Source organism: Cryobacterium suzukii, assembly GCF_004403185.1.
Classification (GTDB): Bacteria; Actinomycetota; Actinomycetes; order Actinomycetales; family Microbacteriaceae; genus Cryobacterium; species Cryobacterium suzukii.
Map to the genome: position 1 here is coordinate 397,913 of NZ_SOHJ01000004.1, position 113,338 is coordinate 511,250.

General features: G+C 64.0%; 110 protein-coding genes, 4 tRNA genes, 1 pseudogene and 1 riboswitch (1 of these 116 only partly in view). Of the genes and pseudogenes, 44 read left to right on the forward strand and 71 right to left on the reverse strand.

Annotated elements, in window-relative coordinates; all coding sequences use genetic code 11:
* Positions 1-55: 55 nt before the first annotated feature.
* Entirely contained in the window at positions 56-1,108 is a 1,053-nt protein-coding gene (locus E3T39_RS06275) for a LacI family DNA-binding transcriptional regulator (RefSeq protein WP_420898149.1), read from the reverse strand.
* Positions 1,109-1,226: 118 nt separating this feature from the next.
* Here E3T39_RS06275 and E3T39_RS06280 point away from each other — a divergent pair, with 118 nt between their 5' ends.
* Positions 1,227-2,045 (forward strand): shikimate 5-dehydrogenase, encoded by an 819-nt coding sequence (locus E3T39_RS06280; RefSeq protein ID WP_134513848.1) that lies wholly within the window; start codon positions 1,227-1,229, stop codon positions 2,043-2,045.
* Positions 2,046-2,194: 149 nt separating this feature from the next.
* Here the strand turns inward: E3T39_RS06280 and E3T39_RS06285 are convergent, their stop codons facing one another.
* The gene (locus tag E3T39_RS06285; protein WP_134513849.1) at positions 2,195-3,346 is read right to left on the reverse strand and encodes a cystathionine gamma-synthase; all 1,152 of its coding nucleotides are present in this window, start codon (positions 3,344-3,346) and stop codon (positions 2,195-2,197) included.
* Between the two features lie 24 nt (positions 3,347-3,370).
* Positions 3,371-4,735 carry a cystathionine beta-synthase gene (locus tag E3T39_RS06290; protein ID WP_134513850.1) on the reverse strand — a complete coding sequence of 455 codons (1,365 nt, stop codon included), beginning with the start codon at positions 4,733-4,735 and terminating at the stop codon, positions 3,371-3,373.
* A 258-nt stretch (positions 4,736-4,993) separates the two neighbouring features.
* Here E3T39_RS06290 and E3T39_RS06295 point away from each other — a divergent pair, with 258 nt between their 5' ends.
* Both E3T39_RS06295 and E3T39_RS06300 read left to right on the forward strand, forming a co-directional pair.
* A complete protein-coding gene (locus E3T39_RS06295; RefSeq protein ID WP_134513851.1) occupies positions 4,994-5,674 on the forward strand; it encodes a DUF3105 domain-containing protein in 681 nt (226 codons plus the stop codon).
* 14 nt (positions 5,675-5,688) lie between these two features.
* Positions 5,689-6,393 (forward strand): DUF305 domain-containing protein, encoded by a 705-nt coding sequence (locus E3T39_RS06300; RefSeq protein ID WP_198416091.1) that lies wholly within the window; start codon positions 5,689-5,691, stop codon positions 6,391-6,393.
* A gap of 136 nt (positions 6,394-6,529) precedes the next feature.
* On the opposite strand, the gene E3T39_RS06305 is transcribed toward E3T39_RS06300, so the two are convergent.
* The 6 genes from E3T39_RS06305 to E3T39_RS06330 all read right to left on the reverse strand — a co-directional run bounded on the left by E3T39_RS06305 (position 6,530) and on the right by E3T39_RS06330 (position 14,512).
* Positions 6,530-8,452 (reverse strand): ABC transporter ATP-binding protein, encoded by a 1,923-nt coding sequence (locus E3T39_RS06305; protein WP_134513852.1) that lies wholly within the window; start codon positions 8,450-8,452, stop codon positions 6,530-6,532.
* Between the two features lie 72 nt (positions 8,453-8,524).
* The gene (locus E3T39_RS06310) at positions 8,525-10,504 is read right to left on the reverse strand and encodes an HAD family hydrolase (RefSeq protein WP_134513853.1); all 1,980 of its coding nucleotides are present in this window, start codon (positions 10,502-10,504) and stop codon (positions 8,525-8,527) included.
* Entirely contained in the window at positions 10,505-11,572 is a 1,068-nt protein-coding gene (locus tag E3T39_RS06315) for an ABC transporter ATP-binding protein (RefSeq protein ID WP_134513854.1), read from the reverse strand.
* Positions 11,569-12,444 carry an ABC transporter permease gene (locus E3T39_RS06320; RefSeq protein WP_134513855.1) on the reverse strand — a complete coding sequence of 292 codons (876 nt, stop codon included), beginning with the start codon at positions 12,442-12,444 and terminating at the stop codon, positions 11,569-11,571. Before E3T39_RS06320 ends, E3T39_RS06315 begins: the two co-directional genes overlap by 4 nt.
* A complete protein-coding gene (locus E3T39_RS06325) occupies positions 12,432-13,376 on the reverse strand; it encodes an ABC transporter permease (RefSeq protein ID WP_198416092.1) in 945 nt (314 codons plus the stop codon). Before E3T39_RS06325 ends, E3T39_RS06320 begins: the two co-directional genes overlap by 13 nt.
* Positions 13,373-14,512, reverse strand: coding sequence for an extracellular solute-binding protein (locus E3T39_RS06330; protein ID WP_134513856.1), 1,140 nt, complete (start codon positions 14,510-14,512; stop codon positions 13,373-13,375). Before E3T39_RS06330 ends, E3T39_RS06325 begins: the two co-directional genes overlap by 4 nt.
* A 290-nt stretch (positions 14,513-14,802) precedes the next feature.
* Between E3T39_RS06330 and E3T39_RS06335 the strand changes: the two genes are divergently transcribed.
* Complete coding sequence (locus E3T39_RS06335; RefSeq protein WP_166784062.1) at positions 14,803-15,534, forward strand: GntR family transcriptional regulator; 732 nt, start codon at positions 14,803-14,805, stop codon at positions 15,532-15,534.
* Between the two features lie 65 nt (positions 15,535-15,599).
* On the opposite strand, the gene E3T39_RS06340 is transcribed toward E3T39_RS06335, so the two are convergent.
* From E3T39_RS06340 to E3T39_RS06350, 3 genes are all read right to left on the reverse strand, one after another.
* The gene (locus E3T39_RS06340) at positions 15,600-16,574 is read right to left on the reverse strand and encodes a carbohydrate ABC transporter permease (RefSeq protein ID WP_134513858.1); all 975 of its coding nucleotides are present in this window, start codon (positions 16,572-16,574) and stop codon (positions 15,600-15,602) included.
* Positions 16,571-17,704: a carbohydrate ABC transporter permease gene (locus tag E3T39_RS06345; RefSeq protein WP_134513859.1), complete on the reverse strand. Its 1,134-nt coding sequence runs from the start codon at positions 17,702-17,704 to the stop codon at positions 16,571-16,573. The genes E3T39_RS06340 and E3T39_RS06345 overlap by 4 nt, the downstream gene beginning before the upstream one ends.
* Positions 17,705-17,851: 147 nt before the next feature.
* A complete protein-coding gene (locus E3T39_RS06350; RefSeq protein WP_134513860.1) occupies positions 17,852-19,171 on the reverse strand; it encodes an ABC transporter substrate-binding protein in 1,320 nt (439 codons plus the stop codon).
* A 330-nt stretch (positions 19,172-19,501) separates the two neighbouring features.
* Between E3T39_RS06350 and E3T39_RS06355 the strand changes: the two genes are divergently transcribed.
* A complete protein-coding gene (locus E3T39_RS06355) occupies positions 19,502-20,530 on the forward strand; it encodes a LacI family DNA-binding transcriptional regulator (protein ID WP_134513861.1) in 1,029 nt (342 codons plus the stop codon).
* Positions 20,531-20,705: 175 nt separating this feature from the next.
* Here E3T39_RS06355 and rplL read toward each other — a convergent pair whose 3' ends face one another.
* Complete coding sequence (gene rplL / locus E3T39_RS06360; protein ID WP_104192488.1) at positions 20,706-21,089, reverse strand: 50S ribosomal protein L7/L12; 384 nt, start codon at positions 21,087-21,089, stop codon at positions 20,706-20,708.
* Between the two features lie 52 nt (positions 21,090-21,141).
* A complete protein-coding gene (gene rplJ, locus E3T39_RS06365) occupies positions 21,142-21,657 on the reverse strand; it encodes a 50S ribosomal protein L10 (RefSeq protein WP_104083138.1) in 516 nt (171 codons plus the stop codon).
* A gap of 381 nt (positions 21,658-22,038) precedes the next feature.
* Between rplJ and E3T39_RS06370 the strand changes: the two genes are divergently transcribed.
* Both E3T39_RS06370 and E3T39_RS06375 read left to right on the forward strand, forming a co-directional pair.
* Positions 22,039-23,676, forward strand: a complete 1,638-nt coding sequence (locus E3T39_RS06370; protein ID WP_134513993.1) for an MFS transporter — start codon at positions 22,039-22,041, stop codon at positions 23,674-23,676.
* Complete coding sequence (locus tag E3T39_RS06375) at positions 23,673-24,113, forward strand: MarR family winged helix-turn-helix transcriptional regulator (protein ID WP_134513862.1); 441 nt, start codon at positions 23,673-23,675, stop codon at positions 24,111-24,113. Before E3T39_RS06370 ends, E3T39_RS06375 begins: the two co-directional genes overlap by 4 nt.
* A gap of 32 nt (positions 24,114-24,145) precedes the next feature.
* Here the strand turns inward: E3T39_RS06375 and E3T39_RS06380 are convergent, their stop codons facing one another.
* From E3T39_RS06380 to E3T39_RS06390, 3 genes are all read right to left on the reverse strand, one after another.
* Positions 24,146-25,681: a sensor histidine kinase gene (locus E3T39_RS06380; protein ID WP_134513863.1), complete on the reverse strand. Its 1,536-nt coding sequence runs from the start codon at positions 25,679-25,681 to the stop codon at positions 24,146-24,148.
* Complete coding sequence (locus E3T39_RS06385) at positions 25,681-26,427, reverse strand: response regulator transcription factor (protein ID WP_134513864.1); 747 nt, start codon at positions 26,425-26,427, stop codon at positions 25,681-25,683. The genes E3T39_RS06380 and E3T39_RS06385 overlap by 1 nt, the downstream gene beginning before the upstream one ends.
* Positions 26,428-26,495: 68 nt before the next feature.
* Complete coding sequence (locus E3T39_RS06390; RefSeq protein WP_134513865.1) at positions 26,496-27,620, reverse strand: hypothetical protein; 1,125 nt, start codon at positions 27,618-27,620, stop codon at positions 26,496-26,498.
* 216 nt (positions 27,621-27,836) lie between these two features.
* Between E3T39_RS06390 and E3T39_RS06395 the strand changes: the two genes are divergently transcribed.
* On the forward strand, positions 27,837-28,430 hold the full coding sequence (locus tag E3T39_RS06395; protein WP_241979565.1) for a YqaJ viral recombinase family protein: 594 nt from the start codon (positions 27,837-27,839) through the stop codon (positions 28,428-28,430).
* 126 nt (positions 28,431-28,556) lie between these two features.
* Positions 28,557-29,534 (forward strand): NADP-dependent oxidoreductase, encoded by a 978-nt coding sequence (locus tag E3T39_RS06400; RefSeq protein ID WP_241979544.1) that lies wholly within the window; start codon positions 28,557-28,559, stop codon positions 29,532-29,534.
* A gap of 76 nt (positions 29,535-29,610) precedes the next feature.
* Here E3T39_RS06400 and E3T39_RS06405 read toward each other — a convergent pair whose 3' ends face one another.
* Positions 29,611-29,811 carry a hypothetical protein gene (locus E3T39_RS06405; protein ID WP_134513866.1) on the reverse strand — a complete coding sequence of 67 codons (201 nt, stop codon included), beginning with the start codon at positions 29,809-29,811 and terminating at the stop codon, positions 29,611-29,613.
* A gap of 623 nt (positions 29,812-30,434) precedes the next feature.
* Between E3T39_RS06405 and E3T39_RS06410 the strand changes: the two genes are divergently transcribed.
* A complete protein-coding gene (locus tag E3T39_RS06410) occupies positions 30,435-31,871 on the forward strand; it encodes a cryptochrome/photolyase family protein (RefSeq protein WP_134513867.1) in 1,437 nt (478 codons plus the stop codon).
* On the opposite strand, the gene E3T39_RS06415 is transcribed toward E3T39_RS06410, so the two are convergent.
* The 3 genes from E3T39_RS06415 to aceB all read right to left on the reverse strand — a co-directional run bounded on the left by E3T39_RS06415 (position 31,868) and on the right by aceB (position 35,184).
* Positions 31,868-32,380: a signal peptidase I gene (locus E3T39_RS06415; protein ID WP_166784063.1), complete on the reverse strand. Its 513-nt coding sequence runs from the start codon at positions 32,378-32,380 to the stop codon at positions 31,868-31,870. The genes E3T39_RS06410 and E3T39_RS06415 overlap by 4 nt on opposite strands.
* A gap of 211 nt (positions 32,381-32,591) precedes the next feature.
* Positions 32,592-33,254, reverse strand: a complete 663-nt coding sequence (locus E3T39_RS06420) for a M73 family metallopeptidase (protein ID WP_134513869.1) — start codon at positions 33,252-33,254, stop codon at positions 32,592-32,594.
* Positions 33,255-33,510: 256 nt separating this feature from the next.
* Entirely contained in the window at positions 33,511-35,184 is a 1,674-nt protein-coding gene (aceB, locus tag E3T39_RS06425) for a malate synthase A (RefSeq protein WP_134513870.1), read from the reverse strand.
* A gap of 147 nt (positions 35,185-35,331) precedes the next feature.
* On the opposite strand from aceB, the gene E3T39_RS06430 reads away from it, so the two are divergent.
* The 3 genes from E3T39_RS06430 to E3T39_RS06440 all read left to right on the forward strand — a co-directional run bounded on the left by E3T39_RS06430 (position 35,332) and on the right by E3T39_RS06440 (position 39,431).
* Entirely contained in the window at positions 35,332-36,813 is a 1,482-nt protein-coding gene (locus tag E3T39_RS06430) for a helix-turn-helix transcriptional regulator (RefSeq protein WP_134513871.1), read from the forward strand.
* Between the two features lie 194 nt (positions 36,814-37,007).
* The gene (locus E3T39_RS06435) at positions 37,008-37,967 is read left to right on the forward strand and encodes an ATP-binding cassette domain-containing protein (RefSeq protein ID WP_134513872.1); all 960 of its coding nucleotides are present in this window, start codon (positions 37,008-37,010) and stop codon (positions 37,965-37,967) included.
* 99 nt (positions 37,968-38,066) lie between these two features.
* Complete coding sequence (locus tag E3T39_RS06440) at positions 38,067-39,431, forward strand: NAD-dependent succinate-semialdehyde dehydrogenase (protein ID WP_134513873.1); 1,365 nt, start codon at positions 38,067-38,069, stop codon at positions 39,429-39,431.
* Between the two features lie 175 nt (positions 39,432-39,606).
* Here E3T39_RS06440 and rplA read toward each other — a convergent pair whose 3' ends face one another.
* The 5 genes from rplA to E3T39_RS06465 form a co-directional block, all read right to left on the reverse strand.
* Positions 39,607-40,296 carry a 50S ribosomal protein L1 gene (rplA, locus tag E3T39_RS06445; protein ID WP_104192468.1) on the reverse strand — a complete coding sequence of 230 codons (690 nt, stop codon included), beginning with the start codon at positions 40,294-40,296 and terminating at the stop codon, positions 39,607-39,609.
* 122 nt (positions 40,297-40,418) lie between these two features.
* Entirely contained in the window at positions 40,419-40,850 is a 432-nt protein-coding gene (rplK, locus tag E3T39_RS06450) for a 50S ribosomal protein L11 (RefSeq protein ID WP_092106326.1), read from the reverse strand.
* 119 nt (positions 40,851-40,969) lie between these two features.
* On the reverse strand, positions 40,970-41,938 hold the full coding sequence (gene nusG, locus E3T39_RS06455; protein ID WP_134513874.1) for a transcription termination/antitermination protein NusG: 969 nt from the start codon (positions 41,936-41,938) through the stop codon (positions 40,970-40,972).
* 118 nt (positions 41,939-42,056) lie between these two features.
* Entirely contained in the window at positions 42,057-42,329 is a 273-nt protein-coding gene (secE, locus tag E3T39_RS06460; RefSeq protein ID WP_104192465.1) for a preprotein translocase subunit SecE, read from the reverse strand.
* Positions 42,330-42,369: 40 nt separating this feature from the next.
* Positions 42,370-42,442: transfer RNA gene (locus E3T39_RS06465), tRNA-Trp, on the reverse strand.
* Positions 42,443-42,708: 266 nt separating this feature from the next.
* Between E3T39_RS06465 and E3T39_RS06470 the strand changes: the two genes are divergently transcribed.
* The 5 genes from E3T39_RS06470 (at position 42,709) to E3T39_RS06490 (ending at position 47,844) form a co-directional block, all read left to right on the forward strand.
* Entirely contained in the window at positions 42,709-43,911 is a 1,203-nt protein-coding gene (locus tag E3T39_RS06470; RefSeq protein WP_134513875.1) for a pyridoxal phosphate-dependent aminotransferase, read from the forward strand.
* A gap of 280 nt (positions 43,912-44,191) precedes the next feature.
* Positions 44,192-45,118, forward strand: coding sequence for an ABC transporter ATP-binding protein (locus tag E3T39_RS06475; protein ID WP_134513876.1), 927 nt, complete (start codon positions 44,192-44,194; stop codon positions 45,116-45,118).
* On the forward strand, positions 45,115-45,969 hold the full coding sequence (locus E3T39_RS06480; protein ID WP_134513877.1) for an ABC transporter permease: 855 nt from the start codon (positions 45,115-45,117) through the stop codon (positions 45,967-45,969). Before E3T39_RS06475 ends, E3T39_RS06480 begins: the two co-directional genes overlap by 4 nt.
* Before the next feature lie 37 nt (positions 45,970-46,006).
* Positions 46,007-47,227: a sensor histidine kinase gene (locus tag E3T39_RS06485; protein WP_134513878.1), complete on the forward strand. Its 1,221-nt coding sequence runs from the start codon at positions 46,007-46,009 to the stop codon at positions 47,225-47,227.
* Positions 47,224-47,844 (forward strand): response regulator, encoded by a 621-nt coding sequence (locus E3T39_RS06490; protein WP_134513879.1) that lies wholly within the window; start codon positions 47,224-47,226, stop codon positions 47,842-47,844. The genes E3T39_RS06485 and E3T39_RS06490 overlap by 4 nt, the downstream gene beginning before the upstream one ends.
* Positions 47,845-47,882: 38 nt before the next feature.
* Here the strand turns inward: E3T39_RS06490 and E3T39_RS06495 are convergent, their stop codons facing one another.
* Together E3T39_RS06495 and E3T39_RS06500 are read right to left on the reverse strand one after the other, a co-directional pair.
* Positions 47,883-48,587, reverse strand: a complete 705-nt coding sequence (locus tag E3T39_RS06495; RefSeq protein WP_134513880.1) for a LuxR C-terminal-related transcriptional regulator — start codon at positions 48,585-48,587, stop codon at positions 47,883-47,885.
* Positions 48,584-49,960: an ATP-binding protein gene (locus E3T39_RS06500; RefSeq protein WP_134513881.1), complete on the reverse strand. Its 1,377-nt coding sequence runs from the start codon at positions 49,958-49,960 to the stop codon at positions 48,584-48,586. Before E3T39_RS06500 ends, E3T39_RS06495 begins: the two co-directional genes overlap by 4 nt.
* A gap of 112 nt (positions 49,961-50,072) precedes the next feature.
* On the opposite strand from E3T39_RS06500, the gene E3T39_RS06505 reads away from it, so the two are divergent.
* Positions 50,073-51,623: a PspC domain-containing protein gene (locus tag E3T39_RS06505; RefSeq protein WP_166784064.1), complete on the forward strand. Its 1,551-nt coding sequence runs from the start codon at positions 50,073-50,075 to the stop codon at positions 51,621-51,623.
* Positions 51,624-51,632: 9 nt separating this feature from the next.
* The gene (locus E3T39_RS06510; protein WP_134513883.1) at positions 51,633-52,055 is read left to right on the forward strand and encodes a hypothetical protein; all 423 of its coding nucleotides are present in this window, start codon (positions 51,633-51,635) and stop codon (positions 52,053-52,055) included.
* 28 nt (positions 52,056-52,083) lie between these two features.
* On the opposite strand, the gene E3T39_RS06515 is transcribed toward E3T39_RS06510, so the two are convergent.
* The 3 genes from E3T39_RS06515 to E3T39_RS06525 are packed head-to-tail and all read right to left on the reverse strand — an operon-like array spanning position 52,084 to position 54,119.
* The gene (locus tag E3T39_RS06515; RefSeq protein ID WP_134513884.1) at positions 52,084-53,250 is read right to left on the reverse strand and encodes a UDP-N-acetylmuramate dehydrogenase; all 1,167 of its coding nucleotides are present in this window, start codon (positions 53,248-53,250) and stop codon (positions 52,084-52,086) included.
* A gap of 3 nt (positions 53,251-53,253) precedes the next feature.
* The gene (locus E3T39_RS06520; RefSeq protein ID WP_134513885.1) at positions 53,254-53,676 is read right to left on the reverse strand and encodes a MaoC family dehydratase; all 423 of its coding nucleotides are present in this window, start codon (positions 53,674-53,676) and stop codon (positions 53,254-53,256) included.
* Complete coding sequence (locus E3T39_RS06525) at positions 53,673-54,119, reverse strand: FAS1-like dehydratase domain-containing protein (RefSeq protein WP_134513886.1); 447 nt, start codon at positions 54,117-54,119, stop codon at positions 53,673-53,675. The genes E3T39_RS06520 and E3T39_RS06525 overlap by 4 nt, the downstream gene beginning before the upstream one ends.
* A 71-nt stretch (positions 54,120-54,190) precedes the next feature.
* Here E3T39_RS06525 and E3T39_RS06530 point away from each other — a divergent pair, with 71 nt between their 5' ends.
* Both E3T39_RS06530 and E3T39_RS06535 read left to right on the forward strand, forming a co-directional pair.
* Positions 54,191-54,658: a GNAT family N-acetyltransferase gene (locus E3T39_RS06530; RefSeq protein WP_166784065.1), complete on the forward strand. Its 468-nt coding sequence runs from the start codon at positions 54,191-54,193 to the stop codon at positions 54,656-54,658.
* A gap of 71 nt (positions 54,659-54,729) precedes the next feature.
* Positions 54,730-55,302, forward strand: coding sequence for a HEAT repeat domain-containing protein (locus E3T39_RS06535; protein WP_134513888.1), 573 nt, complete (start codon positions 54,730-54,732; stop codon positions 55,300-55,302).
* Between the two features lie 21 nt (positions 55,303-55,323).
* Here E3T39_RS06535 and E3T39_RS06540 read toward each other — a convergent pair whose 3' ends face one another.
* Positions 55,324-56,220, reverse strand: coding sequence for a PfkB family carbohydrate kinase (locus E3T39_RS06540; protein WP_134513889.1), 897 nt, complete (start codon positions 56,218-56,220; stop codon positions 55,324-55,326).
* Positions 56,213-57,250 (reverse strand): LacI family DNA-binding transcriptional regulator, encoded by a 1,038-nt coding sequence (locus tag E3T39_RS06545; RefSeq protein WP_241979545.1) that lies wholly within the window; start codon positions 57,248-57,250, stop codon positions 56,213-56,215. The genes E3T39_RS06540 and E3T39_RS06545 overlap by 8 nt, the downstream gene beginning before the upstream one ends.
* A 122-nt stretch (positions 57,251-57,372) precedes the next feature.
* Between E3T39_RS06545 and E3T39_RS06550 the strand changes: the two genes are divergently transcribed.
* The 4 genes from E3T39_RS06550 to E3T39_RS06565 all read left to right on the forward strand — a co-directional run bounded on the left by E3T39_RS06550 (position 57,373) and on the right by E3T39_RS06565 (position 60,693).
* Positions 57,373-58,473 (forward strand): substrate-binding domain-containing protein, encoded by a 1,101-nt coding sequence (locus E3T39_RS06550; protein WP_134513890.1) that lies wholly within the window; start codon positions 57,373-57,375, stop codon positions 58,471-58,473.
* Positions 58,474-58,550: 77 nt separating this feature from the next.
* Entirely contained in the window at positions 58,551-59,597 is a 1,047-nt protein-coding gene (locus tag E3T39_RS06555; RefSeq protein WP_241979546.1) for an ABC transporter permease, read from the forward strand.
* A complete protein-coding gene (locus E3T39_RS06560) occupies positions 59,594-60,394 on the forward strand; it encodes an ATP-binding cassette domain-containing protein (RefSeq protein WP_134513891.1) in 801 nt (266 codons plus the stop codon). Before E3T39_RS06555 ends, E3T39_RS06560 begins: the two co-directional genes overlap by 4 nt.
* Positions 60,391-60,693, forward strand: coding sequence for a putative quinol monooxygenase (locus E3T39_RS06565; RefSeq protein ID WP_134513892.1), 303 nt, complete (start codon positions 60,391-60,393; stop codon positions 60,691-60,693). Before E3T39_RS06560 ends, E3T39_RS06565 begins: the two co-directional genes overlap by 4 nt.
* A 117-nt stretch (positions 60,694-60,810) precedes the next feature.
* Here the strand turns inward: E3T39_RS06565 and E3T39_RS16135 are convergent, their stop codons facing one another.
* The 5 genes from E3T39_RS16135 to thiO all read right to left on the reverse strand — a co-directional run bounded on the left by E3T39_RS16135 (position 60,811) and on the right by thiO (position 64,475).
* The gene (locus E3T39_RS16135) at positions 60,811-60,975 is read right to left on the reverse strand and encodes a hypothetical protein (protein ID WP_166784066.1); all 165 of its coding nucleotides are present in this window, start codon (positions 60,973-60,975) and stop codon (positions 60,811-60,813) included.
* 116 nt (positions 60,976-61,091) lie between these two features.
* On the reverse strand, positions 61,092-62,231 hold the full coding sequence (gene moeB / locus E3T39_RS06570) for a molybdopterin-synthase adenylyltransferase MoeB (protein WP_134513893.1): 1,140 nt from the start codon (positions 62,229-62,231) through the stop codon (positions 61,092-61,094).
* Positions 62,232-62,236: 5 nt separating this feature from the next.
* Entirely contained in the window at positions 62,237-63,016 is a 780-nt protein-coding gene (locus E3T39_RS06575) for a thiazole synthase (protein ID WP_420898145.1), read from the reverse strand.
* Positions 63,017-63,018: 2 nt separating this feature from the next.
* Positions 63,019-63,261, reverse strand: coding sequence for a sulfur carrier protein ThiS (gene thiS, locus E3T39_RS06580; RefSeq protein ID WP_134513895.1), 243 nt, complete (start codon positions 63,259-63,261; stop codon positions 63,019-63,021).
* On the reverse strand, positions 63,258-64,475 hold the full coding sequence (thiO, locus tag E3T39_RS06585) for a glycine oxidase ThiO (RefSeq protein WP_134513896.1): 1,218 nt from the start codon (positions 64,473-64,475) through the stop codon (positions 63,258-63,260). The genes thiS and thiO overlap by 4 nt, the downstream gene beginning before the upstream one ends.
* A gap of 43 nt (positions 64,476-64,518) precedes the next feature.
* Between thiO and thiE the strand changes: the two genes are divergently transcribed.
* Positions 64,519-65,163 carry a thiamine phosphate synthase gene (thiE, locus tag E3T39_RS06590; RefSeq protein ID WP_241979547.1) on the forward strand — a complete coding sequence of 215 codons (645 nt, stop codon included), beginning with the start codon at positions 64,519-64,521 and terminating at the stop codon, positions 65,161-65,163.
* A gap of 68 nt (positions 65,164-65,231) precedes the next feature.
* Here thiE and thiD read toward each other — a convergent pair.
* A pseudogene (thiD, locus tag E3T39_RS06595) lies at positions 65,232-66,077 on the reverse strand (bifunctional hydroxymethylpyrimidine kinase/phosphomethylpyrimidine kinase); the annotation flags it as partial.
* A riboswitch (TPP riboswitch) is annotated at positions 66,060-66,159 on the reverse strand. Its footprint overlaps the pseudogene before it by 18 nt.
* A 275-nt stretch (positions 66,160-66,434) precedes the next feature.
* Here thiD and E3T39_RS06600 point away from each other — a divergent pair.
* Both E3T39_RS06600 and E3T39_RS06605 read left to right on the forward strand, forming a co-directional pair.
* Positions 66,435-68,057 (forward strand): HNH endonuclease signature motif containing protein, encoded by a 1,623-nt coding sequence (locus E3T39_RS06600; RefSeq protein WP_478213413.1) that lies wholly within the window; start codon positions 66,435-66,437, stop codon positions 68,055-68,057.
* A 163-nt stretch (positions 68,058-68,220) separates the two neighbouring features.
* On the forward strand, positions 68,221-68,961 hold the full coding sequence (locus tag E3T39_RS06605; protein ID WP_134513900.1) for a DUF429 domain-containing protein: 741 nt from the start codon (positions 68,221-68,223) through the stop codon (positions 68,959-68,961).
* 218 nt (positions 68,962-69,179) lie between these two features.
* On the opposite strand, the gene E3T39_RS06610 is transcribed toward E3T39_RS06605, so the two are convergent.
* Positions 69,180-70,664 carry a CoA-acylating methylmalonate-semialdehyde dehydrogenase gene (locus E3T39_RS06610; RefSeq protein ID WP_134513901.1) on the reverse strand — a complete coding sequence of 495 codons (1,485 nt, stop codon included), beginning with the start codon at positions 70,662-70,664 and terminating at the stop codon, positions 69,180-69,182.
* Positions 70,665-70,723: 59 nt separating this feature from the next.
* The gene (gene mmsB / locus E3T39_RS06615) at positions 70,724-71,668 is read right to left on the reverse strand and encodes a 3-hydroxyisobutyrate dehydrogenase (protein WP_134513902.1); all 945 of its coding nucleotides are present in this window, start codon (positions 71,666-71,668) and stop codon (positions 70,724-70,726) included.
* A 156-nt stretch (positions 71,669-71,824) separates the two neighbouring features.
* On the opposite strand from mmsB, the gene E3T39_RS06620 reads away from it, so the two are divergent.
* Complete coding sequence (locus tag E3T39_RS06620) at positions 71,825-72,733, forward strand: LysR family transcriptional regulator (protein WP_134513903.1); 909 nt, start codon at positions 71,825-71,827, stop codon at positions 72,731-72,733.
* 91 nt (positions 72,734-72,824) lie between these two features.
* Here the strand turns inward: E3T39_RS06620 and E3T39_RS06625 are convergent, their stop codons facing one another.
* The 6 genes from E3T39_RS06625 to E3T39_RS06650 form a co-directional block, all read right to left on the reverse strand.
* Positions 72,825-74,207, reverse strand: a complete 1,383-nt coding sequence (locus E3T39_RS06625; RefSeq protein WP_277612809.1) for an MFS transporter — start codon at positions 74,205-74,207, stop codon at positions 72,825-72,827.
* A gap of 149 nt (positions 74,208-74,356) precedes the next feature.
* A complete protein-coding gene (locus E3T39_RS06630) occupies positions 74,357-75,202 on the reverse strand; it encodes a GNAT family N-acetyltransferase (protein WP_134513904.1) in 846 nt (281 codons plus the stop codon).
* A gap of 65 nt (positions 75,203-75,267) precedes the next feature.
* Positions 75,268-76,101 (reverse strand): hypothetical protein, encoded by an 834-nt coding sequence (locus tag E3T39_RS06635; protein WP_134513905.1) that lies wholly within the window; start codon positions 76,099-76,101, stop codon positions 75,268-75,270.
* 387 nt (positions 76,102-76,488) lie between these two features.
* A complete protein-coding gene (locus E3T39_RS06640; RefSeq protein WP_134513906.1) occupies positions 76,489-77,214 on the reverse strand; it encodes a hypothetical protein in 726 nt (241 codons plus the stop codon).
* A 212-nt stretch (positions 77,215-77,426) separates the two neighbouring features.
* A tRNA-Met gene (locus E3T39_RS06645) sits at positions 77,427-77,500 on the reverse strand.
* A 31-nt stretch (positions 77,501-77,531) separates the two neighbouring features.
* Positions 77,532-77,603: transfer RNA gene (locus tag E3T39_RS06650), tRNA-Thr, on the reverse strand.
* A 126-nt stretch (positions 77,604-77,729) separates the two neighbouring features.
* Here E3T39_RS06650 and E3T39_RS06655 point away from each other — a divergent pair.
* A complete protein-coding gene (locus E3T39_RS06655) occupies positions 77,730-79,430 on the forward strand; it encodes a glycoside hydrolase family 13 protein (protein WP_134513907.1) in 1,701 nt (566 codons plus the stop codon).
* Positions 79,427-80,260, forward strand: coding sequence for a GTP pyrophosphokinase family protein (locus E3T39_RS06660; protein ID WP_198416093.1), 834 nt, complete (start codon positions 79,427-79,429; stop codon positions 80,258-80,260). Before E3T39_RS06655 ends, E3T39_RS06660 begins: the two co-directional genes overlap by 4 nt.
* On the opposite strand, the gene E3T39_RS06665 is transcribed toward E3T39_RS06660, so the two are convergent.
* On the reverse strand, positions 80,257-80,712 hold the full coding sequence (locus E3T39_RS06665) for a hypothetical protein (RefSeq protein ID WP_134513908.1): 456 nt from the start codon (positions 80,710-80,712) through the stop codon (positions 80,257-80,259). The genes E3T39_RS06660 and E3T39_RS06665 overlap by 4 nt on opposite strands.
* A gap of 164 nt (positions 80,713-80,876) precedes the next feature.
* Between E3T39_RS06665 and E3T39_RS06670 the strand changes: the two genes are divergently transcribed.
* A complete protein-coding gene (locus E3T39_RS06670) occupies positions 80,877-81,479 on the forward strand; it encodes a TetR/AcrR family transcriptional regulator (protein WP_134513909.1) in 603 nt (200 codons plus the stop codon).
* Positions 81,480-81,499: 20 nt separating this feature from the next.
* Here E3T39_RS06670 and E3T39_RS16585 read toward each other — a convergent pair whose 3' ends face one another.
* From E3T39_RS16585 to E3T39_RS06685, 3 genes are all read right to left on the reverse strand, one after another.
* Positions 81,500-82,690, reverse strand: a complete 1,191-nt coding sequence (locus tag E3T39_RS16585) for a M23 family metallopeptidase (protein WP_134513910.1) — start codon at positions 82,688-82,690, stop codon at positions 81,500-81,502.
* 180 nt (positions 82,691-82,870) lie between these two features.
* Positions 82,871-83,707, reverse strand: a complete 837-nt coding sequence (locus E3T39_RS06680; RefSeq protein ID WP_134513911.1) for an inositol monophosphatase family protein — start codon at positions 83,705-83,707, stop codon at positions 82,871-82,873.
* 66 nt (positions 83,708-83,773) lie between these two features.
* A tRNA-Tyr gene (locus E3T39_RS06685) sits at positions 83,774-83,858 on the reverse strand.
* Positions 83,859-84,115: 257 nt separating this feature from the next.
* Between E3T39_RS06685 and E3T39_RS06690 the strand changes: the two genes are divergently transcribed.
* On the forward strand, positions 84,116-84,604 hold the full coding sequence (locus E3T39_RS06690; protein WP_092106423.1) for a YajQ family cyclic di-GMP-binding protein: 489 nt from the start codon (positions 84,116-84,118) through the stop codon (positions 84,602-84,604).
* A gap of 149 nt (positions 84,605-84,753) precedes the next feature.
* On the opposite strand, the gene E3T39_RS06695 is transcribed toward E3T39_RS06690, so the two are convergent.
* From E3T39_RS06695 to ubiE, 3 genes are all read right to left on the reverse strand, one after another.
* Entirely contained in the window at positions 84,754-86,136 is a 1,383-nt protein-coding gene (locus E3T39_RS06695; protein ID WP_134513912.1) for an FAD-dependent oxidoreductase, read from the reverse strand.
* Positions 86,137-86,202: 66 nt separating this feature from the next.
* Positions 86,203-87,273, reverse strand: a complete 1,071-nt coding sequence (locus E3T39_RS06700) for a polyprenyl synthetase family protein (protein ID WP_134513913.1) — start codon at positions 87,271-87,273, stop codon at positions 86,203-86,205.
* 22 nt (positions 87,274-87,295) lie between these two features.
* The gene (gene ubiE, locus E3T39_RS06705; RefSeq protein ID WP_134513914.1) at positions 87,296-87,997 is read right to left on the reverse strand and encodes a bifunctional demethylmenaquinone methyltransferase/2-methoxy-6-polyprenyl-1,4-benzoquinol methylase UbiE; all 702 of its coding nucleotides are present in this window, start codon (positions 87,995-87,997) and stop codon (positions 87,296-87,298) included.
* 130 nt (positions 87,998-88,127) lie between these two features.
* Here ubiE and E3T39_RS06710 point away from each other — a divergent pair, with 130 nt between their 5' ends.
* Positions 88,128-89,324: an isochorismate synthase gene (locus tag E3T39_RS06710; RefSeq protein ID WP_134514000.1), complete on the forward strand. Its 1,197-nt coding sequence runs from the start codon at positions 88,128-88,130 to the stop codon at positions 89,322-89,324.
* 10 nt (positions 89,325-89,334) lie between these two features.
* On the opposite strand, the gene E3T39_RS06715 is transcribed toward E3T39_RS06710, so the two are convergent.
* The 3 genes from E3T39_RS06715 to E3T39_RS06725 all read right to left on the reverse strand — a co-directional run bounded on the left by E3T39_RS06715 (position 89,335) and on the right by E3T39_RS06725 (position 92,506).
* On the reverse strand, positions 89,335-90,201 hold the full coding sequence (locus E3T39_RS06715; protein WP_134513915.1) for a DUF4190 domain-containing protein: 867 nt from the start codon (positions 90,199-90,201) through the stop codon (positions 89,335-89,337).
* Positions 90,202-90,318: 117 nt separating this feature from the next.
* On the reverse strand, positions 90,319-92,022 hold the full coding sequence (menD, locus tag E3T39_RS06720) for a 2-succinyl-5-enolpyruvyl-6-hydroxy-3-cyclohexene-1-carboxylic-acid synthase (RefSeq protein WP_134513916.1): 1,704 nt from the start codon (positions 92,020-92,022) through the stop codon (positions 90,319-90,321).
* The gene (locus tag E3T39_RS06725) at positions 92,015-92,506 is read right to left on the reverse strand and encodes a PLD nuclease N-terminal domain-containing protein (RefSeq protein WP_134513917.1); all 492 of its coding nucleotides are present in this window, start codon (positions 92,504-92,506) and stop codon (positions 92,015-92,017) included. The genes menD and E3T39_RS06725 overlap by 8 nt, the downstream gene beginning before the upstream one ends.
* 72 nt (positions 92,507-92,578) lie before the next feature.
* Between E3T39_RS06725 and E3T39_RS06730 the strand changes: the two genes are divergently transcribed.
* A complete protein-coding gene (locus tag E3T39_RS06730; protein ID WP_134513918.1) occupies positions 92,579-92,878 on the forward strand; it encodes a DUF4229 domain-containing protein in 300 nt (99 codons plus the stop codon).
* Here E3T39_RS06730 and E3T39_RS06735 read toward each other — a convergent pair.
* The 5 genes from E3T39_RS06735 to E3T39_RS06755 all read right to left on the reverse strand — a co-directional run bounded on the left by E3T39_RS06735 (position 92,852) and on the right by E3T39_RS06755 (position 99,463).
* Complete coding sequence (locus E3T39_RS06735) at positions 92,852-93,835, reverse strand: 1,4-dihydroxy-2-naphthoate polyprenyltransferase (protein ID WP_134514001.1); 984 nt, start codon at positions 93,833-93,835, stop codon at positions 92,852-92,854. The genes E3T39_RS06730 and E3T39_RS06735 overlap by 27 nt on opposite strands.
* A 69-nt stretch (positions 93,836-93,904) precedes the next feature.
* Positions 93,905-94,954 carry a peptidase gene (locus E3T39_RS06740; RefSeq protein WP_174845096.1) on the reverse strand — a complete coding sequence of 350 codons (1,050 nt, stop codon included), beginning with the start codon at positions 94,952-94,954 and terminating at the stop codon, positions 93,905-93,907.
* Positions 94,955-94,962: 8 nt separating this feature from the next.
* Positions 94,963-97,431 (reverse strand): ice-binding family protein, encoded by a 2,469-nt coding sequence (locus E3T39_RS06745; RefSeq protein WP_166784069.1) that lies wholly within the window; start codon positions 97,429-97,431, stop codon positions 94,963-94,965.
* 45 nt (positions 97,432-97,476) lie between these two features.
* Positions 97,477-98,016, reverse strand: a complete 540-nt coding sequence (locus E3T39_RS06750) for a hypothetical protein (protein ID WP_134513920.1) — start codon at positions 98,014-98,016, stop codon at positions 97,477-97,479.
* Between the two features lie 301 nt (positions 98,017-98,317).
* A complete protein-coding gene (locus E3T39_RS06755; protein WP_241979550.1) occupies positions 98,318-99,463 on the reverse strand; it encodes an AMP-binding protein in 1,146 nt (381 codons plus the stop codon).
* A gap of 276 nt (positions 99,464-99,739) precedes the next feature.
* Here E3T39_RS06755 and E3T39_RS06760 point away from each other — a divergent pair, with 276 nt between their 5' ends.
* The 4 genes from E3T39_RS06760 to E3T39_RS06775 are packed head-to-tail and all read left to right on the forward strand — an operon-like array spanning position 99,740 to position 102,347.
* The gene (locus tag E3T39_RS06760; RefSeq protein WP_134513921.1) at positions 99,740-100,693 is read left to right on the forward strand and encodes a sigma-70 family RNA polymerase sigma factor; all 954 of its coding nucleotides are present in this window, start codon (positions 99,740-99,742) and stop codon (positions 100,691-100,693) included.
* Between the two features lie 39 nt (positions 100,694-100,732).
* A complete protein-coding gene (locus E3T39_RS06765) occupies positions 100,733-101,068 on the forward strand; it encodes a DUF7882 family protein (protein ID WP_134513922.1) in 336 nt (111 codons plus the stop codon).
* Positions 101,065-101,316, forward strand: a complete 252-nt coding sequence (locus E3T39_RS06770; RefSeq protein WP_134513923.1) for a hypothetical protein — start codon at positions 101,065-101,067, stop codon at positions 101,314-101,316. The genes E3T39_RS06765 and E3T39_RS06770 overlap by 4 nt, the downstream gene beginning before the upstream one ends.
* A gap of 47 nt (positions 101,317-101,363) precedes the next feature.
* On the forward strand, positions 101,364-102,347 hold the full coding sequence (locus tag E3T39_RS06775; protein ID WP_134513924.1) for an o-succinylbenzoate synthase: 984 nt from the start codon (positions 101,364-101,366) through the stop codon (positions 102,345-102,347).
* An 84-nt stretch (positions 102,348-102,431) separates the two neighbouring features.
* Here E3T39_RS06775 and ccsB read toward each other — a convergent pair whose 3' ends face one another.
* The 5 genes from ccsB to E3T39_RS06800 are packed head-to-tail and all read right to left on the reverse strand — an operon-like array spanning position 102,432 to position 107,185.
* A complete protein-coding gene (ccsB, locus tag E3T39_RS06780) occupies positions 102,432-103,496 on the reverse strand; it encodes a c-type cytochrome biogenesis protein CcsB (protein WP_420898150.1) in 1,065 nt (354 codons plus the stop codon).
* 15 nt (positions 103,497-103,511) lie between these two features.
* Positions 103,512-105,176, reverse strand: a complete 1,665-nt coding sequence (gene resB, locus E3T39_RS06785) for a cytochrome c biogenesis protein ResB (RefSeq protein WP_134514004.1) — start codon at positions 105,174-105,176, stop codon at positions 103,512-103,514.
* Complete coding sequence (locus tag E3T39_RS06790; protein WP_134513925.1) at positions 105,160-105,921, reverse strand: cytochrome c biogenesis CcdA family protein; 762 nt, start codon at positions 105,919-105,921, stop codon at positions 105,160-105,162. Before E3T39_RS06790 ends, resB begins: the two co-directional genes overlap by 17 nt.
* On the reverse strand, positions 105,918-106,529 hold the full coding sequence (locus E3T39_RS06795) for a TlpA family protein disulfide reductase (protein ID WP_241979551.1): 612 nt from the start codon (positions 106,527-106,529) through the stop codon (positions 105,918-105,920). The genes E3T39_RS06790 and E3T39_RS06795 overlap by 4 nt, the downstream gene beginning before the upstream one ends.
* Positions 106,530-106,540: 11 nt before the next feature.
* Positions 106,541-107,185: a histidine phosphatase family protein gene (locus E3T39_RS06800; RefSeq protein ID WP_134513927.1), complete on the reverse strand. Its 645-nt coding sequence runs from the start codon at positions 107,183-107,185 to the stop codon at positions 106,541-106,543.
* A gap of 77 nt (positions 107,186-107,262) precedes the next feature.
* Here E3T39_RS06800 and aspS point away from each other — a divergent pair, with 77 nt between their 5' ends.
* Positions 107,263-108,591, forward strand: a complete 1,329-nt coding sequence (gene aspS, locus E3T39_RS06805; RefSeq protein WP_134513928.1) for an aspartate--tRNA(Asn) ligase — start codon at positions 107,263-107,265, stop codon at positions 108,589-108,591.
* Positions 108,592-108,749: 158 nt separating this feature from the next.
* On the opposite strand, the gene E3T39_RS06810 is transcribed toward aspS, so the two are convergent.
* From E3T39_RS06810 to E3T39_RS06825, 4 genes are all read right to left on the reverse strand, one after another.
* The gene (locus E3T39_RS06810) at positions 108,750-109,049 is read right to left on the reverse strand and encodes a Dabb family protein (protein ID WP_134513929.1); all 300 of its coding nucleotides are present in this window, start codon (positions 109,047-109,049) and stop codon (positions 108,750-108,752) included.
* Positions 109,046-109,315: a glutaredoxin family protein gene (locus tag E3T39_RS06815; RefSeq protein ID WP_134513930.1), complete on the reverse strand. Its 270-nt coding sequence runs from the start codon at positions 109,313-109,315 to the stop codon at positions 109,046-109,048. The genes E3T39_RS06810 and E3T39_RS06815 overlap by 4 nt, the downstream gene beginning before the upstream one ends.
* A gap of 131 nt (positions 109,316-109,446) precedes the next feature.
* The gene (locus E3T39_RS06820) at positions 109,447-109,545 is read right to left on the reverse strand and encodes a 30S ribosomal protein bS22 (RefSeq protein WP_003792170.1); all 99 of its coding nucleotides are present in this window, start codon (positions 109,543-109,545) and stop codon (positions 109,447-109,449) included.
* A gap of 109 nt (positions 109,546-109,654) precedes the next feature.
* Complete coding sequence (locus tag E3T39_RS06825) at positions 109,655-110,122, reverse strand: ArsR/SmtB family transcription factor (protein WP_134513931.1); 468 nt, start codon at positions 110,120-110,122, stop codon at positions 109,655-109,657.
* Positions 110,123-110,275: 153 nt separating this feature from the next.
* Here E3T39_RS06825 and E3T39_RS06830 point away from each other — a divergent pair, with 153 nt between their 5' ends.
* The 3 genes from E3T39_RS06830 to E3T39_RS06840 all read left to right on the forward strand — a co-directional run.
* The gene (locus E3T39_RS06830) at positions 110,276-111,658 is read left to right on the forward strand and encodes a TrkH family potassium uptake protein (RefSeq protein ID WP_134514005.1); all 1,383 of its coding nucleotides are present in this window, start codon (positions 110,276-110,278) and stop codon (positions 111,656-111,658) included.
* On the forward strand, positions 111,651-112,322 hold the full coding sequence (locus tag E3T39_RS06835; protein WP_134513932.1) for a potassium channel family protein: 672 nt from the start codon (positions 111,651-111,653) through the stop codon (positions 112,320-112,322). The genes E3T39_RS06830 and E3T39_RS06835 overlap by 8 nt, the downstream gene beginning before the upstream one ends.
* A gap of 115 nt (positions 112,323-112,437) precedes the next feature.
* Positions 112,438-113,338, forward strand: partial view of a MinD/ParA family ATP-binding protein gene (locus E3T39_RS06840; RefSeq protein ID WP_134513933.1) — the 5' portion only. The gene runs 485 nt beyond the window's last position; 901 of the gene's 1,386 nt are visible here — the first part of the coding sequence; its start codon is at positions 112,438-112,440; its stop codon lies beyond the right edge, outside the window.

A 113,338-nucleotide genomic window follows, 5' to 3' on the forward strand; every position in this document is an offset into this window, starting at 1 on the left:
TGGATAACGGCGCTACAGGTGCGTCCTCGCCGACTCGAGCAGGTTGGATCGGCTCCTACCAGGCAGGTGCTGCCGTCGACGAGCGCACTACGAGCTCAGGGATCAGAGGGCTGGACGAAGCTTCGTTCAGGCTCCCGGTAATGTTGGCCAGAAGCAAGGCGACGCAGCGGCGGCCAAGCTCCGCGAAGTCCTGGCGCACGGTGGTAAGCGGCGGCCAAAAGTGTGCTGCCTCAGGGATATCGTCGAATCCGACGATGCTGACGTCGCGCGGAATATCGAGCCCGGCGTCGCGGATGGCATGCATGAGCCCGAGCGCCATCTGGTCGTTGGATGAGAAGATGGCCGTGAAGTCGCGCACCCGGAGCAGTTCCCGCCCGGCGTAATAACCGAAGTCGGCGGTCCAGTCACCCAGGATCGGCGCGGTGGTCGGAACGTCATTCGCCCCCATCTCCTCGAGGAATCCGCGCATGCGCGCCTCGGCCTCGATCCAGTCCTGCGGTCCGGCCAGGTGGTAGATGTTGCGGTGTCCGAGGTCGATGAGATGTCGCGTGGCGACACGGGCCCCAGCTATCTGGTCGACTGAGAGGACGTGTTTACCTTCGCCACTGGTGGATTGCAACGTCACGTACGGCACAGCGATCGCCAGCTTTTCGATGGCTTCGATGACACGCACCTGGGGTGCAATAACCACGATCCCCTCTACGGACTGGTACATCAGGTGATCAACTGCTGCCTGGATCGACGAGGGTTCCCCTCGGGAGAGGTTGGCTGTGTTCACAAAATAGCCGGCCTCCCGGGCGGCATCCTGTATCGCAGCGATACTGCTCGCCGGACCGTATTCCGCGCTCAATGCCGACAGCACGCCGATCGTGCGGGACTGTCCCTTGACCAGTGCCCGGGCTGCGCTGCTCGGCCGGTATTGCAGCTCGTCGATCACCTGCTGAACACGCAGTCGCGTCGACTCCCGAATGCTGGGGTGCGAGTTGAGCACGCGCGACACCGTCTGGTGCGACACTCCGGCAAGGCGTGCCACGTCTCGAATGCTCGGGGTACGCCCCGTTGGCAGGCTATCGGACACGATCACCCCCAATGGAATGTGCACGGTCACATTCTGCAGCCGCACTCCAGTATCACCCTTATGGGCCAATGTGACTGTCACATTGTGATTGTGACAGTCTCGCCGGGCCAACTTCGCTCGCTTTGGATGCAGGCCACACACTGTACACATGCCCATTCTCAACAAAGACATGACCCTGTGCATTTCGCTGTCGGCCCAGCCCAGCAATCTCGGAACCCGGTTTCACAACTACCTGTACGAGGAGTTGGGTCTGAACTACATCTACAAGGCTTTCGCCCCCGCAAATCTGGCCGATGCCATCGCCGGTGTGCGCGGGCTGGGCATTCGCGGTTGCGCGGTGTCGATGCCTTACAAAGAAGATGTCATCGCGCTCATCGATGATATGGATGCCTCGGCGTCGGCCATCGACTCGGTTAACACGATCGTGAACGACGACGGCCACTTGACGGCATACAACACCGACTACTCAGCCGTGCAGCGCCTGCTGGCCGAGCACGAGGTTCCAAGCGCCTACTCGGTGATCGTGCGCGGAAGCGGCGGCATGGCCAAGGCCGTCGCGGCGGCCCTGCACGATGCCGGGTTCGCTCGGGGCACGATCGTCGCGCGCAACGAGTCCACTGGCCGCGCCCTGGCCGCACTCTACGGCTATGCCTGGGCGGCTGATATCGGCGCGCTCACCGCCGACCTGATCGTCAATGTCACTCCCGTGGGCATGGCCGGGGGTGCTGAATCCGATACCGTGTCGTTTCCGGCCGCGGCGATCGAGGCGGCCAGGATGGTGGTCGACGTCGTCGCCTCGCCCGCCGAAACACCGCTCATTTTGGGCGCACGAGCGCTCGACAAGCCGGTCATCACCGGCGCTGAAGTCGTAGCCCTGCAGGCCGAGGAGCAGTTCTTTCTGTACACCGGCATCCGTCCTACCCCCGACCAGGTACGCCGCGCCGCAGCCTTCTCCCGCCTCCCCTGACCCCATTCTCTTGGACGGGGCCCGGGCCCCGTCCAAGGGCCCAGTTTATAAACTGGGCCCATGTTTCGGGCCTGGGCCCCGTCCCCAATCCCAATCCCGGCCCCGGCCCCGGGCCCGGCCCCGGCCCCGGCCCAAAAGCATGCCCGCGCTCAGGCCCGGGGCAGTGCGCTCTCGAGGTCGGCGATAAGGTCGGCGACGTCTTCGATGCCGACCGAGAGGCGCACAATATTGTCGGGCACCTCAAGTTCGGTGCCGCGCACCGAGGCATGCGTCATCTCCGAGGGATAATTTACGAGCGACTCCACGCCGCCGAGTGATTCGGCCAGCTGGAACAGGTGCATCGACTCGGCGAACAGGCGCGCGGCGGCTGCACCACCCTTAAACGCGACGGAGATCATGCCGCCGAAGCTGGACATCTGCCTTTTCGCCAGTTCGTGGCCGGGGTGGCCAGGCAGTCCCGGGTAGTAAACCCGTTCGATGGCCGGGTGGCCGTCGAGAAATTCCGCGATGGCCTGCGCGTTGCTGCAGTGTCGTTCCATGCGCACCGAGAGCGTCTTGATGCCGCGCACGGTCAGCCAGGAGTCGAGCGGAGCAGACACGGGGCCGGCCGCGAATTGCAGAAACTGGGCCTTCTCGTAAAGCTCGTCGTCGTTGATGATGAGGGCGCCACCGAGCACGTCGGAGTGGCCGCCGAGATACTTTGTGGTTGAGTGCACGACCACGTCAGCGCCGAAGGCAAGCGGATGCTGCAGCGCCGGTGACGCAAAAGTGTTGTCGACGATCGCGACCACACCGTGCCGATGCGCAATCTCGGCGAGCGCCGCAATGTCGCTGATCTTCATGAGCGGGTTACTCGGCGTCTCAACCCAGAGGATCTTCGTTTCCGGACGGATGGCCGCTTCGACCGCCGCGAGGTCGCTCATCTCGACGGTCGTGTTGAGCACACCCCAGGCGGCGTGCACCCTGTTGATGAGGCGGTGGGTTCCGCCGTAGACGTCGTTGCCGAGCACGACGTGGTCGCCGGGCTTGAGAATGGCGCGCAGGATGGTGTCTTCCGCGGCAAGTCCGCTCGCGAACGCCAGCCCGTGCTTGCCGCCTTCAAGGGCTGCTAGCAGCGTTTCGAGCACGGTGCGGGTGGGGTTGCCGCCGCGGCTGTACTCGTAGCCGCCACGCAGGTTGCCGATGCCGTCCTGAACATAGGTAGAGGTCTGGTAGATCGGCGGAATGACTGCGCCGGTGGTCGGGTCGAACGACTGACCGGCGTGGATGGCGATCGTGTCGAAGTTCTGATTATTGGCCATTGTGGGCTCCCTCTGTGAAAAAGATTAGACGCTCAGGTAGCTGAGCAGGTCGTGCCGGGTGATGACGCCGAGCGGCTTGCCGCCGTCGGTCACGAGCAGCGCGTCGTGCTCCGCGAACGCGGCGCGCGCGGCGGCCACCGGCTCGTTGACGCCGATCAAGGGCAACGCGTCCCCGACGATTGAGCCGACCCGATCGGTGAGCTTCGCGTCGCCGGAGAAGACGAGGCCCATAAGGGCACGCTCATCAACCGCGCCAAGTACCTCGCCCATGACGACGGGAGGTTTGGCGCTCAGCACGAGGAGCTGTGACACCCCCTGGCTCGTCATGGTCTCGATCGCATCGTGCACGGTGTCGCTCGGATGCACGTACACCAGAGCTGGCAGGCGCCCGGTCTTCGATTCCAGCAAATTGGCGACCGTGTGACCGACCGGAGCGTTGCTGAAACCGTAGCTGCGCATCCACCCATCGTTGAAGATTTTGCCGAGATAGCCGCGACCACCGTCGGGCAGCAGCACGACGATCGTGTCCTCTGGCCCGAGCTTCTCGGCCGCGCGCAGGGCCGCGACAACGGCCATGCCGCTCGAGCCGCCGACCAGGATGCCCTCCTCGAGGGCGAGCCTGCGGGTCATAGCGAAGGAATCGGCGTCGGAAACGGCGATGACTTCGTGCACGACCGTTGGATCGTAGGCGCCGGGCCAGAAATCCTCGCCGACACCCTCGACCAGGTAGGGCCGACCGGTGCCGCCGGAATAGACCGAGCCTTCCGGATCCGCTCCGATGATGCGTACGGCGTCGTTCGAGACTTCGCGCAGGTAGCGACCGGTGCCGGTGATGGTGCCACCGGTGCCGACGCCAGCAACGAAATGGGTGACGGTTCCGTCGGTGTCACGCCAGATCTCGGGACCAGTGGTCTCATAGTGACTGAGCGGGCCGTTCGGGTTGAAGTACTGGTTGGGCTTGAACGCTCCCGGAATGTCGCGGGCCAGCCGGTCGGAGACGCTGTAGTACGACTCAGGATCCTCAGGCGCAACGGATGTCGGCGTCACGACGATCTCGGCGCCGTAGGCCGTTAGCACATTGCGCTTGTCCTCGCCCACCTTGTCGGGCAGCACGAACACACACTTGTAGCCACGCTGCTGGGCCACCAAAGCGAGACCGACGCCGGTATTGCCGGACGTCGGCTCGACGATCGTACCGCCGGGCTTCAACAGGCCATCGCGCTCAGCGGCATCGATGATGCGCACCGCGATGCGGTCCTTGGCCGAGCCGCCCGGATTGAGGTATTCGAGTTTCACGAGCACCGTCGCGGTCAATCCGTCGGTCACCTTGTGAAGTTTGACCAGCGGGGTATCACCGATGAGGTCAAGGATGGTGTTTGCGATCTTCATGGAAATTCCTTTTGTCGGGCCGCACGCCCTTGGGCAGGCGCGGCCTCGGATTTGCTCACCGGTTCGGCGGTGGCCGACGCGTTCATACAAAATCGACTAACGACAGCAGCAAGACGACGATGAGCGGTCGCCCATCAACTCTAACGGGCGCCGAGATCCGGCCACTAGGCTGAGAAATTACCGTGAGAGCGGCATCGGGGGAAGCTACAGGGACGGCTGATACGTTCGAATAGAAGCAGATCCAACAGAGAGGCCCTCGTGACCCCCCAGCCAGGCTCCCCCGTGAATAAAGCGTCGATCAAGGAAGAACGCGCCGCTAAGCGCGCGAAAAAGCTGGAGGAATACCACCGCCAGCAAAAGCGCGGCAAGCGTAACCGGCTGATCGCCATCATCGGCGGGGCAGCGGCCGTGGTCGTCATCATCGCCCTCATCGCGACGGCCTTTGTACTCGCCCCGAAGGCCGCCAACTATGCCGGCGGCGGCGCGGGCGATGCGTCAACGATCGACGGCGTCGAGACCTTCACGAACACGGCCGGCCACGTCGAGACCGACGTCACCTACGAGCAGACGCCGCCCGCCGGCGGCGAACATAACCCGGCCTGGCTCAACTGCGGTGTCTACGAACAGCCGGTTCCGGACGAGAACGCGGTGCACTCCCTCGAGCATGGCGCCCTCTGGGTCACCTACAACCCGTCTATCGCCGACGCAGAGCTCGACGCGCTCAAGGCCTTACTTCCGTCAAGCTACGTCGTCCTCTCGCCGCATGACGACCTTCCTGCGCCGATCGTACTGAGCGGCTGGAATGCGCAACTTCAGGTCGACAGTGCTGACGACCCGCGCATCGCCGAGTTCTTCACCGAATTCTGGAAGAGCACGAGCGTTCCCGAAGACGGCGCACCTTGCTCGGGCGCGATCGACGCCCCCGGCAAAGTTTCTTAAGCCGCGCTCAACCCGTGAGTTCTGACAACCCGCAACCCACAGCGGATGCCCACCCGCAGCGCGCGCGCCGGCCGGTTCTGCGCGCGGTCGCCTTTGCCGTGGTTATCACGGCGCTCGTCGTCGGCGCCGCGGCCTTCGCGGCGGGGCGTCTGAGCACGATCGTCGACGCCACCCCTGACACCACGAGTGCCGAGGCTGGCTTCGCCAGGGACATGCAGGAGCACCACAATCAGGGCGTCGAACTCGCCCTGATTGTGCGCGACCGCACCGACGACGCGCCCGTGCGGCTGCTCGCCTACGACATTGCCACGACGCAGGCAAAGCAAAGCGGGCAGATGTCGGGCTGGCTCGCCGTGTGGGGGCTACCGCAATTTGCTCCCGAACCGTCGATGACCTGGATGACCCGGTCGGGCCTGTCCGGTGCCACGCACGATTCGTCTCACTCGGCCGGCACCGAAGCCGGCCACCTCGCCGGGGATCCGATGCCCGGACTCGCGACCCCGGCGCAGATCGCCGCGCTCACCGCGGCATCCGCTGTGGAAGCGGAGAAGCAATTTCTCGTCATTATGATCGCCCACCACCAGGGAGCGATCGAGATGGCCCAGGCCGTTCTGGACCGCAGCACGAACGCGACCGTGCAGGCCTTCGCTACCTCGGTGGTGCTGAGCCAGAAGTCCGAGATCGACCTCATGACCGGCATGCTCACCGAGCGTTCGTAGCCCCACCGTCACGGGCCCACCTTATGAACGCGGGCCCAGTTTACAAACTGGGCCCGTGGACGGGGCCCGGGCCCCGTCCACAAGAGTCCCGTCTGGGGAGTCAGGGGAGTCAGGGGAGTCAGGGAAGACAGGGGAGTCAGGGAGTCGGCGCGTCGGCGGCGGAGAGGGGGCTCGCGGTGATCTGGCGGGCGTAGAGGCTCGCGTAAACGGCGCCGCGAGCGAGCAGTTCGGCGTGGGTGCCGCGCTCAACGATGCGGCCGGCGTCGACGACAAAGATCACGTCGGCGTCGACGATCGTCGACAGACGGTGCGCGATGGCGATCGTGGTGCGACCATGGCTCGCGGTGTCGAGCGCGGCCTGCACCACGCTCTCCGAGATGGAGTCGAGCGCGCTCGTGGCCTCGTCGAGGATGAGCACCGGCGGGTCTTTCAGTAAGACGCGCGCGATAGCGATGCGCTGCTTCTCACCGCCGGACAGCCGGTAGCCGCGCTCCCCCACCATGGTGTCGTACTTCTCCGGAAACGAGTCGATCGTGTCGTGAATGTTGGCGGCGCGGGCGGCAGCGATCAGTTCGGCATCCGTTGCCTCTGGCTTGGCGTAGCGCAGGTTCTCGGCGATGGTCGCATGGAACAGGTAGGTCTCTTGGCTCACGATGCCGATGTGGGAGACGAGCGACTCCTGTTGCAGGTCGCGCACATCGAGGCCGGAGAACAGCACGCGGCCGGCCGAGGCTTCGTAGAAGCGGGGAATCAGGTAGGAGACGGTGGTTTTGCCCGCCCCGGACGGCCCCACAAACGCGGCGAACTGGCCTGGCTCGATCGTCAGTGACACGTCGTCGAGGGTCGGGCGCGCGTCACCGCGAGCGTCCGGGTAGGCAAACCGCACCCGGTCAAACTCCACCCGGCCTCGACCTGCCCCGGCCGACGGCACTCGGGCAGCGTCGGGCTTGTCGCTGATCGCCGGCTCCAGGTCCAGGTATTCAAAGATGCGCGCGAACAACGCAGACGAGGTCTGCAGGTCGAGGGCGACCCGCATGAGGCCGAGCAGCGGAAAGATGAGCCGCGCCTGCACGGTCGTGAAAGCCACGATCGTACCGGGTGTGATGTCGGTCGTGCCGTTGAACACGAGCGCCCCGGCCACGAGATACACGATCGCCGGGATCGCCGACAGGAACACGCTCACCGTGGCAAAGAACCACTGGCCGCTCATCTGCTGGCTCACCTGCAGGCGCACCTGGTTGCGGTTCTCCTCGGCGTAGCGTTCGATCTCGTTCTGCTGGCGGGTGAAGCTCTTCGACAGGAGGATGCCAGACACGCTCAAGGTTTCCTGGGTGATGGCGGTCATATCCGACAGCGATTCCTGGGTCTTGCCGGCGATGCGCGCCCGCACCTGACCGACGCGGCGCTGCGCGAACACGAGAATCGGCATCAGCACCACGGCCACGATGGTCAGCTGCCAGTTCAACAACAACATGGCCACGAAGGCGGCGATCACGGTGACGGTGTTGCCGAGGATGCTCGAAATGGTGTTGGTCAGAACCGTCGCGACGCCACCGACGTCGTTTTGCAGCCTCGACTGAATGACACCGGTCTTGGTCTTGGTGAAGAAGCTCAGCTCCATCGCCTGCAGGTGGCTGAACAGCCGCACGCGCAGGGCGCCCATGACCTTGTTGCCCACCGTCGCGGTAAGCCAGGTCTGCCAGACACCGAGCAGCGCATTGACCAGGAACACACCGAGCATGAGCGCAACGAGAACGCCGAGAACCGACAGGTTGGGAGCCCCGCCCGGCGGAAAGAGACCGTCATCGAATGCGCGTTGGGTGAGGAGCGGCGGCACCACCGAGAGGGCTGCGCTGACCAGAACGAGCACGACGGTAACGATGAGGGTGTTGCGGTGCGGCGAAAACAGCGCGAAAATACGCGGCAACAGGTGCGGGATGCGCGGTGCCTCGGCGTTCTCGGCCCGCTGCGCCGCAGCATCCGCCCCGCTCACCCGGCCGCGTTTCAGACCGACGGCTGACCGCGGCCCGAAGGTTCCCGACCCGTGCGCTGAACTCATATTCTCATTTTAGGTGCAGCGGCAGAGGCTGCACGGTGAGGCGGATGTCCCCATTCGGCCCGGGACCCTCCGTCAATTCCACGCTAACCGAGCCACAACAGCTGCGTGGTCGGTCGGCCATGCATTCTCCAGGTGGTGGCCCAGAATATCTCCGCCCAGGCCAACACGGCGCCTTCCGGTGGCGCTAAGCATCGGGGGTGCCGCGCTCTCTATCTCAGCAGCGACGGTGAACGCCTCTAAAGCACGCGCCCCACGGCTAAAGATAAAGTCAATCCGGTCTCGGGGCTCCTCACCAGCCGGGATAATAGGGGACCAAGTGTGTCCGGGCACGGCACCGACATCGGGATGAACGACTCGAAATGCATCGGCATACCCCGCGACCTCGAGCATGCGTGAGGTGGGCCACTCGACGGTATTGGCGCGGTGTCCCGGCTTCCAATCCAGATGCGAGGGCACATTGAAATCGCCCATGACGAGAATGGGATCCTGGGCAGACACAACGCCCTCGCGCTGGAGCCGACCCTGTTCAGACAAAATTTCCGCGAGTTCGGCTGTGCGCCGGCGTTCGCCCCGGCTGGCGAGGGTATGGCGCGCAGGAATACGAGCATCATCAGCGGTATAGGGGCCGTAGTCAGCGTGCCACAGGTGTACGGACCACACCGTGACGGCGCCCGCCGGCGTGAAAACGGTGGCACAGGTAGCAAACGAATCGGTCTCGGTACGATGAAGCATCAGGGGATACGGACTAATCACCGCGGTGTCCGGTCCCTGTTGCGCGATATTCCACCCCATCGCTGCCGCCAAACGACGGCCATGATCGCCGAAACACTCCTGCAGGGCCACGATCGAATGGGGAGATTCCCGCAGGTACGCGACCTGCTTGGCGTGGCCGTCGTTGGAGTGGCATCCGCCGAACCAGAGATTCCAGGACATGGCGGTCACCCCCTGCTCCGGCGATTCCGGAGTGATCGCGGCGGGCGCTGCTGCCTGAGGAGCTGCGGCCGGCCCCTCTGGCCGGGTGGAGTGCACCGTGAACTCCCCGGTCCGCCCGTTCCATTCCGGTACTACACCATCCATCACCAGCAGAAAACGATAGGTCCCTTCAGAAAGATGGGCCAGATCCATGGATACAGATTTGCTTTCGGTCAGCACGGATGCCGATGCCACGGGGCGACCTGCCGGCAACTCGTTCCACAGGCAGTCACCCTGCGCATAAACCTGCACGCGCGCCGACTGTTCGGCCGGATACTGGCACTGCACGGTCAGAGTCGACGTCACCGCGTCGAAAGCGCCGTGTGCGAGGGTATGCGGGCCGAACTGCACGGGCTTCTCCCGGTCAACGATGCGGGCCCAATCGATGAGTTCTTCGTCGAGGAGAGTGGTGTGCCGCACGTGGCAGTCGAGGACCGCTGCCGGGTCAGCGTTGACGCCGACGACGAGCAGTCCGGCGCTCATCGCTGCCACCGCCCCCACCGCCGAGTCTTCGAAGGCGACGGCGGTCTCTGCGGTTACCGACGAATCGAGTTCGTGCAGTTTGCGGAGGGCCGCTACGTACAGCTCCGGCGCGGGTTTGCCCGCCGACACCTCATCCCGGGCGACGGAACACGTGATCAAGTCCCCCACACCGATACGATCCAGGATCTGATCGAGCAGCGCACGCGGACTGTTTGACGCAACCGCGACGGGGAATCGTGACGCGAGTTCGCTCACCAGGGCCACAGCTCCCGGCATCGGGGTTGCCTCCTGGGCGATGAGGGATTGAAACTCTTCGGACAGCGCTACCTCTAATTCACCCGCCAGAGGGGTCGAAAGCCCGGCACCCGTCAGGATCATCACGAGCTGTGCCGCTACGTCATCGATGGAGCCACCACGAAACGTGGCCAAGTCGGTCAGGGCTGCGCCGCGCGCGTCCGCGCACGCCGCCACGGCCCGCAACCAGAGGTCCTCGGTGTCCGCGAGTAGTCCGTCGCAGTCAAAGATGATTGCGGATGCCGCGCCCGGCAGCAAGCTCGCGCTCACGTCAATGCTGGTGTTGAGAAATTGGACTTGCATTTATGCCTCCATCCGAAGCGCCGGGCGCCCCGTAAGTCGAACCCGAACTCTCAGGCCGATAGGTAACTCGGCGACGCTAGCGGAAGGAACGTCGACCTTGATCTCGGAACTTCCGTGGCTAATGTCACCCTCGATCTTGGCCGTGATACGAGTGGTCGCACCGCGGTAAACGTGGGAAACGATGTGGGCAGATCCGCGCTCGGACGCCTCCAGCATGAGCAATTCGGGCCGCACGTAGAGCAAATCACGATCGCCATCACGGTGGGGTGCCCAGAGTTCGGGGACGGCCGCGCCGCGGGCGATAGCGAGTTGGTTCGTCGTACCAACGAAACGAGCAACAAAATCAGTGCTCGGTTGGTCGTAGAGAACCCCCGGCTGATCAATCTGTTCGATTCCACCGCCCCGCATGACCGCTACCCGATCGGCCATCGCTAGCGCTTCGTCCTGGTCATGGGTGACGAAGAGCATCGTGATCCCGAGCCGGAGCTGCAGGTTGCGAATCTCCTCCCGAAGCGAGGCGCGCACCCTGGCATCCAAAGCCGACAGCGGTTCGTCCAAGAGCAGCACCCGAGGCTCAACTGCGAGGGCCCGTGCGAGCGCGACGCGCTGTTGCTGCCCGCCGGAAAGCTGGGCCGGAAACCGATCTGCGAAACCCGGCAGCCCGACCAGATCAAGCAGAGAGGTCAGTTTCGCTACCCGCTTGGCCTTGCCTTCGCGTCGCACGACGAGTCCGAACGATACGTTGTCGGCCACACTGAGGTTGGGAAACAGACTGTACGACTGAAACACCATGCCAATGCCGCGACGGTGGGCCGGGACCTGCAATACATCGCGCCCGTCAACCGTGAGAGTACCGCTCGACGCGGTCTCGAATCCGGCGAGGATGCGCAGCGCTGTTGTTTTTCCGCAACCAGATGGCCCGAGCAGCGCGACGAATTCCCCGGGTTCGACTGTGAGGTCAAGGCCGGTGAGCACGGTGGTATCACCAAACTTTTTGCTCACCGAGGTGTACTCGATGCGCGCCCCCGTTGCACTTCGGGGGTGAGCTGTTGCTGCTGTAAGCGTCACGATTCGTGTCCTTTCAAGGCCAGGGCGCGCGCAGGAGCTGCCCGTCCGGCGAGTACGGTCATGGCGATCAACAGTGCCCAGGTGAGGGCGTTGATGAGGAGGGACATGGAGATTGACGCGCGAAAATTGGATCCGGCAATTTGAGTGAGCCAAACCGGCAGGGTTCGATAGCCCAGCGTCACCGCCATTGTGAATTCCCCCAGACACAGAGCAATACAGAAGAAGGTACAGAAGATGACCGGGCCTTTAATGTTGGGCAAAATAACCCGCCGGAGCACTGTGGCGCCGCTGGCCCCGAGTGAATGTGCGCTCTCGACAAGGGTGCGCAGGTCAATGGTGCGCAGACCAGCGTCGAGCGATCGAAATACAAATGGAAGGGTCAAGACGATGTAGCTGCCGACCAGGACGATGGGCAGGTCGGGGTTTTGTAGCAGCTGGCTGATCTGAGCTGGCACAGAACCGCGACCGAAACTGGCCATGCTGCGCAGCACGGTGACTAATCCGGCCGCTAGAGCGATTGACGGTACGACGAGGGGGATCGTGCAGACGATCTCCATAACTGGGCGCCACCGTGGCGCCTTCAGGTGGAGATAAACCATGGTCGGAACCATAATGGCCAACAGCCCGACAACGGTCAGAACCGTTATGAGCAGCGTCAGCGAAAGCGCACCGAAAAATCCCGGGTCGCGCACCGATTCCAGATACGGCTCAAAGGTAAATCCGGTGGTGGGCACGTAGATGCTGAAGGCTAAAGCGCAGATCATCGGCACCGCAATGTAGAGCGCCACCAAGATGATCAAGGCCCAGCTGAGCCCCGGCGTCACGACACGGATGCCGCGAGCCGCGCTCGTCGACTGCCTCATTTGAACCATTTCAGGCTCCGTTTCTGCAGCGGCATGTAGACGAGTAAGACCAGCAGGGCCACGATGATCATGTTGACGCCCAGCGCCATGGCCACATTCTCCTGTCCGGCCAGGTTGCCACCGGCCAGTCCGCTGTCGATGCGCAGGGTAATGAGGGGTACTCCCCCGCCTCCGATCAGGGCAGCAGCCGAGGCGTGGGTCGCAAATGACGCGCCAAAGAGCAGGACGAATCCGCCCAGAATCGCCGGAGTGGCGATAGGCAAGCCGACCTTCTTCCAGAAATGCCAGCTGGTTGCCCCCACGGATGCCGCCGCCTCCTTCCATTCCACGCGCAGGCCGGCCAGGGTGGGCAGAACGACCATGACCATGGTCGGTATCAGAAAATACTGGTACATCAGGATGAGTCCGCCGCTGCTGTAAAGGGTAAAACCCAGGTCGGTCAGTGACAGGAGCCCCGTCATGATGCCCGCGTTGCCGACCGCCGCGATGAAGGAGAATGCGAGGGGAACGCCCCCGGAATTGGCAAGCACGCTGGTGAGCACTGTGACCACAGCGGTAAGTTTCGTGGAGCGCGTGGTGAGAATGGCTTGCGCGAGGGCGAGACCGATGATGCCACCGGTCAGGGCTGCGATCACGCTAATTTGCAGGCTGTTCTGCATTGCGTCCCAGGACGCCCCTCGAAAACTGGCCACAAAGTTGGCCAGGCTGGGCACATAGTTTCCCGGGTCGTTGACGTCGGCCACTCGGAACGCCGACAGCACGATACCGAAGACCGGTACGCCCAGAAAAAGCGCGATGAAGACGAGGAAAGGGATGAGCCCTATGAGCGAGGCGTTGACTCGGCGCTCGGGCCGGGCGTGCAACGAATGAACGAGATCCACTGCCCGGTCGACCGGATCACGGCCGGATGGTGCATCGCTCCTCGTCACTGTGAGCGTCACGAGGCGACCGCTGCGTCCCACTTCTCAGCCAGGAGCAGGTTGGCGGCGCTGCGCTGGGCTTCGGACGGAAACTCGAAGCCGTTCGTGACAGTCGGGAGCCTATCGGCCGCAGCCATGTCGACAGCACCGGATTCGACCAGTGCATCAAAACGCACGGGTCGGGTGTAGCCATTGAGCAGGATGTTCTGGCCCTCGTCGGAGTACATGAACTCGATCCAGAGGCGTGCCGCAGCGGGGTGCGGGGCGTCTGCGTTGATCGACGCGGCATAGTAGGACGCCATAGTGCCGTCCGTCGGGATGGCAACCCGAAAGTCGACGCCAGCCGCGGCAGTGTCATCGGCGACTGCCAAATTCAGATAGTCCCAGTTGATAATGATGGGGGTTTCACCGGTTTCCAGCGTGCCAGCGTTGGCCTCGACCGGAATGAGGATACCGCTCGCCGACAACTCCGCCATGAAGTCGATACCCGGCTGAATGTCGTCGAGGCTGCCGCCCATCGCCATCGCTGCGGCCCAAACGGCGTTGAAGCCGGATTCGCCCTGGGCAGGGTTTCCGGTCAGGGCGACCTTGCCGACGTACTGCGGGTCGTCGAGTTCGGCAAAAGATGTGGGGCACACCGCCACCGCCGCCGCGTCACACCCGATGGTGACATAACCGCCGTACTGGTTCGTCCACCGACCGTCGGTGTCCGTCAGCGCCGAGTCAATGTCAGCGACCGTGGCAGGACGATACTCAGCCAGGAGCCCCTCAGCGCTGGCGCTGTTGGCGAAGGAAACTCCGGTGTCGAGATAGTCGAGGGACCGGCTCTGGCCGATGCGATTCTTGATGGCATTGATCTGGTCCTGGCTCGACCCGGCCGAGGTGTCGTTGTCTACTTCGATGCCGTAGGTCGCCGTGAATTCCTCGACCAATACCCCATAGTTGGCCCAGTCCGGATACAGTCCCATGACGTTCAGGGTGCCTTCATCCTGCGCAGCACTGACAAGGCTGTCCAGCCCCCCGCCGGCTTCGACCGAGGTCGCGGCGGCCCAGCCGACGTCCCCGGCAGCGTCAGTGGAGGTGCTGGCACAACCAGACAGGCCAATCGCGCCGACAAGCAGGATTGCGGGCAGGTAACGGCGGTGCGACGTGTTCATTGAAATCCTCTTCAGCCAGAATGGTCGTGTACCGGTGGGTCACCGACGGAGACTCCGGAGACAAAAGAACATCGCTCACCAAACTTCTCTAGTGAACTTTAACCTTTGACGTTCGAAGTTCACTAGATAAGTTGGGCCGGGATGGGTAAATTGAGTGACGAGCAGGTAAACGCTCGGTGAACCCCCCGTGTGTGAGTCCGGTGCGGTCTACGCACGTGGCGGTGACGCAATACTTTGGACAGTGATCCAGGCCGGGCGCTCAAGCGCGGCCGTACAGAGTGAGGTTGGGCGTGGCGAGGTATCACGACATCGCAGAAGCCCTTCGGGGCGCAATCACCCGGGGTTTCTATGAGCGCGGAAGTCAGTTGCCCAGCGAACGTGAGCTCTCCGAGGAGTTCGACGTTGCTCCCGGTACCATCCGGCAGGCACTGGGCGAACTCGAAACCGAGGGGGTCCTGGCCTCCCGTCGTGGCAGTCGGCGAACCGTCGTCGGCGAACCGCGGGCAGCCGCCACGTTCGAAGAATTTCGAAGTTTTGCCCAATGGGCGTCGTCGCGCGGGCGCGTTCCAGCCGGCCACGTCATCTCGGCGGTGTGGCAAGACGCTTCGCCGCTCGACCTCGAGGAACTTCGGCTACCGACAGCCGCTCGCGTGTTCTGCGTTGTGCGGGTACGCCTGCTTGATGGCAGCGCCATCATGGTGGAGCGCACCCGCTACCGAGACTCGGTCGGCACCGAGGTGGAGCGGATTCCATCCGACTGCCCGTCGGTGACTGCTTGGCTCGCAGCGACGGCCAACATCACTTTCTCCCGCGCGGAGCATCAGTTTTCCGCCTGCCCAGCACGGGCGGAAGACGCGCGGCTGCTCGAGGTGCGCCGCGGGTCCCCGCTGCTCATGCACAAGCGCGTTAGCTTCAGCCGCGACGGCCTACCGCTGGAGTGGTCAGTCGACCGTTACGTAGCCGGCACCATCCGTCTCGTCGTCGATAACTCCCTCACCGCCAATGCGTTGCGCTGGGAATGACGGCCGAGGGCCACCTCGCCGGGGTCGGCCCCCGGCAACCGCTCACCTGAGAACTGCAGTCCTACCTACCCCTTGGTGGAACCGGCGAGAAGTCCGCGCACAAAGAAGCGCTGCAGCGAGAAGAACACGATCAGCGGCACCAGAATGGACAGGAAGGCGCCGGCTGTGAGCAGATGCCAGTCCTGCCCGCGGGCACCGGAGAGTTCGGCGAGCAGTTTGGTCATCGGGGCTACCGCGCCGTCCGCAAAGATCAGCGCCACCAGCAGGTCGTTCCAGACCCAGAGAAACTGGAAGATGGCGATCGACGCGATGGCCGGCATGGTCAGCGGCAACACGATGCGAAAGAAGATCTGCCCGTGGCCAGCGCCGTCGACCCTCGCCGCTTCAATGACTTCACTCGGTATCTCCGCGACGAAGTTGTGTAGCAGGTAGATGGCCAGGGGGAGAGCGAACATGGTGTGCGCGATCCACACTTGCGAATAGCCGCTGCCGGGATTGAGTGCCGCGACGACCGGAAAACCGAAAACCGTGCCGCCGGAAAAGAACTGTAGAAGCGGCACGAGGGCCATCTGGATCGGCACGATCTGTAAGGCAAAGACGCCGATGAACATGGCGTTCTTGCCCCGAAAGTCAATCCAGGCGAAGGCATAAGCCGCGAGGCTGGCAATCATCAACGGAATGAGCGTGGCCGGCAGGGTGATTGCGACCGAGTTGATGAACGACCCGGCCAGATTGAGCTGGCTGTTGCCGGCAGCAAGCGCCGCGGTGTAGTTGTCGAAGGTGACCCCGGTGTTGGTGAAAATAGTCCACCAACCGGTGGTGCGCACCTGCTGCGCCGGCCGGAATGACGAAACAAGCAGGCCCAGCGTGGGGATAGACCACAGCACCGCGATAATGAGCGCCCCAATGGTCGCCCCGCGGCTGGTGAGCCGCTTCTTAGTATTGCGGGCGATGGGCGACTCCATCCGGCGAACGCCGCGACGCAGGCGCCGTGTGGTCTGGGCGTCTACGGGAAGTCTTACGGGCATGACGGAGCTCATCGGATTTCCCTCTGCTTCTTGATCTGGCGGGCGTTGTAGACGACGATCGGGAGCACCAGCAAGAACAGCACCAGGGCAAAGGCCGCTGACCGGCCCTGCTCGAAGTTCTTGAACTGGGTGTACATCTCGTTGGCCACAACGCTGGTCTCATTCGACCCGGCGGTCGTGGTGCGCACAATGTCGAAGACCTTGAGCGAGACGATGGAGATAGTCGTCAGAACGACCACGAGGGCGCTGCGGATGCCCGGGATGGTCACGTTCACGAACTGCTCCCAGGCGTTGGTGCCGTCGAGTTCGGCCGCCTCCATCTGTTCGGTCGGCACGCCCTTGATGGCGGCGGACAGCACCACCATGGCGAACCCCGTCTGTACCCAGATGAGAATCACGATGAGGAACAGTGTGTTGAACGGCGACACCGACAGAAAGTCCACCGGCTGCCCGCCGAACATGACCACGAGCTGGTTCAACAGGCCGATTTGTTCCTGGTCGGCCGGGCGGGCCGTGTAGACGAAACGCCAGATGATGGATGCTCCCACCAGGGAGATGGCCATCGGCATGAAGACCAGAATCTTGAAGTACTTCTCGCCGCGGCTCTTGTCGATGAACACCGCGTAGGCGAGGCCGGCGATGGTCGAGATGGTCGGAACGATCAGTACCCAGACGATGGTGTTGAGCACGATGCGCACGTTCTCGGGCTGGGTGAAGATCCACGCGAAGTTGTCCAGGCCGACGAAGCGGTCACCGCGAGCGCTCATGAAGGCCTGCACCGTGGTCTGGATGGTCGGAATGACCAGGCCGATGGCGAGCAGGATCACGGCCGGGGCGAGAAAACCGACCAGCTGGAACAGGTAGCCAGCACCCTTGCGCGAGCGGTAGTCAATGTAGAAGAAGCCGAGGCCTAGAGCACCCGCGGCAATTATGGCCCAGGTGTAGGAATTGCCGGCGACGAGGATGAGCAATGGGGCGAGCACGCACACAGCAAGACGGATGACCGTGTAGATGCGGCCAGGGCGGGGGGCGATCTCGACAAAGAACAGAATGGCGGCAACGACGACGCCGAAGGCCACGATGATGACGGGAACTTGCGCCAGCGCCGGTAGCTGCGCTAGCCAGGAGAAGAAGGCGGACATCTGAAACCTTTCGAGTACGACAGTGGACCCTGAAGATTGCGAGTGAACCGGAAGAACTCGTCGAAACGTACACCGGTGACGCGAGGTGTGCCGCCCGTATCTAGAGGCGGGCGGCACACTGTTCAGGCTGTGGTGCTGGTTGATGGACTAACTGGAGGGCCAGCCCGCTTCAATGCTGGTCAGCACTTCGGAGGTGGGGGTTCCGTTGATCCAGCTGACAATGCCCTTGAAGAACGTTCCGGACCCGACCGCACCCGGCATGAGGTCGGAGGCGTCAAAGCGGAACGTGGTGTCGGGGTCCTGCAGAATTCGAATCGATTCGGCGAGGATCGGGCTGTCGACGAGCTCAGGGTCGACCCCGGTATTGGCGCTGATGCCACCACCGATCGACACGAGGCTGTTCGCCCATTCCGGGCTGGAGAGGTACTCCTGCACCGCCTGGGTGTCGGCGTCATCGGCGAATGCCCCGACGATCTCGCCACCACCGACCACTGCTTGGCCACCGGCCTCGATCGACGGGGTCATGAAGGCCCAGATGTCAGCATCCGGACCGACGTTGCCGCCGGCATCGCCGAGGAAGCCGTCGAAGAAGGAGGCCTGGTGGGTCAGTGCGCAGGTGCCTTCGACGATGGGGGCAGCAACGTCACCGAACGGGACGCTGTTGATCGACTTCACGTCGCCGAAGCTGGCATTCACGTAGGCCGGGTTCAGCAGGATTTCACCGACCGAGTCAAAGGCTTCGGCGATGGCGGGGTCGGTGAACGGAACCTCGTTGGCCACCCACTTGTCGTAGACGTCGGGACCGGCCTGGCGCAGCACGAGGTCTTCAACCCAGTCCGTTCCGGGCCACCCTGTGGCGTCGCCGGAACCGAATCCCGCGCACCAGGGCTGCGTTCCAGTCTTTTCCTGGATGGCCTTGGTCAGGGTGAGCAGTTCGTCCCAAGTTTCGGGAACCTCTACACCCCACTCGGTGAACTTGGCGGGCGAGAACCAGATAAAGCCCTTGAGGTTGGCCTTGAACGGGGCGCCGTAGAAGACATCCTCTACGGTGCCGTAGGCCTTCCAGTCTGCCGACCAGTACTCGTCGACGTTTGCTTCGACGGCGGCTGGAGCCTTTTTGATAAACCCGCGGCTAGCCAGGTCGGCGAAGAGACCGGGCTGGGGGAAGATTCCAATGTCGGGAGGATTACCGCCCTGGGCGCGGATGGAAATCTGAGATTCGAACTCTTTCGAGAATTCATACTGAATGTCGATGTTGTTCTCTTTTTCCCACTCGGCCCAAGACTCTTCGAGCGCCTCCGCTTCGAAGTCGGCGATCGTGCTGTAGACGGTGACGACCCCGTCGCCCTCGGCTCCGGCGTCATCGGTGGTTGTCCCGGGGCCGCCGGAGCAACCGGCCAGGGCCAGACCAGCAATCGCCGCCATGGCAATCGGTGCTGTAATTCGACGGTGCAGGGAAGACCGCATCTTATTTCTCCTCATTGAGTAGTGCCGGATCATGTCGTGAGAGCGGGAATGTGAATAGAGCAGGAGGTGCCTAGGTGGGAACGAACCGTTGGGAACCGGGCTCGTGATCGAATCTCGGGAACCGGTTCCAGACCATAAAGTACGTTACCCGCAGGGGGATAGCAAGTCCGGAAATGTAACAGAATGGCAAAGATCAGAGCCATATCCTCGGGCGGTATCAGAGTTTAGCGGCTGCGTCGCAGGAGAATCAAGGGATATCATGGAACCGATTCCATGCCTGGCGAACGCACGCTATGTTATGAGGAGCAGTCACCATAGACGGAGGCACAGATGAGCGCGATCGCCGATGTCGCGCGCCTCGCCGGAGTGGCCAAAGCCACGGCCAGCCGTGCGCTGAGCGGGCGAGGCTACGTTTCCACCGAAACCCGAGCGAAGGTCATCGCCGCTGCCCGGCAAATTGGATACGTTGCCTCTCCGAACGCCGCCAGTCTCGTGACCGGCCGCACCCAGAGTGTCGGCGTGATCATCCCGTACATCAGCCGCTGGTTTTTCGGGGAGGTCCTCGAGAGCTTGGAATTAGCCCTGCTCGAGCACGGCTACGACATGACGCTGTACAACCTTCCGCCTGCTTCCCCTGAGCGCGACCGGGTCTTTGAGTTCTTCCTGGCCCGCAAGCGATTCGATGGCATTATCTCGGTCTGCGTCGCGCTGAGTGAGCAGGAGGTCGACCAGCTGCATCGCCTTCGCCGCCCTCTCGTCGGCATCGGTGGGCCGATCCGAGGCGTGCCCACAATCGAGATCGACGACGTCGCGGCTGCCCGACTCGCCACTGAACATCTGCTTAGTCTCGGGCATCGCGACATCGTGCACGTGGGTGGCAGCCAGGCCGACGAGATGGACTTTCAGGTGCACAGCAATCGCCTGCGCGGCTTTGAGGCAGCGATGACGGCGGCCGGTCTTTCGGCCAGCGGATGTTTTTATGCCTCTGAATTCACCATGCCCGGTGGATACGCCAGGGGCCTGGCCCTTCTCGGAGATCCTCGCCGTCGTCCTACCGCGATCTTCGCGGCGAGTGATGAGATCGCCTTCGGGCTCATTCTGGCGGCCCGCGAGCTGGGCATCCGGGTGCCCACCGAGCTCAGCGTCATTGGCATCGACGGACATCCGCACTCCGAGATGTTTCGTCTCACCACCCTCGCGCAGCATCCGCGCACCCAGGGCCAACTCGCAGTGCGCACGCTGTTAGACGGACTCGCCAGCGGGAGCAGCGTCGGTGTGTCGGCCGTGCTGCCCACCAGCCTGGTCATCCGGTCAAGCACCAGTGCGCCGCGCGTGCTTCGCGCCCTCAAGGCCGAGTGACAACCGATTCAGGCGCCGGCATCCGCAACCGACCTGGAACCAACCGCCACGATTGAATGACGGTGGGTACGACAAAGGGGGCGCCGTTTCCCTTACGGAAACGACGCCCCCTGCGCAATGATCGGCACGAGGCCGGTCGGCTACGCCTCAATCAGGACCCCTCACGGGGCCTAGATTACTTGAGGGTAACGGTGGCGCCGGCCTCTTCGAGCGAAGCCTTGGCCTTGTCGGCAGCGTCCTTGGCAACGCCCTCGAGGACGGCCTTCGGCGCGCCATCGACAACGGCCTTGGCCTCGCCGAGACCCAGGCTGGTGAGCTCGCGCACAACCTTGATGACCTGGATCTTCTTGTCGCCGACGGCGTCAAGGATGACGTCGAATGCGGTCTGCTCTTCAACCTCTTCAGCAGCAGCGGCGGGGCCAGCGGCTCCGGCAGCGGCGACGGGAGCGGCTGCGGTGACCTCGAAGGTCTCCTCGAACGCCTTGACGAACTCGGAGAGCTCGATGAGGGTCAGGCCCTTGAACTGCTCAAGCAGGTCTTCAGTGGAAAGCTTTGCCATGATGTACTCCTATAGTTTCTTAAAAATTCGTGAACCGTGAACAGGCAGATGCCTAGTTCGCGGACTCCTGCTTCTCACGCAGCGCGTCGATGGTGCGAACAGCCTTCGACAGCGGTGCCTGGAAGAGATAAGCGGCTCCGAACAGCGATGCCTTGAAGGCGCCGGCCAGCTTGGCCAGCAGCACCTCGCGGGATTCGAGGTCGGCAAGCTTGCCAACCTCCGCTGCGGTGAGCGGGTTACCGTCAAAGTAACCGCCCTTTACCACCAGGAGAGGGTTTGCCTTGGTAAAGGCACGCAGGGTCTTCGCGACGGCGACGGGGTCTCCGTGCACGAAGGCGATAGCGGACGGACCGACAAGTTCCTCGTCGAACGAGGTGATGCCGGCCTTGTTGGCCGCAATCTTGGTGAGCGTGTTCTTTACCACGGCGTACGTGGCGTCCTCACTGATGGACGTACGCAGGCTCTTGAGCTGCGCAACAGTGAGACCGCGGTACTCGGTGAGCAGAACGGCGGTCGAGCTCTGGAATTTCTCCGTAAGCTCGGCGACCGTTGCTTCCTTGTTCGCCATGGTGCTCCTCATTAATAATCATGTGCCGGGTAGCCCGGGGCGCAGACATGAAAAAAGCTCCAGCGCAGGGCGCCGGAGCTTGGGGAACAATCTGAAAGACTGTAACTGAACTTCGAACACCTGCGCGGGCCGTTCACGTGAATGAACCTTCGTCTGCACTTCTGTCTTTCAACATGGCGCAGCAACCGGCGGTCTGTGGCTAGAGATCAGCATAGGGGAACGCTCTGCACCGTGCAAATCGCAAGCGGATGATAAATGGTTGACATTGGTCTACCAGTTACGTATAGTTGGCCGTTGTCAACTAATTGCAGGAGTTTCATGAGTCGCGCATCTCGCCGCAGCACAGCATCCGTTCGCCACGCGCCCAACGCCGACGGGTCAATGAGTCACCGCCAGGTTTTGGAGTCCCTCTCTGGCCTGCTGCTGGGCATGTTCGTGTCGATTCTGGCCGGCACGGTCGTCGCCACCTCGCTGCCCCTGATCATCTCCGACCTCAAGGGTGACCAGTCGGCCTACACCTGGGTGGTCACAGCCACCCTGCTAGCGACTACGGTCTCGACGCCCATCTGGGGCAAGTTTGCCGACCTGTTCAATCGCAAGCTACTCATTCAGCTCGCCCTCGTGGTCTTCGTGCTCGGCTCGGCCCTGGCCGGATTCGCTCAAAACACCGACACGCTCATCGTGTTCCGCATCATGCAGGGACTCGGCGGCGGCGGTCTTGCCGCCCTCAGCCAGATCATCATGGCCGACATCATCAGCCCCCGCGAGCGCGGCCGCTACGCCGGCCTGTTCGGCGCAGTCATGGCCCTCGGCACCATCGGCGGCCCGCTGCTCGGCGGCGTTGTAACGGATGCCTTCGGCTGGCGCTGGAACTTCTTCATCGCGCTGCCCGTCGCCATTGTGGCCATCATCCTGCTGCAGGTCACCCTGCACCTACCCGAGCGGGTTAAGCGTGTGGTCAGCATCGACTACCTCGGCATCGTGCTAATCAGCGCCGGTGTGTCACTCCTGTTGATCTGGGTCACCCTCGCGGGCAACTCGTTTGAGTGGGCGTCACTGCCTTCGTCTGCCATGGTGCTCGGTGCGGCCATTTTGCTGCTCATAGCCGTGATCGTGGAGTTCAAGGCGAAGGAACCGATCATTCCGCTCGACCTGTTCAAGAATCGCACCGTCACCCTGGCCGTTATCGCGAGCCTCTCGGTGGGCGTCGCCATGTTCGGCACCTCGGTCTTTCTCAGCCAGTACATGCAACTTGCTCGCGGTGCAACGCCGACCGAGTCTGGCCTGCTGACCATCCCGATGATGGGCGGGCTGCTGATCTCCTCCACGTTCTTCGGCAACCTGATCAGCCGCACCGGTAAGTGGAAATCGATCATGGTCTCCGGCAGCGTGCTCGTGCTGGCCGGCTCGCTGCTGCTCGGGTCACTGCGCTACGACACGAGCCTGGTCTTCGTAGGCGTGTTCATGTTCATCCTTGGCGCCGGCGTTGGCATGATCATGCAAAACCTCGTGCTCGTTGTGCAGAACACCGTTGAAATCACGCACCTCGGCGTGGCCACCAGCACCGTCACCTTCTTTCGCAGCCTCGGCGGCACCGTGGGTGTTGCGGTGATGGGCTCCGTGCTCGGCACCGTGGTGGCCCAATACATCCGTGACGGTACCGGCGCTCTCAGCCCGGCCAATCGGGCTGTCGCCGCAGAGACCGTAGGCGACGGCACCATTCCGCAGGTGTCGCTGCTACCGGCGGCCCTGCGCGTTGTCGTCGAGTCGGCCTACGGGATGGGAGTGGGCAACGTGTTCCTGCTCATGGTTCCCCTGGCCGTGATCACCCTCGTGACGATCGCCCTGCTGCCCAACATTCCGCTGGGGACCATGACCGGCATCGATCGGGAGCGGTCTGCCGCTGCTGGCGAGGCCGCTTCACCGGCGACCGGCCGGATCCTGGTCGACGTGAGTACGGCATCCGTTGCCCTGCCGCCGTCAGAGCCGGAATTGGATGAAGGTAAAATTCGATCATGACCATTATCACCACGGATGCTGCCGTGGCGGCCGTCGAGGAGCAGATGACGGTGCTGGCGGGGAACATCCGCGCCAGCATGCGCGATGCTGCCCTGTGCATCGACCCGACCCTGCAGCCGTTCGGGCTCAAGCTCATGCGCACGCTCGAGCGTTGCGGGCCGACCCCCGCAGGCGCCCTGGCCGAGAATCTGGTGGTCGACAAGAGCATCATCAGCCGCCAGGCCAGAGCGCTGCACGATCTGGGACTGATCAAGACGCAGACCGACAACGACGATGGACGGGTGAAGCATTTCGCGCTCACCCCGCTCGCCGTGAAAAAGCTCGCCGAGGTGCGCGCCAACAAGTCGACACGTCTGCTCAGCCGTCTACAGAACTGGTCTGGCGAAGATCTCACCCGGTTCGCCGAGCTGCTCGCCCGGCTGAACACTCCCGACTGACCCGCGTCCGGCCAGCTCGTCAGGCCAGCTCGTTAGGCCAGGGGCAGCGAGACACGGAAGGTTGTGTGGCCGGGGCGGCTGTCGACGGTGACCTCGCCGTGGTGCGCGGCGACGACCGCGGCCACGATGGCCAAACCGAGGCCGGTGCTTCCGGTACTCGGCGCGCCCGCGGCATTGGCGGCGCGAAAACGTGAGCTGTCGCCGCGGGCAAAACGCTCGAACAGGGTGGCCGTGAGCTCCTCGGGGATGCCGGGACCGCCATCCGTCACCGTTATCACCGCGCGTTCGTCGTGCTCGGCGAGCGCGACCAGAACCGTGGTGCCAGCAGCTGTGTGCACCCGGGCATTGGCGAGCAGGTTAGCGACCACCTGACGCAGGCGCGCTTCGTCACCGATCGCTTCGACGGGTTCTTCGGGCAGGTCGAGGTTCCAGACGTAATCGCGGCCGGCCGCGTGGGCATCGCTGACGGCGTCGACGAGCAGCCTGGTGAGATCCACCGGCTGCATGTCGAGTTCGCGGCCCTCATCGAGGCGGGCGAGCAACAGCAGGTCTTCAACCAGCCCGGTCATGCGCACCGACTCCGACTCGATGCGACCGAGTGCGTGCATCGCATCGGGCGGTAGCTGTTGGCCGCTGCGCCGGGTGAGTTCGGAATAGCCACGAATGGAAGCCAACGGCGTGCGCAGCTCGTGGCTCGCGTCGGCGACGAACTGGCGCACCTTGCGTTCGCTTGCCTGCCGCGCTTCGAGGGCGCGGTCGACGTGGTCGAGCATGCGGTTGAGCGCCGCGCCGACCCGGCCCACCTCGGTGCGCGGGTCGGTGTCACCGGCCGGAACCCGGTCGCTAAGGGACACCTCGCCGCGGTCCAGGGGCAGCTGCGCCACCCTCGTGGCCGTCGCTGTCATGCGTTGCAGGGGACGCAGGGCCAGCCGCACCACCCAGGCGGCAATGACGGCGACCACAACGAGCCCGGCCAGCGAGACCAGACCGATGATCACAGCCAGCTGGGCTGCCGTGGCCGCCACTCCGGTCAGCGGCAAACCGACCAGGTAGAGCGTGCCGGAGCGGGACGTTTCGGCCTGCACTCGATAGTCACCGAGCTCGCCGCCGAGATTGACGGTCACGGGCGCCGACTGGTTGACGTGGTCGGCCAGCAGCTGCACCTGCTGGGCCGTGAGCGCTTCGATCGCGCCGCTGCGGTCGTCGGTATAGCCGGTGGTGATGGTGGATCCATCGTAGACGAGCGCGAGCAGACCGGGCGGTTGGGCGGGTCCGCTGAGAATGCTGTCGGCCGTCGGCGTGCCGAAGTAGGGGCTCCCCGGTAGATCACCAGGACGATCGCCGTCGTTGTCGCCGACGCCGCCAAGCGCAGCACCCGAACGGTCGGCGGCGGAGGCAAGTTGCACGTCGAGGCGGTCGAGCAGGGATGCGCGCAGAATGACCACGCTCACGACGCCGATCGTCATGCTGACGAGGGCGAGCAGCCCGACCACGGTGAGCACGAGGCGCCGCTGCAGCGTCCAGGGCGAGCGGGGTCGGCCGCGGCGGCGCGGCATCCGCTGCTGCATTAAGCGGTTTTCAGCATGTAGCCGGCGCCACGCACCGTGTGAATCATCGGGTTTCGGCCGGCATCGATCTTCTTGCGCAGGTAGGAAATGTAGATCTCGACGACGCTCGACTTGCCGCCGAAGTCGTAGCTCCAGACCCGGTCGAGAATCTGCGCCTTGCTGAGTACCCGGCGGGGGTTGCGCATGAGAAAGCGCAGCAGTTCGAACTCGGTCGCGGTCAGCTCGATGGCGTCGCCATCGCGGAACACCTCGTAGCTGTCTTCGTCGAGTGTGAGGTCCCCGACGGTGATACGCGGGTCGGTCGAGTCAGCCACGGCGAGGGTGGAGCGGCGAATGAGGCCGCGCAGCCGAGCAACGACCTCTTCGAGGCTGAACGGCTTGGTGACGTAATCGTCGCCACCGGCGGTGAGCCCCGCGATGCGGTCGTCGAGCGAGTCCTTGGCGGTGAGAAAGAGTACGGGAGTCTCGTAGCCGTCGGCGCGCACCCGCTGCAACACCTGCAAGCCATCGATGTCGGGCAGCATGATGTCGAGCACGATGGCGTCCGGCCGAAATTCGCGGGCGATGGTGAGTGCCTGGCGGCCTTCGCCGGCGGTGCGCACCTCCCAGCCTTCGTAGCGCAGGGCCATCGAAAGCAGGTCCGTGAGGGTGGGTTCGTCGTCAACAACCAGAACCCGGATGGCACTGCCGTCGGCCTTGGTCAGGCGCGGGCCGTGGCCGGTGTGGGTGCTCTCACGTGTGCTCATCCTGATGAGTATCCGGCAGTTGCCTATGAACACGCTATGAGTGCGCCGTCAGATGCCTGTGGCCCTCCTTAGCCGATCAGGGCGGCCAGCAAGGCCGGCGCGGGCACGCGTGCCTCGCTGGCCGGAACGAAGAGTCGCTGGCAGCCGTCAAGCTCAACCTGGATCGGACTGGCCAGCCGGGTGCCGGCCCGCCCGGGCCAGAGCACCGCGAATCGGGTGAGGTCGGCCGTACACGCGGGCGCCTGCGGAGCGGATGCTGCGGCCGGCAGCAGCGCCGCGGCATCCGCTTCGAGGGTGGTCGCGCTTTCGAAGGTGCCGGACCGCAGAGTCAGCATGGAGTCCAGCGCCTCGTCGCTAAATTCCGTGCCCTCAATGTCTCTCAGCTCCCGGGGCTCGGATTCGGTGACCGGGTCCACCGTGTAGAAGCAGACGCTGGCGCCGTCGACGCCGTCATAGGACGGTACCTCTGCCGGGGGCACGGGAATCGGCTGCGGATTTTCGCCGACCTCACCGGTGGTGTACGTCTGCAAGCCCGTCACGCCAAACAGCAGTGACTGCTCCGGCGTGCCAGTGCTCATGACGCAGCCGGCGTCGAGGGCCGGGCGGGTGACCTCCAGCACGAGTGGCAGTTTCACCGTATCGGTCAGTTCGAGTTGATCGAGCGCTGTCGACGTCGCCCGCTTGGTTTTTCCGCAGGCGGTACGGGGCCAGGCCGCCCGCATGGCGTCACCCGTGGCGTTTTCAAGCCAGAGCTCGGGCACGAGCTCCATGTCGGCGGTGCAAGCCTGATTGAGTCCGGCTTGGTCGCTGGGTTCGGCGAGCGCTGACAGCAGCGGGCCGAAGTCGCCGTTGCGGGTTTCGACCGTCACGGCTGCCCAGCGGCCCTGGTCGTCGTCGACGCTGCCATAGAAAGTACAGAGGTACGCGGAGACCGGTTCGAAGTCGGCCGGAACCCTGCCTGGCTCCGGTGCGTCGGGGTGCGTGGCCGTCAGATCGGTCTGGGTCGAAGTGCCTTCCGGAAAAACCATCCAGTTGAAATTGAGGTTGGGCGCCTGGCAGTCGACGTCGGTGACGAGCTGCGCGACCGGAGTGCCAGTGGCGGCGGGGTAGCCGGGGAGGCCGGCGCATCCACTGAGCAGCAGGGCCAGCGTGGCGGCCCCGGCGAGCGCGAATCGAACTGGGTAGTGCGCCATCTGTTCCCCCGATTGGTTGCCGTCGTCTCAGGCTAACGACCCCAGATCTCGTCGCGATAACGATTCTCACGGCAAGCGGATGCGTGACTTCGGCTCTCAGCGCCCGTGGCGGTGGCGCGCCGACCGTGCGCGCGGGCACACAATAGAGAAGTGCCAAATTCCACGCTGTCTCTCTTCGACCTGGACCAGCCTTCGGAGCACCCCGCTGTATTCGCTGTGCTGCCGGCACCGGCGCCGCATACGCTGCGCATCGTCGCCGACTCCAACGACAGGGTGGCTTGGCTGCGCGCGCGCAACCAGGGCATCACCGCAACGGATGTCGCGAAACTGTCGACCCCGAAATCCATCGTGAACGCCGCGCACGACAAAATGCACGGCACAAGCTTCTCCGGCAACAGCTACACCGACCATGGTCGCGCCCGAGAACCCGTCATCGCCGCCTGGGTTCTGGAAAACTACGGCATCGAGCCGAGTACCAACCTGTTTCGGTCGCTCTCGCATCCGCGGCACCTGGCCACACCCGACGGCGTCGGCGTCGTGGCCGGGGGTGACCTGCACCTGGCCGAGATCAAGACCACGAGCAAGCCCTGGCGCAGCATTCCACGCAGCTATTTGCGGCAGGTGTGGTGGCAGCAATATGTGCTCGGGGCCGATCGCACCCTGCTGGTCTGGGAAGAGCACCTCGATTTCATTCCGGTGGCGGCCGTGCCCGAATGTCGCTGGATCGAGCGGGACGAAGACCAGATCGCCATTCTGGTCGGCCTCGCCAATGCCCTGATCGATAACCTCGACGAGCAGGCCCGCCGCTAGCCTCCCTCTCTGTTTGCGGACGGGGCCCGGGCCCCGTCCGCGGGCCCAGGTTATAAACTGGGCCCGCGGTCCGGGCCCGGGCCCCGTCCGCGATGCGTGGGCGCGGGATGCAGCAGAATGGGGAGCATGGCTCCTGAATTCGAACTGCCGCAGACCATGCGCGCCCTGGTTATCGACGAGACCGGTGGCCCCGAAGTGCTGCACCTGGCCGATCGAATGCTGCCACGCCAGATTGTCGACGAGGTTTTGGTCAAGGTCATCGCGGCCGGCCTCAACCCGATCGACGCCAAGACCCGGTCGGGCAAGGGCGTCGCCGCTGCGATCGAGAACTTCCCGGCCATTCTCGGCAACGACTTCAGCGGCGTCGTCGTGCGGGCTGCCTTCGAGGCAGCGCCACTCCAGCCGGGCGATGCCGTCTACGGCATGGGCCGGGTGCCGCGCATCGGCGGCAGCTTCGCCGACTACGTCTCGGTGTCGAGCATGAGCGTCACCCGCAAGCCCGCCCGACTCAGCCACGCCGAGGCGGCCGCTGTTCCCCTCGCGGCCTTGACCGCGTGGGGAATGGTCAAGTTGGCCGAGGCTGCCCCGGGGCAGCGCATGCTCGTGCACGCCGGCAGTGGCGGCGTCGGTCACTTCGCGGTGCAGTTCGCCCGAGTCTTGGGCGCGCACGTGACCGCGACGGGGTCGACCCGCAACCTCGACTTTCTGCGAGAGCTCGGCGCCGACGAGGTCATCGACTACACGACAACGCGCTTCGAAGACGTGGTCCACGACCTCGACTCGGTCATCGACCTCATTGGCAACGTGCACGACAACACCGGCACCCGCTCCCTCGCTGTGCTACGCCCCAGCGGCCTGCTCGTGAACGCCCCGACCGGCAGCTGGCCGACCCTGGCAGCGGATGCCGCAGCAGCGGGCCGACGCGCAACCGGTTTCAAGGTGTCCCCCGACGCGCGCGCGCTCGACGAAATCTCGGCGCTGCTCGACGCGGGTATCGTGCGGGTGCACGTCGACTCGGTGTTCGAGCTCGCCGACGGTGCCGCGGCCCATCGGCTGCTCGAGGAGGGTCACACCCGCGGCAAGATCGTGCTGCGCGTGTCGTAATGGTCAAGGTCGGCCATCAAGAGGGCTCACCCGCGACACCCGGCTCGCTGGCATCCGCTGCCCGCGTGCGAGTTCGTCAGGGGTCAAGCGCGCCTCTGGCGGCTATGAATCCGGCATAGCCGAAAAGCGCGACGGTCAGCACAGGGATGATCCAATCCCGGTTTGCCCCGTTGACCACGTTGGTGACATAGCCGACATAGGGAACCGCGTACCAGAGCTGGCCCCGAATCATGACTGCCGGTCCAGCCGAGGCGCTCGAGACTAGAGACGTTGTCAAAAGATCACCGGCCTTCGCGAATCGAGAGGGTACCGCCTGCGGGGCGCCCACCGTCGCGTCGTGGGCACCCCGGCACAGGCCGGCTACTGCTGGGCGAGCGTGACCGCCATATCCTGGAAGCAACCGAACCGAGCATCATGGTGAGCGTGTTCACAAGTGAAACCTTTCGAGTACTGGTCTGAAAACGTCGGGTGATCGCAGGCCAAAATCGGAAGGAGTGGAGCAACGGTAAAGAAACCGCTACGTAACCGGCGTTGGGACGCCAGGGTTGCGGCTGGCAGCCACGGCTCTGGGTATTGAGCCATGAATTGCTACAACTCGTCCGTGATTTTCTTGGTTGTAGCTGCATCCGCGATTCTCACACTAGATGGGACAGACAGATTTGTCTGTCCCGCTCCAACCCCCAGAATGGGGAATCATGATTTTGTGCATATACGGTGCTTTTATCGCGTATTCATACGGCTTTGCGCTGATTTGCCATGTTTTTCGTAGACGCACCGACGTTTTGACCTCTCTGCTTCCTCGGTGAGCCACACCGGAGCAGCCGAAGACAGAGCGTTCTACCTCCGAATTGGTCTACGCGCCGGGAGGGTCCACACTGGACTTCTCACGAGGAGACGCCCATGACCGCACCCCCCGCCAGCACCCCCCACTCCAACGAGCACGCCGGCCCAGTCATCGTCTGGTTCCGCGACGATCTGCGGGTCGCGGACCACCCGGCCCTGCACGCCGCCCTGGCCCGTCATCGTCCGATCGTGGCCGTGTTCGTATTCGACGAGGAGTCCCCCGGCGTGCGTCCGCTCGGCGGTGCAGCACGCTGGTGGCTGCACCAAAGCCTGCGATCGCTTTCTGCGACGCTGGAAAGGCTCGGCGGGCGACTTATCCTGCGCCGAGGCGCTGCGGCCGCAATCATGGCCCAGATCGTCGACGAAACGGATGCCGCGGCGGTCTTCTGGAATCGCCGCTACGGCGAGGCCGAACGCATGATCGACACCGCGATCAAGGCCGAGCTGCGCGGGCGCGGCGTGGACACCCACAGTTTCGCGGGTTCGCTCCTGTTCGAACCGTGGACGGTTCAGACCGGGCAGGGCGGCTCCTACTCGGTGTTCACGCCGTTCTGGCGTTCCTGCACCGCAGGCCCGCCGCCGCGCGCGCCGTACCCGGCGCCCACCAGCATCGCCGGCTCGACGGGCGAGAACGCGACAGAGGGCCTCGCTTCCGACAACCTGAACGACTGGGGCCTCGAGCCGAGTGCGCCCGACTGGGCCGCTGGGCTGCGCGCCGCGTGGACGCCGGGCGAAGCAAACGCTCAGGAAAGGCTCGAGCACTTTCTCGCCGAGGCGCTTCCCCGCTACGCCGCCGAACGTGACGAACCGGCCCAGAACGCCACGTCGCGCCTGTCGCCCTATTTGCGCTGGGGCGAAATCAGCCCGCATCAGATTTGGGCAGCCACGCAGCGAGCCCAGCGCGGACTCTCCGGCCCGGCGCTGACGAGCGCGACCCGATTTCTCACCGAGCTCGGCTGGCGCGAGTTCGCCTACCACGTGCTCTTTCACGCTCCCGAGCTCGCGACGACAAACCTGCGCCCCGCCTTCGACGCTTTCCCGTGGCCGCCGGTCGACGAGCGTGCCCTCGCCGCCTGGAAAAAGGGACGCACCGGCTTCGCGCTCGTCGATGCCGGGATGCGCGAACTGTGGCGCACTGGCAGTATGCATAATCGGGTACGCATGGTCACCGCATCATTCCTGATCAAGAATATGTTGGTCGACTGGCGTGAGGGAGAGCGCTGGTTCTGGGACACCCTGGTCGATGCCGACGCAGCGAGCAACCCCTTCGGCTGGCAGTGGGTCGCCGGCTCCGGAGCGGATGCCGCGCCCTACTTTCGCATCTTCAATCCCGAGCTGCAGGCGGCCAAGTTTGACCCGCACCAGCAGTACATCCGGGAATACGTGCCCGAATACGGCACGGATGCCTACCCGGCTCCCCTTGTCGACCTCGGCGAAACGCGCCGAGCCGCCCTCGCCGCCTACGACAGGGTCAAAGCCCAGTCAGCAAACTAGGCGACCTGCACGGCGGCGACTGCTGGCTGCTCCTTTGAGCCCTTGATTCGCTTCGCCTCGGGTTTTTCCTCGGACGAACCGACGTACCACAGGCTCAGCACGCACATAATGACAGAGCCGAGAGCGAGCGGGTTCTGCAGGTACACCACGAGATAGCCGAGATTGGGTACGAAGGCGGTGACACCGCCGATCACATCAGAGCGGGGCACTGTGAATGGGTCGACCGTATCGTTCGCGTCGCCCTTGGTGGTGAGGCTTGCATCATCATTGACGGCCACGAGTCGGTGCGTGGTGCGATCACCGTGCCGCTGAAAGGTGATGACCTGCCCGACCTCATAGCGGTCGGCCTCGACGATCACCACGCTAGCCGGCGAAATGGCGGGCGCCATCGACCCGCTGCGCACAACGTAGGCACTATAGGGCAGTGCTCCTGTCGCCACGAGGGCGAGCGGAGTGAGCACTGCTGCCAGAACGAGCAGCAGAACCAGGGTGCCTCTGAGTCTTTTCACGGTGCGTCTTTCGGCTCGAAATTGGAAAGGGAATGGCTCGGACGCCGCTACCCGGCAGCGACGTCCAAGCCTCCGGACCAAGCCTTAGGCCTGATTCCTAAGTTGCGGCACTGCAAAGAAGCGTTTTTGCACGTGTTATCCGCCACTGTGTCGGTATTGATGCGTCCCGAAAGCTCCGGATGCCGCCCGCTGACGGCAACCGGAGCCGCTTTCAGTTGACCCCGACCTCCCCGGGCTCGTGACCCACCTGCGTGGCGACGATCTGATACGGCAGACCGTAACCTTCAGCAGCGGGGTATTTCACGCCGCCCGCGAACTGGACCGGGAACTGATTCCACGCGCCTGCTCCCGAAGTCATGGCCGCGCCGTAAGCAAAGGTGAACGAAACGTCGCCGCCTTCATTGGGCGCGAGGTTGGACGCCAACTTGTACGCCTTTTCTAGCGGCCAGCAGCCTCGGTTCGCCTGCTCAAAGAAGTTGCTGCAGCTATTTGAGGCCGCGTAGGCACCGTCCTGCAGGTTTGTTGAGGCGAAAACGGCAGTTCCACCGCTCGCAACCGTGAAGTTGCCGTACTTACCCAAGTTGTTGAGAGCGTGCAGTGCTTTTTCGTTATTGAAAACTACCCACACGTCCTGGTTGTTCAGCCCTGTGTTTTGAAACCCCGCAGTTACCGTTTGAGGTTCACCGGGCAACAAATTCGTGTAGCTGAGGTCCGTGTTCGCACCGGTGACCTCGATCGAACCAAGAGCACCAGTGATATTTCCCTGCTCGGTGTCGCTGAAGTACGCACCGGTTGGCCCCAGCGCAGCGAGGGCCATGGTCAGCGCCACTGCGACGCCCCCGGCGCCGATGATGGCTTTCTTGCGGTTCAACATAAGTTTCACGTCAGTCTCATCTCAAATTGTCAGTTCAGAAGTAAGATAATGAATGTTTTTCATTATCTATATTCAAAACATTAGAGATGACTCAAGCTCATGTATGCCCCCCGTTGAGTGTCAGCGTGCCCCCAAACTGGGGGGTGGACCGGTGGCATCCTTCGGCAACGAAAAAACGGGCAAACAGTTGCTGTCACCCCTGTGATGATGCCGGGGTGAAGCATCCGTTTGCCCGCTTCCGCGAACGCCGAATAAGTTAGAAGAAGCGGGCGTACGCTCCGACCGTCAGGAAGGTCGGAAATTCCGGCTCGAGAGCCGAGGTGCGCAGCACCGTGAGTGCATCGTCAAAGCGGTCGGTGGGCGTGCGTTCGAGGCCGTCCACGACCTCGTCGAGCACCTCTTCAACCCAGTCAGAGTCGATCCGGCGCCCCTCGGCGGTGACCGAGTTCTCGTGGATCCACTGCCAGAGCTGCGAACGGGAAATTTCCGCGGTTGCGGCGTCTTCCATCAGGTTGTCGATCGCCGCGGCGCCGACCCCACGCAGCCAGGACTCGATATACCGCAGGGAGATGAGTACGTTGCCTCGCACGCCGGCCTCGGTAACCTGGCCGCCGACCGACGCAATGTCGAGAAGCTGGGCGGCCGTCACACTCACCTCGGGGCGGGTGCGTTCGAGCTGGTTCGGGCGGTCGCCGAGCACCGTGTCGAACTCGGCCTGAGCGGTCGGGATCAGGTCGGGGTGGGCAACCCAGGAACCGTCGAAACCGTCGGTGGCCTCACGCTTCTTGTCCGCGGCAACCTGGGCGAGAGCCTGCTCGGTGACCGCCGGGTCGCGGCGGTTCGGGATGAAGGCGCTCATACCCCCGATGGCGAAGGCTCCGCGACGGTGGCAAGTGGCGACGAGCAGTTCGGTGTACGCCCGCATAAACGGCACCGTCATGGTGATCTGCTTGCGGTCGGGAAAAACAAACCGGCTGCCACGGGAGCGAAAAGTCTTGATAATGCTGAAGATGTAGTCCCAGCGTCCGGCGTTGAGACCGGCGCAGTGGTCGCGCAGTTCGTAGAGAATTTCTTCCATCTCGAAGCCGGCCTGAATCGTTTCGATCAGCACCGTGGCGCGAATGGTGCCGTACTCGATACCCAGACGCTCCTCGGCGTAGGTGAAGATGTCATTCCACAGGCGTGCTTCCTTGTGGCTCTCCAGCTTGGCCAGATAGAAGTACGGGCCGGTACCGTTCTCAATGAGCTTCTTGGCGTTGTGAAAGAAATACAGGCCGAAGTCGATGAGGCTGCCAGAGGACTTCATACGGCGGTTGGCGCGATCAACGAACGTGATGTGCTTTTCAACGAGGTGCCAGCCTCGCGGACGCATCACGATAGTCGGCGTCGACTCGTTCGTGATCTCGTACTTCTTACCTTCGGGGCTTGTGAAGCTGAGCTGACCGCGCACCTGATCGAACAACGTCAGCTGGCCCTCGATCACGTTGGTCCAGGTAGGACTCGTGGCGTCCTCCTGGTCGGCGAGCCAAACCTTGGCGCTCGAGTTGAGCGCGTTAATAGCCATCTTGCGGTCGGTCGGACCGGTGATCTCCACCCGGCGGTCCTCCAGGCCAGGTCCGGCTCCCGCAACGGTCCAGGTCGGGTCCAGACGGATGCTCTCGGTTTCGCTCAGAAACCGGGGGTCGCGACCGTTCGCGGTATCCACTCGGGTTTGCAGCCGAGCGGCGAGCAGGTCGTGTCGGGTGCCGGCGAAAAGCTCGTGCAGCTCGGCGAGAAATTCGAGGGCGTCCGGGGTAAGGATCTCGTCGTAACGGTCGCCGAGCGGGCCGGTGACTTCGAGGTGCGGACGGATCGTGGCGAAGCTGCCGGTGCTCGTCTTCACGGTTTCGGAGTTGACCGCCTGATCGAGGGTGGGGTTCGGAGTGTTCATGGTCTGGCTCCTTGCGAAAGTAGAAAGTAGGTGCGTGCCTGTGCCTCTACTCTGCCCGGCGCGGGCCGGGCAGAACCCCAATCAATGCGCAGAAGAAACCCGGTTCTTCTGATTGTGGAAACTTTTGCGATCTGCGACACTGAGGCTATGGTCCCCGCCGAAGCCCTCGCCGCGCTCTCCTCCCTCGCCGCCGATGAACCCGAACTCGATGCGCTCACGCTGGGGCGTCGCATCAGGGAGTTACGTACCGCGCGGCGTATGACGCTGGACTCCCTCGCCGCCGCGATCGACCGGGCACCCTCGCAGGTGTCGATGATGGAGAACGGAAAACGCGAGCCGCGCCTGTCCATGCTGCGCACGATTGCCCTCGCGCTCGGCACCACCGTCGAAGACCTGATGCGAACGGATGCTCCCTCCGAGCGTGCTGCCCTGGAAATCTCGGTCGAACGCGCCCAGCGCGGGCCGGTGTTCCAGGCCCTCGGACTCCCCCGCATCCGTGTGAGCAAAGGCCAAAGCGACGAAACACTGCAGACCATCCTGAGCCTGCACAATGAAATCGACCGGCTCAACCGCGAACGAGCCGCGACTCCGGAGGAGGCCCGCCGGGCCAATTCCGCGCTGCGCCAGATCATGCGTCAGCAAGACAACTATTTTCCCGAGCTGGAGGCGCAGGCCCTCGAGTTGCTCACCGCAGTCGGGCACTCCGGTGGTCCGGTGTCCCAGCAGCTCGTCGCCGACATGGCCACTCACCTGGGTTTTTCGCTGCACTACGTGAACGATTTACCACACTCCACCCGGTCGGTCACCGACAAACGCAACGGGCGCATCTACCTACCCACCGAGCATTCGGCGTCGAGGGATTCCCGCTCGCCGATCGTGCAGGCCTTCGCAAGCCACCTCTGCGCGCACGAAGAGCCGAAAAATTATGCCGAATTTCTGCGCCAACGCGTGGAAACCAACTATCTCACGGCCGCGATCCTGTTGCCGGAGCGGGACGCGGTGCGCATGCTGACCGAGGCCAAGACCCTGCGGCGTATTTCCATGGAGGACTTACGGGACGCTTTCGCGGTCTCCTACGAGACGGCCGCTCACCGCTTCACCAATCTCGCCACGGCGCGGCTGGATATTCCGGTGCACTTCATGAAGGTGCACGAGTCCGGCACGATCATCAAGGCCTACGAGAATGACAACGTGCGATTTCCGAGCGACGCGCTCGGCGCGGTCGAGGGCACCACGGTTTGCCGCAGCTGGACGGCTCGTACCGTTTTCGACGTCGAAGACCGCTTCAGCGCCTGGTACCAGTACACGGACATGCCGGCCGGAAGCTTCTGGTGTACTTCCCGCATCGAGAAAGCCAAGGAGGGCGAGTACTCGGTGAGCGTTGGCGTGCCGTTCGCTCACGTAAAGTGGTTTCGAGGCCGGGAGACCGCGAACCGCGCCGTCTCACTGTGCCCCGACGAATCCTGCTGCCGCCGCGCGCCCGACAATCTGGCCGGTCGCTGGGCCGGCCAGTCCTGGCCGGCCGCACGCACCCCGACGAGCCTGCTCGCCGCGCTGCCCACCGGCACCTTTCCCGGTGTGGACCAGACCGAGGTGTACGAATTTCTCGAGGCCCATTCACCGCACTGACCTGCCAGCGAGCGCATCCGCTCTGCAGCATACAAACCGGTACGACGTCGGTATCACTTTTCGGTACCATTGTCAGGACGCGAAAAAACGCTCTAGTTAAGCGGCCTTTTTGCGGTACCACGCACCAGAGATTGTCGGTTGGGCTAGTCCCACGCGTCGCCGCTCGTCTCGACCGACTGAAATGCGAGCCGACGATGAGTGACGCTCGCAACGTATTTCGTCGTCTCACTCGCGCCGTACGCGCGGGCATCCCCTCGGTGAAATTATCGATGAACGAGCCGCACGATCAGGTTCAGCCTCCCCCGCAGGCCGAAACGACCGCGCCCATGCCGTCACACTGGTTTCGTTCCGCGGCACTGCTCGATGTGCGCGGGCTGCAGGTTGCGTCGGCGGCGCACGTGGACGCACCGCGCTTAGTGCACGGCATCTCACTGTCCATCACCTGCGGCGAGGTCATCGGGCTGGTTGGCGATGCGTCTTCTGGCGCCCTCGAAGTCGCCCAGTGCATCGCCGGCGTACTTCCTGCCCCGGCGACCATCCGATCCGGGTCGATTCTGTTCAACGGCGTCGAACTGGTCGGACTGCCCCCACGATCTTTCTCCCGGCTGCACGATGCCAAGGTCGCGTACCTGCCGCGCAGCCCACGGGATAGCCTCGACCCAAATATGACGGTGGGAACCCAGCTGGCCGCACCGCTGCGTTCCGGCGGCGGTCTGTCAAAACCGGCCGCGTACGAACGGTGCCTGGATCTGCTGGGCCAGGCCGGTATCGAAAATCCGGAACACACCTTTACCGCCTACCCGCGCGACGTGTCGGCGATTCTGGCACAGCGCGTTCACATTGCCAATGCCCTCGCCGGCAGCCCGAATCTGCTGGTGGCCGACGACCCGACCGACACCCTGAACGCGTCCGACAGCGCAGACATTCTTGAGCTCCTGAGCAAGTTACAGCGCAAACACAAGTTGACGATGATCATCGTGACGGGCTCGGTGCACGTCGCGGCGCGGATCTGCCACCGTGTTGCTGTTGTGCGTACCGGTGCGATCGTTGAATACGCCTCGGTCGCTGACCTGTGTGGCTCCCCCAAGCATCCATACACCCGCGAGCTGCTCCACGCATCCGAGAATGAATCGCTGGGAAGCCCGGCCTTGTAGATTGGGCGCATGGAGGCAATCATCCGTTGCTATATCTTTGACGAATCAGAGTTTGCACCGGCGCCGGTTTGGGTGCCCGACCAGTGAAGGATAAAGCCTATGACCAGCTACGCAGTCATCAACCCGGCCACCGGGGAGACAGTCAAGACCTACGACACAATCTCGGATACCGAGCTCACCGCCGCACTCATCACCGCAGACAACGCCCACACCTGGTCGCGCTCGACCAGCGTCGACGAGCGCGCAGCGCTTATGCGCCGCGTGGCCGAACTGCACCTTGCGCGCCGCCAGGAGCTTGCCGAAATCATCGTGCGCGAAATGGGTAAGCCCATGGAACAGGCCCTCGGCGAGGTCGACTTCAGCGCCGACATCTACGCCTATTACGCCGACAATGCGACGGATTTACTGAAGGACGAAGCCATCAACCTGCTCGCCGGCGAGGGTTCGGCCCTCATCCGTCGCAGCTCGCTTGGCGTGCTGCTCGGCATCATGCCGTGGAACTTCCCGTACTACCAAGTTGCCCGTTTCGCCGGACCGAACCTGATCATCGGCAACACCATCCTGCTCAAGCACGCCGAGCAGTGCCCCGAATCGGCCGCCGCGATCGCGCAGATCATGCTCGACGCCGGTTTCCCCGAGGGGGCATACACCAACCTCTATGCTTCCCATGATCAGATCGCCACGGTCATCGCCGACAAGCGCGTGCAGGGTGTCTCGCTCACCGGTTCGGAGCGCGCGGGAGCTGCGATTGCGGAGATCGCCGGGCGCAACTTGAAGAAGGTCGTGCTCGAGCTCGGCGGCTCAGACCCGTTCATCCTGCTGTCTACCGACAACCTGGATGAGACCGTCGGCGCCGCCGTGGCCGCTCGCCTCGACAACAATGGCCAGGCCTGCAATGCGGCCAAGCGCTTTATCGTCATCGAGGAGCTCTATCAGCCTTTCCTCGATAAGTTCACCGCGGCAATCGCCGCCGTCGAGCTGGGCGATCCGACCAAGGACGGCACCGGACTCGGGCCGCTCTCGTCGGCAAAGGCTACCGAAACTCTCACCGAGCAGGTTGCGCGCGCTGTGGCTCAGGGTGCCACCCTCGTCACGGGCGGAACGGCTGAAGGCAACTTCTTCGCCGGAACCGTGCTCACTGGCGTAGTTCCCGGCTCCGATGCCTTCCACGAAGAGTTCTTCGGCCCGGTCGCGCAGATCTTCAGCGTTCCCGACGAGGCCGCCGCGGTCGCGTTGGCCAACAACACCCCGTTCGGCCTGGGTTCCTACGTCTTCACCACCGACCCAGAGCAGGCCCTCCGCGTGGCCGACGGCATTGAGGCCGGCATGGTCTTCATCAATTTGGTCGGTGCCGACGGTGCCGAGCTGCCCTTCGGTGGCGTTAAGAGGTCCGGCTCGGGGCGCGAACTCGGCCGTTTCGGCGCCGACGAATTCGTCAACAAGAAGATGATCCGCGTCGGCTAACCCGGCCGCCGCTACAGCCTCTCAGCGGATGCACGCGCCCATTTTCGGTAGCCGCTACGCCGGTTACCGTAGCGCCTAACGATATGAGGCGCGGTCAGCCATCCGGTTAAAACAAGAAGGGCCCGTCCGAGGACGGGCCCTTCTCTATAAAGCTGGTGCTTAGATGCTTCGCGCCTTAGATGCTGTTGACATCGAGCTGGATGCCAGGACCGAAGGTGGTCGAGACGACGCCCTTCGTGATGTAACGGCCCTTGGACGAGCTCGGCTTGAGGCGAACGACCTCTTCGAGCGCCGCGGAGATGTTCTCGTTCAGCTGCTCAACGGAGAAGGACGCCTTGCCGACGACGAAGTGCACGTTGGAGTGCTTGTCGACGCGGAATTCGATCTTTCCGCCCTTGATGTCGGAAACGGCCTTGGCGACGTCGGGCGTCACGGTTCCGGTCTTCGGGTTGGGCATGAGGCCACGCGGGCCGAGAACCTTTCCGAGACGACCGACCTTACCCATGAGCTCGGGGGTCGAGACGGCTGAGTCGAACGAGGTGTAGCCAGCGGCTACCTTTTCGATGAGCTCGTCGCCACCGACCTCGTCGGCACCGGCTGCGATAGCGGCTTCGGCGGCAGGGCCGGTTGCGAAGACGATGACGCGGGCGGTGCGGCCGGTGCCGTGCGGGAGGATGACGGTTCCACGAACCATCTGGTCGGCCTTGCGGGGGTCGACTCCGAGGCGGAGGGCGACCTCAACCGTGGAGTTGAACTTCGCGGAGCCGGTCTCCTTGGCGAGGGCTACGGCCTCGGCCGGGGTGAAGACGTTGTCTTCGCCGATTTTCGCGGCGGAGGCGCGGTACGCCTTTGACTTGGTTGCCATGTGAAATCTCCTGTATGTACTTCAGAGTGTGGTGCGAGCCTGGCAAGGCTCTTCCACTAATTGCTAAGGGTGCACAGGCGCCGTGGGGCGCTGATGCGGGGGTGTTTGCGCAGTTGTTGGTGCTAGGCGCTGACCGTGATGCCCATGGAGCGGGCAGTTCCGGCGATGATCTTCGCGGCGGCGTCGATGTCGTTGGCGTTGAGGTCAACCATCTTCGCTTCAGCGATCTCGCGGACCTGGGCCTGCGTGAGGTTGGCAACCTTGACGGTGTGCGGGGTTCCGCTGCCCTTGGCGACGCCGGCGGCCTTCTTGATGAGCTCCGCCGCGGGCGGGGTCTTCAGGATGAACGTGAACGAGCGGTCATCGTAGACGGTGATCTCAACGGGGATGACGTTGCCACGCTGGGCTTCGGTCGCCGCGTTGTAGGCCTTGCAGAACTCCATGATGTTAACGCCGTGCTGACCCAGTGCCGGCCCGATGGGCGGTGCGGGGTTGGCTGCGCCGGCCTTGATCTGAAGTTTGATCAGACCTGTAACCTTCTTCTTCGGTGCCATTGTGTTGTCCTTCGTATTGATGTGCGAGCAGCCCGGAGGCCGCTCTCCCGGTGGCCCGGATGGGCCCCGGTGGTTTGGGGAAACCAGCGTGGATTACCCTTATCAGGGCATCCGCTTGGTTAGAGCTTGGTGACCTGGTCGAAGCTGAGCTCGACCGGGGTCTCACGCTCAAACAGGGAGACGAGCACGATGAGCTTGCCGCTCTCCGGCTTGATCTCGCTGATCGAACCGGGCAGGCCCGCGAACGAACCTTCCTTGATCGTGATGGTCTCGCCGATTTCGTAGTCGACCTCGGCTGCGATGACGCGCTGCGCCGACTTTCCGGGGGCGCCGCCAGCCTTGGTCGGGGCTTCGACGATTTCGACGAGTCCCTTGAGCATTCCGAAGGCTTCTTCGAAGCGCAGCGGCGTAGGGTTGTGGGCGTTGCCGACGAAGCCGGTCACACCGGGGGTGTGGCGAACAACCGACCAGCTGTCTTCGTCGAGGTCCATCCGTACGAGCACGTAGCCGGGGATGCGCACGCGGGTGACCATCTTGCGCTGGCCGTTCTTGATCTCGACGACATCTTCCATGGGAACTTCGCACTGGTAGATGAAGTCTTCCATCGCCATGGACTGCTTACGGTTCTCAATGTTCGACTTCACGCGGCGCTCGAAACCGGCGTAGGAGTGAATGACGTACCACTTACCCGGCAGAAAACGAAGTTCCTTGCGGAAGGCTTCGTACGGGTCGATCTCGGCGTCGGCATCCGTGTCGGTCTCGGCGGTAGCTTCGGCGGTGACGAGTTCGTCTTCGTCCTCAACGGCCTCGACGGATGCGTCGGCTTCTTCGGCCGAGTCAATGTCGAGTGCGTCGTCGACGATGGCGTCAGCTTCGGGATCGGAGGAGTCGGCGAGGGCATCGAGTGCGGCGTCGAGGTTGACCTCAACGTCGTCGTTCTCGTCTATAACGTGCAGGGCCACTTGCTCGGCTGCCTCGATGGAGTCTTCGTCGGCGGCCAGGGTGTTGCCCTCCTGCGCCTCGTCCTCCTCGGAGGACTGCTCGGCGGCAGTGGCCCAGTCGACATCGTCGTGCTTCGTCTCAGTCACTAAATCTCAATCCCTAATTTTTATACATGTGCAAGTTGTCTGGGCACGTTTCCGTGCCGGTGGTAGAGACGTTCCGGTGGTACAGACGTTCCGCCAGAGCGAATGTGTTCGCTGCGTATTAGCCCGGCGTTCCGAAAACATAAAGAACAACGAAACCGAAGACCCAGTCAAAAGCAGACACGATCGCCATCATGATGATCACGAAGACGAGCACGACACCGGTGTAGCTCAGCAGCTCTTTGCGAGTCGGGGTGACGACCTTACGCAGTTCCGCGAAAACCTGCTTGATGAACAGGGACAACCGAGCGAAAGGACCGCGATTGGACTCGCGGGCAATTCGTGCGTTCGCGACGATTTCCTCACTAGGTTCGTCGACAACTTTTCGGGCCACCTGTTACACCTCTCATGGTCGGCAGATTTCTACCGATGTGCAGGGCGGACAGGACTCGAACCTGCAACCTGCGGTTTTGGAGACCGCTGCTCTACCAATTGAGCCACCACCCTATAGACGTAAACTCGTCACGCAGACTGCACTTTGATCCAAATGAAATCACTCGGAAAAAGGCGCAAAAAAGCATGGCAGGATTTATCTACCTTAAGCCAGTCTAGGTCACGGACCGGCCACTGTAAAGCTGAGACGGGTCCACTCCGGGAACGGAGCCGATGCCTCGTTACTTATTTTGGCACAAACTGAGGGGCAGTTCGGCACACGTTTCTTCCACCCCGCGCCTATCTAGCCCGCGCGCGGGTCGGGTAGCTAAGCTCAACGTGTGGCTCACGAACTCAAGCGAATTTCTACTCGGATCGGCTCTATTGCTGAGTCGGCGACCCTCAAGGTTGACGGAAAGGCCAAGGCGCTGCAAGCGGCCGGGCGGCCGGTAATCAGCTTCGCGGCGGGGGAACCCGATTTTCAGACGCCCGAGCACATCGTGGAGGCAGCACTGGCCGCCGTGCGCGACCCCAGGAACTATCGTTACACCCCCGCGGCCGGGCTGCCCGAGTTGCGCGAGGCCATCGCGGCGAAGACGCTGCGCGACAGCGGGCTTGCAGTGTCTCCGAACCAGGTTGTCGTGACCAACGGTGGCAAGCAGGCCGTGTATCAGGCCTTCGCGACCCTGCTCGATCCGGGCGACGAGGTCATTGTGCCGACCCCGTACTGGACAACGTACCCCGAAGCAATCCGCCTGGCCGGCGGGGTGCAGGTCGATGTCTTTGCCGGCAGCGACCAGGGATACGTCGTGACCGTCGAGCAGCTCGAGGCCGCGCGCACCCCCCGCAGCAAGGTGCTGCTCTTCGTGTCACCGTCGAACCCCACCGGCGCCGTCTATTCGCCGGAACAAACCAGGGCCATCGGCCAGTGGGCCGAAGACAACGGCCTCTGGGTCATCTCCGATGAGATCTACCAGAACCTCACCTATGACGGGGTTCGTGCCGTTTCGATTGTCGAGGCCGTTCCGGCACTTGCCGACCGCACCATCCTGGTCAACGGTGTGGCCAAAACGTATGCCATGACCGGCTGGCGCCTCGGCTGGATGGTCGGCCCCGCCGACGCCATGAAGGCGGCAGCGAACCTGCAGTCCCACCTCTCGTCGAACGTGTCGAACATCTCGCAACGCGCGGGAATCGCTGCGCTGAATGGCCCGCAGGACTCCGCCGAGGCCATGCGGGTGGCCTTCGACCGCCGCCGCAAGTTGATCATCGCTGAACTGGACAAGATCCCGGGTGTCGTGACCCCGACTCCCCAGGGTGCTTTCTACGTCTACCCCGACGTGACCGGACTGCTCGGGCGTGAGTGGGGTGGCGTCACCCCGACGACGTCACTCGAGCTAGCCGACCTCATTCTCGACCAAGCCGAAGTCGCCGCCGTTCCGGGCGAGGCTTTCGGCCCGAGCGGGTTTCTGCGCCTGTCCTACGCCCTCGGCGACGACACCCTGCTCGAGGGCCTGCAGCGCCTGCAGCGCCTGTTCGCCTAACGCCTGGGCCCGCTCAGGGGTCCCCGCGCTCTCACACCCCGCCGCCCATCCTTCGGGCTGGCCGAGCCGTGAGTTTACGACCCGCTGACCCGCCGAGCCGTGAGTTTGAAGTGTTTCGGACGCAGAATCGGGCTGGCACTCACGGGTCGGCAACTCAAACTCACGGGTCGGCGGCGCGCACGCACGGGTCGACGCGGGCGGCGACATCCATCGACTGGTGGATACGCAACTACGACTGGCGGCGGTGGTGTGCGCGGCGCTGGCGTGGGAATCTGGATCCATGACATCCATTCCCCCGGTCGTGCAGGTGCGCGACCTACAGAAATCGTACGGCAGCGTTGAGGCGGTGCGCGGCGTGAGCTTTTCCATCTCCGCCGGCGAAACCTTCGCCCTGCTCGGCCCCAATGGCGCCGGCAAGAGTACGACCATTGAGATTCTCGAGGGCTACCGCGACCGCACCGGCGGCGACGTGAGCGTGCTCGGCGTCGATCCACGCCGCGGCGACCTCGATTGGAAGGCTCGCCTCGGCATCGTGCTGCAGACCAGCGGTGAGAGCGGCAATGTCACCGTCACCGAGCAGCTGCGCCACTTCGCCGGGTTCTATTCCCACCCCCGCGATGTCGACGAGGTCATCGACGCGGCTGGCCTGCGCGAGAAGGCGAAAACCCGCATCAGCAAACTCTCCGGCGGTCAGCGCCGCCGAGTAGATGTCGCGCTCGGCATCATTGGCCGCCCCGCGTTGTTGTTTCTCGACGAACCGACCACGGGCTTCGATCCCGAAGCCCGTCATCAATTCTGGGACCTCATTCGCTCTCTCAAAACGGAGGGCACAACCATCCTTCTGACCACCCACTACCTCGACGAGGCCGCTCAACTCGGCGACCGGGCTGGCATCATCGCCGGTGGCCAGCTCATCGACATCGGTTCGATCGACGAAATCGGTGGAGCGGATGCGCGAATACCCCTCGTGCGCTGGCGCGAGCGCAACGGAATGCTGCGCGAAGAGCGCACCAGCCACCCCGCCCGGGTCGTTGCCGAACTCGTAGCACGTTTGAACGGCGCCGAACCCGCGGACCTCGAGGTGATTCGACCGAGCCTCGAAGACGTGTACCTGTCGCTCGTGCGCGGCAACGAGGCGACTGCTGCGCGAAACGAGATGACGGCATCCGCTGATGCCGAACAAAACGTACGCATGGTGCGAGCATGAGCGCCACTATCACGGGCACCCGATTGCCGAGGAAGTCCCCCGGCACGCTCGTGCTTGGCCTGTCGCGGATCGGCTATGAGACGCGTCACTACTTTCGCTCCCCCGACACCCTGTTCTTCACGTTCTTCTTTCCGTTCGTCATGCTCGCAATCTTCACCGCCGCCTTCAGCGCCGCGGGCAATATCGGGGGAAACGCTGACGGAGTCGGCGGCGTCAGCGTTGGCGCCTACTACCTGCCCGGCATGCTCGCCGCCGGCATGCTGCTCTCCGGCGTGCAGAACCTTGCGGTGGACATCGCCGGCGAAAAGAGTGACGGCACGCTCAAACGGCTGGGCGGCACCCCACTGTCACCACTGAGTTATTTTCTCGGCAAGATCGGGCAGGTGTTCGTCACCGCGATTCTGCAGGCGGGTCTGCTGCTGCTCGTTGCACGGTTCGTGCTCGATATCGCGCTACCGAGCGAGCCCGAGAAATGGGCGACCTTCGCCTGGGTGTTTGTGTTCGGCGTGATCACGAGCGCGTTCCTCGGCATTGCGCTGTCGGCGGTGCCGCGATCGGGCAAGAGCGCAACGGCCGTCGTGATTCCGGTGGTTCTCGTGCTCCAGTTCATCTCGGGGGTCTACCTGCAGTTCACGGCCCTGCCCGACTGGATGCAGAACCTGGCCAGCATCTTTCCGCTCAAGTGGATGGCACAGGGCATGCGGTCGGTCTTTCTCCCCGACAGCTTCGCGGCCGCCGAACAGACCGGATCCTGGGAACTGGTCTGGGTCGCCCTCGCCCTCGGGGTGTGGCTTGTTGTGGGGCTGCTGCTGAGCCGGGTGACGTTTCGGTGGATTCGCCGCGACGCGTGAGCGCCCGTCCACCCCGCACAGATGGGATGCTGGAACCATGACGAGTGCGCGCTGGTGGGACGTGGCTTTCGGCGGGGCCCTCGCCGCCATGGCGATCACGGTCGCCCTCTATCCGGCCGGTGGGAGCCTCGGCGGAGCGCTGGCCACCCTTGCCGGGCTCGGCCTGGCCTATCTGGGGTTCGGGCGGCGCGGCATCCGTCTTGTTTGCACCGGCCGGACGGCGTCCAGTGTGGCTTTTCTGGTGACGGTGATTCTCGGCTGTGGCGTGGGTGCCGCGTTCGCTCCAAACCTCGCAACCCTGCAGGCCATTGGATTTCCGGTGGTCTGGGTTCTCGCTGGCTCCTACGCGGCAGCGGTCTGGCTGAGCGCCACCCTCGCCATTTCGGTCGGTCTCGGCCTTACCCTGAGCCTCGGCGGCACCGTGGCAGCAGCGGCCGAAGCCGGTGCAACCGAGGCGATCTCGTTTATCTTCGCGATCGCCCTCGGGACCTGGATGACGCGCGTCATTTCCGCCGGCGAACGGCACCGCCGTCTGCTGGACGAGCTCACCGTCACGCAGGGCGAGCTCGCCACCCTGCACCGTGCGGCGGGCAGTTCCGCCGAACGGGAACGGCTGGCCCGCGACATTCACGACACCATCGCCCAAACCCTCACCGGGCTGGTCATGCTCGCCGAGCGCACCCGTGGTGAGCTCACGGCCATCCCGGCCCGGGTGTCGGCCGCGCAGGCCAGCATCGATTTGATCGAAACCAACGCCCGTGAAGCCCTCACCGAGACTCGCGCGCTGGTGGCCACCCTCTCACCGGTGCGCGAACCCGGGATGGGTCTGGCCGGCACGATTCTGCGGTTGGCCGATCGCTTCACGCAAGAAACAGGCATCCAGACGGATGCCACTGTGCAGGTCGGCGACATCGACCGCGAAGTCGAGGTGGTGCTCCTCCGCTGTGTGCAGGAGGGTCTCGCGAACGTGCGGCAGCATTCGGGGGCGGGGGCGGCATCCGTTCTGATCGAACGCATTGGGGCCGCGGTGGTACTCACCGTCAGCGACGACGGCTACGGCCTGGGCCGTCCCCGCGCCGACCCCAACACCGGCTTCGGTCTGGCCGGGATGCGCGACCGGGTACTGCTCGTGCACGGTGAATTGGAGCTTGGCACCCGGCCGACGGGCGGAACGCTGCTGCGGGTGACCGTGCCGTTGCCCGCACCGCCCGCCCTGGCGCCTGACCGGGAAACCCTCCGCACCGAGGTCGGCGCATGATTCGCGTGCTGGTTGCCGATGACCATCCCATCGTGCGCGGCGGTATCGTGAGCCTGCTGACCCAGGCCGACGACATCTCCATCGTCGGAGAGGCCGCGGACGGCGCCGAGGCGGTGCGATTGGCCTTGGAGCTTCGGCCCGATCTTGTGCTCATGGACCTGCGCATGCCCGGTCTGGGCGGCGCCGCGGCGACCGCGCAAATTGTCTCAACGGCGGCAAGCATCAGGGTCCTGATTCTGACGACGTATGAGAGCGACGACCAGATTCTTGGTGCAATCGAAGCCGGCGCGAGCGGTTACTTGCTCAAGGCCGCGCCCCAGGAGGAGATCATCGCCGGCGTGCGGTCGGTCGCAGCCGGTCAGACCGTGCTGGCTCCGACTATTGCAGCGAAGCTCGTGCACCGCGTTCGTGGGCAGACGGCAGTGGCACGGCTGTCACCGCGCGAACTCGACGTACTGCGGCTCGTCGGCGCGGGCGAGAGCAACCCCGAGATCGCACGATCGTTGTTCATCGGTGAGGCAACCGTGAAAACCCACCTATTGCACGTTTTTGAGAAACTCGCGGTGAAGGATCGCACCCGCGCGGTGACCCTCGCCATGGAACTCGGCCTGCTGTGAGTTCGGCCCGTTTCACACCGGGCCCGCTGTAGCGCGGGCTAGAGCAGCTTGCGCTCGAGCGCCCAGGCTGTCAGTTCGTGCCGACTCGACAGCTGCAGCTTGCGCAGCACGGACGAGACATGCGTTTCGACGGTCTTGGCCGCGATGAACAGGGTGCTGGCGACCTCCTTGTAGCTGTAGCCCCGGGCGATGAGGCGCATCACCTCGGTTTCGCGGGCGGAGAGCCGGTCGAGTTCTTCGGTCGTCTCGGCCGTCTCTCCGGCGACAGCGCCGAAGGCGTCGAGGACGAAGCCGGCCAGGCGGGGAGAGAACACGGCGTCACCGTCGGCGACCCGGCGGGCCGCCTCGGAGACTTCGGCTCCTGAGGCGCTCTTGGTGATGTAGCCGCGGGCCCCTGCTCGAATGACGCTCACGACGTCGTCGGCAGCGTCAGAGACGCTGAGCGCCAGGAACAGGGTGTGCGGTGCGCGCGGCGCCGCCTCACGAATGACCTCGGCGCCGCCCCCGCCGTGCCCGCCTGGCAGGTGCACGTCGAGCAGCACGACCCGCGGCTGCAGGTCGATCACCGAGTTGATGGCCGCGTCGACTGTCGCTGCCTCGCCGAGCACGGTGATGTCGGCATCGAGTTCGGCGCGCAGTCCCGACCGAAAGATGGAGTGGTCGTCGACGATGAGTACGCGCAGGCCAGCGGATGCCGCGCTCGGCTCGATGGCCGCCCGGTCGCTCACATTGTGGTCGGTCATCGCACGCTCGTTTCGGTGTGGTGCTCATCGGTGGCCGATACGGTTCGCGTCGGCAGGGTCAGCAGAATCTCGGTGCCGGCGCCGCCCGGACCTGGGCGCACGGCGGCGGTTCCGCCGGCCCGACGCATGCGCCCGAAAATGGATTCGCGCACGCCGAGGCGGTCTGGAGGAATCAGGGCGAGCCGAAAGCCCGGGCCCCGGTCAGTGACGCTCAGTTCAATGCCGCGTGCACTCGTCTCGAGGTACACCGACACGGCTCCGCCGGCATGCCTGGCCGCGTTGAGCATGGCCTCGCGGGCGGCCGCGACGAGCGATTCCGGGGCATCCGCGCTGCTCACGTTCGCTTCGGGGCTGGCCGCCGAACGCACGCCCACCCCGGCGCCGACCGTGACAACCTCGAAGTGCACCGCAAAGTCCTCTTCGATCTCCCCGGCGATGCGGCGCAGCGCGGCGGCCAGATCGGTCGCGGGTTCGGCGCCTCCGGATCGGCTCCCGGTGAACAGCCACTCGCGCAGTTCGCGTTCCTGCGCGCGGGCCAGCCGCGCGGCATCGCTGTGTGGCCCGGCCTTCTGCTGGATGAGCGCCAAGGTCTGCAGCACCGAATCGTGCAGGTGCGCGGCAATGTCGGCCCGTTCCGCTTCACGGGCCCGTGCGGCGCGCTCGTCGGCGAGGTCACTCCACAGCCGCAGCAGCCACGGCGCAGTCACCACTGCGACACCGAGCAGGACGGATGCCGCGGCCAGAATAACCGTCCACGCGTTCGGGTTGGTGCCCGTCACGAAAAACAGCAGAATACCCACGGCGACCAGGACCAGCGCCCCCAGAATGCGCACCAGCAACCCCGAGGATTGCTGAGCCGCGCCGCTGCGCATATCGGCGAACTGGCGCCAGGCGAGTGCGGTTCCGGCCAGCACGACGATGGCGGGCACCACCACGGCGAGCGGGATGTCGGCACCGAGGCGGCTCGCCACGAGGGCGCCACCGGCAGCCAGCAGGGCGAGGCCGAGCAGGATTTCGGTGACGGGCGCGGCTCGGGCGGAGTCGGCATCCGCTCGGGAGAACCCACTCCGGCCGATCATGGCCTCGGAACCCGACAGTGTCGCCGGGGCGGCCTGAACCGAGGCAGAGGAAAGAGCGGACGCGACATTCGACCGCGCGAGGCTCGACTTGGGCAGCGGGTCCGCTGCCGCGCCGCCCGAAGGAATCGTCACCCACAGCCAGGCATAGAACAGGGCACCGAAGCCGCTACAAAAGCTGAGCAGCACCGTGACCAGTCGCACCGTGGCGAGGGGAACGCCGGTGTGCTCGGCGAAACCGGCACACACTCCGCCGACGAGGCGGAGCCGGGGCCGGGTCATCCGTTCGGTTCTCACCTGTTCATCCAAGCACGCTCCACCCGCAGTGGAGATTCCACTGCCATCAATCAGGGTTCAATCAGGGTCATCCCCCATGGCAGCGGTCTCAGCGCGCTGTCAGACTCGGGTCATGACCGACACACCGAGGGCCCAAACACCTCGCCCCGACCAAATCACCCGCTTCTTCGACTGGATCCGCGGCAGCGGCCTCCACCGCGACGGCGACCGCTGGATCGCCGGCGTCTGCGGCGGCATTGCCGCCCGCACCGGGCTCGACCCACTGATCGTGCGCGGCATCGCCGTCGTGATCGCCATTCTCGGCGGACCCGTTGTCTTCGCTTACGCCGTCGGCTGGGCACTCCTGCCACGCGGCGGCCGTATCTATGCCGAAACCGCCATCCGCGGCCGCTTCGAACCGGCCATGATCGCGATCGGCGCTCTACTCCTGTTCACCGTCGTGCCGCTGTTCCGTGGCTTCGGATGGAACGGCTCAACCGGCCTGTGGGCGCTTCCCGATTGGATCGAGAGCCTCTTCTCCTTCGGCTGGGGTCTGGCAGTCACTGCGGGCATCGTCTGGCTGGTCGTGTATCTGGTGCGCCGTTCCCGGAAACCGCGCCGGGCACCCGATTCGAGGCCCGGTTTCGGGCCGTTCGCTCCCCCCGCTGGCCCGACCGGTTCAACCGGCCCGTTCGGCCCTGGCAGCGTCTACGACCCACGACCGGCTTCCGGTCCCGACGCGGGCATGTACCCCCAAACGGATGCTGCGGCCCCGTCGTCGGATTCCGCCCAGACGAGCACGACCACCGCGAGCGCGGGCCCTGCCGAACCGCACACCATAGCCGCCCCGAACCTGGCTGTCGCCGCCACGAGCACGGCCACGACAGCCGCTCCGACCGTCGGCACAACCTATGCCCCGATCAATCCGTACGCGCCGGACTCGGCCAGGAGCATCCGCTCTGAACAGAATCGAGCCTGGCAGGAACAGAACCGCGCCCGCCAGCAAGCCCACCGCGCCCGGGTTCGCGCCCGCCGTCCCGGTGCCGGCTACAGCGCCATCGTGCTGGGCCTGGCTTTGGCCACCGGCGCCGTGGCTGCCGGTGTGAATTCGAACGGCATCTGGTCGCAGGACGCGGTCATTCTCGGCGTCGCATTCGCCCTCGGAGTGCTCGCGCTCGGCATCGTCATCGCCGGAATCCGCGGACGCACCGACGGCGCCATGGGCGGGTTCGCCTTTCTGGCTGCGGCCACCCTCGTCGTGCTCGGAGTGTTCCCGCAGGGCACCCAATTCTCGGTTGTCGGCAACACCGTCTGGTCGCCGAGCGCGAATTCCGCCGCGGCAGACCAGACCTCCAGCTACGCCATGATCGTGGGCAACACCACGCTCAACCTGAGCGATTTCGACAACCCCGGTCTCGACGAGCACGCCGTCATCGACGTCTGGCTCCTCACCGGCGCCACCGACATTCAACTCCCACAGGATGCCCCGGTGCGCGTCGAATCGCACGCCCTGGTCGGCGGTGTGGAGTATTCCGGCCGCGCTGTTGCCGTTGAAAACGGCGAGAACATGGGCGTGCTCGCCGTCGATGCGCGCACCTTCAACGCGAGCAACCGTGGCGACGGCCCGCTCGTGCGCATCTGGACCCTCGCCGGCGTCGTGACGCTCGATTCCTCCAACAACTAGGACCCCACCATGACCACTCCGCTTTCCCCCACGGGCCCCGACGCCGCTCATCCCGGCGCGAACGCCCCCACCGAAGATTTCTCCGTGAACCCGGCTGACGACGCGCCGGCAACCGCGAATCTGGCGGACAATCCAACTGTCCCCGACCCGGAACCGCGCATTCCTCCGCGGGAGCACGATGCGACGCCCAGCTTCTTCGCCCCGAACACCGACAGGCCGACGACCACTGCTGCTGCCATGCCTCGACTGCGCCCCCGCTTCGCCACGATCCTCTGGGGCATCCTCCTGCTCGCCTTCGCCGCCTACATGGTGGTCTTCACGCTGCTGCCGGCGCCGCCGGATCCCACGCTCTGGCTACTCGGCGGCGTGATAGCGGTCGGGCTCGGCCTGGTCGTGGCCGGTATCGCCGCTGCCGCTCGTCGCGCCGACTGACGGGCGCCGCCCGGGCGCATCCGTGAAGCTACAGCGTGAGTCCCACAAGCACCGGCTCGGGCTGCAGGTTCACACCGAACTCGGCCTGCACCCGGCCGAGCACGTACCGCGCCAGTTCGGTCACTTCCGCGGCGGTGGCCCCGCCGGTATTCGTCAAGGCCAGGGTGTGTTTGCTCGACACGGCCGCCCTCGATCCCGGCAGGCGAAACCCCCGATTGACCCCGGAGCGTTCGATCAACCAGGCGGCGCTGAGCTTGACCAGTCGCACGGGTTCCTCACCGGGAATGGGTCCGACCCCCACATATTCCTCGAGCGGAATAACTCGATCAGCCGGCTCCGCCTCGAGCGGCCAGCGCGGGGCATCCGTCGGTAGGGAGCGCGCAAACGCCTCCGTCACGATCGGGTTGGTGAAGAACGATCCGGCGCTGAACGTGTCGGGGTCGCTGGGGTCTAGCACCATTCCCTTGCCGGCCCGCAGCCCGAGCACGGTTGCCCGCACGATCGAAAGCGGCACCCGGTCGCCGAGCTGAACACCAAGCGCCCCGGCGAGCTGGGCGTACTTCAACGGCTGGCCGAGGGTGCTTCCCAAAACGGATGCCTCGGCCGCGGTGTCGTGCAGCTCCAGCTCGATCGCGAGCACGACGCCGCGCAGCCCCTGCTTGAGCGCAGAGGTGCGGTAGCCGAGGCCCAGCTCGGCACGCTGCAGACGTTCGACCTCGCCGGTTTCATAGGAGAGAAAGTCGATCGCCACGAGGCTGTCCGCGAGCTCCTGGCCGTAGGCTCCAATGTTCTGCACCGGGGCGGCGCCGCACGATCCGGGGATGCCCGACAGCGCTTCGATGCCGGCCCAGCCGTGATCCACGGTATAGGCCACGAGGTCGTCCCACGGCTCGCCGGCCTGCACGCGGAGTCGCACCCGATCGGTCGGTCCGGTGACGGCATCCGCTTCGCTGGTGGCCTTACTGCCGAGCACCTCGATACCACGAGTCACCACATGGATGACGATGCCGTCGAAGCCCTCGTCGGCGACGACGGTGTTGGAGCCGCCGCCGAGCAACAACCAGTTCTCCTCCATGCCCCAGACCACGAGGGTCTCGTTGATGAGGTCCTGCTCGGTGACCGGCGCCACCCGCGCGGCTGGCGGCCCGCCGACCCGAAAGGTGGTGAGGGTACTGAGCGCAACGGGTTCAATCATGTTTCAGGCCAGGTTGACGCGCGCCTGCGCCTTGCCGAGAACGGTCGCTCCGTTGAACGTCACGGTGAGGTCAATGCGGGCGACGTGGGCTTCCAGGTCGATCGCGCCGACTTTGGCGACCACGGACACCGTGGCACCTTCAATGACATCAACGAAGACCGGGCGAGTAAATCGCACCTGGTAGTCCAGAACCCGGGCCGGGTCACCGACCCAGTCGACGACGGGCTGCACGGCCAGGCCCATGGTGAGCATGCCGTGGGCGAGCACTCCGGACAGTCCCACCGACTGCGCGACATCATCGCGGTAGTGAATGGCATTGAAATCACCGGATGCCCCGGCGTAGCGCACGAGGGAATCGCGGGTCAAGGGGAAATTTGCCTCGGCGACGACATCGCCGACAGTGAGCTCGGTCAGCACGGGGGTCATTCGTCTCCCCTGACGACGAGGGTGGAGATGGCGGTCACGACGTGCGCGCCCGCCGCATCAACAATGGTGGACTCGGCGGTCACCATTGAGTGGCCACCGAGGCTCTTGATACTCGTCACCGCGAGTGTCGCCGTGAGTTCATCGCCGGCGACGATCGGCCGGGTGTAGCTGAAGCGCTGGTCGCCGTGCACAACGCGGGTGAAGTCGATTCCGCCATCCGGTTCGGCCAGCAGTTGGGCGAGGGTGGCCTCCTGCACGACCACGGCAAAGGTCGGCGGGGCGACGACGTCGTGGTGGCCGGCCGCGCGGGCCGCTTCGGGATCGTGGTTGATCGGGTTGGTCGCGAACACGGCGCGGGAGAATTCGCGCACCTTTTCACGGCCGACAAGGTACGGTGCGACCGGCGGAAAGACCCGCCCCTGCAACTCTGGGTTCACTGACACTCGTCGAGTCTACTCAGAGAGCTCCCGCCGATTGTCAGGAGCACGCCGCGACAAGGCGCACACTATTAAGCGTGAAATGTGTATCCGTGCGCCTCGGTGACCCCGAAGTAGCCCCTCTTCTGCTTGACCTGCACCGTGAATACGAAACCAGATACGGTGACGGCGATTCCGTGCACGACGTCGACGGGGCAGAGTTCGATCCGCCCACCGGCGGCTTTCTCGTTCTAGTCGACGGTGACACCACCGTCGCCGGCGGCGGCCTGCGCCAATACGACGCCACCACCGCCGAGGTCAAGCGCATGTGGACCAACCCCGATTACCGACGCCAGGGTCACGCGAAGACGATTCTGGGCGAACTCGAGAAGCTCGCCCGAGATCTCGGCTACGAGCGGATGCGTTTGGAAACCGGCTACGCGCAGCCCGAAGCCCTCGCCCTCTACCGCAGCCTCGGTTTCATCGACATCGGTAACTACGGCATCTACGAGCACGCCTCCGGTTTCGAGCTGCTCCTCTCGAGAGCGCAAGAAGTGCCCGTTTGACGCTCACAATCGGGCACTTTTTGCACTCTCGCGGGCAGGAAACCGCGGAGGGGAGGTAGCGTTAGGGGGCCATGCAAAACAAATTGATTCCGCACCCCGACCTTCCGATCGACCTGCCGACCGACGAGCGCATTCGCGCCGCCGTCGCACACTACGGCGAGAACGTCGTCATCGACAACGCCGTGGCCCTGTTGCGCGCCAAGAACGCTGGAAAAGACTTTCTGCTCTATGCCGGCGGACGCCACGCACTCGGCATCCTCGAGGGTGCACCCGCGCTGTATTGGCCCGAACTGTGGGGCGCCCGCGCGCTGCTGCACGTCTGGGGCGAGCAGGCCGCGCCGTACATCGTCGTCGGCCTGAACAACCAGGCATGGCGTGTGCGCGAAATGTGCGCCAAGGTTGTGCTGCTGCGCGGCCTGCAGGTCGTACCCAAGCTCGTGCGTCTCACCACCGACGAGAACCCGCGCGTGCGTTCCGCCGCGCTGCACGCCCTCGCCGACCAGGGCACCGCCGACAATATCGCCACGATCGAAGTGCGCCTGCGCGACTCCGACAAGGAAGTGCGCCGTGCCGCCCAGCAGGCTCGCGACGCCATTCGCTCCCGCCTCAAGCTGACCGAGCCCGAAACCGAGCCCGAGCCTTAGCTCGACTCGGGCATCCGCTGTCTAGGGGCGCCGGAGCAGCGCTCCCTCGTGCCGACAGGTGGCCGCGGCGGTGAGCATGGCGTCGGCCAAAAGTGCCTTCCAGGCCGTGGAATCCTGCGGCACCCCGTCGTTCACGATGGTGCAAACGGATGCCGCCAGCGTCGCGTCCCCCGCGCCCATCGTGTCAATGACCGGGCCATCAAGCTCGGCGATCGGGACACTGACCAGCCCATTGTTCTCGAATGAGACTGAAGCACCGAGCCGCCCGGCGGTCGCCAGCACCGTGTGCGCGCCCCCCTCGACGAGTCGTTCCCGCAGCTCGTCGAGCGTGCTGTCGTAGAGGAGGTCGGCGTCTTCGTCGCCGACCTTCACGAGCAGGCTGCGAGCGGCGAGCGCCTCAAAGTTGCGCACGAAGCGCGGTCCGTCGTGCAGCATGCCGGCCCGCGGGTTCGGGTCGATCACGAGGCGATGCTCCGGGTCGGTGACGCAGGCGGCGAACGCCTCGGTCTGCGCGGTGTCGTCGAACGGAAAACAGCTCACGACGACGACGGCGGCGGCGGCGAGCGCGGCCCGCTCGGCCGCGCCGAACTCGATTCGGCGCGCTTTGGCGGCGTCATTGAAGAAGTAGCGCGGTTCACCATCCGTGCGATCCGACACAGCCCGGGAAGACCCGAGCGGGCCCGGTGTCGCGATCAGTTGCACGCCGTACTGGTCGAGGAAGGACCGAAGCACCACACCGTCGGCGTCGTCACCGACCATCGCGATCAGCGTCGTCGGCACCCCGAGCACGGCCAGACCCACCGCTACGTTCAGAGCTGCGCCGCCGGCAAATTCCCGACTCGCCTCGGAGTCACGCAGCACATCGATCAGGGCATCACCGACAACGACGACACGGGAGGGGGCGTTGAGTTCAGGCATGGGGTCCAATCTCTCCGGAGCCGCGAGCGATGAGCTCGGTCGGCACGATGTAGGGGTGCGCGGGGGTCTGGTCGCCGTCCAGGCGGGCCAGCAGGCGTTCGGCTGCGACCTCGCCGATCCGCTGCGGATTCTGGGCAACCACCGAAAGGCCGGGGCTGAGCAGGTCAGCAAGAGAAATATCGTCGAACCCAACCACGGCCACCCGGTTCTGCAACGCCCGAGCGCGCAACGCGGTGATAGCACCGATGGTGACGAGGTTCTGACTGGTGAACAACGCTGTCGGCGGGTTAGGCGAGTCGAGCAGGGCCAGCACGGCCCGGTTCGCGGACGCTTCGTCGTGCAGGTCGACAATCACCGGAATGTCGCGGGTGGCCACGCCCGCTCGGCCCAGTTCCTCGAGAAAACCGCGTCGACGTTCGCGGGCCGTCTGAATTGAATCGAGGTCGCCCAGATAGGCAATGCGGCGGTGTCCGTGTTCCAACAGATGCCGGGTGGCAAGGGCCGCGCCGGCGGCATTGTCGCTGACGACAGCATCCGCTTCAATTCCGGCCGGTTCGCGGTCGATGAACACCATGGGCGTTCTGCGACGCAGCTCCGGAGCCAGGTAGGCCTGACTCGTGGCGACCGTGGCGAGAATCAGGCCGTCAACCCGGCGTTGCAGAAAAGCCGAGACGAGGGCCTCCTCCCGCTCGGAATCGTCGTCGAGACTTGAGGCAAACACCGCGATTCCACGAGCGGTCGCGGCCTTTTCAACGGCCCGATGCAGTGTTCCATAGAACGGGTTGGCCACGCTGCCCACGAGCAGACCGAGGGTCTTGGTGCGTCCGTCCGCGCGGCGCAGGTTACCGGCGTGCAGATCGGGCTGATAGTCGAGGCTGTCAGCGGCTTGTTTGACCTTGGCGCGAGTGGCCGGTGAAACATCGGGCTCACCGTTGATAACCCGGGATACTGTTTTAATGCCGACGCCGGCGAGCGCGGCGACCTGACGCATGGTCGGCCGGGGCCGCGGGCCGACACTGCTTTCCGACATCGTTGTCACGGTTTCACTCCGTCTTGGTTAAGTGCCTTGACTCTACAACAATTATGGTCTAAAAATAGCACCGACATCGTTGTCAGGGAGATCCCCTCCCGCCAACCAGAGGAGATTCACTGATGAATCGCACAGCACACAGCACGGTCTCTCGACGCATCGTTGCCGCGGTCTCCGTAGCCACCTTTGCCACACTCGGCTTCGCCGGCTGCGCCAGCGGCGGGGCAACCGACGGCGCGAGTAGCGGAGGCGGATCCGATGAGATCGGCGTTTCGCTGATCGTCAAGACCACCAGCAACCCCTTCTTCATCGCCATGCAGGAAGGCGCCAAGACCGCCGCCGACGACCTCGGCATCACGCTCACGCTCGCCGCGGGCAAGGAAGACGGCGACGAAGACACCCAGATCCAAGCGATCGAGAACTCGATCTCCAAGGGCGACAGGGGAATCCTGATCACCGTCAACGGCCCCGGCGTCGAAGACGCACTGGTCAAGGCGCGCGACGCCGGACTGTACGTGATCGCCCTCGACACCCCGCCCACCAACCCCGACGCGGTCGACATCACGTTCGCGACCGACAACTTTGCGGCCGGCCAGGAGATCGGTAAGTGGGCCGCAGCCAAGCTCGACGGCGAAAAAGCCACGATCGCGCTGCTCGACCTCTTCGACGACAAGATCGTCTCCGTCGACTACAACCGCGACCAGGGCTTCCTCGACGGAATGGGCATCGACACCGCGGACGTCGAGAAGAACGGCGACGAAGAGAAGACCGGCAGCTACAGCGGCGGCGACTATGAGATCGTCGGCAGCGAAGCCACCACGGGCGCTGAGGATGGCGGCCGCACCGGTGCCGAAAACCTGCTCAGCCAGAACCCCGACATCAACGTGGTCTACACGATCAACGAACCGGCCGCCTACGGTGCTTACCAGGCCTTCAAAGCCGCCGGCAAGACCGACATGATCATCGTCTCCGTCGACGGCGGCTGCGAAGGCGTCAGCCAGGTGAAGGACGGCATCATCGGTGCCACCGCCCAGCAGTACCCGGTCAAGATGGCCGAACTCGGTGTGCAGGCCATCTTCGACCTCGTCGACTCGGGTACCAAGCCCGAGGTGACCGAGGGCCTCGACTTCTTCGACACCGGCGTCGCCCTCGTCACCGACGACACGCAGACCGGGGTCGAGTCCATCGACACCACCGCGGCCTCGAAGATCTGCTGGGGCTAAGCCCCACCCGTTCCGCGCGGGATGTCCGGCATCCGGGCATCCCGCGTACTCCTACCCTCGACCAATGGAGGTCGCTCGTGAGTCAGTCCACCCAACAGGTACCGGCAACTACCGGGCCGCACGATCTGGCCGAGGAATTTCTCGACCGCACCACGCCGCTCAGCCGCTTGCGCAACGTCATGCACCGCTACCCGGCGCTTAGCCCGGCCATCGTGCTGGTACTGGCGATCATCGTCTTCGGCCTGCTCAATGAGCGGTTTCTCAATCCCGCCAACCTGTCGTTGATCACCCAACAGGTGGCAGTGGTGGGCACACTGGCCATCGCCCAGACCCTCATCATCCTCACCGCCGGCATCGACCTCTCGGTCGGCGCGGTCATGGTGCTCGCGATGATGATCACCGCCCAAGTCACCGTGCAGACCGGAATGCCCGCCATTCTTGGGCTGCTCCTCGGTCTCGTCGTCGGCCTCGCCGCCGGCGCATTCAACGGGTTTCTGGTCACCAAACTGCGACTGCCTCCGTTCATCGTCACCCTCGGCACGCTCAACATCTTTCTGGCCCTCACCCTGCTCTACACGGCCGGTGCCACGGTGCGCGGCGGCGATATGCCCGACCTGCTGACCTGGTCGGGAACCACCTTCAACATCGGTGGTGTCAACTTCACCACCGGCGTGCTCATGATGCTCGTGCTCTACTTCGCTATCGCCTTCATTCTCAACAACACCTCATGGGGTCGCCACGTCTACGCGGTCGGTGACGACAAGGAGGCCGCCCGCCTCGCCGGGATCCGGGTCAACCGGGTGCTCATGAGCGTCTACATCGCCGCCGGGGCCATTCTCGCCATCGGCGCGTGGATCCAGATCGGCCGCAGCAACGCCGCCTCCCCCAACGCGAGCGGCGACCTCAACCTCGACTCCATCACCGCCGTCGTCATCGGCGGAACCAGCCTGTTCGGTGGTCGCGGAACCGTCTGGGGAACCCTGCTGGGCGCCCTCATCGTCGGCGTGTTTCGCAACGGGCTCTCCCTCGCCGGACTCGACGTGCTGTGGCAGACCTTCGCCGTCGGCGTGCTCATCGTCGTGGCTGTCTCGGTCGACCAGTGGATTCGAAAGGTACGCAAATGACCCTCACAACGGATGCCGCCGCCACGCCGGCCGCAGAATCTCGCCAGCCCATCCTGCAAGCCCGCAACCTCGTGAAAACCTACGGCCGGGTCGTGGGCCTCGACGGGGTGAGCCTCGACCTCTACCCCGGCGAAGTCCTCGCCATTATCGGCGACAACGGAGCGGGCAAGTCCACCCTGATCAAATGCCTGACCGGAGCCGAAGTCGCCGACGAAGGTGAGATTCTGCTCGATGGCAAGCCCGTGCACTTCAAGCGGCCGCAGGACGCCCACCTCGCCGGTATCGAGACCGTTTACCAGACGCTCGCCGTGTCGCCTGCCCTCGACGTGGCCAGCAATCTGTTCCTCGGCCGCGAAGAACGTCGTAAGGGAATTCTCGGCTCGGTCTTTCGCATGGTCGATAAGAAGGGCATGCGCAAGAAGGCACGCCAGCAACTTGCCGACCTCGGCATCACGACGCTGCAAGACGTCACGGTTCCGGTGGAGAACCTCTCTGGCGGGCAGCGGCAGGCCGTGGCCGTGGCCCGGGCGGCCGCATTCGGGTCCAAGGTCGTCGTTCTCGACGAACCGACCGCTGCTCTCGGCGTGCGCGAGTCAAACCAGGTGCTGCAGCTCGTGAAGAACCTACGCGACCGCGGTATCCCGGTCATCTTGATCAGCCACAACATGCCGCACGTGTTCGAGGTCGCCGACCGCATCCACATTCAACGGCTTGGCAAGTGCGCCACGACGATCACCCCCCAGTCACACAGCATGACCGATGCTGTGGCCATCATGACCGGGGCGCGCAAGGCATGAATGGGCCGGTGGTCGCCCTTTACGCCGAGTTCACCGCGCTTCCCGGCCACGAGGGTGACGTCGCTCGCCTGCTGCAGGACCTCACGACGCACGTGCGACGGGAGGCCGGCTGCATCCGCTTTGATCCATACCAACTCGTCAGCAACCCGGCGGCATTCTTCGTCTCCGAGGAATATCGCGACCCGGCAGCGTTCGACGCGCACCGCGCCGCCGCTTACGGGGCCGAGTTCAACCGGCAGCTTGGGTCGCTCATCGCGGGCGACGGCTCCACCCTGACTTTTCTGACTCCACTGGTCTGAGTCAGGCCTCGATCCGGGTCCGGCACAGCACTTGTGAGTACAGCAGCCGTGAGTATAGAAAAAGCCGGTAGAAGGAGTTCACTCTCCTTCTACCGGCTGCGCTGGCACTATGTCGCGTTAAACGCTCTTGCGTCCTGACATGGACCGCATCAGGAACATGATCACCGCGATGATCGCCAGTACGATACCGACCCACAGCAGAAATTGAAGCGACTCCACCAGGCCTCCGGTAATGAGCAGCACCACCGCAACAACGGCCACAACGATGAGTAACGGGTTCATAATCCGACCTTTCATTTCACGCGCGGGAAGATCCCGATTGCAGCGATACTACCCCTGATGGGGGTCAACAGCAGATGCCGCGTGCGGCATTTGCTGTTGTGTCACCAGCGCGCTATTTAGTACGTCGAAAGCGTGGGCTCAATCTCTTTGACCCACGCCAGAATGCCGCCCTCAACCTGACGCACGTGTTCGTAACCCTGGCGCTGCAGCTCGTCGAGCACGACAGCCGAGCGGGGGCCCGCCTTGCAGTGCACCACGATGTCGCGGTCGCGCGCGAGCCGGGCCTGTCCAGAAAAGATGATGCCCTGCGGCACGAGCAGCGCCCCGGCAATGTGCACGATGTCGTATTCGTCGGGTTCGCGAACATCGACGAGGTCGAAGTCGATCTCGCCCCGCGCGCGTCGATCCAGCAGGGCGGCGAGTAGCTGGACCGAAATCGCATCCTTGGTCGATGTTCCGCAGAACACGTCGTAGTCGATCAGCGCGGTGATCGCTTCGGTCGCGGGGTCACGCACAATACTGATTTCGCGCCAGGTCGCCTCGAGCGCATTGAACAACACAACTCGGCCAAGCAACGTGCGCCCTACCCCGGTGATCAACTTCACAGCCTCGGCGACCATCGTCGAGCCGATCGTTCCGCAGAGCATTCCAAATACTCCGCCCTCGCTGCAGCTGGGCACCGAGCCGGCCGGCGGGGCTTCCGGATACAGGTCTCGGTAGGTCGGGCCGTGCCCGTTCCAGAACACGCTCACCTGCCCATCGAAGCGCAGGATGGAGCCCCAGACGCAGGGTTTGCCGAGCATCGCGGCAGCGTCGCTGACCAGGTAGCGCGTGGCGAAGGTGTCGGCGCCGTCGACGATCAGGTCGTACTGGGCGAACAGGTCCAGAGCGTTCGCCGCGGTAAGCCAGACGTCGTGCTGGTGCACCGTGACCAGCGGATTGAGCTCGGCGATCGCGGCCGCTGCCGATTCCAGTTTCGAGCGGCCGAGGTCTGAGTTGCCGTGGATGATCTGGCGCTGCAGGTTGCTGAGGTCCACGTTGTCGTGATCGACGATACCGAGCGTGCCCACCCCGGCGGCCGCGAGGTAGAGCAGTACCGGCGAGCCGAGACCGCCAGCGCCGATCACGAGAACGCGCGCATTCTTCAGTCGCCGCTGGCTGAGCATTCCGATTTCGGGAATAAGAATGTGGCGCGAGTACCGCTCGCGCTCAGCTGCGGTGAGCTCGTCGCCGGGTTCGACGAGCGGCGCGAGCATCCGCTTCACAGGTTGGGCCGCCCGGCCATCGTCGATGACGCGAGGGCGAGCTCACGCCGCGGAATGCGGCCGGCCCTGGCTGCCCGCCGACCCGCGATAACGGCGTGCTTGAACGCGTCGGCCATGAGGACCGGGTTCTGCGCGCGCGTCACCGCGGTGGCCAGCAGCACAGCATCGCAACCCAGCTCCATCGCCCGTGCAGCATCAGAGGCGGTACCGATCCCGGCGTCGAGCACCACAGGAACGCCGGCGCGGGCCACGATCAGTTCGATATTGTGCGGGTTGAGAATACCGAGGCCGGTGCCGATCGGCGCCCCGAGCGGCATCACGGCCGCAGCTCCCAGATGTTCGAGCCGCAGCGCGAGCACGGGGTCGTCATTTGTATAGGCGAACACCGTGAAGCCCCGCGCGACGAGCTGTTCGGTGGCCTCGACCAGTTCGACCGCGTCGGGCAGCAGGGTCTGCTCGTCGGCGATGACCTCGAGCTTGATCCAGTCGGTTTCGAGGGCTTCCCGAGCCAACTCGGCGGTGAGAACGGCCTCACGCGCGGTGAAACAGCCGGCCGTGTTCGGCAACACGCGGATGGAATTGTGCAGTAGCAGATCGAAGAGCGAGCCGGTGGTGACCACGTTGTGGCGCCGCATCGCAACGGTGGTCAGTTCGGTTCCGGAGGCACGCAGTGCCGCCCCGAGGCCATCGAGACTCGGCGCGCCCCCGGTGCCCATGATCAGGCGGGAGGTCAGCTCCACGCCGTCGATGACGAGGCCGTCAGGGGTCTTAGGCACGGTCATCCTCCCTGCACCGCGGTCACGATTTCAATTTCATCGCCCACCGCCAGCGCGGTAGTCCACCACAGGCTGCGGGGAACGACCGCGGCGTTTCGCGCCACGGCTACTCCGAGGCGGCTTCCGTCGACTGCCTGGCCGCTTATTGTGATGGGTCGCCCGGTGATCTCGGCGAGGAGGTCGGTCACGGTGCCGCCGGGCGGTACGGTTCGTTTCTGGCCATTGACGGCAATAGTTACGGTCACGAGTGGCCTCCTTTCAGTGAAGTGGGTGCGGGCGGGCGGCTCGCCGAGAACCGATCGGGCCGAAAGTTTCGCCACCGATCATCTAGGGTTCCCTCAACGAGCTGAAGACAGTACTGGGCTGCAATCGGGGTCAGCAGCACACCGTGGCGAAAGAATCCGGTGGCAATGATGAGGCCGGTAATGTCACCGTCCGGACACCGAACGCGGCCGAGGAGCGGCGCATTGTCCGGCGTTCCCGGACGAGCCCGAGCGGTGGTTTCGATCAGTTCGAGCTCGCTGACCGCCGGCAGCAGAACCTGCGCGTCCCGCAGCAGCTGATAGACGCCGCCGGCCGACACCACGCCCGAGCCGTCTTCACGCTGGGTGGCTCCGATCACGAGCGTTCCGTCGGTGCGCGGAACCAGATACACCGGCACGCCGTGCACCAACCCGCGCACCGTGCAGGTGAGCAGGGGCCGAAGATGCTCGGGCACCCGCAATCGAAGTATGTCCCCGTAGACCGGGCGAAGCGGCAGGCGCAGGTGCTCGGGCAGCCCGCTCAACTCGGCCGCCGCTAGCCCATTGGCCACGACCACTTCGGCCGCTTGGATCGTGCGGCCATCAGCCAGGGCGACACCGGTGACGCGCGAAGAAGCATCCGCCGTATCTGCGTGCAGTAACCCACTGGCACGAACCCGAATCAGGGCGTTTCGGCCGTTTTGCGCGAGCGCGAATTGGATGCGTTCGGTAAGCCGGCGCGGATCGACCTGGTGGTCTTGTTCCACAAGAAAGGCGCCGGAAATCTGGGGACTCAGCAGCGGTTCAAGCACCCGGGCTTCGCGCACGGTGAGGGGCTCGACCCCCAGTCCATTGGCCACTTGCACTGCGCGCAGGTCGGCGAGGGCTTGCCGGTCGGCCGCCTCGGCGCCCACGTTCAGGGTTGTGGTTCGCTGGTATCCGGTGGCGTCGCTATCGGTTCCGAGCGAGTCGATGAAGTCGGGATACAACTTCGAGGACGCGAGCGTGAGATCAAGCAAGGCTTCTTCCTGGTAGTGCAGCTCGCTGACCGCTGCGAGCATTCCGGCTGCAGCGTAGGTGGCGCCTCCGGCCGGGTCTGGGTCGATGACGACCACGGTACGGCCAGAATGCGCCAGCGTCCAGGCGATACCGAGCCCGATGATGCCGCCGCCGATGACGGCCACATCAACCGTTCGCTGTGTTCGCCGCTCACTCATGGTGTGCACCGATGCCAGGGCAGCGCCCTTTAGGGTTGGTCGCATGGACCCCATCACCGCCCGGCTGTATCTCTGCACCGATGCCAGAAGGGATCGCGGTGATTTCGCCGACTTTGTGGATGCCGCCTTCGCCGGCGGGGTCGACATCATCCAACTGCGCGACAAGACCATCGATGCCGCCGAGGAACTTCACTATCTCGAGATTCTGCACACGGTCGCCGACCGTCACGCCCGGCTGTGGGCGGTCAACGACCGGGCGGATATCGCCGGCCTGGCCGGCGCACCGGTTTTTCATGTCGGCCAGACCGATCTGCCACTGCCCGCCGCCCGCCGGCTGCTCGGCACGGCTGCGCGGATCGGCCTGTCCACTCACACCACCGCGCAAGTGGATGCCGCCCTCACCGCCGACAACCTCGACTATTTCTGCGTCGGTCCGGTCTGGGCGACGCCAACGAAGCCCGGGCGTGCAGCGGTCGGAACCGATCTGCTGCGCTATGCGGCCGCCCAGAGCGCATCCGCTGGCACCCTGCGCCCCTGGTTTGCCATCGGCGGCATCGATCTTGGAAACATCGGCCAAGTGGTCGATGCCGGCGCCACCAGGATAGTGGTGGTGCGCGCGATCACCGATGCCGACGACCCGACGGATGCCGCCGAGCGGCTTCTTGCCAGCCTCCCGCCGCTTGGCTAGTCCCGCCGACCGCACCGCGTTCATCGCACGCCTGCGACCAGAGTGGAGACCGCTGTCGAACGGGCGAACAGCCGATGAAAGTGGTGAATGGGGCCGTTTCCCTGGCCGACCTCGAGGTCGTCGGCGTGGGCCAGGGCGTCCTGGAGCCAGTCTTTGACCTCGACGAGGGACTGCGCCCAGTCACCGGTTCTTGCCTGCACCGTGGCCATGGCCGAGGAGAGCGAGCATCCGGTGCCGTGCGTGTTGCTGGTACTGATACGTGGCAACGCGACCTCGACCACGCTGCGTGCCAGCAAGCCCTGGGTGTTGACCAGGGCGTCCGGGCAGTTGGCTTCGTTGAGATGGCCGCCTTTGACCAGCACGGTGACACCGGTGCTGGCAGACAATCTTTTGCCCTGCTCGAGGACCTTTGCCCAGGTGGCAGCCGGGTGTTCCCCCAGGAGAACGGCTAACTCGAAAACGTTGGGCGTGACGAGATCGACCTGAGGAATCAAGTCGCGCAGCGCCTGCTCTGCTGACGGTTCGAGCAGCCGGTCCCCGCTCGTAGCCACCATCACCGGGTCGAGCACCACCAGGGGCGGTCGACACTCGGAGAGCCAGGAACGCACCTCGGTGATGACGTCGAGTTGCGCGAGCATGCCGATCTTGACGGCGTCGATGGTCACATCGTCGCTCACGGCGTGCAGTTGCTCACGCAGAAAAGCCACAGGCGGGGTGTGCACCGACCGCACCCCGCGCGTATTCTGCGCGACCAACGCAGTCATCACAGCCATGCCGTAGCCGCCGTTGGCCGCGATACTCTTCAGATCGGCCTGAACGCCGGCGCCGCCGGTCGGATCGGTTCCGGCGATGCTGAGAATTCGAGGCGTTTGCCGCAGCGCGAGCTGGGAGGTTCGATCAGTCATCCGTGACATTCCTTCGCTAGTACTAACTAGACAGGTTCAACGGGTATTGATCTCAGCACGCACACTATGTGCGGCACCCCGTGTCACGGTCAAGCCTATACGCGCGCACGCGTTCAGAGCACGACCGCCACCAACGCCCACACAGTGGTTCGAACGCACTGATTTGCGCTCGTAGTGCGCCCGCGCAGCCGCAGACCGACCGATCCGGATGCAAAGTCACGAAATGGCAGTGAGAAGAAACTTCTGAACTCATGTCATCATTTTGCTGAGTTTCTCTCGCCTTTAGAGGCGATTTGGGCTATAATTGTGGGTGAAGGAGGCACCGACGCCATGACCCTCACCGCCCCGCCCGCTGCAGCCGGCTCGATGCCGGAGCCTGAGGGTTCTCGGGTGGCGGTCATAGGTCAGGCTGGTGCTTTGCTGGGCTCTGTTTTGGACGGAACGCGGTTTGGTCACCTCGATGACAGCGAAGCTGTCGCCGTGTTGGCGGCGTTGGAAGAGCTGGGTCGCAGGGTTGATGGTGCAAGGCTACGAGCCACCACTGACATTGGGGTTCGTGCCGAGACCGACCTGGGCAGCGGGTCGCTCGCTTATAGAAACGGATGCCGTACGCGGATCGAATTCATCACGCAGCTCGCTGGTATCTCCGGCCGTGAAGCCAAACGGCGTCTGAAGCTGGGCGAGACCGTCGTGGAACGCACGCCGATGGGCCTGCCGGTGCCAGCCCGGTATCCGGTCATTGCCGCCGGTCTCACCAGCGGGGAGCTCGGGGTGGAATCGGCCGAGATCATCGCCACCACCCTGACCGCGCTGCACGGGAAAGTCCTGCAGGACGACCTCGACCACGTCGAACGTGCCCTGGTCGCCACCGCCACCGGCGCGATCACCCCCGAAACCGCCGGGCTGCCCGGGGCGGGCATCCGCTTCGCACCGGATCTGCTGCGGGCGCAAGCCCTGGAGTGGCAGGGCCGCCTCGACCCCGACGGCACCGCCCCCAATGACGACGTGACGGAGGCCACAAGCACACTGACGTTCGGGCTGCTGCGCAACGGGCTCTACCCGCTGCGCGCCGACGTCACCCCCGAGCTGCGCGGCATCATGGACACCCTCTTCGACACCTACCTGTCCGCCCGGTCTCGCACGCCTCGGTTCGAACCGACCGAATCCGTTGACGACACCGGTACCGGCACCGAGCTGGACGGCGTCGACGTTACTGACCCGAACGCCGACACCGAGCGTTTCAGCGCGGACCCGTTCACCGGGGACACCCGCTACGACGGCGACCGCCGCACCGCCGGCGAGAAACGCGCCGACATCCTCCGCTCGGTGTTCGAAGCTGCCGCCCGCGATCCGAAAACCCCGACGATGGGCGGCGCGGCGCCGACGGTGATGATTCACGTCAATGCCGCCGACCTTGACCAGGGCCGCGGCGTCGGCTGGATCGACGGCATCGAAGCGCCAGTGTCGTTGCGCCGGGTGAAAGAAGCCATCTGCGCCGGCGGCGCCCAAAAAATCGTCGTCGGCACCAACGGCGACATCCTCTACCTCGGCGACAAAATGCGCTGCTTCAGCCCAAAGCAACGAGCCGCCATCAGTGCCCGCGACGAAGGCTGCATCATCCCCGGCTGCACCATCCCCGCCCGCTGGTGCGAAGTCCACCACATACAACCCCACCACCAGGGCGGACCAACCACCATCACCAATGGCACCCTGTTGTGCTGGTTCCACCACCACACCATCGACACCAACGGCTGGAACATCCGCATGATCAACGGCAGACCCCAAANACGGCTGGAACATCCGCATGATCAACGGCAGACCCCAAATACGCGGGCCCGTCCTCTGGGACCCCACCCAAACCTGGCGACCAGCCCACACCCACCGCGCCAACACCCCCAGCCCCGAACCACCCTGGCGCACCTAGCAGGAGCCAGCCCGCTCGGAAGAGACGTCGATGATCGCGCGTTCGTCATTCCGCTGCTTTACTGACTCACATGGCAACGGCCGTGCTTGTCTCCGCCTTCGCCAGCTGGAAAGCTGACGAAGAACCTGCACACTTAGTCACACTCGTCGAGCGAGGTTTTGACATCATTGCGGCTGGGTTTCCAACTTGAGCCCGGCATCCCCTAGGGTCCCATCATAAACTGAGCGCATGCGCACTGCCGGAGTGGATCTCGCCGCCGAGCCCAAAGGCACCGCACTGGCCGTCATCGACTGGGACGACAGCCGCGCATCACTGTGCGAGCTCCACCTCGGCATCGCTGACAACATCATCGTCCGCACAGCGGGCACCGTTGAGAAACTCGGCATTGACTGCGCGTTCGGCTGGCCGGACGAGTTCGTGCGCTTTGTGGTCGCGCACTCCAGCGGCGACCAAAGCCAGCCCGGAGTCGATGGCGGAATGGACTGGCGCCGCACCCTGGCCTACCGCGAGACCGATCGTGAAGTACGGAAAAGGACCGGACGATGGCCGCTCAGCGTGTCCACCGACCGGCTCGGACTCACCGCCATGCGGTGCGCCGGGCTGCTGGCCAGGATCTCCGAGACCGGCATCATCGTCGACAGGTCAGGTTCCGGAGTCGTCGCAGAAATCTACCCGGGAGCATCGCTACGCCTGTGGGGCTTCTCCACGACGGGGTATCGAACGGAGCCCACCGTCCGGAAGAAGCTCCTCCAACGCATTCAGGATGCCGCGCCGTGGCTCGATCTCGGCCCGTTCGCCCCACAGATGATCACGTCAGCGGATGCCTTCGACGCCGTGATCGCCGCACTCGCCGCCCGCAGTGCCGCCCTGGGCTTCTACGAGCCGCCTGAACCATCCGTGCTCGATCGCGCCCGCCGAGAAGGCTGGATATTGCTCCCGTCCGGCTCCCTCACCGATCTGCTCCGGTAGCGGCCTGAGTTTCTCAAGTTCCACCACCCTGCGACGCCGTCGCTTACGGCTACTGATCTGGTCCGCTCGCTCCGGGACCACGGCATGGATGCCGCGATCCCGGAGTACCTGATGTCTTGCCGCTTGCGCCGAATGGTTAGGCCGCGGCCTGTTCGGGCGGGCCGTGGGCGCGGAGGTGAGCGAAGTGTGTTTGCGACGACGGATGCTGGGACTGGAGATCAGCTGACTTGCGGGAATCCGAGGTTGATCTCACTTGTCGACGGGTCGGGCCAACGGGTGGTCACCACCTTGTTACGGGTATAGAAGCGAATGCTGTCCGGCCCATACATGTGCGTGTCGCCGAACAGTGATGACTTCCAGCCGCCGAAGGAGAACGACCCAACCGGCACCGGTATGGGCAAGTTGACCCCGACCATTCCGGCCTCAATCTCAAATTCGAATTGCCGCGCGGCACCGCCGTCGCGCGTGAAGATGGCTACACCGTTGCCGAACTCGTTCTCGTTGGTCAACTGAATGGCCTCTTCAAAGGTGTCCACGCGGACGACGGACAGTACGGGGCCAAAGATCTCGTCGTCGTACACCTTCATGCCTGGCTTCACGTGGTCGATCAGGCTGACGCCGATGAAGAAGCCATCTGACTCAAACTGGTGTTCGCGACCGTCCACAACAACGGTGGCACCTTCATCCGCTGCTCCGGCAACATACGAGGCAACCCTGTCGCGGTGCGCAGCGGTGATCAGCGGGCCCATCTCTGAAGCAGCATCCGTTCCCGCGCCGATCGTCAGTCCGGCCATCCGCTGTCTGATGGCATCGACGAGTTCATCAGCAATACCGCCAACGGCCACGAGCACACTGACCGCCATGCAGCGCTCCCCCGCTGAGCCGTACGCCGCCGACACGGCCGCATCTGCAGCCATATTCAGATCGGCATCCGGGAGTACCACCATGTGGTTCTTAGCGCCGCCCAGCGCCTGCACGCGCTTGCCGTTTTCGGCGGCCCGCTTATAGATGGACTTGGCAACAGGCGTGGATCCGACGAAGCTGATGGCCTTCACCTGCGGGTGTTCCAACAGCGCATCCACGGCTTCCTTGTCGCCTTGGACAACGTTCAGCACGCCGTCGGGGAGCCCTGCCTCGGAGAAAATCTCGGCAATGAAGATGGCCGTAGATGGGTCTTTCTCGCTGGGCTTGAGCAGAACGGTGTTGCCGCAGGCCAGCGCACTGCCAATCATCCATAGCGGCACCATGGCCGGAAAATTGAACGGAGTAACGCAGGCCACTACGCCAACCGGCTGGCGCACCGAGTGAACATCGACGCCGGTCGACACCTGCTCTGAGTGCTCCCCCTTGAGCATGTGGGAGAGTCCGGTGGCGAACTCGATATTCTCCAGGCCTCGGGTAATCTCGCCCTCCGCATCAGAAAGCACCTTGCCGTGTTCGCTGGTGAGGATGGCCGCCAGCTCCGACTTGCGCTCGCTGAGGAGCTCTCGAACCTTGAAAAAGATGTTGGTGCGTTTGGCCAGGCTGGTGGCCCGCCACCCCGGCAGTGCCGCACTGGCGGCCCCGATAGCTTCCTCGACCCGGGATGCTGAAGCTAAAGCGACCTCCTTGTTTTGCTCTCCGGTGGCGGGATTGTATACGGGGGCAAAACGCTCGGCGTCGGTGATCTTTCGACCATTGATGTAGTGCGGAATTCGCTGCATGGGAGTGCTCTCTGTAACTGCGGAACGCGGGTCAGTGGTTGAGGTCACGACTGTTGTCATCAGCTGACCTGCACTTGGGCTAGCGCCGGAATCCGCTCCGGTTCCGGGTCGGGAGCCAGGGTTCCGTCGACGAGCTTGACGATTATGGAACAATCTTTACCGCCCTGTTCAGCATCGAGAACGCGCTGGAACAATTGCTGCACGTGCTCCCCAATCTCCAGTGGTGTATTGGTTGCCCGCGCGGCGGCGATAGCCAGGCCGATATCTTTATTGGCCAACTCCGTCGTGAACGTAGGTGCAAAAGCAGTGTTAGCGGCGGAGGATGCCACGACTCCGGCAATCGGATACCAGGTGCGCAGGGCCCAACTGTCACCGGAGGAAACCGACGCGATATCCCAGAACACCTGTTTGTCAAGACCGAGACGATCGGCCAGAACAGCACCTTCAGCGGCCCCCGCGAGATTGATGAACAGCATGAGATTGTTGCAGATCTTCGCCGCCTGGCCTGTGGTAGCTCCGCCAGTCGGAATGATGTTGGCAGACATCGACTCGATGAACGTGCTGGCAGCAGAGACGGCGTCGGGTTCCCCGCCGATCATGAACGTCAATGTTCCAGCCTGAGCACCGCTGATCCCGCCGGAAACGGGAGCGTCAACAAAACGGAATCCAGCCTCGGCTGCCGCATCGTGAAGCTTTTGAGCGGATTCGACGTCAATGGTGGAGGAATCGACAAGAAGGGTGCCGGGACTCACCGAGGCCAGCACGCCGCCTTCACCCAAGTACACGGCAATGGCGTGGTCACCTTTGGGCAGCATGGTGAAGACGACCTCGGCGCCAGAGACAGCATCCGCGATGCTGCTTGCCGGTGTGAGCCCATTGGCCGCCGCAGCCGCGAGCGCCTGCGGATTCAGGTCGAAGCCTCGCACTTCATGCCCGGCCTTCACCAGGTTTGCCGTCATCGGGCCACCCATATTGCCCAGACCGATCCATCCGATTGCACCCATTGGCAAGCTCCTTTGCTCTTTTCCAGCGAAAACACAATTTCTTTATAACCACCATCACACCGTGTTACGGTGCAATCAAGATAAAAAAATACAGAGACCCTGTGCATTCATGCACAAATACTCTGATGCACTCATTGATTGGAAGGCCGGCGCCTGATGGTTGATTTCAAGCGGTTCCCGAGCCCGGATGATCTGCTCATCCTGCTCACCGTGGCGCGCCTAGGGCGATTCACCGCCGTGGCCGAGGCGCTGAAAACCACCCACACCACCATTTCCCGTCGGATTCTGGCGCTGGATAAGCGGCTGGGTGGGCGCACCCTCGAGCGAAGCCCGCACGGATGGGAACTCACAGAGCTGGGAAACCAGGCAGTCCGCGCAGCTGAGATCATCGAGACCAGCCTGGGCGCTCTCACTGCAACGCTCGCGCATGACGCGGATCCGCTTTTCGGACTCGTACGCATCAGCACGCCCGACGGCTTCGGCGCAGCTTTTGTCACCCCCGCCTTAGTCAAGCTTCAACAGCAACATCCCAAGCTGAATGTGGAGATGCTCAGCGCTACAAGAAAGATCAACCAGAACCGCTCCGGCGTCGACTTGGAAGTCGTGGTCGGCCCAATCGACGCGAGTAGAGCACAGACGATATTTCTGACGAACTATTTCATCCGACTGTATGCCAGCCCCGAATACCTCGGCACGAAAGGAACTCCAAAGACTATTGATGACATCAAGGACCACAATTTTGTGTCCTACGTTGAGTCATCCCTCCAGGTAACCGAGCTGGGGCATCGCTCGTCACAGTTGCCAAATCCAGCCGCAAGCTTCCAATCCACCAGTATCTTCGGCCAGGTCGAAGCGGTGCGACGCCACAGTGGCATCGGATTGCTTCCGTCTTTCATGGTGTGGGGGCGGCCTGGTTTTGTCCCCGTGTTACCGGATTCTTTTCGCCGGGAGCTGCCAATTTGGGCTGCCGCTCGCGCCGAGTCGCTTCGGTCCATGGCCGTGAAGGCAGCAATTGAGGCCATCCAGCAGGAGATCTCCGAACGCCGGAACGAATTGGCGGCCTAACTGGTACGGCGGCCCACCCGGTCTGTGGTTTCACAGATCTGCCTGCAGCAGATCACTTCGTCCGCAACCCCAAGCCCGTCTATCTGACGCTTTACCGCGCGTCGGTGCGTTCTCGCAGCGCCGCCGTTTTTTCTAGGTCGGCTGCATCGACATCGTGAAGCGAGATCCCTCTCGTTTCTTTCATGGACACCACAGCGACGACAGTTACCGCACAGGCAACCAACAGATAAACGGCAATCGGCACCGATGAACCGGTGCCCCTCAGCAGCGCGGTGGCGATAATCGGGGCGAGCGAACCGGCCACGATCGACGTGACCTGGTACCCCAGTGAAACACCGGAATACCGCATACGGGTGGGAAACATTTCCGACATGATTGAGGGCTGCCCGGCATACATCAGTGCGTGGAACACGAGGCCCATCGTGACGGCGATCATAATGATCAGTTCATCCGCGGTCTCCATCATGGGGAAGGCAAAGAATCCCCAGGTCGAGCCCAACACCGCGCCCGTCAAGTAGACGGGTTTCCGGCCAACCGCGTCGGAGAGTTTCCCGACCAGCGGAATAAGACAGAACTCGATTGCATGCGCTATGAGCATCAGCAACAAGATCTTGGCTGTGTCCATCTTCACCACCACCACCAGGTACGTGATCGAGAAGGTGACGACGAGGTAGTAAAGTACGTTTTCCGCAAATCGCAGCCCCATCGCGGTGAAGACACCGCGCGGGTAGCGTCGAAATACCTCAATCGCGCCGTAGCCCGGCGTGGGTGCAGCTTCAGCCTTCAGACGTGATTCTTCGAATATTGGAGCATCCTGAACCTTCGTGCGAATGTAGTACCCGACAATGACGATTACCGCTGAGAGCCAAAATGCGACCCGCCAGCCCCAACTGAGGAATGCGTCCTCAGGCAGGGTCGCAGAAAGCCCCAGGAGAACAACGGTGGCCAGCAAGTTTCCTCCCGGAACGGCTGCCTGCGGCCAGCTGGCCCAAAACCCACGAGATTTATTAGGACTGTGCTCCGCTACCAGCAATACGGCGCCACCCCATTCGCCGCCAACCGCAAAGCCCTGAGCGAATCGCAAGAACACCAAAAGCGCCGGCGCCCAATAGCCAACTTGATCAAACGTTGGCAAACATCCCATGAGGAATGAGGATACACCGACCAAAACAATGGCAACCTGAAGCAATCGCTTGCGCCCAAACTTGTCACCAAAGTGGCCAAAAACGATTCCGCCGATTGGACGTGCGAGAAAGCCGACGGCATAGGTCAGAAAGGCCGCGAGGATACCGTCAAGTTGCGAGCCAGCATTGGGAAAGAACACCTGGCCAAACACCAAAGTCGCCAACGAGCCATACAGAAAAAATTCATACCATTCAACGATGGTGCCGGCCATTGAGGCCGCCACCACTTTCTTTAATCCTGTCGGTTTTGCCTCTATGCCACTCTGGCTTTTGGAAACTTGCGTGCTCAATTGAATCTCCTTTGGTGTCAGCACTGACACTGCATGGAATAACGTATCTAACTCTATAAATACGACGACAAAGACATCCCGTGAACCAATAAAAGTATTACTGTGCCGTCAACATCACACGACGTCAATTCATGCACAAGCTATCTGCATCAATGCACAATGGCGCTAGCGGTCACGTCCAATTGAGTGGTGTTGTTTCCCAGTGTTAATGTCGCGCCAAAGCGCTCGGTGCTGGAGTAACGGCGCTCGATGCCTGAAGTAGCTTGACCCCACTCGCTGCTGGCGACACGCTCCTGATGAGTTGCAAAGGCGGCTTCGTGCTCGAAGCGCTCCTCGACCTGCCACACCAGCGGATCGCTCGTCGCGGTGACGTTGAACGAACGGCATCCCGGTTCGGCGCGGGTCAGGGCAAGGTGCAGTGCTAAATGATCCCGGACAGTGTTCGCCTGGTCCTGGGTGTGGCAAGCAAGCTGCCCGCTCAGGCACACCGCGCTGTCGAGGATCTTCTTTTTCATCTTGTAATTGGTCAGCCGCACGCCGCCCGTCACCGGGTGCTGCTCTGCCTCGACGGTGAATCCGTGGCGCTCGAAGAAGGGGCGGGCTGTGATGCTGACGTCGGCCGTCAGTTCTGCCAACTGCGCCGTGCGCGCGTGGGCCTCCACTCGAGCGATCAGTTGCCGTGCAACCCCCTGTCGCTGGCATCGGGGCGCGACGAACAGCATGTCGATATACCCCACAGAGTTCACATCGGAGAAGCCTGCTGGTGCACCATCCACGGTCGCCACGTAACTGTTCCGCTCCTGCATCGACGCATGCCAGGTGGTCAGATCTCGCGCTTCTGGCCGAGCCCACGCCTGAATCTGCTCCGGCGAGTAATCGGCGGCAGCCGTCTCGGTCACCGCCGCAAGGAATATTGCCAAGGTGTCGGCGGCATCCGCTTGACCGTAGGAACGGATGACGACGGCTTGCGTATCGGTGCTCTTGTTTAATTCCACAGAACTAGCATCTCACCGTGACTGGCCTGGCCTGGCCTGGCCTGGCCTGGCGGCACTTAGCGGTTTTACCAGCGCTTGTTGAATTCTTTGGTGATGTGGCTTCTGGTCGCCGCGTGGTTTGCAGTGTTGGTCGCGCGAGTGCGCGCACCCTCCTGCCGAATACTGCCTATGGCCGCGCCCGTGAGTGCCGCGTTGACGACGTTGCCGACCGCGACGAGCTTCCGAGTGCGCTGCGCTTCGGCCAATTGCCAGGCCTGCATATTCTCCATTCGCTGGCGATGCCGTTCAGTCTCGAACAAGTTGAGCGCTTCAGAAATACTGGTGGCGCGGTGGTTCCGCACCATCTGCACGCAGAAGCCGACCGCTTCGTCGTACATATACGCCTGCGGGAAGTCACGAATGTGCGCGGCTATATCCCGACTGGCTTGGTTCAGTTTCGCGAGAACAATCTGCTCTTCGGCCCGAACCGGTTCGTTGTGTGCCGCTCGCTTCTTATTGATTCGTTCCGCACGTCCGTGCAGCAGCGGAAGGATCAACTTGTTTCGCATGAGCAGGACTGCGAGCGCGAGGACAAGGGCGACCGGAATCATGAGGATGGCCACATTGAGCATCTGGATATTTGGGTACCGGATCGAACCCTCTGCGTACGCCGCAGCTTTCGCCTGGGCCTGGATGATCGGTGTGCCGATCACCGTGAGAACTAAGAGGAGCCCTGCCGCCCACAGTGCGAACGGCAACAACCGCCACTTATCCTTGAGTGGCGCTAGCGGGCGGTAGCGCTGCGTGATCGCAGTCTTCTCCTGCGACCACACATCGATCCAGCGGAGAACGTTATGCAGGTAAGCCAGCCGCGTTTCGAGCTGTGCCCTGGCGTCACCGGCCTGTTGAGTATTCATCATGAAATCGTTCCTTCTCTGAAGTGAGGCGAAGCCGTCTCTTGCCTCGACCTTTGAGGCGACCGCGCGGATTACGATGACAGCGAATCATCACGACTGGAGGTGCGGCGACGGCCGCTTATCACCACTGGCCGGGCTTCGACGAGCCGGCCAGTGGGAGAACAAGCCGTTGACGCTTAGTCAATGCCGATCAGGACGGCAACCGCAAGGGCTATTACGAGGACTAAGAATAGACCTATTCCGATTAGCACCCATATGGGCGCGCTCACCTTCCGCGACTCCGGCTTCTTTCGAGATCGAACTATCGTGCCTACTACGGAAAGCACCATTATGGCGAGCAGAGTGGTGAACGCAAGGACTACCTGAAATGTCACAGCAACAACTCCATTCCTACCAGCAGACCCTCTTTGAATTCCAGCGCAGGTGGTCAACTTTCCACAGGAAGTACGTGCCTATTACCCCTAGCCCGATTCCCATAGCCTGAAGGACCGCTCCTGCCGGCAGCCCGATCACTGTGCCCGAGACGAACAACCCGGCGATGGTGACAAATGCGCCGTAACCGATCGCGATCCAGGCAATCGTCTGAAGCTGCCATTTATAAACGGTGCTGCAGCGTCTCGCGACTGTCTGCACACTAAGCGCGCCGGCGGCGGCGGCCTCCTGTTCAACAGTCGTGTCGAGCGCCGCGATATCACCCGACGCGATGAGAGTGTCCAACTCGGCGCTGATCGAGTCGTACGCTTCAAGTGCCATCGCATAGTCTGCCGCTGATGCTTCTACAGCGAAGTCAAGCTGAGCTTCTTCGACTGTCTCCATTGAGGACGCAAGAATCGCGTCAACTTGACGGTCGGTCAGTGCTGCGATTTGCTCCGAAGTGAGAGTCGTTGATCCTTCTTCGACGGTCGAAGTTTCATCTCGCGACAGTGCGGTACTTGCCGAATGTGTGATCGATTGAAACTGCGACTGCGACTGCGACTGCGACTGCGACTGCGCCACTGCACCAATTCCAACGACCAGGGCGAGAGCGACAATCCCCGTGACAGTTGGAGCCCAAAGCCGTTTTGCTCTAGCAAAAATTCCCATTACTTCCCCCGAATATTGCTGCTTGTCGAACAATGAAATGTATCTTGTCGACGCACCGCTAATGTAGCAGAACATTGAATTCTTACAGCGAGGTCACCTGCGCACAGCGGCGACGACCATCTGGAGCGCTCGTTCTTCGGCGGCACGTCCGTCCGCGCCCATCCAGTCCCGGGGTTGGCCCAAAAATGGCCAAAAAATACCCCGGACTTCCGCAGAAGTCCGGGGCGATTTTAGTGAATACCGTGTAGCGGGAGCGGGAATTGAACCCGCGACACCACGATTATGAGCCGTGTGCTCTAACCAACTGAGCTACCCCGCCGCGACTTGTCGGCTGTTCGCTTCCAAGCCTGAGCCCCCTGTGGGAATCGGACCCACTACCTCTTCCTTACCAAGGAAGTGCTCTACCAATGAGCTAAGGGGGCAAAGCAACCAAAAAACAGTAGCAATGCCGCGTTTTTGGCAACCTAGAAACTTTATCACCCCGGCAGGGCGCTCGAGACCACTTCCCACGCTACAGGCACACAGCGCCAATGCCGTAGCATTTTAGAATGACTGGCACCGAACTGACCCCTGGCTCCGAATGGTGGCGCACCGCCGTCATCTATCAGATCTACCCCCGATCGTTCGCCGACGCGAACGGTGATGGCATGGGCGACCTTGCCGGCATCAGTGCGCGACTGCCGCAGCTCAAAGACCTCGGCATCGATGCCATCTGGCTGTCGCCTTTCTATACCTCGCCGCAACGCGACGCAGGCTACGACGTCTCCGACTACTGCAATGTCGACCCCCTGTTCGGCACCCTCGACGACTTCGAGGTGCTGCAGCGCACCGCCCACGACCTCGGAATCCGGGTCATCGTCGACATCGTTCCCAATCATTCCTCGAGCGACCACGGTTGGTTCCAAGCTGCCCTCGCCGCCGGCCCTGGCAGTGAAGAACGCGCCCGCTACACCTTCCGCGACGGCAAAGGAGAGAACGGCGAGCTCCCCCCGAATAACTGGGAGTCCGTCTTTGGCGGCCTCGCCTGGACCCGCACGGCCGATCCCGACGGCACCCCCGGCCAGTGGTACCTGCACCTGTTCGACAGCAGCCAGCCCGACTTCGACTGGGACAGCGAGTGGGTGCGCGAGCAGTTTCGCGCGGTGCTGCGCTTCTGGCTCGACCGCGGCGTCGACGGCTTTCGAGTGGATGTTGCGCACGGCATGATCAAGGCTCCCGGCCTTCCCGATTACACACCTCCCGCGGAGGGCGGCAGCATGGGCGGGGCGCCGGCATCCGCTCTCGAACCGGGGATCACCGCCGAGACGCCGCTGACCGCCCCGTACTGGGCGCAGGACGGCGTGCACGAGATCTACCGCGACTGGCACAAGGTACTCGCCGCCTACCCCGGCGACCGCGTTCTCGCGGCCGAAGCCTGGGTCGATCCGCTCAGCCAGATGGCCAAGTGGGTGCGCCCAGACGAGATGCATCAGGCTTTCAACTTCGCCTATCTGGAGACCCCGTGGAACGCGACGCAGCTTAAGAGCGTCATCGACGAGTCGCTCGAAGCCTTTGGCAAGGTCGGGGCGCCGAGCACCTGGGTGCTCTCCAACCACGACGTCGTGCGCCACGCCTCCCGGCTCGCCCTCACCGGCGAAAACCTGCAGGGTCACGGCATCGGCCCCAAAACAGTTGGATTGCCCGACACTGTTCTAGGGCTGCGGCGCGCGCGGGCGGCATCCGCTTTGATGCTGTCACTTCCTGGTTCGAGCTATCTGTATCAGGGCGAGGAACTCGGCCTGCCAGAGGCCGTCGACCTGCCAGACCACGCCCGCGAAGACCCCACCTGGTTTCGCACCAACGGTGAGCGATACGGGCGAGACGGATGCCGCGTGCCGATTCCGTGGGAAGCCGCCGGCGAATCGTTCGGCTTCAGCACCGGCGCGAAGAGCTGGCTGCCGCAACCGGCCGAGTGGGCAGGGCTCGCCCGCGACCAGCAAGACGGCGTGGCCGGATCAACGCTTGAGCTGTACAAGCTCGCACTGCGGCTGCGTCGGGAGCACTCCCTCGCCTCCGGCACCGTTGAGTGGCAGGGCGGCTTCGGGCCCGAGGTCGCTGCGTACCGCAACGGTGACGTGACCGTCGTCGCGAACACGGGGTCGGCATCCGTTCAACTGCCCGCCGGCGAGGTTCTCCTGGCGAGCGAAGAACTCGTCGGCCGCACCCTGCCGGGAGACGCGACGGCCTGGTTGCGCACCGTCCAGCCATGACCACGATCGACGATGCACCCGGCGGCAGCGCGGCCGACGCGGGCAGCGTCGTCTCCCCCGACTCCGGTAGCGTCGCGCCCAGTGCCTCGGCGAGCATCGCCGCCATGCGGGAGTTGAAGCTCGAACTGACCCGATTCATGATGTCGTACAAGTTCGCGACCGACGAGATACTGACCAAAATCAACATTTTGAAGGAGGAGTTCAGCGCGATTCACGACTACAGCCCGATCGAGCACGTTAGCTCCCGGCTCAAGTCACCGGAGGGTATTCTCAAGAAGGCTATCCGCAAGGGGCATCCGCTTGAGCTGATCGGAATCCGCGACAACATTCAGGACATCGCAGGAATTCGCATCACCTGCAGCTTCATCTCCGACACCTATCGCGTTCGCGACATGCTCGCCGGACAGCGCGACGTGACGGTGCTCCAGGTCAAGGACTACATCCGGGAGCCGAAGGCCAACGGATACCAGAGCCTGCACCTGATCGTTGCGATCCCGGTATTCATGTCCGACCGGGTGCAGCCAGTCACGGTGGAGATTCAAATCCGCACGATCGCGATGGACTTCTGGGCGAGCCTGGAACACAAGATCTACTACAAGTACAACGGGGCCGTGCCAGACACCCTGGTAGAAGACTTGCGGCAGGCAGCGGATGCCGCCAATCGCCTCGACGTGAAGATGGAGTTGCTGCACGACCAGGTCGTGGCGCTCGAGCCCGTTACCGACGACGCCGATCTGTTCAGCTTCGACGGGCTGCCGCCGTTTCCGTTGCCGAAGGGCCTGCTCGAGTCCTTCATGCGCGGGCGCGAACAAGGCGCCGAATCAGCCTAGTTGCGCTTGGGCCCAGGGCTCCAGAGCAGCAGCACCGCGACGAGTCCGGCGACCGAGGGCAGGAGACCAAGAACACCCCAGAGTTGCGGAAAAATCTGGGTGTCGTATTCGGCCACGACGAGGCTAAACACGGCAAGTCCGGCTCCGATCAGAAAAACGAGGGTCGTCACGATCGGCGTCCACGGCCTTCCTGCTCGGGCGCCCCAGATCACTAGCAGCCAGAACCCGATCCCGATCAGACCGGTGGCATACAGGTAGACGAAGAGCACATTCGGGTCCGCCTGAAGCTCATACGGCGCATAAAGAGCCTCGACGTGATGGAGGAGGCTGTGCACGATCGTCTGGTCGATGACCACTCCGCCAAGGAGCACAACGGAGAGAACGAGCCCGACGAGCAGTGCGATCGTCGCTCCCCGCCATCGCATCGATGTCGCTGTACGCAGAGCGGTCATGAGTTGATCCTTCCGTCGACGCCGAACGTCGCAGCGTGCCCGCGATGCTCGCGGCGTTCACGACGAAACGGAGTGTCTTCTCATTATAAATAATTCTGACAGTCACTGTCAATAATTTTGCGAGTCACTGTCGAAAGACGGCTAACCGCATTACGATGAAGGACATGACGACCGGCCTACGCGAACGCAAGCGTCTTGCGACTAAGCACTCCATCCAGGAGAAAGCCCTCGACCTGTTTGATGAACGGGGGTTCGCAGCAGTCACGATTGAGGAGATCGCCGAGGCCGCCGAGGTGTCCCCGTCGTCGGTGTACCGCTACTTCGGCACCAAGGAACAACTCATCGTCGCGGATGACTTCGCCGACCTCAGTCAGGAAGCGCTTGACCACATTCTTGACCCTCACGACCCGTTGGGCACCGCGCGGCGCATCGTCGCGGACTACGAATCCACTCCCGCCGGGGTAAACGCTGCGGAAGGCGCCGGAAAAAGCCCCTGGCGGCGAGTACATTACTTCTTCCAGGAGCCCACGGTCCGACTGGCCGTCTATGCCTCACTCGATGAAGCCAGCAGCCGCATTGCCGCCAGCCTGCTATCGCGACAAGGCATGTCGGAAGCGAAGGCGCGCGTTGCCGCCCACGCCTTTGTCTTTGGCTACTTCGCCGCTCTCGAGCAGTGGCACGTCGATGGTGGAAAACGGCCGATCGTCGACTATGTGGACGACGGCATGGCTGTTCTTCGCGAGATTTGGACCAATCCCGACCGGTAGCCTCGGGCTCAGTCCACGCGTCAGTTGGTATTGGCGTAGAGCCAGGCGAGCGGGTCGATCTTGGTGCCGGTGATTCCGCCCTGACGAATCTCGAAGTGCAGGTGCGGGCCGGTCGACATCCCGGTGGTGCCGGTCTTCCCGATGACCTGGCCGACCTTGACCACGTCACCCTCCGCAAAGAGCATCGATCCGTGGATCATGTGCGCGTACACGCTCGTGACGAGCTCGCCATTGATCATGTGGTCGATCATCATGTGCACTCCGAGGCTGGCTTCGCCGTCTTCGGCGTAGCTGACCACACCATCGGCGATGGCCTGGATCGGGGCGCCGACGCCCGGGTTGAAGTCCTGGCCGCCGTGGTTCACCGAACAGCCGGCGCAATTGCGGTAGCCGATCTGGTCGCCAATATGCACACCAACGGCGAACGGCCACTGAATGGTACCGTTTGGGTTGTTCGTGAAGGTATCTTCCATGCGGATACCGCTGGCCGCGGCAACCTCGGCGATGGTGCTCGACTCGTAGCCGTCACGCTCGACGGTGACGGTGTCACCGCCAGCCATGTCCATGCTCTGCGTATCGCCCGTTGTCGAAACACGCTGCGATTCAAGAACGGATGCCTGCACGTCTTGTGACGACAATAACGCCTCGGCCGGAATCGAGGTGGCGACGGCCATCAGAGCCACGAACGACATGGCGAGAATCGAAGCGCCTTTGGCCGCACGCTGACGCATGGTGCTGCCGAGCGGTCGCGCACGCGGGGTGGGACGGGACGGCAGCGCCCCGTCGGGAACGAAATCGCGCGCGGGGGCGAATGTGTCGCCCGGCTTCTGCTCGATGCGCTGGCGACGTGGCCGGTCTCCGGCGGCGGGAATCACCGTCGGGATCGACTGGGTCACGCCGGGAGCCAGCAACTTTTCGTAGTCGGTAGGCTCGGCGTCGGCGACCGGCAGAGCCGCGACAATGCGGTCAGTCTCGGTGACCACAACCGGTTCAAGGTCCGGCTCGGCCAGATCAGTGGTGACGATTAGTTCGGCAGCAGGGCTGAGCCGCACGAGGTCATCGGGAGTGTCCGTGAGAACTGCCGTAGCCGGTATTTCCAATCGAGAGAACGCTACCCGCTCACGCTCGCGCAGTTCCCTACGAGTAAGCGCTGCCGGTTCTGCCGGGGGAAATGCGGTGCCGTCACTCTCATTCGACACGGAGGTGTCCATGGGCGGAGTGTGACGTGACAAAGTGCAGCTTTCGGCGTAGCGGACGGGATCTCGTGCTCGTTCTGGATAACGCCGAATGACGGAGAACCAATATAACGAATCGGTTAAGGCTATCGTGCAACCCTGAGAATACCAGAGGAAAGCGACCGATCACACCCAAAAGGGGGTAATGGGCATGGTTCAGCGGAGTCCCGCGTCAGACGGGAAGCGTTCGAAGAGCCCGGCGAGTACCGGTTCGAACTGATCGTAAAGGGTCGGAGCGGCGGCGATGAGCAAGTCGCGGCCCTCGGCATCCGCTTGTAAAGCGCCGACCCGCGCCCCGGCTTCCCGCGCGATCAGTGCGCCGGCGGCGTGGTCCCACGGGTTGAGTCCGCGTTCGAAATAGAGGTCGAGGCGCCCGCAGGCGACCGCGCAAAGGTCGAGAGCGGCCGAACCGATCCGACGGATGTCGCGCACCTGGCCAATGAGACCACCCACGACATTCGCCTGCCACACCCGCCGAGCCGCCTCGTAGCTGAAGCCGGTGCCAGCTAGGGCGAGCGAGAGCGGAACGTCGTGATTCACGTGCAGGCGCTGGTCACCCAGCCAGGCGCCCGAGCCCTCCGACGCGGTGAACACCTCGCGGAGGGCGGGGTTGACGACGGCGCCGGCGAGGGCATTCCAGCTGGCCGGGTCGGGGTCACCCTGCACGACCGCGATACTTACGGCGTAGAACGGGATGCCGTAGAGGTAGTTGACGGTGCCGTCGATGGGGTCGACCACCCAGGTAAGCCCGCTGGTGCCCCCGGACGCGTCGGATTCTTCGCCGTAAAACCCGTCGTTCGGCCGGGCGTCTGCGAGCAAGCCGCGAATGAGTAACTCGACCTCGCGGTCGGCCGCGGTGACGATGTCTTCGGGTGACGACTTCGAGGCGGCAATCTCGACCCCTTGGGTGCGACGCCGGTGGGCAAGCGCGCCGGCGGTGAGGGCGACGGTGCGTGCGAGGTCGAGCAGCTCGGTCGGGGCGGGATGTGTCATGCCCTCACGCTACAGGCAGGGCCTTAACCAGAACAGGCAGGCCCGGAGGCCTGCCTGTTCTGGTGCTGGTGGCGAGTGCGAGGTTCGAACTCACGAAGGCTACGCCGTCTGATTTACAGTCAGATCCCTTTGGCCGCTTGGGTAACTCGCCAGGCGCTCCCGACCAGGTGTAATCACTTGACCGGAGACGCGGGGTTAACAATACAAGACGAAGCGCCTCACCGAGAAATCAGCGGATGAGGATCTTCTCGATGAGGCACATCCACTACCCGGCGGTCGGCCCTCCCCGCCAGTCGGCGGGGTGCGCGTCTCGGTCGACGTATCGCCCCCGAGACCGCGAAGGAGCGACTAGGCGAGGTGTCCAATCGCGCACTTCTTGCACTATCGCTGGTCGGATACCATGGGGGAATGGCAGATTCAACATTCGACATCGTCAGCAAGGTCGACCCGATGGAGGTCGACAACGCCCTCAACCAGGCGCACAAGGAAGTCGCCCAGCGTTATGACTTCAAGAACGTGGGAGCCTCGATCGCGATGAGCGGCGAGAAGGTACTCATGAAAGCCAACACCGAGGAACGCGTCAAGGCGATCCTCGAGGTGTTCGAGGCCAAGCTGATCAAGCGTGGCATCTCGCTGCGCAGCCTCGACGCCGGCGAGCCGTTCGCGTCGGGCAAGGAGTACCGCATCGAAACGTCGATGAAGGCCGGCATCGACCAGGAGAACGCCAAGAAGATCAGCAAGATTATTCGCGACGAGGGCCCCAAGGGCGTCAAAAGCCAGATTCAGGGCGACGAACTGCGGGTCAGTTCCAAAAGCCGTGACGACCTGCAGGCCGTCATGGCGCTACTCAAAGGCAAGGACCTCGACGTGGCCTTGCAGTTCACCAACTTCCGCTAGAGCCGCGCGCCCTCTCCGCCAGCGACGTTTCCTAACGCCACTGGCCGCCGGGCCCACCTTACGAACGTGGGCCCAGTTTATAAACTGGGCCCACGGACGGGGCCCGGGCCCCGTCCCCGTCCCCGTCCGTGGAGGCAGGAACGCGGGGGCTACTCCGCGCGGGAGACCGCCACCATTTCGTCGCGGTCGACGACCTTGATTCGGATGCGGCCAGCGGCCTCGCCGAGCGCGAGCTCGTGCTGGTCGAGGTTGTGCCACCCATCGAGGCCGGTGTATTTCACTCCGCGCGCGTTGAGCAGCTCCACGATGCTCTCCTCCGACGGCGACTCGGGACGCCACCAGTTGCCGAGGTCGTTGATCAAGTGCCGGATGGTTTCCATCGCGTCGCTCTTGGTGTGGCCGATCAGGCCGACCGGGCCACGTTTGATCCAGCCGGACACGTAGACGCCGTACATCTGCTGGTTGAACAGCCCACCGGTGCCAGCCGAAGGATCGCGGCGCAGCACCTGCCCCTCACGGTTCGGAATCACACCACGTTTCTTGTCAAACGGCACATCGGGCAGTTCTGACCCGAAATAGCCGACCGCCCGGTAGACGGCCTGAATCGGGATCTCACGAATTTCGCCGGTGCCGACGACGCCGCCGGCGCCATCCCTTGTGGTGCGTTCCCACCGGAAAGCGGCTACCCGGCCGGCGCCGTCGTCGATGATTTCGACCGGCTTGGCAAAGAAGTGCAGGTGCAGGCGGCGGCTCGCCGTACCGGTCTCGCGGGCCCGCCACTGGTTCAACGTCTTGTCGATCACGAAGACCTGCTTGTTGCTCGCGACGGCCGCCGTCGCTGCCTCGTCGTAGTCGAAGTCTTCGTCGTAGACGATCATGTCCACGTCGTTCAGCTCGCCCACCTCACGCAATTCCAGCGGCGTGAACTTCACGGACGTCGGCCCGCGCCGCCCGAATACATGCACATCGGTCACCGGTGACGCGTTGAGGCCGTCGTAGACGTTCGCGGGAATCTCCGTCGGCAGCAGGTCATCGGCGTGTTTGACGAGCATGCGGGATACGTCGAGGGCCACGTTGCCGTTGCCGATCACGGCGATCTCACGCGCCTCAAGCGGCCAGGTGCGCGGCACGTCGGGATGCCCGTCGAACCAGCTCACGAAGTCGGCCGCGCCGTACGAGCCGTCAAGTGAAGCGCCGGGAATGTCGAGGTCGGCGTCCTGCACGGCGCCGGTCGCGAAGATGACCGCGTTGTAGTGCTTTTTAAGGTCATCGAGGGTGACGTCGACGCCGAAGCGCACGTTGCCGAACACGCGGATGTCGCCGCTGTCGAGCACGCCGCGCAGCGCGTTAATGATGCCTTTGATGCGGGGGTGATCGGGCGCGACACCGTACCGAACCAGTCCGTACGGCGCGGGCAGGTGGTCGAACAGGTCGATTGAGACCTCAAAATTGCGCTCGGCTTTGAGCAGAATGTCGGCGGAGTAAATTCCGGCCGGGCCGGCGCCGACGATGGCCAGTCTCAATTTGGTCACTGAAGTTTTCCTTACTGCACGAGCGGGCCGTGCCAAAAACGCACCCGGCACGCCCTCGATTGGGGTTTAGCTGGAGCGCTCGACGATGGACTCGGCGAATCGGGTGAGGGCTTTCTTGACCGAACCGTTCGGCAGCGGAGCGAGGGCGGCAACGGCGTCGCGCGCCCAGCCGTGTGCCTCGGCCAGGGTTTCGGCCGTGACGGCGTGCTCGCGCAGCGCGGTGATCGCCGCGTCCGCGTCCGCGCCCTGTTCAGCACCGACCGTCATCACGTCGCGTTCCAGCCGCTCCAGCAGATCAGCGGATGCCCCATCGCTCGCGGCACGTTCCCGCAATCGAAGCAGCGGAAGCGTGACCACACCGGCCCGCAAGTCCGTTCCCGGCACTTTGCCCGTCTCCTGCGGCTGGGGGGATAGATCGAGCACATCGTCGATGAGCTGAAAGGCAACGCCAATCTTCTCTCCGAAGTCCACAACGGGCTGCTCGTACTCGGCCGGGGCGTTGGAGAACACCACGCCGCCCTGGGCGGCCGCGGCGATGAGCGAACCGGTCTTTCCGGCGAGCACCTGAATATAGTGTGCGACCGGGTCTTCGCCAGCGCGCGGGCCGACCGTCTCCTGAAACTGACCGAGCACGAGGCGCTCGAAAGTGGTCGCCTGGAGTTTGATGGCGCGTTCGCCGAGCCGGGCCATCAGCTGACTGGCACGGGCGAACAGTAGGTCCCCCGTGAGAATGGCAATGGAGTTGCCCCACACGGTTTGCGCACTCGGCACGCCGCGGCGCTTGTCTGCGTCGTCCATGACGTCGTCGTGATAAAGCGAGGCCAAGTGGGTCAGCTCGATGGCTGAGGCCGCGGTGACCACATCGGGCACGACGCCCTCGCCCAAGTGCGCGGTGAGAAGCGCGAGCATGGGACGCACTCGTTTTCCGCCGGCGTTGAGCAGGTAGCGGCTGGTAACGGTGGCGATTTCGTTGGCGTAGACGAGCTCATCGACGAGCGCCGCTTCGACCTTTTCGATGCCGGCATCGATGTTCGCTGCCAGGCCGCGGTCAGCCGAAGTCGAGAAAATACGTTCGCCGAGGCCCACCTGGCTCGTCACCGACGCGGTGCGTCGAATCACGGGGACTCTGGATTTCACGTCAGTCAGCCTATCGAGTTGGTCAGGGCTTGGTTCCGCGGTGAAGGGCCACGATGCCGAGTGTGAGATTGCGGTAGGCGATGGCGGAGTATCCGGCCGAGCGGAGCCATCCGCTGAGCACCCGTTGGGTCGGCCAGGCCGCGATGGACTCGCCGAGGTAGTCATAGGCTTCAGCGTTGGAAGACGCGAGGCGTACGACGCGCGGCATGACGTGGTTGAGATAAGCAAAGTAGCTCTGGCGAACCAGCGTCAACGGCGGGGTCGAGAACTCGCAGATGACGACGCGGCCGCCGGGCTTGGTCACACGGTAAAACTCGGCGAGGGCCTTCTTCGGCTCGACCACGTTGCGGAGGCCGAACGAGATGGTGACGGCGTCGAACTCGTTGTCCTGGAATGGAAGGGCGGTCGCGTCAGCCTGCACGAAATCGATGTGCTCATTGTGGGCGTGGCGAGTTCGACCTACCTCGATCATCCCGGCCGAAAAGTCGGCAGCAACCACGTGGGCTCCGCTGTGGGCGAGAGCCGCGCTTGAGGTTCCGGTGCCGGCCGCGATGTCAAGAATGCGTTCGCCCGGCTGCGGGTTGACTGCCTTTGTGGTGGCGACGCGCCAGAGCGAGGCGTTACCGACCGACAGCAAAGCGTTCGTGCGGTCATAGTGGGCGGCGACCTCGTCAAACATGGCAGCCACCTGCGCGGGCCGTTTGTTCAGGTCTGCTCTATTCACCCCATCATTCTAGGATGCATAGGCCCGCCGAACCTGCACGGTTGCCGGGGCCCAGATTCGCATGGGGGCAGTGGCGCGGGCGTAGGCTACAGAGGTGAATGTGCAGGCCTTGACGGTCGAAACCTCCCCGATGGCCGATATCCACCAACTGATCCTGCTGCTCGATGGCCGCACGCCCCTGCTCTGGATGCGTCGCAACCAGGGCCTGGCCGGCATCGGCTGCGCGCTGCGGCTCGAGTTTTCCGGCCCGACCCGCATGACGGATGCCGCGGCCGCCTGGAAGCAGGTCGTCGCCTTGGCCACCGTGACAGACCCGCTCGCCCGCACCGGTACCGGGCTGCTCGCCTTCGGCGCTTTCGCCTTCGATGAGACCTCTGCCGAGACCAGCGTGCTCATCGTTCCCGAGATCATCGTCGGCCGCGAAGACGGCCAGTGCTGGGTGACGCGCATCTGGGAGACCGGGCAGAGCGCTCCCGAGAACCCGCTGACGCTGCGTCCGCTCGGCGACGAGTACCGCATCGCCCTGCTGCCCGGAGCACTGCCGCCCGAGGATTTTCGCGCAGCGGTCAGCTCGGGCATCGCGCGGATTCGCAGTCGACAGGTCAATAAGGTCGTGCTTGCTCGCGACCTGGTCGGGCGAGTGCCTGCCGAGTCCGACCTGCGCCGCGCCATCACCAAACTCGCGCTCGGATACCCGGATTGCTGGACCTACGCCGTCGACGGTCTCATCGGGTCGAGCCCGGAAACTCTTATTCGCGCCGACCACGGTTCGGTCAACGCCCGCGTGCTGGCCGGCACGATCTCCCGCGGAGCGGATGCCGAGGACGATCGTGAGGCGGCCCTCACCCTGGCCACCTCCTCGAAAGACGGCGACGAACACGAATTTGCCGTGCAAAGCGTGCTCAAGTCACTTCGCCCACACACCTCGGCGCTCGCAACGAGCGAAATTCCGTTCACGGTGAAACTCCCCAATCTCTGGCACCTCGCGACCGATCTGGAAGGCACCCTGAGCGACGGGTCGACGTCGCTCGACCTGATCGCAGCGTTACACCCGACTGCTGCGGTCGCCGGAACCCCGACCGCCGCGGCTCTATCCCTGATTCGCGAACTCGAACCGTTCGACCGTGGCCGCTACGCCGGGCCGGTCGGCTGGGTGGGCGCCGACGGCGACGGCGAGTGGGCGATCGCGCTGCGCTGTGCGCAGGTCGTACCCGCCGGTGGCATCACCGCGTACGCCGGCTGCGGCATCGTGCTGGACTCCGACCCCGACCGCGAGCTCGCCGAGACCAAAATGAAGTTCCGCCCCATCGTAGAAGCCTTCGGATGAACCTTTGCGGCTACTTCCAGCGCCAGGAGTCGATGGCGGCGGCGATGATCTCTTCCCCGTTGTCTTCGGGAATGACGAAGGAGATCACGAAGAACCTAACCGGCTCCCCGGCTGACTGGTAGGTATCCGGTGCGAAGACGGTGAGGAACGCCTTGGTGCGGGTGTTCTCGGCGGTGCTGATCATGCGAGTGAGGTTGGCGTCGACGCCGTCGAGGGTTACGGCCTCTTTCAGGCTCGTGACCTCGCCGGCCTGGGGAAAGTAGCTCTGGTTCAGGAAGTCGACCATGTCGTCGAGGCTGCCGCCGGGAGCCCATTCGTCGGTGCTGGCCACCGCCACCGGTTCCACCAGTACGCTGCCGAGGACGCTGCCCACGCCCGTCTTGTGGATGACACCGTCTGCGTCACGCTCACCCCACAGTTCCAGGGTGGTGATGCAGCCATCCGTCTTCTCAGCGGATTGGTTGTTGAGGTAATCGCCCGGCCCATTGAAGGAAAAGCAGGGCGTGATGACGGGCTGAGCATCGGTGAGTACGGCCGTGCCGATTCCCGAATTCACCAGCGCAACGACGATCACAATGGTCACGAGCACGTTGGCCAGCACGGCCAGGGAGGACCCGACCAGCCCCGCGAGCCCGAACGATTTGCCGTCCGGCCTGCGCATCGCGAGGATTCCGAGGATGATCCCTGCAACTCCGAGCACTAGTCCCAGAATCGGAATCCAGCCGATGACGAAGGCGCCGATGCCCACGATGAGTGCGGCGAGAACGATGCCGCCGCGACGTGTCGGCGGGTTCGACGGGGACGCTTGTCCGGGTGCCAGTCCGGGCGCGTGCTCGGGGAGGCCGCCGGTCTGCGGGTCCGGGGGCGAATCGGTCATGTGGGCCTCCCGGCATCCGTGTGTCTTAAACGGTACCAAGCCGCCCGCCTGAGCATCCGCTCCCAACAAATCTGTGGATAACTCGCTCCACCCGTCGTGGGAAAGACACTGGCCCCGCTAACGGACCAGGGGAACCTCGAGGATCGTGGGGCGGGTGGGCGCGCCGGTGAGGGCCCGCTCCAGGTCACTTCGCGTCGCGGCGATCGCGTAATTCCAGCCGTAGGCAGCTGCGAGCGCCTCCAGATCGACCCTGCGCGGGGTGTAGAGGACCCGCTCCATCGCGTCGACCGGAGCCGTCGCGGCCACTTCGAGGCCGTCGAAGATGCTGCCACCGCCGTCGACGCCGACGATGACCTGCAGCCGGGGTTCTGGTTCGCCCGGGGTCAGCAGCAGCGAACCGACATCGTGCAAAAACGTGAGGTCGCCCATCAGAACCCGGGTCACGCCGACCGAACGCGGTTCTGGCTCGGCCTGACTGGCCAGCGCCACCCCGAGCGCGGTGGAGATAGTCCCGTCGATACCGGCCAGTCCACGGTTGGACAGTACGGTGATCTTCTTGCCGGGGACCCGCTTATCGGCCTCGCGAATTAGCCGGGACGCGCCGAGTACCAGCCGGTCATGCGGCCATGATGCACGCCAGACCGCGTCGACGAGCAGCGTCCGCGTTAGCGGCGCTCGCAGAACTGCCAATTCAGCGCGGGTTATGCCGCGCTTATCGATCGGTGCCCGGCCTTCATCGGCTGTGGCTTCTGCGAGAGCCCTGCTGGTCATGACCCAACGGCCTAGCCATTCCCGGGCCGTTGGTGTGCGGGCAGCCAGCAGGCACTCAGCATCCGCGCCGATCGAACGGGTGAAAGCGCGTGCAGCATGGGCCGGGTTGTACCATTCCAGTCCCGTCGTTGCGACAATGATGGTCTCCACATCGCCACGGGCGATGAGGGCCGGAATCTCCCGACTGAGCGTGGGATGACCGAACACGACCACCCGTTCCACCTGGCCGCCGAGATCTACGTCAGCGAGTAGTTCGCGGTAATGCACGATCAAATTCGGGCCAAACCGAGCGCCGCTCGATACCTCGGCCAGCAACGGCCAGCCGCTGGCGTGGGCCAGCTCTTCGGCCTCAGGCCCGGCACCATCGCCGGCCACGACGACGGTACGCGGTCCCGCAGCAAGAAGCATGGCCGGACCATCACTTGACATAGACGGGGCAAAGCGCCTGGAGCGTGTCGCCACGGAAGGGCGGGGCGTCCGCGCTGCCGACAGCGGCTCGCGAAAGGCCAGGTTGAGTTGTGCCGGGCCGGGAGCCGCGGTGAAAACGCCGGTCGCAGCATCCATTGCCTGCCGTGCCAGCAGGGCGGCAATGCCCTCCTCATCACTCTCGCCGACCGGCGCCGGAACGTCGAGGCAGAGCCGGGTGGCAACCCCAAACAGGCCCGACTGTACGGTCGTCTGGTTCGAGCGGATGCCGCGCAGCTCGGCCGGGCGGTCGGCCGTCAGCAGAATCATGGGTACCCCGGCATGGTGCGCTTCGAGCACGGCCGGATGCAAGTTAGCGACGGCGGTGCCCGACGTCACCACGACGAGGGCTGGCAGACCGGTTTCGAGGGCGAGGCCCAGGCCGAGAAAGCCGGCGCTTCGTTCGTCGGTGCGCACGTGTAAGCGGATGCTTCCGGCCTGTTCCAGCTCTGCCGCTGCCAAGGCGAGCGCCTGCGAACGCGCTCCGGGACAGAGCACCAGATCACGAACGCCCCGCCGAATGAATTCGTTCAGGAGCGAGAAGCTGAAATCGGTCGCCGGGCTTCTGATTACTCTTTCAGGCATCCCGACGGCCAGGCTGCTCGCCTTCACCCGGTTCGTTCTTCTTTTTCTTCTTCGTCGTTTCCCCGGGAGTTGGGTCGTTCTTGTCGAGATCCGCGAGATCTTGCTCCATTCGACGAATGCGATCCTGCTGATCTTTCTCGTTGAAGGGACGGTTCTGGCCGCTGTCGGATTTTGCGTTGCCGCCGTCAATCCCGCCGCCGTCAATCCCACCGCCGTTTAGCCCACCGCCGTTTAGCCCACGCAGAAAATCAAGGTCGTCATCGGGCGCAACCGAACGGAAGGATCGGGTGGTGGGAGTGGAGCGCCCGTGGCCGACGAGCAGCCACAGCAACGGGCCGATCAGCGGCACGAGAACGATGACGAAAATCCAGACCCAGCGCGGCAATCCACGAATGCGTTTGCGGTCAAAAACGGCACAGTCCACAAGGGTGTAGACGGTGAGGATGACGAGGGCTAGTCCTAGTCCGATCAAGAGCTTGGGCATATCTCGATTGTAAGGCGCTTGACCGTGAGAGACATGTGCGCCTACCCAGCCGCGGCATTCTAAGCTGGATCTATGAAATTCGTGCCCCCTTGGTTGTACTACTCCGTGTTGCGCGTCTTAATGTTTGCCGCACCGCTGGCAATTCTGCTGTCCCTGGGGTTGTGGCCTTGGGCGTCCGCTGTAATCGCCGCGTTGGTCGGCCTGTGCCTGTCCTATCTTCTGCTGGGCAAGTCGCGCGAAAGTGTTGCCCGCGACCTCTACCAGGCGCGGCACCCCGACAAGCAGACGGTGAACCCGGATTCCGAGATCGAGGACTCGCTAATGAATGCCCAGGAGCACACGAAGTCAGAACGCGAAAGCAAGTCCCAGTAGCAGGCCATAGGCGAGCGCCGCGAGGCTCGTTAGCTTGAGGGCGAGGATGAGTTCTTTCGCCGACGTGGCGGTGATCGTGATGAGGCAGGCCGGCAATGCCAGCAGCAGCACGAAGAACGTGAAGATTCCGAGCGGATAGACCAGGCTGAAAAGACCCGCGATCACGAACGGCAGCAACAAGAAGATGCAGAAGACGACCCGGGAGGCCGTACTTCCGATTCGCACCGCGAAGGTACGCTTGCCGGCTGCCTTATCTGGCACGATGTCACGCAGGTTGTTGACCATGAGCACGGCACAGGCGATCAACCCCATCGCCACACCACCGAGAACGCTCTCGGTGGTGAAGTCGCCGACCTGCACATAGGTCGTGCCCGCGGTAGCTACGAGACCAAAGAATACGAAAACGAACACTTCACCGAGGCCCAGGTAGCCGTAGGGCTTCTTGCCGCCGGTATAGAACCACGCTGCGGCGAGGGCCACAACGCCAACGAGCAACAGCCACCAGTGCTGGGTCAGAATGACGAGCGTGATACCAGCCGTGGCAGCGAGGCCAAAAAAGGTCAAGGCCACGCGCAGCACGGTGCGCGGGTTGGCGACGCCGCCGCCGGTGAGCCGAGCTGGTCCAATCCGAAAGGCGTCGGTGCCTCGGATGCCGTCGGAATAGTCATTGGCATAGTTGACGCCGATCTGCAGGAACAGCGCCACGGCAAGTGCGAGCAACGCGCGCACCGGATGGTAAACGCCGGGTCCACTCGCCACGATCGCGGCACCGGTACCGAGGAGTACCGGAGCAATGGCGAGCGGCAGAGTGCGCAGGCGTGCGCCCGACACCCAGTCGGAGGCCGTGGCTGGTTTGACCCTGGCCGGCCCTTTGCGGGGCGGTCCGGACTTATACGCCGGGTGGCCGGATTTGCTGCTGCGGCCACCCGCTGTGCCACCCGTATTAGCGCCCGCCATCTTCGCCGTGGGGTTCAATCGTTGTTGTTTGGGCCTGACCGGCCGAGCTCCTTGTGCCACGCCCCCATGTTAGTAGGCGTCCGCTGGCACGACGCCATAGCCGATGGCCGCCCGGTCATCTGAGTCATCGTCGCGCCGACGCCGCCGCCATACGAGAAGAGCGATGATGATCAACAGCAACAGCAGACCAATAATGGCGAGATACAGCCACCCGGGCGGTCCAGACTCCAGTGGTACCGCGGCCGCTGTGCCGGCGTCAGGGAAGGTGATCGTCGCATTCGCGCTTCGTTCCAGGAGCCCGCTGTGCAGGGTGATCGTGGCATCCCAGGGGCCGTCCGGTACCTCCTTGTCCAAAACAATCGTGACCGGTTCGGTGTCACCGATGCCCACGGTTGTGCCGAGGACGACCGGAAATGGGCCGGCGCTGAGCCCGCCGGGGCCGTCCATCAACTGCAGGGTGCCGAACACGTCAAGAGCCCGCCCACCGGTGTTTTGGACCGACGCGACGACCGTGGGTTGACCGTCGGCCGATCGCGCGGCGGTGAGGGAGCCGACCAGGAAGTCGGCCGCGGGCGCTCCCCCCGGCCCGACAGAGAGGTAGATTCTAATCCCGACCCGGTTGACAACAGTCACACCATCTCCACTTGTGGGCGGGGCGCTCACCTCTGCCCAGACCACGCCGTATTGTTCGCCGGGTGCGGCATCCGCGGGAACCGTGATGGTCACCGTAGCTGTCACACTTCCACCGGCAGGTACGGTGGGCGATTCACGATCGACCGAGGTCCAGGTGGACAGGTCGTTGGGGGTCTTGCCTTCGGCACCGAGGAAGGCGCCAGCGGTGATGCTTGCCGCACCGGAATACAGGTTGATCGTCGTCGCGTCTGGCAAACCGTTCGCCACGTCGATCCGGCGCTCAATGACCGCTCCGGGAGCGACGTGGTCAACGATATAGAGGCGCGCGCGCGGGTCATCAGTCGCGTTGGCCGGAATGTCCAGGAGCCGTAGTCCGATACTGCCGGCTGGCGCCGAACTCCCCGCCGCCTGGGCGGACGGTACGGACGGTACTAGCAGACCGACAATGACAGCAAGGACGACAGCGACGACGGGTTGTATTCGCAAGGAGGCTCCTAAAGCACGGAATGGGTGATGGTGAACGAGTAAACGCCGGCAGAACTACCGCTGGGCACGGCCACCGTGATTGTTGGGTCCCAGCTGGCCCTGTTGTACCCGACGACGCCGCTGGCGGTGACCGCTGGCGACGCATCCGTGAGATTGCCCCCAGCATTGGCCGTGTAGGTTGCCCTGCCATCCCGGCCGATCGTGCCAGCGGCGTAACTGATCGCGCTGGCCGGAATGGATTGCCCGGGCTGGGCGACCAGGGCGGTGGCTGTGACACTCGCGACCCAACCGACCGTGCTGAGAGTTCGCGAATCCGTCACCTTCACCGACCCGAGTTGGCCGCTGATCGTTCCGCCACCGACCACGTTTGCCCGCGTGCCAAGGTTGCCGGCACCCGTCGGCACGGAGATAGTGAGCAACCCAGCATTATCGGTGAGGGTAAAGGTGTTTGCGGCGAGGGTGATCGTGGCCGCGTAAGACAGCACGCGACCATCGACAACTGCGCCAGCGCCCACAGTGATCGCCCCGAGGGCCAGAATTGTGCCGACGAACGATGAATTTGCACCGGTGCCAGCGGCTCCGAGCACCTGCCAGAACACATTGGAAGCCTGAGCCCCATTGATCAGTTTGATCTGGCTTGCCGCAGCAGTATTCAGCGCGGCGTCGACTTGAAAGATGAAGACGGCGCTGGGGTCGTTCTGGGCGTCCAGGGTCAGGGCCCCGGTGAGCGCAAACGCGGCGGCCGTGTGATAAACGCCCGCGGTGAATGTCCGGCCGTTCTGATCCCCGGCGAAGGCTCCGGTTGCGGTGCGACCCGCGGCGTCCTGGTAGGCGACCAACAGGTCAGGCACAGCGAGTGCTGCCTGGGGGTCGCCGGCGTGCGTGGCACCCGTGACGATTCCCGGGGGGAATCCCACGATCAAGCCCCCTGGGCCTACCCCGAGATCCCCGCTCAAGGTTGTCACGCCCGTGCTTGTCACCGCCGTTCCAGTCAGGACAGAAAAACTCGCCGCGGCACCAAGCGGAACCGGATAGGTCTTGGAATCCACCGTCAAAGCCTGGGTTGCCGCGCCCGTGTTGCCGGCAAGATCGGTGATCTGGGCCAGAACCTGATGCGTTCCATCGACCAGAGTGGCTGCCAGCACGCTCCACAGCCCACCGCTCTGAACGGTCGTCGTCAGGATCTGGTCGGCGATTTTCACCGTGACAAACGTTCCGGGCGTGGCATCCGTTGTTCCCGAAGTCCTGGGCCGCGCCGTCGTCGCCCGGTTCGTCGATCCCGGCGTGATTGTCACGACCGGCGCAGTGCGGTCCGCGATCAATGACTGAGTGGCGGTGCCGACGACTGCAAACTCATCCGTGATTGTCACCACGACGTTGTGTGGGCCAACGGCCAGGGTCGGCGCGGTCACCGTCCATGTTCCGCCGGCCTGAACGGATGTCTGCTGAGTTGCGCCATCGATCGTGACCCGAACCATAGACCCGGCCGCGGCACTCGTCGTGCCCGAAATTATGGGCGTGGTTAGATTCGTATAGCCCAGCGCCCCCGGAGAGATCACGACGATTGGCGCGGCGGTATTGGTGAAGCGCACTCGGTTCGCGTTCAGGGCGATGGCCCCCGTAGGCGACAACGCCCGGCCCCGTACGGTCGCGTTCGCTCCGATAGCTATCGCTCCGAGGGCGACAATCGTGCCAGAAAACAGGGAATTCGCCCCCAACGACACCGCGCCAAGGACCTGCCAAAAAACATTCGACGCCTGCGCGCCATTAACCAGGGCAATCTGGCTCGACGCGGCCGTCGAGAGGGCCGCGCCCACCTGAATGATAAAGACCGACGTTGGATCCCCCCGGCCGTCCAACGTCAGTGTTCCGCTCAACGAGATGGCGGCGGCCGCGTGGTAGACACCGGCGGTCAGGGTGGTCGCTGCGAGATCGCCAGCGATGCTGTGCAGCGTCGGGCGAGCGGCCGCATCGGCGTAAGCGAGCGTAACGGCGGCGTTCGCCAGGCCTGCGGACTCGTCATTGACGTGCACGCCGGCGCTCGTGATCGGGGCACCAGTGATCGCGCCCGCCGGGCTCACCCCCAATTCGCCGGTCAGGGCGGTCTCGCCGGCGCTAGATACCGACCCGCCAAGCACCGAGTAGGGACCCGCCAGGCCGAGCGGTACCGTGCGCGTCGCCTCAAGCGTGACGGCTGCGTTCGGGCCGGTGACGTTCCCTGCCGGGTCCGTCACGTCGGCCAGAGCCAACTGTTCTCCTTCTACCGGTAGCTCCGTGCCTGGCACCGTGAGTGCAACAGTCAGGTCCGCCAGCGACGCCTCGGCGGAATCCGCCTCGGTTGACACCGAAAAGCCGGCGGCGGAGCCCAACGACGCCACCGGCGCCGCCGCGCTGGCCGGTGCCGGGGCGGGCAGCAGGCTCAGCACAAGGATCGCGCTCGACCAGACGGCGACCCTGAAGATCGTCGCCTGGCTCATGAACCGTGCTCCCCGCTCCAACATATTGTGTCCGGTTCCTAGGAGTTAGAGAACCGAGTGGGTGATCGTAGCCGAGTAGACAGCTGCGACCGTGCCGCCGGGGATTCCCACGTTGATCGTCGGATTCCAGGACGCGGCATTGTCGCCGGTAATTCCGCTGGCGGTCACCGCTGCAGAGACTCCGGTCAGGTTGGCCGGATCGTTAGCCAGGTACGAGGCCGTTCCGAACTTGCCGATGGTTCCGGCCGTGTAGCCCACGTAGCTGGCGGCAATGGTCGGGCCTGATGGCGGGGTGAAGGCGGTCGAGATGACGCTGGCAATCCAACCGGAACCCGCAGCAGCGCTGCGAGCATCGCTGACCTTGACAGCTCCCAGTGAGCCACTGATCGTTCCGCCGTCGACCGTGTTGGCGCGAGTGCCGAGGTTTCCTGCGGACGTCGGCACGGAGATTGCCAGGACCCCACCGTCCACGGTGACCGTGGCGGTCGTCGTTCCGGAACTCGCTGCCGAGGCTGGCAGCGCGATGCCCAACGTGAGAATTCCCACACCGGCAGCTGCCACGAGCGCGCGTGTTTTCAAATCCATATGTAGCTCTCTTCCTGGGGGTCCGGGTCACGGATTTCCCCCCTGTGAGTGGAGGGGGGAACAACCGACCCAAGAAGGTCGGTCCCCTTTTATGAGGACAGACTATTGCGCCGTCCCGCCACGGTTCCCATCCCCGTGATCCCCAATAGTGGGGTAATCCTCATGTTTTGATGCATTGGTATAGTCGCTGTGGTCGGCGCACGCCTGACCTCCGCGAGCGGCAAGTCACGGGCGCTTCACGGACTCAGTGCCGCCCCGCAGCACTCGTTCCACCGGCAGACGAGTGCGCTTCAGCTGCGCCCTATCGGCGTTTTGCCAGAGTCACCAGGGCAAGGCGATCGGGTTTACCCGAGGGGAGCAGTGGAATTGCCGTCACCACCACAATGCGGGTCGGTCGCGCGGCCCGACCCAGAACGGGAACGACGGATGCCGCCACTCCCGCCAAATCCGTCGCCACGCCTGCCCCCCCGGCCAACACCACGACCGGGACCTGCCCCCATTGCACGTCGTCGCCGCCGACCACGACGGCCTGGTCCAACCCCGGCAGTGACCGGACGATGCGTTCGACGGCGTCGAGCGATACCTTTTCGCCTCCGGAGATGATCACGTTGTCGGCCCGGCCAAACACCGTGACTCGGCCATTGATCGGGTCAATTTCGCCGAGATCCCCGGTGCGATACCAGCGCACGCCGTGTTCAACGATGAATCGGTCGGCGGTGCGTTCGGCATCGCCAAGGTACCCTTCGGCGAGCACCGCGCCAGAAAGCTCCAGCTGCCCGTCAACCACGCGCACGAGGGTGTCGCCGATCGGAGTCCCGTTGTACACGCAGCCGCCAGCAGTCTCCGACGATCCGTAGGTGCGCACGACTCGCACGTCGAGTTCGGCTGCCCGAGCGATGAGATCAGCCCTGATCGCCTGCCCGCCAACCAAAATCGCGGTGAAGCGACGCAGCACGGCCAGCAGGGCCGGGTCATCCGCCGCGTCGAGCAGGCGGGCCAGCTGCACCGGTACCAGCGCGGTGTAGCGTAGCGGCTCGGTCATGGTCTCGGCCAGCCGACAAAAGCCCTGGGGATCGAAGTGGCCCGGCGGCAGCATGAGGGGGGTGGTTTCGGCGGCGATCGAGCGCACGAGCACCTGCACCCCGGCGATGTAGTGCAGGGGCAGAGCGAGCAGCCACTGTCCAGCCCCGCCGAGGGCGACGGCCGAGGCCGCAGCGCCAGCCAGCAGGGCGTTGGTGGCGAGCATGACCCGTTTCGGCGTGCCGGTCGACCCGGAGGTTTCGATCACGACCGCGACCCGTTTCGGCACATCATCGAGAATCACTTGACCGCCCGTCGGCAACGGCGACGGCAACAATGCCGGTCCGTTGCCCGCGAGCGCATCCCTCAACGCGGCGAGAAAGGCGGGCGGATGCTCCGGCACGAGGGTTCGCAGCGGCCTCACCACGGTGCCGCTGCGTCGCTACAGTCCCCCGAGGAGGGGTCGCACACCCGTTCAGCCATGGTGTCAGCCTACGCGGCGCCAGCATCTGCTTTTCGAATTTTCCAACCCGCAAGATTAGGGGTTGAGAAGACGAAAAAACCTCAGGTAATGTGGACCGAGCAAGAAGTCAACCCCTTGTCCTCCACCCCGTTCGGGGGTGGACTAATGACTTGGAAAGTACGGGGAGGTCGCCATGAACATCACGCACGGCATGGAACGCATATGCGAGGGCTCACAACCATGACCACCACCGTTCAGGCGCCTCGCCGAACAGCCTCGCCGGGTACCTACGCCGCCGCATCAACCGATGCTTTCGGCGACTACCTGCGCCGCATCGGCAAGGGGACCCTGCTCAACGCGGAGCAGGAAGTCGACTTGGCGCGCCGCATCGAGGTCGGGCTCTTTGCTGAGGCCAGGCTGCTGGGCGACGGCAACCGTGACTCGGCCGACGAGCGCGAACTGGCCTGGCTCATGCACGACGGGCGCCGCGCCAAGAATCAGTTCATCGAGGCCAACCTGCGTTTGGTCGTGAGCATTGCCAAGCACTATTCCGGCCGCGGAGTGCCCATCATGGACCTCGTGCAGGACGGCAACATGGGGCTCGTTCGTGCCGTTGAGAAGTACGACTTCATGACCGGCTACAAATTCTCCACCTACGCCACTTGGTGGATCCGCCAGGCAATCCACCGCGGCATGGCCGACAAGTCCCGCATGATCCGCATCCCGGTGCACACCGCCGAAAAGCTCAACAAGATCAAGCGCATCCGGCGCGACCTGACCAGCGTGCTCGACCGTGACCCCACGGCACGTGAAATCGGCGAAGCCGCCCAGCTTCCCGTGCGTGACGTGCTGCGTCTACTGCAATACGACAACGAACCGATCTCCCTGCACACTCCGGTCGGTGACGGTGCCGGCGATATGGCCGAACTGATCATCGATGACGACCTCCCCCAGCCCGACGAACACGCTACGCTGACGCTGCGCGCGGCAGACATCCGCTACTTCCTCGACACACTGCCCCCTCGGGAACGTTCCATTTTGCGAGCCAGGTTCGGCCTCGACGGTAACGAACCGCGCACCCTGGACCAGATCGCCCACATTGAGGGCGTCACCCGGGAGCGAGTACGCCAGATTGAAAAGCGCGCCCTCGCCCTGCTGCACGTGCCACGGTTGGAGCATTATTTGCGGGACTAAACGCCCACCGCATCGATTACACGCCAGCAGGAGCGCGACATGGGAAAACTGACCTACGACTCGACCCTTACCGCGGACTTCGACGATCGTGTGCTCGCCCACATTCAGGTTGTGATCGGTGCCAAGCTGCGCCGCGGGGAGTCGTTCTACTTCACCTGGCGGGACGACCCGCAGGCTGGCGACGGACGCAGCACGATCTGGCTCCACCCCGGCATCCCCCTCGCTTACAAGTATTTCGGCAGCCGTTCGCCCACGCTTAACCGCGAGTGGATCGAAGCGCTCATGGCGACGGCAAACTCCTCCGGCGGATTGCAGATCGTTCCGGAACCCAGCTCCCCGGCCGTGCAGTTGAGCGTCCTGAAGGACGAACCTTGAACCGCATCGACATCGTCTATGACGCCAAACCATATTCGCTCAGCGGCCGTTCCATCGAATCAATCCAGATCGAGATCGACGGCGCTCTCGCCGCGGGGCTTCCGTATTGGTTGCGAGTGAACAGTGGTGAGGGCCGTTTTCAAGACGCTTACCTGCTCATCGCACCCGGCATTCCTATCGCCATAGTCGGCGTTAGGCACGGCTTCGACCACGATCACGACGGCAACGACCTGTACGAGCAGGATTAGCGACGCCTCTGGCCGTCTACCCAGCCGGAGGCTGACACACTGGAACCATGATGCCCTCACTGGATGAGTTACTCGGTTCCGCGCACGTCGTCTCCCTGAAACTGTTCGACCGGTTCCGCGGGCTGGACAGCCGGGAGGCACTGCTGCTGGAAGGTCCAGAGGGCTGGACCGAGTTCTCCCCGTTCGTGGAATACGACGATGCCGAGGCCGCCAACTGGTTGCGAGCCGCCATCGACTTCGGCTGGCAGAGCACGCCGCACGCCCTGCGCACGAGCATTCCGGTCAACGCCACCGTACCGGCCGTGCCAGCGGGTAAAGTCGCCGAGGTGCTCGCACGTTTTCCCGGCTGTCGCACGGCAAAGGTGAAGGTCGCCAGCCCGGATCAAACCCTGGCCGACGATGTCGCCCGAGTGGCCGAGGTGCGTCGCGTACTCGGTCCGGAAGGCCGCATCCGCATCGATGCGAACGGCCTGTGGAACGTGGACGAAGCCGAACACGCCATTCACGCGCTGAGCGCTTTCGATCTTGAGTACGTCGAGCAGCCCTGCATGAGCGTGCCGGAACTCGCCGAGATCCGCCACCGCACCACCTACCTGAGCGTGCCGATCGCCGCCGACGAGAGTGTACGCAAGAGCGGCGACCCGCTCGCTGTGGCCCGGGCCGGTGCTGCCGACATTCTGGTGATTAAGGCCCAGCCGCTTGGCGGCATTCGAGCCGCACTGTCGATCATTGGCCAGACCGGACTGCCGGTCGTGGTCTCCAGCGCTCTCGACACGTCGATCGGGCTGTCGATGGGCGCGCACCTCGCAGCATCCGTTCCCGGGCTGTACTTCGACTGCGGCCTCGGCACCGCCTCGCTGCTCGCCGAGGATGTCACGGGCGAGCCGCTGCTCCCGGTTGACGGTGCTATCCCGGTGCGCCGGGTCGCACCGGATGCCGCTCTACTCGACCAGCACGCGGCCAGCCCCGAGCGTCGCGACTGGTGGCTCGCTCGTCTCGCGCGTACGCACGCGCTCGTCGCCGCCGAGTAAGCCGAAATCGATCGCGAGCGCGGGTGATTAGTTGCTGCAGCCAGGTCGAAGCAACTATTCAGCCCCTTTTGCGTGACTGCGGGGTTAGAGAGGGAGGCCCGAGTAGGCGTGCAGGCCCTTGAAAAACACGTTGACGATGCCGAAGTTGAACATGACAGCGGAAAAGCCGATGATCGCCAGCCAGGCCGAGCGTGACCCGCGCCAGCCGCGGGTTGCCCGGGCGTGGATGTAGCCGGCGTAGATGACCCAGATGATGAAGGTCCACACCTCTTTGGTGTCCCAGCCCCAGTACCGTCCCCATGCCTGTTCGGCCCAAATCGAGCCGGCCATGAGGGTGAAGGTCCACAGAATGAAGCCGATGATGTTGATGCGGTAGGCCAGGTTTTCCAGTGTCGCCGATGACGGCAGGGTGGCCAAAAATCGCAGGCGCAGACCGGATGGCGCGGCTGCGGCGTCGAGGACCCTGTTTTCGCGCCGGAACTGCAGCAGTTGCACGGTCGACAGCGCGAAGCCGAGTGCGAACATCCCGGTGGCCAACGACGCCACGAACACGTGGATGACCAGCCAGGCCGATTGCAGTGCCGGCGGCAGTGGGGCAACCTCCACATAGAACTGCAGGGCTGCCACGCCGAGCAGCACAAGCACGAGACCGGTGACGAAGGTTCCGAGAAAACGCAGGTCGGAGCGGATCAGCACGATCAGGAACACCGTCATGATGAGCAGCGTGCCCGTCAGCGCGAACTCGTACATGTTCGCCCACGGCACCCGGTCGGCCGCGAAGCCGCGCATGATGGTAGCAGCGAGATGCAGCGCCCAGGCCAGCACGGTGAGGGCTACTCCCACGCGCAGGCTCGCCGAGCGGCCGTACGGCAGCGCCGCGTCGGCGTCCATCCGGGCGCTGATGCGCGACAGCACGGGCCGCTTCACGGCCGGTCGTTCGAGGGTGCTGGTGCTGGTGCGGGCAGCGGATACCGCGCTGCCGACGGAAGAAGCGGCGTCCACTGTAGTCAGGTCGGATTCCATCGCACCCACGGCGCTCGAACGACGCGCGAGGTCGACTGCGAAAGCGATGAAAGCGAGGGCATAGACGGCCATCGCCGAATACAGCGCGTAGAGCGAGTACGAGTTGAGCAGTGCGGTGTCAGTCAGATTCACGATGTAAGCCTAAATCGATTCGGGGTTCGCGACGACGGGTTGGTGGGTTTTCAACAGTTTAAGGTGACGGTCAGCCACATTCGTGATGGCGGCTTCGAGAGCAGGGTCGTCGCCCCGGGCGAGGCCCGCGTATTCGAGATGCACGGTTCCGTCGATTCCGGTCGTTGCCTTTACCCAAACGCGGCGACGCGGCACGAGCAGCCCGGTGAACAGGCCGAACAGCACGAGCATTGAGAAGGAAAGGAGCCAAATCTGTGTGGGGTCGTGATGAATGTCGAAGCTTGCGAAGCGCGGAACCGACTGGGTGAAATCGCCGGCCGCCGATGCGGCCGGATTGTTGTCGACGAAGCTGACGGTGCCGAGGTCGCCCGGCAGCTCGGCCGATGCACCCGGCTTCAGCTCGATCGAGGCAACGCCGGTCTTGCCGCCGGTCTGCCGGGTCAGGGTATCGGTGACGAGCGAATAAACGGATGTTGGCACGCCGGCATCGAGACCGAGGTCACCGGTATAGACGTTCAGAGTGAGCAGCGGATATTCCAAGTCAGGGTAGCTCGAGAAGTTCGCGCCGGAAGCCGCTTTGTCTTGCGTGGGATAGAAGAAACCGATCATGCCGAGCTGTTCGGACAGGCCGTCGGGTACTTTCACGATGCCGAGCGAGGTGAGATTGGCGTCCTGCGGCAAGAACGGCACAGAGTCTGAAAAAACGACGGTACCGTCGGGGGCCGTGACCTGAATGGTCGGTGCGTACCCGTTGCCGAGCAGGTAGATGCTCGTTCCGTTGGTGCGCAGCGGTCCATTGACCTTGACGACGCCGGGCTCAGCCGACTCACCCTTAGGCGTGACGGTCACGTCGGCGGTGAAGTCGATCGGCTGGCCGTAGGCCTGCAGATTCTGTTGTTCGTAGGAGACCGAGAAGTCATCGAGACTCAGCGTGTAGGGGTCGAGCGTGGTGTCGTCGAAGAACCGTCCCGGGTTAAAGGAGTCGTAGGCGAGCAGCGTGTTCACAAAGGTCTGCCCCTCGACGATCACTCGTTGGCCGGCAAAACCATAGCCGCCGCCGAATCCAGCGGTAACCAGAATGCCCACGAGCGCAGCGTGAAAGACGAGGTTGCCGGTCTCCCGCAGGTAGCCACGCTCCGCCGAAACGGATGACTCGGTGTCGGAATCAAAGCGGACTACGCGGTAGCCGCTGGATTTCAGGAGGGCGCGGGCGTGCGTGATGGCGTCGCGGGCATCCGTCTGCTCCGGCGCGTCTCGCGTAGTGAAACCGGACAGGCGCCCGAGGCGGGCAGGCGTGGTCGGCGGCTTGGCTCGTAGGGCCTGGAAGTGATGTTTGGTGCGCGGAATGACGCAGCCGATGAGCGAAATGAACAGCAGCAGGTAGATCGACGAGAACCAGGCCGAGGTGTAGACGTCGAAGGCTTGCAGTTTGTCGAGAATCGGTGCCAGGTCGGCGTTGTCGGCGAAGTACTGGGTGACACCGTTCGGGTCGGAGCTGCGCTGGGGCACGAGCGATCCGGGAATGGCCGCGATGGCGAGCATGAGCAGCAGGAACAGGGCGGTACGCATGCTCGTGAGCTGACGCCAGAACCAGCGAAGCCAGCCGGTCAGTCCGAGCTTGGGCTGCACGACACCCTGCGGGCGGGAATCGTAGTGGTCAGATGGCCGGGACAAAGCTGCCAATCACCCCTTGCAAATCGAGGAGCCAGGTGTTCCAGATACCGCTCACCATGAGTACTCCGATGACGACGAGCAGAACGCCGCCGAACAGGTTGATGGCACGAATATGCCGTTTAAGGAATGCAACCGAACCGGTGGCCCAGTTGAAGCCAAGGGCGATCACGAGGAAGGGAATTCCGAGGCCGAGAGAATAGAAGAGGGCCAGCAGACCGCCCTGCCAGGGAGAGCCGGTGCCAAGGCTGAGGGAGTTGATGGCGGTGAGGGTGGGACCGGTGCACGGCGTCCAGCCCACCGCGAAGACCGCACCGAGCACGGGGGCACCTGCGAGACCCATTTTGGGGCGCCAGTTGGTCTTGATGGTGCGCTGCATGGCCCCGAACTGCCCGATGAAGACGAGGCCCAGCAGAATGACCACCACGCCGGCGAGGCGCGTGATCAGGTCGCGATAGGAGTTGAGCCAGAATCCGGCGGCACCGAAGACGACGCCGGTGAGCACGAACACCACGGTAAAGCCGAGCACGAACAGACCAACCCCGGCCAGGAGCCGGGTGCGGCCGCGACGGTCACGCTTGGACGCACCGGTGCGTCCGTCGGTAAAGCCGCCGATGTAGGCGAGGTACCCGGGAACGAGCGGCAGGATGCACGGTGAGGCGAACGATACGAGGCCGGCGAGGAGTGCGATGGGAATAGCGAAGAGCAGCTGGCCGCTAAAAACGATCTCTCCGAAGGGATTGTTCACTCGGTCGTGCCAGTCTCCGCGATCGTGTCCCGAATGAGGGTCTCCAGGATGGAGGGCGAGGTGACCTGGCCCAGAATGCGCGCCGCGACCCGCCCCTCGGCGTCGAGCACCAGAGTGGTCGGCACCGCGTTCGGCGGAATGCTGCCACTGAACGCGAGCTGCATGGCGCCGGTATCAACGTCGAGAACCGAGGGGTAGGTCACGCTGTACGTCTCGTTAAAGGCGATGGCGTTCGGGGCCTGGTCACGCACGTTGACGCCGAGAAAGCTTGCGCCCTCGTTTTCGAATTGCGCGTTGAGGCTTTGCAGGTCGGATGCCTCGGCGCGGCACGGTGCACAGCTCGCGTACCAGAAATTGACCACGAGAACTTCGCCGAGCGAGGCGTCGCTCGTCACCGTCTCGCCCGTCTCTGTCACGCCGGAGAACTCGATGGCCTCACCGCGGTCGGCGAGGGCGATCTCGGTGACGCTGCCGTCACCGGCGATGAAACCCTTGTTTGAACCTTCCCGGTACTGATCCGCGAGCGGGTCAGACGAGCAGCCCGAGAGTAGCAGCGCAGCCGCGGCCAGTCCGGCCAGCAGCGGGGCGAGGCGGCGGCGTTGGTTCACGCGGCGGCGGTTCATACGGCACCCACATCGTTGCTCGGGTCGAGAAGGGCTAGTGCCGGGTTGGCATAGGCGGTTTCGGCGAAGCGGTCGCCGTGCCAGGACACCGTGGTGATACTCGACAGGTCGCAGCGGCGCTTGCGCGGGTCGTGGGCGAGGCGTTCGTGGGCGAGGGCGCGGTGCACCATCCAGATCGGCAGCTGGTGGCTGACCAGCACTACGTCGCCCTCATCCACCGAGTTCCAGGCGTCGTCGATCGCCGCGAGCATGCGGGCAGAGATTGAACGGAAGGGTTCTCCCCAGCTTGGCTTCAACGGGTTGATCAGGGCCGGCCAGTTGCGCGGGTCGCGTAACGCACCGCCCTGGCCACGCATCCGCTTACCTTCAAAGGCGTTGGTCGGTTCGATGATGCGTTCGTCGGTGTCGATCGGTAGCGCAAAAGCGGCGGCGATCGGAGCGGCCGATTCCTGCGCACGCTGCAGTGGCGAGGCGATAACGCGCACGACCGGGCGACCGCGCTTGACCAGTTCGTCCGCGGCGGTTGCCGCCATGAGCAGGCCTCGTTCGGAGAGCCGGTAATTCGGCAGCCGTCCGTAGAGCACGCGTTCGGGGTTGAAGACCTCACCGTGACGCACGAGATGCACTTGACTGGCTACCACCCGACCAGTCTACGGAGGGCCCAACCCGGAAACCGCCGTGAGCGGGCCGCTCGGGCGGCTCCGGCTAAACTCGAACTGTGACTTCGCGCGTATTAATCAAGAACCTGTCCGCTCTCGATGACGGCACCGTTTCGGTGTCGGGTTGGGTCGATACGGTGCGCGACCAGAAAAAGGTGCAATTCGTCGTTCTTCGCGACGAATCCGGCGCCGTGCAGCTGGTCAATCCGCGCACAACGGATGCCGATGGCGTCGTCGTCGCCGACGAGCCCGCCACGAGCATCTCCGGTCTCGCCCAGGGCACCTTCGTGACCGTCACCGGGGCGCTCAAGCACGACGAACGGGTGAAGCTCGGCGGCATCGAGATTAAGCTCGCCACCCTCACCGTGGTGTCCGCCGCTATCCCCGAGACGCCGATCGCGGCGGACTCGAGCCTCGATAAGCGTATGGACTGGCGCTTCCTCGACCTGCGCAACCCGAAGCAGAACCTCATCTTCCGCATCCAGACCACGTTCGAGCACGCGCTGCGCACGTACTGGATCGAGCACGACTTCATCGAACTGCACACCCCAAAGCTCATGGCGAGTGCGAGCGAGTCGCGCGCTGAATTGTTCGAGGTCGGCTATTTCGATACCAAGGCGTACCTCGCGCAGAGCCCACAGTTCTTCAAGCAGATGGCCCAGTCGGCCGGTTTCGGCAAGATCTTCGAGGTTGGGCCGGCGTTTCGTGCCGACCCGTCGTTCACGAGCCGGCACGCGACCGAGTTCACGAGCGTTGACAGTGAGATCAGCTGGATCAACAGCCACGACGACGTCATGACGCTGCACGAAGACCTTATGGTCGCCGGGTTCACGGCGGTCAAGGCTAAGCACGGCGACGAGGTCAAAGCCCTGTTCGACGTTGATGTGACCGTTCCGAGCACGCCGTTCCCGCGCATCCCCCTGGCCGAGGCCAAGGAGATCGTGAAGAGCCGCGGCTATGAAGTTCCTCGCGACGACGACGACATGGACCCGGAGGGCGAACGTCAGATCGCCGCCTACGTGGCCGAGAAGTACGGGCACGAATTCGTCTTCCTGACCGACTATGCGTCGAGCATCCGCCCGTTCTACCACATGCGTCACGAGGGCGATGCGTCGATCACCAAGAGCTACGACCTCATTTTCAACGGCACCGAAATCTCCACCGGCGCCCAGCGCGAGCACCGCATCGAGGTTCTCGAAGCTCAGGCGATCGAGAAGGGCCTGGACCCGAAGGAGATCGAGGGCTACCTTGACTTCTTCCGCTACGGCGTGCCATCGCACGGCGGCTTCGGCATGGGCCTGGCCCGCGTGCTGATGCTTATGCTGCACCAGGCTTCGATTCGCGAGGTCACCTACCTGTTCCGCGGCCCGACCCGCCTCGAGCCGTAGGCCGGCCTCCGGCCCGCCTCAGCCGGAGACCGCAGACCGCACCGAGCCGTGAGTTTGTGTCGCCGAGCCGTGATTTTTGGCCCTTCTCGAGCCAAAAATGAACTAATACTCACGGCTCGGCGGCTCTAGACCGCGGAAACTCACGGCTCGGCGTGCGGTTAGACCTCGAGGTCGACCGCGAGGCGGTCGGCGACGACGGTCCGAATGAACGCACCGACCTTTTTGTGCTCGGGGTGCTTCTGGTAGCGGTCAAGGGCCTCGAGGTCGTCGAAGTCGGCGATCAGCGCGACGTCCCAGTTTTCATTGCCGGCAACATCCGGCCCGACCGTCAGCGCGCGAATCTCGGGTACGACACCCACGAGGGATTCCAGGCCCGCCACGATGCCCGCGGCATCATCGGCTTTCTTGCGCGGGGTGAGGGCGTTGAGCTTCCAGCAAACGATGTGGCGAATGGTCATGAGACCTCCAGTAGGGCGGTGCGCAGGCGCACAGGGTCGATGCGCCAATAATTGTGAACTTTGCCGTTGATGAGGAGCACCGGGATGTCCTCCAGATAGAGCTCGTGCAGCTCGGCGTCATCGAGAATGGAAAGTTCCTCAAATGTGATTCGTGGGGCCGACACGTCGTCGGCAAGCTTGGCCACGACGCTGCCGACCAGATCCCGCGCATCGTCGCAGAGGTGACAACCGGGCTTGCCGATCAGGGTTAGGTGTGCGGTGGGCATGGTTCCAGCCTACGGTGACTTCATGCCGGGGCGTACGGGCGCCAAACACCGAGCGGTGGATAGCAAAAAGCGCCAGTCCCGAAGGGCTAGCGCTTTGCTCGAGAACGGCTAAGAGTTGAGTCTTAGTCGTTCTACTTCTTATTACGACGCTGGTGGCGAGTCTTGCGAAGCAGCTTGCGGTGCTTCTTCTTCGCCATACGCTTGCGTCGCTTCTTAATTACAGAACCCACACGGACCTCACAAGTATTGGTTTAGTCGCGGGGCCCGCGACTGACACGAAAACACCATTCTACCGGACAAAACCAGCTCCAACTACTCAGCCGCCGGATCTGACCTCTCTCAGCCGTTTCTGCGCCACTTTTTCGCGGTGGCATCTTTGACGACGTGCGACATTTGCGAGGCATCGGCGAAGGCCTTGCCAATAGCCGAGGCGAAGGCGCGCTGCTCGTCTTTCAGCCCGGCATCTGCCTCCAGATCTACGTCCTTGACGGCCTGGTCGAAGTCGACGCTCAGGAAGGGAATTAACCAGTCCTCGATCTCTTCGAGCGGCGAATACTCCAGACGATAGAAGCGGTGCTGTCCGTCTTCGCGAACGGTGACCAAACCAGCCTCACGCAACACCTTGAGGTGCTTGGAGACGGTGGGCTGGCTCAGCCCGAGGTGCCCAACGATGTCGGACACGCTCAGCTCGCCACGCACTTCCCGGGACGGACCGCGAATTTCAGCGGAGGGAACTGCGCGCTCCAACAGGATGCGCAAGATGTCCCGTCGCGCCGAGTCCGCCACCACGGTGAAGATGTCTGCCATAACCTCAGGGTAGTCATTACTGCTGGGTAATAACCAACGCTGGGTAGTACCATTTCAATCTGGCAATAGTCGCAGGTTAATCGGGGGTTCCAGGTGTCGTTGAGAACCGGAACTGAACCGTTCTTTTCGCGCCCGCTCGCCCTCCTGTTGCGGATGCGCGACGGAGTGGACTCGCTCGCCCACAAGTCGCCATCGCGGTTCGCCATTCTGGTATTTTCCGCGCTCATCATGGTCTTCACCGTGTTGTTCTCGCTACCGATCGCCGCAGCGGATCGCACGATCACCCCACTGCACGACGCCGTTTTCACGGCGGTGTCGGTCATCTGCGTCACCGGACTAACCACGGTCGACATGGCCACCCACTGGTCAGCGTTCGGCAATATCCTGGTGTTCGTCGGTGTCAATATCGGCGGCATCGGCGTATTGACGCTCGCGTCGCTGATGGGACTGGTCATCTCGCGCAGACTCGGGCTGCGCGCAAAACTGATGGCTGCGAGCGATTCCAACCCGTCCCGCATTCACGCCGGGCCGGTCAACGAGGGCCAGACCATTCGCCTCGGCGAGGTCGGCAGCCTGCTGCTCACCGTTGCGATCAGCGCGTTTGTCATCGAGGTCGGCGTGGCAGCGCTGCTCTTTCCGCGCATGCTGCAGGCGGGTGTATCCCTGGGCGAAGCGGTCTGGCACAGTTTCTACTACGCTGCGATGGCCTTCACCAACACCGGTTTCAATCCAAACCCCGGCGGCCTCAGCCCGTTCGCCGATGACTATTGGTTTCTCGGCGCGCTCATGATCGGTGTTTTTCTGGGCAGCCTTGGGTTTCCGGTGATCTACGCGTTCGCGCGCGGCTGGCGCAAGCCGCGCCGCTGGTCGGTACACGTCAAGCTGACCCTCGTCACGACAATCGCCCTGATGATCCTCGGAATGATCTTTTACATCATTCTCGAGTTCGACAATCCCAAGACTTTCGGGTCCCTCAATGCCGGCGACACCATCTTTCAGTCGTTGTTTATGTCGGTGATGACGCGCTCAGGCGGCTTTGCGACCATTGAGATCAGCGACCTGCACGGGTCGAGCCTGCTGCTCAGCGACATGCTCATGTTCATCGGTGGCGGGTCGGCGTCGACCGCCGGCGGCATTAAGGTCACGACCCTGGCCATCCTCTTTCTCGCCGCGTTTGCCGAAGCACGTGGCAAGCAGGAAATGGAAGCGTTCGGCCGCCGTATTCCGAGCGACATTCTCCGCCTGTCGGTCAGCGTTGTGCTGTGGGGCGCGACCACCGTTGCAGTCGCGAGTATTCTCATACTGCACATCTCGAAACAACCCTTCGACATCGTTCTTTTTGACGTGATCAGTGCTTTCGCCACCTGCGGCCTGTCTACCGGGCTTACTGCTGATCTGCCGCCGGAAGGCGTCTACGTCATGGCGGCAACGATGTTCATGGGCCGGGTTGGTACAGTGACTCTCGCGGCAGCTCTGGCCGCGAGCCACAGCAGGCAATTGTTCAAACGCCCGGAAGAGAGACCCATCGTTGGTTGATCGCATCAAACACGACGCCCCCGTGCTCATCATCGGGCTTGGACGGTTTGGCGCGGCCACGGCCGGCCAGCTCGACCGACTGGGCCGCGAAGTGCTCGTCGTCGACACGAGCGACGCCCTCGTCTCGAAGTGGTCGGAGCGAGTGACCCACGCCGTTCAAGCGGATGGCCGTTCTCTCGAGGCCCTGCAACAAATTGGCGCTCAGGACTTCTCAATCGCCGTCTGCGCAGTCGGGTCGTCGGTGGAAGCCAGCGTGCTGATCGTCGCCAATCTGGTGGACCTGAAGATTCAACAGATCTGGGCCAAGGCCATCTCCAAGTCGCACGGCAAGATTCTCGAACGCATCGGCGCCAACCACGTCATCTACCCCGAAGCCGAGGCCGGCGAGCGCGTCGCCCACCTGGTGTCGGGTCGCATGCTCGACTTCATCGAATTCGACGATGATTTCGCCCTGGTGAAGATGTACCCGCCGAAGCCCATCCGCGGCCTCGCCCTCGTCGATTCGGGCGTGCGCCGCAAGTACAACGTGACCGTCGTCGGCGTCAAAAGCCCCGGCAAACCGTTCACCTACGCGACCCCGGAGACCGTGGTGTCCAACCATGACCTCATCATCGTGTCGGGCGCCGAGGCCGATATTGAACGGTTCGCCGCGCTCGGTTCGTAGCACTCCCCCTATTTGGGGGAGACGACCGACTAGTCTCCTATTTACGGACACTTCTCGCAGCAGCTCCACCCAGGTTGCGCGCTGACGACGTGTGCGCGAACGGAAAGGCTCACCTATGTCACCCGACGTCCCCACTCCTGCCAACACCCCGGCCGACATTGTCGCCGCAGTTCAGACCGACACGACGGGCGAGGTAACCATAGATGGCTCCCGTCGCCGCGTCACCGGCACCGATGAAGCGGGCGTTCGCGAAGAGATCATCGGCCTCGTGGTCGAGACCGCTCGCAGCCGCGGACACTCCGTTCTCCTGCAGGTCAGCGACGAACAGGGCGATTGGCCACTGACCGTGCATCCCAACGGGAGGGTTGAGTCGGCCGGACCGGTCGTTGTTGCCAGCCACCCAAAGCGGACGAGCACCGTGCCCCTTCCACTTGTGACCCCGTTGGAGAACCCGACACCGTTCGCCACGCTCGTGCAGCCGCCCATCGCGGCACCGGCGAGCGCGCTGTTCGAGTCGTTGTTGGCACCCTCGACGGATGCCGCGGCCGCATCACCTGCTCTGTCCCCCGTTGCGCCAAACCTGGCCGACTTTCTCAACTCGCGGCCGCCAGCACCCGCCGGACCGGCCGAACGGGGCTGGCAGGGCGCCCTCCGCCGCCTGACCGGCGGGCTGGTCTCGCCCACGCCGAGTTCGACCGAGCGCCAGCACCGTACGGCCGTCGCGGCCGTACAGCGCAGCCTGAACGGCCCGCGAACGATCGTGGTACTCAATCCCAAGGGCGGAGCGCACAAGACGACAGCGACGCTGCTCATCGCGGCCACGTTCGGCATCTATCGCGGTGGCTACACCCTCGCCTGGGACAACAACGAGACCATGGGCACGCTGGGCGTGCGCGCCCAGGCCGCCCGGCACACCAACACGGCCGTCGACCTGCTGCGCGACCTCGACCGGTTCGGCGATACCCGCTCCCGGGTGGGGGACCTCGACAACTATGTGCGATCGCAGGGTGACGCAC

Excerpts from the sequence above, each read along its gene's own strand:
- E3T39_RS06710 (WP_134514000.1), top strand. The coding sequence starts at position 88,128 with ATGGCCGATATCCACCAACTGATCCTGCTGCTCGATGGCCGCACGCCC.
- E3T39_RS06490 (WP_134513879.1), top strand. The coding sequence starts at position 47,224 with ATGATTCGCGTGCTGGTTGCCGATGACCATCCCATCGTGCGCGGCGGT.
- E3T39_RS06485 (WP_134513878.1), top strand. The coding sequence starts at position 46,007 with ATGACGAGTGCGCGCTGGTGGGACGTGGCTTTCGGCGGGGCCCTCGCC.
- E3T39_RS06520 (WP_134513885.1), bottom strand. The coding sequence starts at position 53,676 with ATGACCCCCGTGCTGACCGAGCTCACTGTCGGCGATGTCGTCGCCGAG.
- E3T39_RS06565 (WP_134513892.1), top strand. The coding sequence starts at position 60,391 with ATGAATGGGCCGGTGGTCGCCCTTTACGCCGAGTTCACCGCGCTTCCC.
- E3T39_RS06750 (WP_134513920.1), bottom strand. The coding sequence starts at position 98,016 with ATGGATTTGAAAACACGCGCGCTCGTGGCAGCTGCCGGTGTGGGAATT.
- E3T39_RS06495 (WP_134513880.1), bottom strand. The coding sequence starts at position 48,587 with ATGACCGACCACAATGTGAGCGACCGGGCGGCCATCGAGCCGAGCGCG.
- E3T39_RS06745 (WP_166784069.1), bottom strand. The coding sequence starts at position 97,431 with ATGAGCCAGGCGACGATCTTCAGGGTCGCCGTCTGGTCGAGCGCGATC.
- E3T39_RS06305 (WP_134513852.1), bottom strand. The coding sequence starts at position 8,452 with ATGAGTTCAGCGCACGGGTCGGGAACCTTCGGGCCGCGGTCAGCCGTC.
- thiO (WP_134513896.1), bottom strand. The coding sequence starts at position 64,475 with ATGAGTGAGCGGCGAACACAGCGAACGGTTGATGTGGCCGTCATCGGC.
- E3T39_RS06655 (WP_134513907.1), top strand. The coding sequence starts at position 77,730 with ATGACTGGCACCGAACTGACCCCTGGCTCCGAATGGTGGCGCACCGCC.
- E3T39_RS06765 (WP_134513922.1), top strand. The coding sequence starts at position 100,733 with ATGGGAAAACTGACCTACGACTCGACCCTTACCGCGGACTTCGACGAT.
- E3T39_RS06545 (WP_241979545.1), bottom strand. The coding sequence starts at position 57,250 with ATGTCGGAAAGCAGTGTCGGCCCGCGGCCCCGGCCGACCATGCGTCAG.
- mmsB (WP_134513902.1), bottom strand. The coding sequence starts at position 71,668 with ATGGGTGCAATCGGATGGATCGGTCTGGGCAATATGGGTGGCCCGATG.
- E3T39_RS06825 (WP_134513931.1), bottom strand. The coding sequence starts at position 110,122 with ATGGCAGACATCTTCACCGTGGTGGCGGACTCGGCGCGACGGGACATC.
- menD (WP_134513916.1), bottom strand. The coding sequence starts at position 92,022 with ATGCCTGAAAGAGTAATCAGAAGCCCGGCGACCGATTTCAGCTTCTCG.
- E3T39_RS06735 (WP_134514001.1), bottom strand. The coding sequence starts at position 93,835 with ATGGCGGGCGCTAATACGGGTGGCACAGCGGGTGGCCGCAGCAGCAAA.
- E3T39_RS06610 (WP_134513901.1), bottom strand. The coding sequence starts at position 70,664 with ATGCAGCGAATTCCGCACTACATCAATGGTCGAAAGATCACCGACGCC.
- E3T39_RS06350 (WP_134513860.1), bottom strand. The coding sequence starts at position 19,171 with ATGCGGTCTTCCCTGCACCGTCGAATTACAGCACCGATTGCCATGGCG.
- E3T39_RS06370 (WP_134513993.1), top strand. The coding sequence starts at position 22,039 with ATGAGTCACCGCCAGGTTTTGGAGTCCCTCTCTGGCCTGCTGCTGGGC.
- E3T39_RS06440 (WP_134513873.1), top strand. The coding sequence starts at position 38,067 with ATGACCAGCTACGCAGTCATCAACCCGGCCACCGGGGAGACAGTCAAG.
- E3T39_RS06535 (WP_134513888.1), top strand. The coding sequence starts at position 54,730 with ATGCAAAACAAATTGATTCCGCACCCCGACCTTCCGATCGACCTGCCG.
- E3T39_RS06605 (WP_134513900.1), top strand. The coding sequence starts at position 68,221 with ATGCGCACTGCCGGAGTGGATCTCGCCGCCGAGCCCAAAGGCACCGCA.
- E3T39_RS06400 (WP_241979544.1), top strand. The coding sequence starts at position 28,557 with ATGGCTCCTGAATTCGAACTGCCGCAGACCATGCGCGCCCTGGTTATC.
- E3T39_RS06830 (WP_134514005.1), top strand. The coding sequence starts at position 110,276 with ATGCGCGACGGAGTGGACTCGCTCGCCCACAAGTCGCCATCGCGGTTC.
- E3T39_RS06385 (WP_134513864.1), bottom strand. The coding sequence starts at position 26,427 with ATGAGCACACGTGAGAGCACCCACACCGGCCACGGCCCGCGCCTGACC.
- E3T39_RS06340 (WP_134513858.1), bottom strand. The coding sequence starts at position 16,574 with ATGAGCTCCGTCATGCCCGTAAGACTTCCCGTAGACGCCCAGACCACA.
- E3T39_RS06815 (WP_134513930.1), bottom strand. The coding sequence starts at position 109,315 with ATGCCCACCGCACACCTAACCCTGATCGGCAAGCCCGGTTGTCACCTC.
- E3T39_RS06620 (WP_134513903.1), top strand. The coding sequence starts at position 71,825 with ATGGTTGATTTCAAGCGGTTCCCGAGCCCGGATGATCTGCTCATCCTG.
- E3T39_RS06430 (WP_134513871.1), top strand. The coding sequence starts at position 35,332 with ATGGTCCCCGCCGAAGCCCTCGCCGCGCTCTCCTCCCTCGCCGCCGAT.
- E3T39_RS06390 (WP_134513865.1), bottom strand. The coding sequence starts at position 27,620 with ATGGCGCACTACCCAGTTCGATTCGCGCTCGCCGGGGCCGCCACGCTG.
- E3T39_RS06560 (WP_134513891.1), top strand. The coding sequence starts at position 59,594 with ATGACCCTCACAACGGATGCCGCCGCCACGCCGGCCGCAGAATCTCGC.
- rplA (WP_104192468.1), bottom strand. The coding sequence starts at position 40,296 with ATGGCAACCAAGTCAAAGGCGTACCGCGCCTCCGCCGCGAAAATCGGC.
- E3T39_RS06540 (WP_134513889.1), bottom strand. The coding sequence starts at position 56,220 with ATGCCTGAACTCAACGCCCCCTCCCGTGTCGTCGTTGTCGGTGATGCC.
- E3T39_RS06505 (WP_166784064.1), top strand. The coding sequence starts at position 50,073 with ATGACCGACACACCGAGGGCCCAAACACCTCGCCCCGACCAAATCACC.
- aceB (WP_134513870.1), bottom strand. The coding sequence starts at position 35,184 with ATGAACACTCCGAACCCCACCCTCGATCAGGCGGTCAACTCCGAAACC.
- E3T39_RS06285 (WP_134513849.1), bottom strand. The coding sequence starts at position 3,346 with ATGGCCAATAATCAGAACTTCGACACGATCGCCATCCACGCCGGTCAG.
- E3T39_RS06515 (WP_134513884.1), bottom strand. The coding sequence starts at position 53,250 with ATGATTGAACCCGTTGCGCTCAGTACCCTCACCACCTTTCGGGTCGGC.
- E3T39_RS06715 (WP_134513915.1), bottom strand. The coding sequence starts at position 90,201 with ATGACCGATTCGCCCCCGGACCCGCAGACCGGCGGCCTCCCCGAGCAC.
- E3T39_RS06635 (WP_134513905.1), bottom strand. The coding sequence starts at position 76,101 with ATGATGAATACTCAACAGGCCGGTGACGCCAGGGCACAGCTCGAAACG.
- E3T39_RS06690 (WP_092106423.1), top strand. The coding sequence starts at position 84,116 with ATGGCAGATTCAACATTCGACATCGTCAGCAAGGTCGACCCGATGGAG.
- E3T39_RS06375 (WP_134513862.1), top strand. The coding sequence starts at position 23,673 with ATGACCATTATCACCACGGATGCTGCCGTGGCGGCCGTCGAGGAGCAG.
- E3T39_RS06320 (WP_134513855.1), bottom strand. The coding sequence starts at position 12,444 with ATGGTTCAAATGAGGCAGTCGACGAGCGCGGCTCGCGGCATCCGTGTC.
- E3T39_RS16135 (WP_166784066.1), bottom strand. The coding sequence starts at position 60,975 with ATGAACCCGTTACTCATCGTTGTGGCCGTTGTTGCGGTGGTGCTGCTC.
- E3T39_RS06810 (WP_134513929.1), bottom strand. The coding sequence starts at position 109,049 with ATGACCATTCGCCACATCGTTTGCTGGAAGCTCAACGCCCTCACCCCG.
- rplJ (WP_104083138.1), bottom strand. The coding sequence starts at position 21,657 with ATGGCGAACAAGGAAGCAACGGTCGCCGAGCTTACGGAGAAATTCCAG.
- E3T39_RS06550 (WP_134513890.1), top strand. The coding sequence starts at position 57,373 with ATGAATCGCACAGCACACAGCACGGTCTCTCGACGCATCGTTGCCGCG.
- E3T39_RS06775 (WP_134513924.1), top strand. The coding sequence starts at position 101,364 with ATGATGCCCTCACTGGATGAGTTACTCGGTTCCGCGCACGTCGTCTCC.
- E3T39_RS06355 (WP_134513861.1), top strand. The coding sequence starts at position 19,502 with ATGAGCGCGATCGCCGATGTCGCGCGCCTCGCCGGAGTGGCCAAAGCC.
- E3T39_RS06670 (WP_134513909.1), top strand. The coding sequence starts at position 80,877 with ATGACGACCGGCCTACGCGAACGCAAGCGTCTTGCGACTAAGCACTCC.
- E3T39_RS06435 (WP_134513872.1), top strand. The coding sequence starts at position 37,008 with ATGAGTGACGCTCGCAACGTATTTCGTCGTCTCACTCGCGCCGTACGC.
- E3T39_RS16585 (WP_134513910.1), bottom strand. The coding sequence starts at position 82,690 with ATGGACACCTCCGTGTCGAATGAGAGTGACGGCACCGCATTTCCCCCG.
- E3T39_RS06330 (WP_134513856.1), bottom strand. The coding sequence starts at position 14,512 with ATGAACACGTCGCACCGCCGTTACCTGCCCGCAATCCTGCTTGTCGGC.
- E3T39_RS06660 (WP_198416093.1), top strand. The coding sequence starts at position 79,427 with ATGACCACGATCGACGATGCACCCGGCGGCAGCGCGGCCGACGCGGGC.
- thiE (WP_241979547.1), top strand. The coding sequence starts at position 64,519 with ATGGACCCCATCACCGCCCGGCTGTATCTCTGCACCGATGCCAGAAGG.
- E3T39_RS06480 (WP_134513877.1), top strand. The coding sequence starts at position 45,115 with ATGAGCGCCACTATCACGGGCACCCGATTGCCGAGGAAGTCCCCCGGC.
- E3T39_RS06380 (WP_134513863.1), bottom strand. The coding sequence starts at position 25,681 with ATGCAGCAGCGGATGCCGCGCCGCCGCGGCCGACCCCGCTCGCCCTGG.
- E3T39_RS06475 (WP_134513876.1), top strand. The coding sequence starts at position 44,192 with ATGACATCCATTCCCCCGGTCGTGCAGGTGCGCGACCTACAGAAATCG.
- E3T39_RS06290 (WP_134513850.1), bottom strand. The coding sequence starts at position 4,735 with ATGAAGATCGCAAACACCATCCTTGACCTCATCGGTGATACCCCGCTG.
- E3T39_RS06410 (WP_134513867.1), top strand. The coding sequence starts at position 30,435 with ATGACCGCACCCCCCGCCAGCACCCCCCACTCCAACGAGCACGCCGGC.
- E3T39_RS06680 (WP_134513911.1), bottom strand. The coding sequence starts at position 83,707 with ATGACACATCCCGCCCCGACCGAGCTGCTCGACCTCGCACGCACCGTC.
- rplK (WP_092106326.1), bottom strand. The coding sequence starts at position 40,850 with ATGGCACCGAAGAAGAAGGTTACAGGTCTGATCAAACTTCAGATCAAG.
- moeB (WP_134513893.1), bottom strand. The coding sequence starts at position 62,231 with ATGCTCGCGCCGCTCGTCGAACCCGGCGACGAGCTCACCGCAGCTGAG.
- E3T39_RS06310 (WP_134513853.1), bottom strand. The coding sequence starts at position 10,504 with ATGCAAGTCCAATTTCTCAACACCAGCATTGACGTGAGCGCGAGCTTG.
- E3T39_RS06665 (WP_134513908.1), bottom strand. The coding sequence starts at position 80,712 with ATGACCGCTCTGCGTACAGCGACATCGATGCGATGGCGGGGAGCGACG.
- E3T39_RS06725 (WP_134513917.1), bottom strand. The coding sequence starts at position 92,506 with ATGCCCAAGCTCTTGATCGGACTAGGACTAGCCCTCGTCATCCTCACC.
- E3T39_RS06510 (WP_134513883.1), top strand. The coding sequence starts at position 51,633 with ATGACCACTCCGCTTTCCCCCACGGGCCCCGACGCCGCTCATCCCGGC.
- E3T39_RS06280 (WP_134513848.1), top strand. The coding sequence starts at position 1,227 with ATGCCCATTCTCAACAAAGACATGACCCTGTGCATTTCGCTGTCGGCC.
- E3T39_RS06420 (WP_134513869.1), bottom strand. The coding sequence starts at position 33,254 with ATGTTGAACCGCAAGAAAGCCATCATCGGCGCCGGGGGCGTCGCAGTG.
- E3T39_RS06345 (WP_134513859.1), bottom strand. The coding sequence starts at position 17,704 with ATGTCCGCCTTCTTCTCCTGGCTAGCGCAGCTACCGGCGCTGGCGCAA.
- rplL (WP_104192488.1), bottom strand. The coding sequence starts at position 21,089 with ATGGCAAAGCTTTCCACTGAAGACCTGCTTGAGCAGTTCAAGGGCCTG.
- E3T39_RS06730 (WP_134513918.1), top strand. The coding sequence starts at position 92,579 with ATGAAATTCGTGCCCCCTTGGTTGTACTACTCCGTGTTGCGCGTCTTA.
- E3T39_RS06760 (WP_134513921.1), top strand. The coding sequence starts at position 99,740 with ATGACCACCACCGTTCAGGCGCCTCGCCGAACAGCCTCGCCGGGTACC.